Raw genomic sequence first — 113,501 nt, forward strand, 5'->3', positions numbered from 1 at the left:
CGTCACCCCCTTGCGAAGGCTCCGACTGTTTGTATGCATGCGGTTTCAGGATCTGTTTCACTCCCCTCCCGGGGTTCTTTTCGCCTTTCCCTCACGGTACTGGTTCACTATCGGTCGATCACGAGTATTTAGCCTTGGAGGATGGTCCCCCCATCTTCAGACAGGATTTCACGTGTCCCGCCCTACTTCTCGTACACCCAGTTCTTCCTCGCTGTTTTCGTCTACAGGGCTATCACCTGCTATGGCCGCACTTTCCAGAGCGTTCGACTAACAATGAAGATAAAGAGTACAGGCTGCTCCCATTTCGCTCGCCACTACTCTGGGAATCTCGGTTGATTTCTTTTCCTGCGGCTACTTAGATGTTTCAGTTCGCCGCGTTCGCTTCGCGTAACCTATGTATTCAGTTACGGATGACCCATTCGGGCCGGGTTTCCCCATTCGGACATCTACGGATCAAAGCTCGTTTGCCAGCTCCCCGTAGCTTTTCGCAGGCTACCGCGTCCTTCATCGCCTGTGATCGCCAAGGCATCCACCACATGCACTTGTTCGCTTGACCCTATAACGGGTGCGTCTTCCGACCCACTCGCTACAGGTTGAGTATTCGTGTTGCGCCGTATTCCAAAGCAATCTTTCGATCACTTAAAAATACATCGATACAATCACAACCCTGATTCACCTACTCGATCACCCATCTCTAAGTGATCTTTCGTGAATCTCTTTACTACTTCTTCCTGATTGTTAAAGAACGACAGCCGATAGCGCAGTTACCATCACCACGTATCGCTCTGACTGGCTCAATCGCCAATGCATAACGCTCGGTGAATACCGAACACTAGGCATTGAGGATTGGTGGAGGATGACGGGATCGAACCGACGACCCCCTGCTTGCAAAGCAGGTGCTCTCCCAGCTGAGCTAATCCCCCCGGTCATGCACAGAACAGCATCTGCTTTCCATCCCCGGGGGTCTCACCGGTCAGCCACCGCAGAATCAGTGGTGGGTCTGGATGGATTCGAACCATCGACCCCCGCCTTATCAAGACGGTGCTCTAACCGGCTGAGCTACAGACCCCTGAGTCTGTCTGCGTATGCTGTGCATGTGTGTCTTCAAAGTTCACAGCCGATAAGCGTGAGCGCTTGGTGCGTCGCCTGACGCATAAGCTCTGGAAAGGAGGTGATCCAGCCGCACCTTCCGATACGGCTACCTTGTTACGACTTCACCCCAGTCATGAATCCTACCGTGGTGACCGTCCTCCTTGCGGTTAGACTAGCCACTTCTGGTAAAACCCACTCCCATGGTGTGACGGGCGGTGTGTACAAGACCCGGGAACGTATTCACCGCGGCATGCTGATCCGCGATTACTAGCGATTCCAGCTTCACGCACCCGAGTTGCAGAGTGCGATCCGGACTACGATCGGTTTTCTGGGATTGGCTCCACCTCGCGGCTTGGCAACCCTCTGTTCCGACCATTGTATGACGTGTGAAGCCCTACCCATAAGGGCCATGAGGACTTGACGTCATCCCCACCTTCCTCCGGTTTGTCACCGGCAGTCTCCCTGGAGTGCTCTTGCGTAGCAACTAGGGACAAGGGTTGCGCTCGTTGCGGGACTTAACCCAACATCTCACGACACGAGCTGACGACAGCCATGCAGCACCTGTGTTATGGCTCCCTTTCGGGCACATCCACCTCTCGGCAGACTTCCATACATGTCAAGGGTAGGTAAGGTTTTTCGCGTTGCATCGAATTAATCCACATCATCCACCGCTTGTGCGGGTCCCCGTCAATTCCTTTGAGTTTTAATCTTGCGACCGTACTCCCCAGGCGGTCAACTTCACGCGTTAGCTACGTTACCAAGCCAATGAAGGCCCGACAACCAGTTGACATCGTTTAGGGCGTGGACTACCAGGGTATCTAATCCTGTTTGCTCCCCACGCTTTCGTGCATGAGCGTCAGTATTGGCCCAGGGGGCTGCCTTCGCCATCGGTATTCCTCCACATCTCTACGCATTTCACTGCTACACGTGGAATTCTACCCCCCTCTGCCATACTCTAGCCCGCCAGTCACAAATGCAGTTCCCAGGTTAAGCCCGGGGATTTCACATCTGTCTTAGCGAACCGCCTGCGCACGCTTTACGCCCAGTAATTCCGATTAACGCTTGCACCCTACGTATTACCGCGGCTGCTGGCACGTAGTTAGCCGGTGCTTATTCTTCCGGTACCGTCATCCGCCACAGGTATTAACCACAGCGTTTTCTTTCCGGACAAAAGTGCTTTACAACCCGAAGGCCTTCTTCACACACGCGGCATTGCTGGATCAGGCTTGCGCCCATTGTCCAAAATTCCCCACTGCTGCCTCCCGTAGGAGTCTGGGCCGTGTCTCAGTCCCAGTGTGGCTGGTCGTCCTCTCAGACCAGCTACAGATCGTCGCCTTGGTAGGCCTTTACCCCACCAACTAGCTAATCTGCCATCGGCCGCCCCTGTAGCACGAGGTCCCGAAGGATCCCCCGCTTTCCTCCGCAGAGCGTATGCGGTATTAATCCGGCTTTCGCCGGGCTATCCCCCACTACAGGACACGTTCCGATGTATTACTCACCCGTTCGCCACTCGCCACCAGGGTTGCCCCCGTGCTGCCGTTCGACTTGCATGTGTAAGGCATGCCGCCAGCGTTCAATCTGAGCCAGGATCAAACTCTTCAGTTCAAACCTGTTACTGTTTCTCGGGCTCTCTCGAACCCGGTCGCTCACTCAACGTACTGACGAATGATCCTTCCATCTCTCGACAGAAAAACCTTCCTTTCATTACTGTGTGAGACCTGATACTTTCGCTTCACCCGGCCCCGTAAGACCCGGTGTGCGCCAGCGCATCAAGCGCCCACACTTATCGGCTGTTAGTTTTTAAAGATCAGTTACGCTTCCACGACCGCGCTGCACCGGATGACCACCTTCGCCACCCCCGCACCGCTTCGTTTCTGCGCCCGCTGCATCAGCAGCAGAGAAGCGAGATTATGAAGAACTTCCGTGTCGCCGTCAACAGTTTTCAGCAACTTCCTGAACCTGCCCACCGCGCCGAAAGCCTCGCCAGCCAAGGCTCTCCCGCTTCCCGTGCCCCGGCGTCCGGAGCACGAAAGAGCGAGATTCTAGCGAGCCCCAATCCGCCTGGCAAGCGTTATTTTGACAGGCGTATTAACGATGCTTGAAAGCCGGCTTCCGCTTCTCGACGAAAGCGCCCATCCCTTCCTTCTGGTCCTCGGTGGCGAAGAGAGAGTGGAACAGGCGTCGCTCGAAGTGGACTCCTTCAGCGAGCGTCGTTTCGTAAGCTCGATTGACCGATTCCTTGACCATCATGACTGCCGGAAGCGGAAATTCGGCAATGGTCGCCGCTGCGGCTAGCGCTTCGTCGACCAACGACGCGGCCGGAATCACCCGCGACACCAACCCGGCCCGTTCAGCCTCGTCGGCGTCCATGAAGCGCGCGGTCAGGCACATGTCCATTGCTTTCGCTTTCGACACAGCGCGCGGCAATCGCTGCGTGCCGCCCGCACCCGGCATGATGCCAAGCTTGATTTCCGGCTGGCCGAACTTGGCCGTATCGGCGGCGAAAATGATGTCGCACATCATCGCCAACTCGCAGCCGCCACCCAGCGCGAAACCGGCCACCGCTGCAATGATCGGCTTGCGGATCGCGCGGACCGCTTCCCAGTTGCGGGTAATGTAGTCGCCCTTATAGACGTCCATATACGAATAAGAGGCCATCATGCCGATATCCGCGCCAGCGGCAAAAGCCTTCTCGCTGCCCGTGACGACGATCGCGCCGATTGCCTCGTCGGCGTCGAACTCGCGAAGCGCCGTCCCCAACTCGTCCATCAATGCGTCGTTCAACGCATTCAGCGCTTTCGGCCGGTTCAGCGTAATCAGACCGACGCGCCCGCGCGTCTCGACCAGAATGTTCTCGTAAGCCATGCCGCCTCCTAGTGATTAGTAGGCACGCGAAAACGCTTCGCGCAGCCATCTTAATAATGCTAACATTCACCAACCAACCGGTCGGTTAATTATTCGACAGGCTTTTTCACCGTACAGCCAAAGCCCCACGCCATGACACATCCGCTATTCATCAAGCACGAAGACACGCTGACAAAGGCGCTCGCAGCAATTGAGACCCGCGGTTACTGGAGCCCGTTCGCCGAGATGCCCAGTCCGAAAGTGTACGGGGAAACAGCTAACGCAGACGGCGAAGCCGCATTCAAAGCCCTTCTCGGCAAGACGTTCGAACTGGACCAACCAACGACAGGCGAAACCGTCGGCGCCGAGGTTTCGCCGTTTGGCATTCCGCTCGGCGTACGCTACCCGAAAGCCGATCCCGAAGCGCTGATCGCCGCTGCTGCACAAGCACAACGCGACTGGCGCGCGGCAGGTCCACAAGCGTGGGTCGGCGTATCGCTCGAAATTCTCGCGCGGATCAACCGCGCCAGCTTCGAAATCGGCTACAGCGTGATGCATACCACCGGCCAGGCTTTCATGATGGCTTTCCAGGCAGGCGGCCCGCATGCCCAGGACCGCGCGCTGGAAGCCGTGGTCTACGCATGGGACCAGTTGCGTCGCATTCCCGCCGACGCCCACTGGGAAAAGCCGCAAGGGAAAAACCCGCCGCTTGCGATGCATAAGCGCTACACCGTCGTGCCACGCGGCACCGGCCTCGTGCTTGGTTGCTGCACGTTCCCGACGTGGAACGGCTATCCGGGCCTGTTCGCCGACCTGGCAACGGGCAACACGGTGATCGTCAAGCCGCACCCGGGCGCGATTCTCCCGCTGGCATTGACTGTGCGGATCGCCCGCGACGTTCTGCGCGAAGCCGGTTTTGACCCGAACGTGGTGACCCTGCTCGCGACCGAGCCGAACGACGGCGCTCTCGTGCAGGCGCTGGCCGTGCGCCCCGAGATCAAACTGATCGACTTTACCGGCAGCACGCAAAACGGCACATGGCTCGAGCGCAATGCGCACCAGGCACAGGTCTATACCGAAAAGGCCGGCGTCAATCAGATCGTGATCGACTCGGTCGACGACATGAAAGCCGTCGCCCGCAACATCGCTTTCTCGCTCGCGCTCTACTCCGGCCAGATGTGCACCGCGCCGCAAAATATCTATGTGCCGCGCAACGGCATCCGCACGGCCGAGGGCACCTTGAGCTTTGACGAAGTCGCTCAGGCCATTGGCGGCGCCGTGCAAAAACTGGTGGCCGACCCGGCGCGTGCCGTCGAACTGCTTGGCGCGATCCAGAACGAAGGCGTCACCCAGAGAATCGACGAAGCCGCGAAGCTTGGCAACGTTCTCGCCGAAAGCCAGACGCTCACCCACCCTGTCTTTGCGGAAGCCCGCGTGCGCACCCCGCTCGTCCTCAAGCTGGACGCCGGCAAAGACGGCGAGCAGATCACCAAGGAATGGTTCGGCCCGATCTCGTTCGTGATCGCGACGGATTCCACGGCGCAGTCCCTCGAACTGGCGGGCGCGACCGCGGCTGAACACGGCGCGCTGACGCTGTCGGTCTACAGCACCGACGAAGCCGTGCTCGAAGAGGCGCACGAGGCCTCGATTCAGGGCGGCGTAGCACTGTCGATCAACCTTACCGATGGCGTGTTCGTGAATCAGTCGGCGGCGTTTTCGGACTTCCACGGCACGGGCGCGAATCCGGCAGCGAATGCCGCGCTCGCCGACGCCGCCTTTGTCGCGAACCGTTTCCGCGTCGTTCAAAGCCGCGTTCATGTTGAACCGAAAGCGGCGCCGGCGGTAGCTGGCTGAATGGCATAAGACGAAAGCACGGCGTTCGTCCTATGACGTTTGGCCGAATGGACCGCGCTTTGCGCGACAACTAACATGAGACATCGGATCGGCACCTCACGCCGATCCGTCCTGACGGAATTGAAATGACCGACGCTTTTATCTGCGACGCGATTCGCACCCCGTTCGGCCGCTATGGCGGCGCCCTGAAAGACGTTCGCGCGGACGACCTCGGCGCCGTGCCGATCAAGGCACTGATTGAACGCAACCCGGGCGTCGACTGGAAGGCGCTGGACGACATCATTTACGGTTGCGCCAATCAGGCGGGCGAAGACAATCGCAACGTCGCGCGTATGTCCGCGCTGCTGGCCGGTCTGCCCACCGACGCGCCGGGCGCCACCCTCAACCGCCTGTGCGGCTCGGGCATGGATGCCGTGGGCACTGCCGCGCGTGCGATCAAGGCGGGCGAAGCGCGGCTGATGATTGCTGGCGGCGTCGAGAGCATGACGCGCGCGCCGTTCGTGATGGGTAAGGCTGCTAGCGCATTCGCCCGTCAGGCCGACATTTACGACACCACGATTGGCTGGCGCTTCATCAACCCGCTGATGAAACGTCAGTACGGCGTCGACTCGATGCCCGAAACCGCTGAGAACGTCGCTGTTGAATTCGGTGTCAGCCGTGCCGATCAGGACGCGTTCGCGATGGCAAGCCAGCAAAAAGCGGCGCGCGCGCAGCGTGACGGCGTTCTGGCTCAGGAGATTGTCGCTGTTGAAATTCCGCAGAAGAAAGGTGACCCGGTTCGCGTCACGCTCGACGAACATCCGCGCGAAACGTCGCTCGAAAGTCTCGGCAAGCTGAAAGGCGTAGTTCGCCCAGACGGCAGCGTGACCGCGGGCAACGCGTCCGGCGTGAATGACGGCGCGTGCGCCCTTCTGCTTGCGAACCAGCAGGCGGCCGACCAGTACGGTCTGCGTCGCCGGGCGCGCGTGGTCGGCATGGCCACGGCGGGCGTCGAGCCGCGCATCATGGGCATCGGACCTGCGCCGGCCACGCAAAAGCTGTTGAGGCAACTAGGCATGTCGCTCGAACAGTTCGACGTGATCGAACTCAACGAAGCGTTTGCGTCGCAGGGGCTTGCCGTCTTGCGCACCCTCGGTTTGCGTGACGACGATCCACGCGTCAATCCGAACGGTGGAGCGATCGCCTTGGGCCATCCGCTTGGCGCCTCGGGCGCGCGGCTCATCACCACCGCCTTGCACCAACTGGAACGCATCAACGGCCGCTTCGCGCTTTGCACGATGTGTATCGGCGTCGGCCAGGGCATCGCGTTGGTGATCGAACGCGTCTGAGTATTGCGCCGCAAGACTATCACCAGCCAGATGAGACTTTGAGGAGACACCCAATGTCATTTGAAGCGATCCGCGTGGACATCGACGCATCGAGCCACGTCGCCACCATCACGCTGAACCGGCCGGACAAGCTCAACAGCTTCACGCGAGCCATGCACGAGGAGTTGAGCGCGGCGCTCGATCAGGTCGACTCGTCCGGCGCCCGTGCGCTCGTGCTGACCGGCGCCGGCCGAGGCTTTTGCGCAGGACAGGATCTCGCCGATCTCGACTTTACGCCAGGCGCGATGACCGACCTGGGCGAGCTGATCGAGGCCTATTTCAACCCGTTGATTCGTCGCCTTCAATCTATGCCGTTGCCGGTGATCGCCGCCGTGAACGGCACCGCGGCGGGCGCGGGCGCCAATCTCGCGCTTGCATGCGACCTCGTGTTTGCCGCACGCTCGGCGAGTTTCATACAGGCTTTCGTGAAAATTGGCCTCGTGCCCGACTCCGGAGGTACGTGGTTCCTGCCTCAACGCGTCGGTATGGCTCGCGCTTTGGGCCTTGCCATGACCGGTGACAAGCTCGGCGCAGAGAAGGCCGAAAGCTGGGGCCTGATCTGGCAGGTCGTGGATGACGCGGATCTTGCCGCTACTGTTGCCACCTTCGCAGCCGGCCTTGCACAACAGCCGACGCGCGCAATTGCGGCAATCAAGAAAGCGATGCGCGCCAGTGTTACGCAAACGCTCGAGCAGCAACTCGATCTCGAGCGCGATCTGCAACGTGACCTCGGCGCTTCGCATGACTACGCGGAAGGCGTGCAAGCGTTCGTCGGAAAGCGCGCGCCGCGCTTCGAAGGTCGTTGATATGTCCAGTCAACCCGAACTCGCCGGCAAAACGGCCAGCCAGATGACGCCGGACGAACTCGCGCGCGCCACGGCTGCAGCGATGTATGAAAACGACGCGTGCACGAAAGCGCTTGGCATCGAAATCGTCGAGGTGCGCGCGGGCTACGCGCGCCTTCGGATGGCGGTGCGCGCCGATTTCCTGAATGGTCACCAGATCTGTCACGGCGGTCTGATGTTTACGCTTGCCGACTCGGCGTTTGCCTTCGCGTGCAACACGTACAACATCAATACGGTCGCAGCCGGATGCTCGATCGAATTCCTGCGCCCGGTGCCAGGCGGCGAAGTGCTGACCGCGGAAGCGATCGAACAGACACTGAGCGGCCGCACGGGCATTTACGATATTCGCGTCACCAACCGCGCTGGCGAACCGGTTGCCATGTTTCGCGGCAAGTCGGCACAGATCAAAGGCAATCTGATTCCAACCGGCGATTAGTCCGCGACGCGGCTAAGGCGCAGCTCAGGCGCGGCGGCACGCCGGATGGACAGCGCCGTGGCCGCTGCCTGCAGCAGCCGCACCAATACGCTAGCCGATAACGACAGTCCGCGATTTCGGCACGCACACGCTTCACACATCAGACCCAAGCATTGAGGCAGCAAGGAGACTTTCAATGACCACCAGCCTTCCGCTCGATCCGATCGAGACCGCCAGCCGCGACGAACTCGCCGCACTTCAACTTGAACGGCTGAAATGGTCGTTGAACCATGCGTACGAAAACTCGCCAGTTTATCGGCGCAAATTCGACGAAGCCGGCGTGCATCCGAGTGAAGTCAAAACACTCGCAGATCTGGCGCGCTTTCCGTTCACGACCAAAACGGATCTGCGCGACAACTATCCGTTCGGGATGTTTGCCGTTCCGCAAGATCAGATTTCACGAATTCACGCTTCGTCCGGCACGACCGGCAAGCCGACCGTGGTCGGCTACACCGCGCGTGATATCGACACGTGGGCCAATCTCGTCGCGCGGTCAGTGCGCGCAGCCGGAGCGAGGCGCGGCGACAAGGTTCACATAAGCTATGGCTACGGTTTGTTCACGGGCGGCCTCGGCGCGCACTACGGCGCCGAGCGCGCCGGTCTCACGGTGATACCGTTCGGCGGCGGCCAGACTGAAAAGCAGGTGCAACTGATTCAGGATTTTCGTCCCGACATCATCATGGTCACGCCGAGTTACATGCTCTCGATCGCCGACGAGCTCGAGCGCCAGGGCGTCGATCCGACCCACTGTTCGCTGCGCATCGGCATCTTCGGCGCGGAGCCGTGGACCAACGACATGCGTCAGGCAATAGAAAAGCGCATGGGCATCGATGCGGTCGACATCTACGGTCTGTCCGAGGTGATGGGCCCGGGCGTCGCGTCCGAGTGTGTGGAAACCAAAGACGGCCCGACGATCTGGGAGGACCATTTCTATCCGGAGATCATCGACCCGGAAACTGGCGAAGTGCTGCCGGATGGTGAACTCGGCGAACTGGTGTTCACGTCGCTCACGAAAGAGGCGCTGCCGATCATCCGCTACCGCACGCGTGATCTGACGCGTCTGCTGCCGGGCAGCGCTCGCACGATGCGTCGAATGGAAAAGATCACCGGCCGTTCCGACGACATGATGATCGTGCGCGGCGTCAATGTTTTTCCCACTCAGATCGAAGAGTTGCTGCTCAAACAGCACGCACTCGCGCCTCACTACCAGATCGTGCTGACGAAGGAAGGTCCGCTGGATGTATTGACGCTGAACGTCGAGCCGTGCCCGGAGACGGCGCCGGACTCCGTCGCGCTGACCACGGCAAAGCAGGCATTGAGTTACGACATCAAGGCACTGATTGGTGTAAGCGCAGTGGTCAATGTGCTTGGCGTGAACGGGATTGAGCGTTCGGTAGGAAAGGCGCGGCGAGTGGTGGATAAGCGCACTTCGGGTCTTTGAGTCGATGCGGCGGCCCGAGCTTCGCCTGACCTGAGCCAGGTCAGACGGCAGCGGCGGCCGCCGGCCTTCTCACGCCTTGAACGAAGCACGCGGCCGCGACTCGCCGAAGTCTCTGCCCGGCACCCAAGGACTCAGGAATTCGGCAGCAGCAGCCACATCCTGCCGCCCTGCTTCATCTTGCCGGCGAGGTCGCCGGCTTCATCGCCCAAGCCCCAGAAATAGTCCGCGCGCACGCCGCCCTTGATCGCCGACCCCGTGTCCTGCGCGAACACCAGCCGATTCATCGGCGAATTGGTCAGAGGACGCGTTGTCTGCAAGAAAACTGGCGTGCCGAGCGGAATGGAAGTCGGATCGACCGCGATCGACCTCTCCGGTGTGAGCGGCACGCCCAGCGCGCCGATCGGGCCATCCGCGCCGCCGCCCGGCGCACTTTCCGCGGACGGCATCTCGCGGAAGAAAACAAAGCGCGGATTGGTATCGAGCAGTGCGTTGACGCGATTGGGATTCGCCCGCGCCCAAGCCTTGATGCCCTGCATGGTCGCCTGCGCCGGGGTCAGTTCGCCACGATCCAGCAGCCAACGTCCAATCGACTTGTACGGCTGATTGTTCGTGCCGCCGAAACCCAGCCGCAGCACGCTGCCGTCTTCCATCACGATACGGCCCGATCCCTGCACCTGGAGGAAAAACGCTTCGATCGGATCGTCGACCCACACAATTTCATTGCCGTTCAGCGCGCCAGCGCGCTCGAGTTGCGCCCGCGCCGGCATTGCCTCGCCCGGGCGATAGCCGGACGGCCAGCGATAAAGCGCCGTCTGATACACGCCATGCCGCGTGCGCGAACCTCGCAGCAAAGGCTCGTAATACCCTGTGACGAGTCCGTCGAGCGTGCCATCTGTGTTGGCTAGCTGAAATGGCGTGAAGTAGGCTTCGAAAAAGGCCCGCGCACTGGTCACGTCCAGATCGTCGATCTGCGCGGCCGCCGCACAGGCCCGCGCCCAGTTCGCCTGACGCGCCAGCCGCACGCAGTTTTGCCGCAACGCGGCGGTTGCGCCGATCAGCGAGTCGTCCTGCCAGCCCGGCACCTGCTGCCAGGCCACGGCCGTGAGCCGTGTCGATGCAATCTGGCCGGGGATGATCGCGGCGCCAGTCGGGGGTGAAGCGGAAGACCGGATCGCGCCGCCGCCTCCGCAGGACGCCAGCATCACCGCTACCGAAAGTGCCCCGAGCCATGCTCCGGCCGTGCGGATAAAGCGCATACAATGTTCGTTCTTGATGGAAACCGCCATGTCTGATCTGTTCGACGAATACCCGATGCTTATCTTCGCGCTGGAATCGCTCCTCGCGCTTTTCCTGCTGGTCTTTATCGTTGTATGGACGTCGTCCGGTAAAAGGAAAGCGGCGCGCGCCAGCCGTCATGACGCGCCCACGCCGTCCAACGAGCAGAAGCCTTTATGACGCCGGGCGCTTGAGCGTCAACATTAAACTGTCTAATGACCGCACCCGGCGCGTCCAGTTCAATGCAGCGTGCGCGGCATGCGCAAAATGAATTCAGGCACCGGCGCATCGAATCGTTCGCCGTCCTCCGCCACGCAGAAATACTCTCCGCGCATCGTGCCAACGGGTGTCGCAATCACCGCCCAACTCGTGTACTCGAATTGCTCGCCGGGTTTCAGCAGCGGCTGGTGGCCAACCACGCCCAGCCCCTTCACTTCCTGCACATTCTTTTCACTGTCGGTGATCACCCAGTGACGCGCGATCAGTTGTGCGGGCACCTGACCGGTGTTGCGGATGGTCAGCGTGTAGGCGAACGCATACTGGCGGCGCTCCGGGTCCGACTCTTCGGGCAGGAACTGCACCTGCGCCGAGACGCTGAATTCATACTGGCTCATCCTGGTTCCGGTCTGGTGAACGGGCTGTGAAAACCTACGAAAGCCGGCGAAAGCCGGGGCGCAGCCAGTCACCGAGCTCACCGGCGACGCAGCACTGATGGTTTGGCATTCTGCGTCATGCAGGGCGGCCCCGCAACCCGACAAATCCCTTCGGCCACGGCCTTTCAGGACGTTTTTGCAACATTCGACGTCCGCCGTGGCGGCGGCTTTGCACGCCCGGCCGGCCGGTTCGAAATCGTACAAACCGGTAAAATAACGCTTTCCCCGCTCGCACCCGCCCCCGCCATGACGCAATTCCGCATTTCGCCCAGCATCCTGTCCGCCGACTTCTCCCGCCTCGGCGAAGAAATCCGCAACGTCGTCGCTGCCGGCGCCGACTGGATTCATTTCGACGTGATGGACAACCACTACGTGCCCAATCTGACGATCGGGCCCCTCGTGTGCGAGGCGATCCGCCCGCATGTGGACGTGCCGATCGACGTGCATCTGATGGTGCGACCGGTGGACCGTATCGTGCCGGACTTCGCGAAGGCCGGCGCGAACATCATCAGCTTTCATCCGGAAGGCTCGGACCATATCGACCGTACGCTGTCACTGATTCGCGATCACGGCTGCAAGGCGGGCCTCGTGTTCAACCCGGCCACGTCGCTGAGCCATCTCGATTACGTGATGGACAAGGTCGATCTCGTGCTGATCATGTCGGTCAATCCGGGCTTTGGCGGCCAGTCGTTCATTCCCGAGGCGCTCGTCAAACTGCGGGAAGCGCGCAAGCGCATTAATGAGTACCGCGACCGCACCGGTCGCGAGATTCATCTGGAAGTGGATGGCGGCGTCAAGGTCGATAACATCGCGGAGATTGCCGAGGCAGGCGCAGACACGTTCGTGGCCGGCTCGGCAATCTTCGGTGCGCCGGATCACAAGGCCGTGATCGAGAAAATGCGCGCGGCGATCGCTCACATCCAGCACTGAACCGGCACGACGTAATGACGACTCCGTTCCCCGCCCCGAGATTGAACGGCCCGCGCCTGCAAGCCGCGATCATCGACCTGGACGGCACGATGATCGACACCGCCGACGACTTCACCGCCGGTCTGAACGGCATGCTCGCGCAACTCGACGCGAGCGGGACAACGCGCGAAGAAGTGATCGGTTATGTCGGCAAGGGTTCGGAGCACCTGATCCGCAGCGTGCTCGCGCCGCGTTTCGAAGCCGAGCATGCGCAAGACCGTTTCGACGAAGCGCTCGCCATTTATCAGGCGGAATACGCGAAGATCAATGGTCTGCACACGCGCCTGTATCCGGAGGTCGAAGCCGGCCTGCGCGCGATGCGAGACGCCGGCATCAAACTCGCCTGCGTGACCAACAAGCCGCACCGGTTCGCAGTCGAGCTGCTCGAACAGTATGGGCTGGCGCCATATTTCAGCGTCGTGCTCGGCGGCGACAGTCTGCCGAAAAAGAAGCCGGACCCATTGCCGATGCTTACCGCGGCTGCGCAATTGGGCGTTGATCCGCAGGCCACGGTTGCTATCGGCGATTCGGAAAACGACGCGCTGGCGGGCCGCGCTGCAGGCATGGCGACGCTCACCGTGCCCTACGGCTACAACCACGGGCAAGCTATACAAACGATAAAATCCGATGGTATAGTTGCCTCGCTGCTCGACGCCGCGAAGGCGATCGCAGCGCATCATTCCACGACTTGAACAGTCCTTCATCCTCATGTTTCTGAATAAAAAACGGAGTCTGATTAGCATCGACCGGGGAGCCTGGCCCTGGCGTCGCTGGTCGCGCTAACCTCGCCTGAGGTACGCTGAAGCTCGTCTTCGGCAACCGTTTTTTACTTCGCTGCGCTCACGCGTGTTTCCCCTCACCTGGTTTCGCTGCACTGGTTTATTCGGCCTTCCTTTACCCAAAAGGTACTGACTGAACGCTGACACCCGCTGCACGCGTCGATGGGAAACTCGCGCCGGTTATCATCATCGTTTCGAACCGTCGAACTGTCGAACGTCGATCGAACGCCTGACCGGCCGCGCCATGCCCCGCTTTGTCCGGCGCACGCTGCCGCCGGACCTACGAACAGGATCGGAACATGACCGAACTCGAATTCCAGTCCCTCGCCAACGAGGGTTTCAACCGCATTCCGCTCATCGCCGAAGCACTCGCGGACCTCGAAACGCCGCTCTCGCTGTACCTCAAGCTCGCGCAACCGGAGCGCAACGGCGCCAACTCTTTCCTGCTGGAATCGGTAGTGGGCGGCGAACGTTTCGGGCGCTACTCGTTCATCGGCTTGCCGGCGCGGACGTTGATCCGCACACGCAATGCGGTGTCGGAAGTGGTGCGCGACGGCAAGGTCGTCGAGACGCACGAGGGCGATCCGCTCGAGTTCATCCAGCAATTCCAGGGTCGTTTCAAGGTTGCGCAACGTCCCGGATTGCCGCGTTTTGCGGGCGGTCTGGCCGGCTATTTCAGCTATGACGCTGTGCGTTACATCGAGAAAAAACTCGCCGACACCACCCCGAAAGACGATCTGAACTTGCCCGACATCCAGTTGCTGCTCACCGAAGAAGTGGCGGTGATCGACAACCTCGCCGGCAAGCTCTATCTCGTGGTCTACGCCGATCCAACGCAGCCGGAGGCCTACACGAAAGCGAGACAGCGTCTGCGCGAACTGCGTCAGCGGTTGCGCGCGACCGTCCAGCCGCCCGTCACGTCGGCAAGCGTACGCACGGAAACGTATCGCGAGTTCGCGAAAGACGATTACCTGGCCGCGGTGCGCAAGGCAAAGGAATACATCGCGGCCGGCGAACTCATGCAGGTGCAGGTCGGCCAGCGTCTGACGAAGCCGTATCGTGACAATCCGCTGTCGCTGTATCGCGCGCTGCGCTCGCTCAATCCGTCGCCGTATATGTACTACTACAATTTCGGCGACTTTCACGTGGTGGGGGCGTCGCCGGAAATTCTGGTGCGCCAGGAAAAGCGTGGCGAAGATCGGATCGTCACGATCCGTCCACTCGCGGGTACCCGTCCGCGCGGCAATACGCCGGAACGCGACGCCGAACTCGCGACCGAACTGCTGAACGATCCGAAGGAAATCGCCGAACACGTGATGCTGATCGACCTCGCGCGCAACGACGTGGGCCGCATCGCGCAGATTGGCTCGGTAGTCGTCACCGATAAAATGGTGATCGAAAAATACTCGCACGTGCAGCACATCGTGAGTTCGGTCGAAGGCAAATTGAAGCCGGGCACCACCAATTTCGACGTGCTGCGCGCCACGTTCCCGGCCGGCACGCTGTCGGGCGCGCCGAAAGTGCGCGCAATGGAACTGATCGACGAACTCGAACCCGTGAAGCGCGGCCTCTACGGCGGGGCGGTCGGCTACCTGTCGTTCACCGGCGAAATGGATCTGGCGATCACGATCCGCACCGGCGTAATCGCGAACGGCAATCTGTATGTGCAGGCGGCAGCCGGTGTCGTCGCCGATTCGGTGCCGGAGTCCGAATGGCAGGAGACCGAGAACAAGGCGCGTGCGGTATTGCGCGCCGCCGAACAGGTGCAGGACGGCCTCGATAGCGACTTCTGACCGGAGAACACCATGCTGCTCATGATCGACAATTACGACTCGTTCACCTACAACCTGGTGCAATACTTCGGCGAACTCGGCGAAGACGTGCGCACCTACCGTAACGACGAAATCACGCTGGACGACATCGCGAAGCTCAACCCCGAGCGTATCTGCCTGTCGCCCGGCCCGAGCAATCCGCAACATGCGGGCATCACGCTCGACGTGTTGCGCGAATTCGCCGGCAAAACGCCGATTCTCGGCGTCTGCCTGGGCCATCAGGCTATCGGCGAGGCCTTCGGCGGGCGCGTAGTGCGCGCGCAAACCATCATGCACGGCAAGGTCAGCACGATCGAAACCGACTGCAAAGGCGTGTTCTCCGACCTGCCGAAACACTTTTCGGTGACGCGCTACCACTCGCTCGCCATCGAGCGCGAGTCGCTGCCCGACTGTCTGGAAGTGTCCGCATGGACCGACGACGGCGAGATCATGGGCGTGCGCCACAAGGAGCTCGCGGTGGAAGGCGTGCAATTTCACCCGGAAGCGATTCTGTCCGAACACGGCCACGCGCTGCTCGAAAACTTCGTGAAACAGTCGAAGGCCAGCCCTTCCCACCGCGCCGCCCGATGAAACGAGACGACATCATGACGATCACGCCTCACGAAGCGCTGCAACGGACCATCGAGCACCGCGAGATATTCCACGATGAAATGCTGCATCTGATGCGGCTCATCATGCGCGGCGAACTTTCGCCCGTGATGGCGGCGGCGATCATTACCGGCCTGCGCGTGAAAAAAGAGACCATCGGCGAAATCACCGCAGCCGCCACGGTGATGCGTGAATTCGCCCGCCACGTCGAAGTGCAGGACAACTCGAATTTTGTCGATATCGTCGGCACGGGCGGCGACGGTTCGCAGACGTTCAACATCTCCACGGCCACCATGTTCGTTTCGGCGGCCGCCGGCGCGAAAGTAGCGAAACATGGCGGGCGCGGCGTATCGAGCAAGTCGGGCAGCGCGGACGTGCTCGAAGCACTCGGCGTGAAAATCGACCTGCAGCCGGAACAGGTGGCGGAATCGATTGCGGAAACGGGCATGGGTTTCATGTTCGCGCCGAATCACCATCCGGCCATGAAAAACATCGCGCCGGTGCGTCGGGAACTGGGCGTGCGGACCATCTTCAACATTCTCGGGCCGCTCACCAATCCGGCTGGCGCGCCGAATCAGCTGATGGGCGTGTTCCATGCTGACCTCGTCGGCATTCAGGTGCGGGTGATGCAACGCCTCGGCGCCAATCACGTGCTGGTGGTGTACGGAATGGACGGCATGGACGAAGTCTCGCTCGGCGCGGCTACGCAGGTCGGCGAATTGCGCGACGGCCAGATCCTCGAATACGAAATCCATCCGGAAGACTTCGGCATGCAGATGGTGTCGAACCGCACGCTGAAAGTGGCGGACGCTTCCGAGTCCAAAGCCATGTTGCTCGAAGCACTCGACAACAAACCGGGCGTCGCGCGTGAAATCGTCACGCTGAACGCGGGCACGGCGCTGTATTCGGCAAACGTGGCTTCATCCATCGCGGACGGCATCGTGCTGGCGCGCGAGGCGATCGCGAGCGGCAAGGCTCGCGCGAAGGTTGAAGAACTCATTCGCTTCACCCAGCAATACACGCAGTAATTACGTAGCGAGAACGTTATGAGCGACATTCTGGACCGCATCATCGCGGTCAAACGCGAAGAAGTCCGCGCCGCCGAACAGAGCGCGCCGCTCGAAGAGTTGCGGCTCGAAGCGTCGTCGCGCAATATTCGCGACTTCGTCGGCGCGTTGCGCGCGAAGCATTCGGCGGGACTTGCCGCCGTGATTTCCGAAGTGAAGAAAGCGAGCCCGTCGAAAGGCGTGTTGCGCGAACACTTCGTTCCGGCCGAGATCGCGCGGTCGTATGAAAAGCATGGCGCGGCCTGCCTGTCCGTGCTGACCGACGTGCAGTTCTTCAAGGGCAGCGTCGCGTATCTACAGGAAGCACGCGCCGCGTGCAGTCTGCCGGTGCTGCGCAAAGACTTTATCGTCGATCCGTATCAGATCGTCGAAGCCCGCGCGATGGGCGCCGACGCGATCCTGCTGATCGCCGCCGCGCTCGAAACATCGCAAATGCAGGATCTCGAAGCGCTCGCGCATTCGCTCGGGCTGGCCGTGCTGGTTGAAGTGCACGACCGGGACGAGTTAATGGAAGCGCTCACGCTGAGCACACCGCTGATCGGGATCAACAATCGCAATCTGCGCACGTTCGACACGTCGATCGAGACGACCATCGGCATGCTCGAACTGATTCCCGACGATCGCATCGTGGTGACGGAGTCCGGCATCCTGTCGCGCGTCGATGTCGAACGGTTGCGGGCGATGGACGTGCATACGTTCCTCGTCGGCGAAGCCTTCATGCGTGCCGAAGATCCAGGCGTAGAGCTTGCGCGTATGTTTTTCTGACCACGCACCCGGCTAGCGGAGCAGATCATGGGCATGGAACGCGAAATCAAGCTGACGTTGCCGCCTGACCAGGTGGAAGCGGCAACGCAATGGTTCGGCGCACGTGCGGGCACACCAGGCCGCGCGATCGAGTTGAAGAATATCTATTTCGATACGCCACAGCTCGCGCTGGCTCACTCGAAAAGCGCGCTGCGTCTGAGGCATGCACCGGAAGGCTGGCTGCAGACCTACAAGACCGTCGGTGATGCGAAAGACGGTTTGCACAGTCGCCACGAATGGGAGATGCCCGTCGCCGGCGAAGAGCTGGAGATCGACGCGCTGTTGAATGCGTGCGACGAAGCGTCGGCTGCGGACGCGGTGCGGCAAGCAGCGCCGGAACTGATCGAACTGTTCCGCACGAACTTCACGCGCACGCTGTGGAATGTGAATGTCGACGGCTCCACGATCGAGGCTGCGATCGATCGGGGCGACGTCGTTGCCGACGTCGACGGTGAAAAGCGTCGTGCTCCGATTCTGGAAATCGAACTCGAGTTGAAGTCCGGCGACGAGGCTGCGCTTCATACGCTCGCGGCGGAACTCGGCAACGCAATCCGCGGCCTCGCACCGGATAATGTCAGCAAGGCGCAGCGCGGCTATCAGCTGCGCAAGGGGTGAAGCGTCGCGGGGACGCGGTGGCGCCATGACAATCCGCCGCGCCCCCTGCAAGTTTCACCCGACGCGGCCCCTTGAGCCGCGACACGTTTGCTGAGACACTTCCTCGCCATGACATCCGCTTCTCGTACCCGCGCCCATCCCATCTCGTCGCAAGCCTCGTTGTTCGGTGACGACGCAAACACCGCCTCTACCACGCAGCAACCATCATCAACAGACAAAGTGAGCGCACGCGCCGACGCGCCGCCCACTCTCGAAGCCCAGTTTGCCGCTCTCCCTGCGGCATGGCGCGTGCATCTGAAGCCGTTCATTGGCAGCGACGCGTATCGCTCGTTGTGCGATTTTGTCGACGGTGAACGCGCGGTGGGCAAAACCGTGTATCCCGCCGACGTTTTCCGCGCGCTTCGGCTGACAAGCCCCGACGACGTGAAAGTGGTCATCCTCGGCCAGGATCCGTATCACGGCGAAGATCGCGGCACGCCACAAGCACATGGACTCGCGTTTTCTGTCGCGCCGCATGTGCGCCCGCCGCCGTCACTGCGCAACATCTTCAAGGAAATTGCCGCGAGTCTCGGTCATGAGCCGCCGGGGCATGGCTGCCTGGATTCGTGGGCGAGGCAAGGCGTGCTGCTGTTGAACACGGTGCTGACCGTCGAACGCGACTCGGCAGCGAGTCACGCAAAACGCGGTTGGGAAAAATGCACCGATACGCTGATTCACGAGTTGGCGATCAAGCACGACGGCCTCGTGTTCATGCTATGGGGCGCGCATGCACAGGCCAAACGCGCGCTGCTCGGCGGCAAATCGCATTACGTGCTGGAAGCGCCGCATCCGTCGCCGCTGTCCGCGCATCGCGGCTTTCTCGGCTGCGGACACTTCGCGAAGGCAAATGACTACCTCGTCAAACAGGGCCGCGAACCGATCGACTGGCGCCTGCCCGACGAAGCGAAAATGCTTGCGTGACATCGCGCGCGGCAGGCCGGCGGCGAAGCACGCAAAGTGCGCTTATACCGCAGCGATCGCTTCGCGAGCCGCGGCCAGCGCTGCGCCCGCAGCGTCCGGGCCCATGTTCAAACCTTCGGCATAGATGAACGTCACGTCGGTCATCCCGAGAAAACCGAGGAAGCTGGTCAGATACGGTGTCTGGCTGTCGTTCGGGGTGCCGAGGTACTTGCCGCCGCGTGCCGACACGACGTAGACCTTCTTGCCTTTGACAAGACCTTCCGGACCGTTCGCCGTGTACTGGAACGTAATGCCAGCGCGAGCGATGAAGTCGAAGTACGTTTTCAGTTGCGACGAAATACCGAAGTTGTACATCGGCGCGCCGATCACGACGATGTCGGCGGCTTGCAACTCGGCGATCAGCGCTTCGCTGCGCGCGGCGATCGCGGACTGTTGCGGCGTGCGCTGGTCAGCCGGCGTGAAGAACGCGCCGAGAACGGCGTCGTCCAGATGCGGCAACGGCTCAGCTTGCAAATTGCGGACGACGACTTGCGCGCCCGGATTCGATTGTTGCAGTTTTGCGGTCAGCTCGTTGAGGAGCAGCGTCGAGTTCGCACCTTGTGAGCGGGCTGCCGAGTTGATTTGCAGGATCGTGGTCATGGTTGACTCCAGTAGGGGCGCGCAGTGTTGCGCAAGTGGAGCCATTGTGATTTTTTACCGACTGACGAAAAAGCCATCCAGCGGCGACGGATCGTTGCACAGGTAGAACAGTCCGCCGCCCGGACTCGTCAATCGGTCATGGCCCAATGACGGTCAGTTCGTCAGCCAGCGGTCCCGCGCCTTGCGCGACGCCGGCCGCTTGTCGGTCACCGCGAGCTTGTAGCGGGACACCTCGGGACCGTCCAGCCTGACTTCGGTGGCGCGCAATTCGTCGCGGCGGAACGCGTGCACTTCTACTTTCGCGCCCGGCAAGTAGCGCGACAACAGGCCGTCGAGATTCGCGCCGGTGACGCGCAGGCCGTCAATCGCGATCAGTACGTCGCCCGCCGACAGACCGGCCTTCTGTGCAGCGCTGCCCTCGTGCACCGCCGCCAGCGTGCAGTCCGCGCCGCCGCGCACGCGCGCACCGAGCGACGGCTTGCCGCTCTTGTCGACCTCCGGCGTGAGCGTGATGCCGAACGGCGCCAGCAGGGACTCGAGCGGCAGATCGCGCGTGCCATGCACAGCTTCGGCGAACAGTTCGCTCAGGTTCGCGCCGGTCGCTTCCACGAAGATCGCCTCGATCTCGCTTTCACTGACACCGACCGGCTTGCCACGATAGAAGTCGCGGCCAAAGCGCTGCCACAGCAGGCGCATCACGTCATCGAGCGATCTGCGGTTGCCGGTCTGCGCGCGGATCGTCAGATCGAAGGCGAGCGCGACGAGCGAGCCCTTCGTGTAATAGCTGACGATCGCGTTCGGCGCGTTTTCGTCCTGGCGATAGTATTTGACCCACGCGTCGAACGAGCTTTCGGCGACGGTCTGCTTCAGCCGCCCACTGCCCCGCTGTACGCCGCCGATCACCTTGCCGAGCAACCCGAAATACTCGTCCTGCGAAATCAGGCCGGTGCGCACGAGCATCAGGTCGTCGTAGTACGACGTGAAGCCCTCGAACAGCCACAGCAGCGACGTGTAGTTTTCGACGCTGAGATCGTACGGTGCGAACACCGCCGGCTTGATCCGCTTCACGTTCCAGGTGTGAAAGTACTCATGGCTGCACAGTCCGAGATACGTGCGGTAGCCTTCCGACATTGCGTCGCGGCCCTCCACGGGCAGATCGCCGCGATTGCAGATGAGCGCGGTCGACGCGCGGTGTTCGAGTCCGCCGTAACCGTCGGTGACGGCTTGCGTCATGAACACGTAGCGATCCATTGGCGCTTTCTTCGTTTTCGGCTCGAACATCGCGATCTGCGCTTCGCAAATGCGCTTCAGGTCGGCGGACAGGCGCGCCATGTCGAGACCGATCACGCGCCCGGCGATCACGACGTCATGCGGCACGCCATGCGCCTTGAACGTGGCAAGCGCAAATTCACCCAGCGTCACGGGATGATCGATCAACTCGTCATAGTTCTGCGCGCGATATTCGCCGAAGCCGTAGCGCTTCGTGCCGCGTGCTTCCGGCAGCGCCGTGGCGACGCGCCAGTTGCGATACGCCGCGCCTGCCGGCTTCTGGATGTCCACCACGCACTGCGCTTCCTCGTGACCGAGCGGCGAAAGAAACACGCTGGTGCCGTTGAAAAAGCCGGTGGTGTCGTCCAGATGCGCGGCGCGCACCGACAGGTCCCACGCGTACACCTCGTAGCGCAGCGTCAGCGCGCCTTTCACCGGCGCGGCCTGCCAGGTGTGCTTGTCGGTCTTTTCCACACGGACCTTGCGGCCCGCGTCGTTGAACGCGCGCAGCGTGACGATGTTGCGCGCGAATTCGCGCACCATGTAGCTGCCCGGAATCCACACCGGCAGCATGAAACGCTGACCGGCCGGATCAGGATCAGCGACGGTGACGGTGATTTCGAACAGGTGGGCGGCGGGTTGTCTGGGAACGATGGTGTAGCGGATTGGCTTCATCGGCGGCGATCAGGAGTTTGAGGCGAATGATGCAAGGCGAAGTGATGCGCACCGGATGCGGAGTCTGATGCGCAAGGAGGCGCATGCCGCGCCTCCTTTGACCGTAGTTCTGCGCGTGCTCAATGCACCGAGGACATTTCCTTGTCGAGCCGGTCGGCGGGCACGGCGCCGGGCAGGCGGCGGCCGTCGGCGAGGAACACGGTCGGCGTGCCGTCCACGTTCATTGCGTGGCCGAGCGCCAGGTTCTTGTCGATCGCGGCCGTGTCGCACGTGCCGGCGGCCGTGGGCGCCTGATGGTCCTGCATCCACGATTCCCATGCTTTCGCGCGGTCCGTCGAGCACCAGATCGACCGGGACTTGGCAGTCGAGTCCGGCGAGAGCACCGGATAGAGGAACGTGTACACCGTCACGTTATCGAGCGACTTGAGCGAAGTTTCGAGTTGCTTGCAGTACGGGCAGTTCGGGTCGGAAAACACGGCGATCTTGCGCGAGCCGTTGCCTTTCACGACCTTCACCGCGTTGCCGAACGGCAGGCTGGCGAAGTCGATACGGTTGGTTTCGGACAGGCGCGCCTCGGTCAGATTTTTCCGCGTTTTGGCGTCCACCATATCGCCGAGCAGCAGGTAATCGCCGTTCGCGTCGCTATAGACAATCTGGGTGCCGAGATTCACCTCGTAAAGACCCGGAATCGGCGACTTGCTGATGCTCTTGATGTTCACGTCAGCGAGGCGCGATTGCAGCGTGGCTTTGAGCTTGTCGGTGGTCTGGTCGGCCTGGGCGGAGCAGCCCAGCGTGACGGCGGCAATGGCAAGCGCGGCGGCGGCCATGCGGAAGGTTTTTTTCATGCTGAATTCCTGGGTTCAATCGCGCACGTGTCGCGATTCTTACGTTTCCCGGCGTTTCCAGCCGGGCGCGATTCTGGAACGCAGCGGCAGACTGGGAGCGGGTCGATCCGGTCATGATACCCGTCTCACCGGCCGGATATGGTCGGTGCTGCGTTTACCCGAGCGCCGCCGACACCAGCCAGCGCTTGATGAACGGCTGCGCGCCGACCAAAGCCATCCCCGTATTGCGCACGATGCGCGCAAGCGGACCCGGCACGGAGAACAGTTTATGCAGGCCGTCGGTCGCGACCATCAGCGCGCGAATGTCTTCGCGACGCGAGCGCTCGTAACGGCGCAATAGCACCATGTCGCCGAGATCGCGGAACGACTCCTTGCTGGCGACCGTCTCGGCGAGCGCCGCCACGTCGCGCAAACCGAGATTCATGCCCTGGCCCGCCAGCGGATGAATCAGATGCGCCGCATCGCCGACCAGCGCCACGCGCGGTGCGACCAGCCGGTCGACGGTCTGGAGCGCGAGCGGGAAGCCCTGTGCGGGCGTCACGCAGTCGAGCGCGCCGAACTGGCCGCCCGTCACGCGCTCCACTTCGGCGGCGAGCTGCTCGGGATCGAGCGCGATCAGCTCCTCGGCATGCGCGGTGCGCGCCGACCAGACGAGCGACACGTGCCCGTCCGGCATAGGCAGGAGCGCAATGATCTCGCCCTCTCTGAACCACTGGTAGGCTGTTTCGCTGTGCGGCCGCTCAGCCTTGAAATTGGCGACCACGCCGATTTGTTTATAGTCGCGTCGGTCCATTTTCGAGCCGATCTGCGCCCGCACCCACGAGTGCGCACCGTCCGCGCCGACCACCAGATCGGCGTCCAGCACGTGGCCGTTGGCAAGCCCGACGCTTGCGCTCTCCGCAGTGAAGTCGAGCGCCTGCGCACGCGTGTCGATCCATGCGAGATTCGGCTGGAAACGCAGCGCGGCGTCGAGCGCCTTTTCGATCACGGAGGACTCCACGATCCACGCCAGTTGCGGCACCGAGGCCTGAAACGCGGAGAAGTGCAACTCCGCGTGCGCATCGCCATAGACCCGCATGTCGTAGACGGGACCGAGTCGCGACAGATCCAGCGCCTGCCACACCCGCAAGCGCTCGAGCAGCGCCTGTGAGCTGGACGACAACGCATAGACCCGCGAGTCGAAGCTCGCTCCGGCGGGCAGCGGCGCGCAGAGTTGCGCAAGCAGCGCGACGCGCAGGCCGCCCTGCGTCAACGCGAGCGCCGCGGTCTTGCCGACGAGCCCGCCGCCGATCACGGCGACATCAAAGGTCTGGTGGTGTGCGTTCATGCGCGCATTATAGCCGTGGGGGTTGCAGGGGACGGATCGACGCGCAAGTTCGCCCGAACGCACATCGAGCAGCCGATCCGAACGGGTTACAATTGCGCTTTCCGTGACAAAACTCGTCCAGAATCGCCGCGGCCTTGCCCCGATTCGGTGTCGTGTCCCGCTCCGCTGCGTTTCCTCCGCCACGCCACTGCGACGGCTTTTCGAATCCCGCACACAGCGTCGAGCGCATCACGCAACTTATTGAATCACTGAAGGATTCCCATGAGCCTCAAATGCGGCATCGTCGGCCTGCCTAACGTCGGCAAGTCCACTCTGTTCAATGCGCTGACCAAGGCGGGCATTGCCGCCGAGAACTATCCGTTCTGCACGATCGAGCCGAACGTCGGCATTGTCGAGGTGCCGGATGCGCGTTTGAAAGCGCTCGCCGAAATCGTCAAGCCGGAGCGCATCCTGCCGGCCGTCGTGGAATTCGTCGACATCGCCGGTCTCGTGGCCGGTGCGAGCAAAGGCGAAGGCCTCGGCAACCAGTTCCTCGCGAACATCCGCGAAACGGACGCAATCACGCACGTCGTGCGCTGCTTCGAAGATGAAAATGTGATTCACGTCGCGAACAAGGTCGATCCGCTGTCGGACATCGAAGTGATCAACACCGAACTCGCGCTGGCCGACCTCTCCACCGTCGAAAAGGCGCTGGCGCGCTATTCGAAAGCCGCGAAGTCCGGCAACGACAAGGAAGCGGTCAAGAACGCCGCCGTGCTGGAAAAGGTTCGTGCGCAGCTCGACCAGGCCAAACCGGTCCGCGCGCTGGATCTGTCGGATGAAGAAATGGCCACGCTCAAGCCGTTCTGCCTGATCACCGCCAAGCCGACCATGTACGTGGCGAACGTCAAGGAAGACGGTTTCGAGAACAACCCGCATCTGGACGCGGTCGCGAAGTTCGCGGCAGCCGAAAACGCACCGGTGGTAGCCGTGTGCGCCGCGATCGAAGCAGAAATCGCCGACCTCGACGAAGCCGACATGGAAGTATTCCTCGCCGATATGGGCATGGAAGAGCCTGGCTTGAACCGCGTAATCCGCGCCGGCTTCAAACTGCTCGGCCTGCAAACCTACTTCACGGCCGGCGTGAAGGAAGTGCGCGCGTGGACCATTCATATCGGCGACACGGCGCCGCAAGCCGCGGGCGCGATCCACACGGATTTCGAGCGCGGCTTCATTCGCGCGCAGACGATCGCGTACAACGACTACATCACGTACAAGGGTGAGCAAGGCGCGAAGGAAGCCGGCAAGATGCGCGCGGAAGGCAAGGAATACGTGGTGCATGACGGCGACGTGATGAACTTCCTGTTCAACGTCTGACGGCCGGCGCGTTCAGCGCGCTTCTCACCTCCGTGCTGTATCCGAAAGCCCGCTTCCTGAAGCGGGCTTTTGCTTTCGTGGCTGCGGCGCCGCCGGAATACCGATCGTTTCCGTTTCATGACAGCAATGTTAAATTGCGGCTTCCAGCGCCGGCCAGACGTCGCCGGACTGTCATCGAACACAAATAGAATCGCGCGATTCGCCATTGCGCCCGTTCCGAAGGAGACACACTCGATGAGTCGCACGCCGCTGTTCCGCTCGCTTTCCGTGGCCGCCGTCCTGAGCGTCGGCCTCTGTCAGGCCGCTCACGCCGCCACTGAAATCCAGTTCTGGCATGGCATGGAAGCCGCGCTCGGCGAACGTCTGAACGACATCGCCAACGCGTTCAACGCGTCGCAAACCGACTACAGGATCGTGCCGGTCTTCAAAGGCACGTACGACCAGACGCTCGCGGCCGGCATCGCCGCCTATCGCAGCGGCAACGCACCCGCCATTCTGCAGGTCTACGAAGTCGGCACCGCCACGATGATCCAGGCCAGAAAGGCCGTAATTCCGGTGTCCGACGTATTCCGGCAGGCTGGCGTCCCGCTCGACGTGAAAGCCTTCGTACCGACCATCGCGGGCTATTACAGCGACGCTAAAACCGGCGGCCTGGTCTCCATGCCGTTCAACAGCTCGACGCCCGTGCTCTACTACAACAAGGACGCGTTCAAAAAGGCCGGCCTCGATCCGAACCAGCCGCCGAAGACGTGGGCCGAATTGCAGGCCGACGCGCAGAAGCTGAAAGCGTCGGGCATGGCGTGCGGTTACTCGTCCGGCTGGCAAAGCTGGATCCAGCTTGAAAACTACAGCGCGTGGCACGGTGTGCCATTCGCGACCAGAAACAACGGCTTCGACGGCGCCGACGCGCAACTCGAGTTCAACAAGCCGCTCCAGGTCGCGCACATCCAGTTCCTGCAGAACATGGAAAAGGAAGGCACGTTCACGTATGTCGGCCGCAAGGACGAACCCGTGTCCAAGTTCTACAGCGGTGATTGCGGGATCATCACCAATTCCTCCGGCTCGCTTGCAACGATCAAGAAATACGCGAAGTTCAACTTCGGCACCGGCATGATGCCGTACGACGCCAGCGTGAAGGGCGCGCCGCAGAATGCGATCATCGGCGGCGCGAGTTTGTGGGTGCTGGCGGGCAAAGACCCGGCCGTGTACAAGGGCGTCGCGAAGTTCCTCGCGTATCTGTCGTCGGCGCCGGTCGCCGCCAAATGGCATCAGGACACCGGCTATCTGCCCGTCACCACGGCCGCCTATCAGCTGACGCAGCAACAGGGCTTCTACGACAAGAATCCCGGCAGCGACACCGCCATCAAACAGATGCTCAACAAGCCGCCCCTGCCGTTCACGAAGGGACTGCGTCTGGGCAACATGCCGCAGATCCGCACCATCATCGACGAAGAACTCGAACAGGTCTGGGCACAAAAGAAGACGCCGCAGGAAGCGCTTGATTCGTCCGTCTCGCGTGGCAATGAACTGCTGCGCCGCTTCGAGAAAGCGGGTAGTTGATGCATTGACACGGGGTCACCGCCCCACCCTGGGAACATTCCGATGGAAAAGCGCTCCAGCTTTGGCACGAGCCTGCTGCCTTATCTGCTCGTCGCGCCGCAACTCGCGATCACCGTGCTGTTCTTTCTGTGGCCGGCCGGCGAGGCGCTGTGGCAAGCGACGCAAAGCCAGGACGCGTTCGGCACGTCGAGCGAGTTCGTGGGCTTTGCCAACTTCAGACAGCTTTTCGCCGATCCGCTCTACCTCTCGTCGTTCAACACGACGCTGGTCTTCTGCGCGCTCGTCACGGTGTCGGGGCTCGCGATCTCGCTGTTGCTCGCCGTATGCGCCGATCGCGTGACGCGCGGCGCTAAAACGTATCAGACGTTGCTGATCTGGCCATATGCCGTCGCGCCGGCGATTGCCGCCGTGCTGTGGTCGTTCCTGTTCAATCCGAGCATTGGCCTCGTCACGTATGCGCTCGCAAAGTACGGGATCGTCTGGAATCACGCGCTGAATGCAGGCCAGGCGATGTTTCTGGTGGTGCTGGCTTCGGTATGGAAACAGGTCAGCTACAACTTTCTGTTCTTTTACGCGGGGCTGCAGGCGATTCCGCGTTCGCTGATCGAAGCTGCCGCGATCGACGGCGCAGGACCGGTGCGGCGCTTCTTTGGTATCGCATTGCCGCTGCTGTCGCCGGTCAGTTTCTTCCTGCTGGTGATCAACATCACGTACGCGTTCTTCGACACCTTCCCCGTGATCGACGCCGCCACCGGCGGCGGCCCCGCGCAATCCACCCGCACGCTGATCTACAAGATTTTCGCCGAGGGCTTTCAGGGACTGGATATCGGCAGTTCGGGCGCGCAATCCGTGGTGCTGATGCTGATCGTCGTCGCGCTGACGGTCGTGCAGTTCCGCTTCATCGAACGCCGGGTTCAATACTCATGATCGAGAACCGCCGCGGTTTCGACCTTTTCTGCCACGCGGTGCTGATCGCCGGCGTCGTGCTGGTGGTATTCCCCGTGTACGTCGCGTTCTGCGCGGCCACGATGAGCGAGCACGAAGTGTTCAGCGTGCCGCTCTCGCTCGTGCCCGGCACGCATCTGTTCGACAACATCGCGACAGTCTGGTCCAAGGGCAGCGGCAACGCGGCGGCGCCGTTTGGCCGCATGCTGCTGAACAGTCTCGTGATGGCGCTGGTGATTTCGATCGGCAAGATCGCAGTGTCGATGATCTCCGCCTACGCGATCGTATTCTTCCGCTTCCCATTCCGAAATCTGTCGTTCTGGCTGATCTTCATCACGCTGATGCTGCCCGTCGAAGTGCGGATTTTCCCAACCGTGCAGGTCGTCTCGTCGATGCATCTGAGCAATACCTATAGCGGACTGACGTTGCCGCTGATCGCGTCGGCGACGGCCACCTTCCTGTTCCGCCAGTTTTTCATGACGCTGCCCGACGAGCTGATGGAAGCGGCGCGCATTGACGGCGCGGGCGCGCTGCGTTTCTTCTGGGACGTGGTGCTGCCGCTGTCGAAAACGAACATGGCGGCGCTCTTCGTGATCACGTTCATCTACGGCTGGAACCAGTACCTGTGGCCGATTCTGATCACGAGCCAGCAGTCGTTGACGACCGCCGTGGTCGGCATCAAAAGCATGATCGCATCGGGCGACACCGCAACCGAATGGCATCTGGTGATGACGGCCACGCTGCTCGCGATGCTGCCGCCGCTTGCCGTCGTGCTGACGATGCAGCGCTGGTTCGTCCGCGGCCTGGTGGATGCGGAGAAGTGACGTGCGGTCGGCGCAAATTCACCGTCAATCGAATAATGAACGCACCGAGCGGCAAGCAACGAAAAGGCTAAAAACAGCATGGCTGCATTGACCCTGCAACACGTTAAAAAAACCTACGACGGCAAACAGTTCGTGCTGCATGGGATCGACGTGGAGGTCGCCGATGGCGAGTTCGTCGTGATGGTCGGTCCATCGGGATGCGGCAAATCCACGTTGCTGCGCATGGTGGCCGGGCTGGAGCGCATTTCCGACGGCACGATTTCGATTGCCGGCAAAGTGGTCAACGAACTGGAGCCGAAAGACCGCAACATTGCGATGGTGTTTCAGAACTACGCGCTTTATCCCCATATGAGCGTCGCGGAGAACATGGGCTACGCGCTGAAGATCGCGGGTGTCGAGCGGGCGCAGATCGCGAAGCGCGTCGAGGCTGCCGCGCAGATTCTGGAACTCGAAACCTTGCTGCAACGCAAGCCTCGTGAGCTGTCGGGCGGACAGCGGCAACGCGTGGCAATGGGCCGCGCGATCGTCCGCGAGCCCGCGGTGTTTCTTTTCGACGAACCGCTGTCGAATCTCGACGCGCGTCTGCGGGTGCAGATGCGGCTGGAAATCCAGCGACTGCATGCGCGCCTTGCCACAACGAGCCTTTACGTCACGCACGACCAGATCGAAGCAATGACGCTGGCGCAACGCGTGATCGTGATGAACAAAGGTCGCGCGGAACAGATCGGCGCGCCGACCGACGTGTACGAGCGGCCGGCCACGGTGTTCGTCGCGAGCTTCATTGGCTCGCCGGGCATGAATCTTCTGGAGGGGCGCCTATCGGACGACGGCGCGACCTTCGATATCGCCGGCAACGGTCCGAAGTTGCCGCTGGCCGGCGTGGACGCCATCGGCCGCGAAGTCGCGAAAGGACGCGAGTGGACCCTGGGCATTCGTCCGGAACACATGAGCGCTGGCGAGGCGAACGCCGCGCACGCCACGCTGACGGTGGACTCCTGCGAACTGCTCGGCGCGGATAATCTCGCGCACGGGCGTTGGGGCAAACACGATGTCACCGTGCGCTTGCCGCACACGCACCGTCCCGCCGCCGGCGACGCGCTGCAGGTGGCGCTGCCCGCGCAGCACCTGCATTTTTTCGATCCGGCGAGTGGGCGGCGGGAGAACTGACAAAGGCGCAACCGGCGGGACGCCGATCGTCCCGGCCCCTGCCGTCCCACCCTCGTCGCGAAGTACAATGCCATCTGAACACCCCGCCCGCGCGTAGAGCATCGTTGATACGACGCCACGCCGGCCGGCGCCGGGCTTTCGCCCGGCCTCAGCATCCCTGGCAAAGCATACCCATCCACCCACGACCGCCCGCCCTGAATCGCCGCCGGCGTCGTCAACGTCAATTGCAAGCAAATGGCCCAATACGTCTTTACCATGAACCGGGTCGGCAAGATCGTGCCGCCCAAGCGTCAAATCCTCAAAGACATCTCGCTGTCGTTCTTTCCCGGCGCGAAGATCGGCCTGCTCGGCCTGAACGGCTCGGGCAAATCGACGCTGATCCGCATCATGGCCGGCGTGGACAAGGACATTGAAGGCGAAGCCACGCCAATGCCGAACCTGAACATCGGCTATCTGCCGCAGGAGCCGCAGCTCGACCCGAACAAGACCGTGCGTGAAGCCGTCGAAGAAGGTCTCGGCGACGTCTTCAACGCGCAAAAGAAGCTCGACGAAATCTACGCGGCCTATGCCGAACCGGACGCGGACTTCGACGCGCTCGCAGCCGAGCAGGCGAAATACGAGGCGATTCTCGCCACGACGGACGGCAGCGCGGAACAGCAGATCGAAATCGCCGCCGACGCGCTGCGCCTTCCCGCGTGGGACGCGAAGATCGAGCACCTGTCCGGTGGCGAAAAGCGGCGCGTCGCGCTGTGCAAACTGCTGCTCGAAAAGCCGGACATGCTGTTGCTCGACGAGCCGACCAACCACCTGGACGCGGAATCGGTCGACTGGCTCGAACAGTTCCTCACGCGCTTTCCGGGCACGGTCGTCGCCGTGACCCATGATCGCTACTTCCTCGATAACGCCGCCGAGTGGATTCTCGAACTCGACCGTGGTCACGGCATTCCGTGGAAGGGCAATTACAGCAGCTGGCTCGACCAGAAGGAAGAGCGCCTGAAGCAGGAAGAGTCGTCGGAATCGGCGCGTCAGAAGGCGATCAAGAAAGAACTCGAATGGGTGCGCCAGAACCCGAAGGGCCGTCAAGCGAAGTCGAAGGCGCGTATTGCCCGCTTCGAGGAACTGAACAGCCAGGAATACCAGAAGCGCAACGAAACGCAGGAAATCTTCATCCCGGTCGGCGACCGTCTCGGCAATGAAGTGATCGAGTTCAAGAACGTCAGCAAATCGTACGGCGACCGTTTGCTGCTCGATAACGTCAGCTTCAAGATTCCGGCGGGTGCGATCGTCGGCATCATCGGCCCGAACGGCGCGGGTAAATCCACGCTGTTCCGGATGCTGACCGGCCGCGAACAGCCGGACTCGGGCGAAATCGTGCAAGGTCCGACCGTCAGGCTTGCTTACGTGGACCAGAGCCGCGATGCGCTGGACGGCTCGAAAACCGTGTTCGAGGAAATTTCCGGCGGTGCGGACGTGCTGACGGTCGGCAAATACGAAACGCCGTCGCGGGCGTACATTGGCCGCTTCAATTTCAAGGGCGGCGATCAGCAGAAGATCGTCGGCAATCTGTCGGGTGGTGAGCGCGGCCGTCTGCATCTGGCCAAAACGCTGATTGCAGGCGGCAACGTGCTGCTGCTCGACGAACCGTCGAACGATCTGGACGTCGAAACGCTGCGCGCGCTCGAAGACGCACTGCTCGAATTCGCGGGCTCGGTGCTGGTGATCTCGCACGATCGCTGGTTCCTCGACCGGATTGCCACGCACATTCTGGCGTTCGAAGGCGATTCGCAAGTCACGTTCTTCGACGGCAACTATCAGGAATACGAAGCCGACAAGCGCGCTCGTCTGGGCGAAGAAGCGGCGCGTCCGAAGCGTCTGCGCTACAAGCCGATCGCGCGCTAGAAGAAGATGGGCGGGAAGCGGACCCGCTGGCCGACAGGTTCGCCGTCTGTCCGAACCGCGCGGCGCTCGAGCCGCGCGGCGGCCGGCGCCGCGGCTTGAACGCCGGCGCCATGTTGCCGATGCGCGTCGAAACAGGGGCTGCGTGAGCGCCAGGCCACATGCATCGCGGGGCTGGTGTGGTAAATAAAATGGGGCGCCCGTCGGTTATCAAAGCCCGGTGCAGCCACAGCGCGCACCGTGCAGTCACGAGGAGATAAAACATGGCGATGTCGAAGGGCAAACGCTGGCTGGTGGTGTCGGGCGGCGTGCTGCTGGTGCTCGTCGCTATCGCGCTCGCCGGTTTGCTGTACGCGCAGCACCTCGTGAAAGAGCGTGTGATCTCCACACTGGGCCCGCTGGGCAGCGCCGAAAGCATCCATGTCGGCTTGACCTCGGTCCATCTCACCAACGTGTTGCTGAAGGCGCCGCCCGGCTGGCCGGCCGGCGTCCCGCTCAGAGCCGACGAGATCACGATCACACCCGACATCGGCGATCTGATTGCGCATCGAACACATATCCGCAGCGTGATCGTGCGCGGTTTCGACATGGCCGTCCTGCGTAGCAAGGACGGCACGGTCCGCCTGCTGCCGAATCTGCGGCAGTCCGTGAACAGCACCGACGAGCAGGCGAGCGGCACGGCCGCGCCCGCCCCCACGCCGCGCGAGAAACAGGTCGATCACGTCAGCTTCGAACACGGTAATTTCCATTTCTACGACATGACGGTCGGGCCGCCGGCGTTCACCGTCACGGTCAGCGACGCCAACGCGGCCGTCGACAATCTGCACCTGCCCGCGCTCGAGCAGCCGACGTCGCTCGCGCTCACCGGGTCGATCAAAGGCCCGGCGCACACCGGGACAGTAGAGTTCAGCGGCTGGATCAAGATCGCCAACAAGGATTCGCACACTACGAGCAAGCTGCGCGGCATCGACGTCGCGATGCTCGATCCTTACCTGCTGAAAAAAGCGGGCGCCGAGGCGCAAGTTACCGGCGGCACGGTGGACCTGACGGTGACGTCCACCGTCACCAACTACCAGTTACACGCGCCCGGCACGGTCACGGTCCACAACCTGCAACTTGCGGACAAAGGCGGCCCGCTGAACACCTTCATGGCGATCCCCACGCGAGTCGCCATCGACGCGCTCAAGTCGCACAACGGCGACATTACGTTGAACTTCGTGCTGGACGGCAATCTGCGCGATCCCAGGTTCTCGGTGCAGGAAGGGTTGCTCAAACGCCTCGGCGCGGGCCTCGCGAAATCGCTGGGCGTGAGCGTGGAGGGTATGGCGAAGGGCGCGGGCGATACGGTGAAAGGCCTCGGCAACGCGTTGAAGAATCTGCTCGGGCAGTAGCAGCAACGCGGGTACGCCCGCGCCACGCACCTAGACGGGCAAGCCTAGCGCCCGCAACCTGGCTTGCGTCTGCGTGGCGCTGGTGTGATGCACGCCATGCCAGCCGAGCGCCGTTGCGGCCTCGGCGTTCTTCAGGTTGTCGTCGATGAAGACGAGTTCGTCAGCGCGGATGCCCGGCAGTTGCGCGTCGATGCGCTGACGCATTTCAGCGAAAATGGCCGGATCGGGCTTGACCAGCTTCACCCGCCCCGACACGACGATGTCGCGAAAGCGATGGAGCACCGGATAGTGCTCCCACGCATACGGGAAGGTCTCCGCCGACCAGTTGGTCAGGCCGAAAAGCGGCACGCCGGCCGCTTCGAGCTTCTCCATCAGCGCAACGCCTTCTTCCAGCACACCGGCCACCATTTCGTGCCAACGCTCGTAGAAGGCGCGGATCAAAGGCTCGTGGTCCGGAAATGCTGCGATCAATTCGTCGGTGGCCTCGACAATCGGCTGGCCACCGTCTTGCCGGATCACCCAGTCCATCGAGCAGACGTGCGTCAGAAACCAGCGGCGCTCGCTTTCGTCGGGAATCAGTTTGCGATAGAGATACTCCGGGTTCCAGTCGATCAGTACGCCGCCGAAATCGAACACCACTGCCTTGATGGCCATGCACGCTCCGTTTGTGCCGGGTTTTCCGCGTCGTTGCGCTCAGATGGGTTGGGTACGCAGTTCGAGCCACGCGAGCGCGTCGCCCGACACGTGCGGCGACAAACGCGTACGCACCGTCTCGTGATAGGCGTTCAGCCATGCGCGCTCGTCGTCGCGCAGAAGCGACAGGTCGAGACAGCGCGTGTCGATCGGACAGAGCGTGAGCGTTTCGAACTTGAGGAAATCGCCGAATTCGGTTTTTTCGGCCGGCACGTTCAGCACCAGATTTTCGATTCGCACGCCCCACTTGCCCGGCCGGTAAATGCCCGGCTCGACCGACGTGATCATGCCTTCTTCCATCGCGGTAAACGGCTCGGCCGGCGCGTAGTGTGAAATCACCTGCGGGCCTTCATGCACGTTCAGGAAATAGCCGACGCCGTGGCCGGTGCCGTGACCGTAGTCGGCGCCGGCTTCCCAGATCGGCGCGCGGGCGATGGCGTCGAGCATCGGCGAACGGATGCCGCGCGGGAACTGCGCACGCGAGAGCGCCATCGTGCCTTTGAGCACGATCGTGAAATCGCGCCGCTGCTCGTTGCTGATCGTGCCGACCGGGACGACGCGCGTGATGTCCGTCGTGCCGCTCAGGTACTGGGCGCCCGAATCGATCAGCAACAGGCCATTGCCCTCGATGACCGAGTGGGACTCCCGCGTGGCCCGGTAATGCGGCATCGCCCCGTTCGCGTTGTAGCCGGCGATCGTCGCAAAGCTCAGCGACACGAATCCTGGACGGCGCGCGCGGGCGGCCGTCAGGCGTTCGTCGACCGTGAGTTCGGTGATTGTTTCGCGGCCCAGCGCGCTTTCGAACCATGCAAAAAATTCGGCGAGCGCCGCGCCGTCCTGCTCCATGGTCGCGCGCACGTGCGCGGCTTCGGCCTCGGTCTTGCGCGACTTGAAGAAGGTCGACGGATTGACCGCCTCGATCACCTTCACCGCCGAGGGCACCGATTGCAGCGAGCCGAACGTGATGCGGCGCGGGTCGATCAGCAGCGTGCTGTTCGTGGGCAGCGCGGCCAGCGCTTCGGCGGCCTTCGCGTAGGGTTCGACGGAGATGCCGTCGCGCGCCAGTGCTTCGGCGAGCGCCTGTGGCACCTTGCCGTCGGCGATGAAGAGCGACGCGCGATCCACGCCGATCAGCGCGTGCGCGACGAACACCGGGTTATAGCTGACGTCGGCGCCACGCAGGTTCAGCAGCCACGCGAGATCGTCAAGCGTTGAAATGAAATGCCACTGCGCGCCCTTCTCCGCCATCGCGCGACGGATCTGCGCAAGCTTGTCCGAGCGGGCGACGCTCGCATGCGGCGCGGCGTGCTCGAAAATCGCGTCGGCCGGCAGCGACGGGCGCTGCGACCAGATCGCATCGAACAGATCGACGTCGGTGCGCAGCTTCACGTTGTGCGCGGCAAGCGCCTGGCTCAGTGCGCGTGCAGCCGCGACGCCGAGCACCGCACCGTCCACGCCGACCGTGCCGCCGACCGGCACGTTGCGCGCGAGCCACTCGAAGTGCGGCGCCGTTTGCTGGCCGCCGGTCATTTTCATCAGCTGAACGCCGCTGCCCGCGAGTTGCGCGTTTGCCTGTTCCCAGTAGCGGCTGTCGGTCCAGACGCCGGCGAAATCCGGTGTGACGACCAGCGTGCCGGCGGAGCCGGTGAAACCCGACAGCCATTGCCGCCCCTGCCAGCGGCCCGGCAGATATTCGGATAGATGCGGGTCCGCGGACGGCACCAGATAGGCGGCGACGCCTTCACGCGCCATCGCGCTGCGCAGGGTGGCAAGGCGTTCGGGAATGGAAGAGGTTTCGGGAAGTCGGGCATTCATCGGAGTCACCTGCAATTATTCATCGACGGGAAAGCAAGCCGACCGTCACGGCAACGGCAATTAACGCGATGGCGGTGCATACCGGCCATTCGAGCAGACCGCCGTCATGAAAGAGTCCGATCACATTTCCGGCCATACGCGCGACGGCCGCCCCGAGCAGGCCGGCCAGCAATGCGACCCACCAGCGGGCGCGGCTCGCTCGCCGCAAAGGATGGAACCACCAGCCCGCGAGTCCAATCACTGCGCCCAGCACCACGATTCCGGGCCACCCCATTAGCAGCCAGTCTCGCGCGGTTTAGGATTCGTCTCATGGGCGCAAGGGACCAGGACAGCTAGCATTTTTGTCTCATTAACTATAGAAGTCGGCACGGCGCTTTCCGCATAGCGGTTGAGTTTAGGGGTCGGGATGACGTTAGGCAAGCTGTAAGCCTCACGAAAACGCCTGGTTGCGGGCATCGCCGGCTGAACACGAGACATGCGAATCGCCCTGATCGAGCCGGACCTGAAATACGCGAAGCTGGTATCGAGGCTCGTGTTTGCCGGCGGTCACATGTGTCAGCACTTCGGCGCGAGCGCGTCGTTTCTCGAACGGGCGCCGGACGAGTTCTTCGATCTGCTCATCACCGAGAGCTGGGCTGGCGACCATCCCGCTGAAGACGTGATTCCACGCGCCCGCGCCATTCTGCCCGGCTTGCCGGTGATCGTGCTGATGTCGGAACCGCGCGAAAGCGAAATCGTCGCCGCGCTGAACGCCGGCGCGGACGATTGCGTCACCAAACCGGTTCGTGGGCCCGAAATGCTCGCCCGGGTCGACGCGCTGTTGCGCCGTACGGGACTGCGGCGGCCGCTGAACCGCCGGCGCGACGTCATTGCCGGCTATTCGTTCGACACCGCGAATTTTTCGGTCACATTTCGCGAGCAGACGGTCGCCCTCACACCTAAAGAGTTCCGTTTTGCGTTGCTGCTGTTCAGCAATCTGTCGCGGCCCGTGTCCCGGGCGTATATTCTCGAAACGGTCTGGTCACGGCGCCGCGACGTCAGATCGCGTACAGTGGACACGCACGCGTCCCGGGTGCGCAGCAAACTGGAATTGCGGGCCGAGCGTGGCTTCTGCCTGACGCCGCTGTATGGTTACGGCTACCAGCTCGACGCGATCCCCGCAGAGGCGGTGACAGAGACCGGTTGACGCGGCGGCGATGTAAGAATCGTGAAAACGCTATAATAATGGGCTGAACCACCGCTTCCCCACATGCAGCTTCTAACGATCGGAATCAATCACCACACTGCGCCTGTCGCCTTGCGCGAACGCGTGGCGTTTCCGCTCGAACAGATCAAGCCCGCGCTGGACACGTTCAAGAACGTCTGGCTGGGTCACACGGCGCGCACTGCGCCGGAAGCAGCCATTCTCTCCACTTGCAACCGCACTGAACTTTACTGCGCGACCGACGACCAGGCTGCGCGGGAAGCCGCCATTCAGTGGCTGTCGAAATACCACAATCTGCCGGTCGAAGAACTCGCGCCACATGTGTACGCGCTGCCCCAATCCGAAGCGGTGCGCCACGCGTTCCGCGTCGCGTCGGGTCTCGATTCCATGGTGCTCGGCGAGACGCAGATTGTCGGACAGATGAAGGATGCGGTACGCACCGCGTCTGAAGCCGGCGCGCTCGGCACGTATCTGAACCAGTTGTTCCAGCGCACGTTCGCCGTCGCGAAAGAGGTACGCAGCACCACGGAAATCGGCGCGCAGTCGGTTTCCATGGCCGCGGCCGCCGTGCGCCTCGCGCAGCGGATCTTCGACAAGGTCTCGAACCAGCGCGTGCTGTTCATCGGCGCGGGGGAAATGATCGAATTGTGCGCCACGCACTTTGCTGCGCAGCAGCCGCGCGAGCTCGTCGTCGCCAACCGCACGGCAGAGCGCGGCACGCGGCTCGCCGAACGCTTCAACGGGCGTGCCATTCCGTTGTCTGAACTGCCCTCGCGCATGCATGAATTCGACATCGTCGTGTCGTGCACGGCGTCCACGCTGCCCATCATCGGGCTGGGCGCGGTCGAGCGGGCTGTGAAGGCGCGTCGTCACCGGCCCATTTTCATGGTCGACCTGGCCGTGCCGCGCGATATCGAACCCGAAGTGGGCCAGCTCGAAGACGTGTTTCTGTACACCGTCGACGACCTCGGCGCGATCGTCCGCGAAGGGAATGCATCGCGCCAGGCCGCAGTGGCGCAGGCCGAAGCGATCATCGAAACGCGCGTGCAGAATTTCATGCAATGGCTGGACGCGCGCAGCATCGTGCCGGTGATCCGCCACATGCATACGCAGGCCGACGTGCTTCGTCGTGCCGAAGTCGAACGCGCGCAGAAAATGCTCGCTCGCGGCGACGATCCTGCCGCCGTGCTCGAAGCACTGTCGCAAGCGCTCACCAACAAACTGATCCACGGTCCCACGCATGCGCTGAACCGCGCGAGCAGCGAGAACCGCGATACGCTCATCGAATTGATGAGCGGCTTCTACAAACACTCCGGTTCCTCGGAGCGTTAGCGGCGCAGCCACTGCCGAGCGTCCGCGCCATGACCCGCGAGTGGCCCGCGACGTGCTTCTGACAGGGCATCCGCCCACTCCCCTAAGTCGCCCTTGCCGGAGCCCTGCTCCGATACCCGTCCGATGAAAACGAGCATGCAACGCAAGCTCGACCAGCTCACCACCCGGCTGGCCGAACTAAACGACCTGTTGAGCCGCGAGGACGTCACCTCGAATCTCGACCAATACCGCAAGCTCACCCGCGAGCACGCCGAGCTTGGTCCGGTGGTCGAACATTACGGCCTGTGGCGCCAGGCAATGAACGACGCGGAAACCGCGCAGGAATTGCTGACCGACGCGTCGATGCGCGACTTTGCCGAAGACGAAATCCGCGCGGCCCGCGAGCGCATGGAAACGCTGGGCAGCGAATTGCAGAAAATGCTGCTGCCGAAAGACCCGAACGACGACCGCAACATCTTTCTGGAAATTCGCGCCGGAACGGGCGGGGACGAATCGGCGCTGTTCGCGGGAGACCTGCTGCGCATGTACCTGCGTTTTGCGGAACGCAACCGGTGGCAAGTGGAAATGATGTCGGCGAGCGAGTCGGATCTGGGCGGCTACAAGGAAGTGATCGTGCGGATTGCCGGCGAAGCCGCGTATTCAAAGCTGAAGTTCGAATCGGGCGGCCATCGCGTGCAGCGCGTGCCGGCCACGGAAACCCAGGGGCGCATCCATACGTCGGCGTGTACGGTTGCCGTGATGCCCGAAGCGGACGAGATCGGTGAGGTCGAGATCAATCCGGCCGATCTGCGCATCGACACGTTTCGCGCATCCGGTGCGGGCGGCCAGCACATCAACAAAACGGACTCAGCCGTTCGCGTTACGCACTTGCCGACGGGGATCGTCGTCGAATGTCAGGACGACCGGTCGCAGCACAAGAACAAGGATCGCGCGCTGAAGGTGCTGGCCGCGCGGATCAAGGACAAGCAGTCGCACGAGCAGCAGGCGAAAGAGGCCGCGACGCGCAAGAGCCTGATCGGCTCGGGCGACCGCTCCGAGCGCATCCGTACCTATAACTTTCCGCAGGGGCGTCTCACGGATCACCGGATCAATCTCACGCTCTATCGTCTCGACGCGATCATGGACGGCGATCTGGACGAACTGATCGCGGCGCTCGTCAGTGAGCATCAGGCGGAATTGCTGGCCTCGCTGGGCGACGCGGATTGATTCGCCGATGACTTCCGTAACAACGCCAACGCCGACGCCCACACCGGAGGCGACACCAACGCCGGCTCCAGCACCACCGCCGGCCACCCCGCGTTCACCGCAGCCCGCGCCTGCTTCGCTTACGCCGGCTGAATTGATGCGCGCGTCGCCACTGCCGCCGCTCGAAGCGAGAATTCTGTTGGCGCACATACTCGGCTGGCGACATACGCAACTGATCACCCGCAGCGACGAGACGCTGGAAACCACAGCGGTGCAACGGTATCGAGCGTTGGAAGCAAGGCGCGTAGCGGGCGAGCCGGTGGCGCAGCTCGTCGGGCAGCGGGAGTTTTTCGGACTTGAATTTGAAGTGACATCCGACGTGCTGATCCCTCGTCCGGAAACCGAACTGCTGGTGGACGCCGCGCTGACAGCGATAGACCCACTGGCGCACCCGCGCGTGCTCGACCTTGGCACCGGCACCGGCGCGATTGCCGTGGCGATCGCTTTCACGCGACCCGACGCGCAGGTGTGGGCGCTCGACCGCTCGGCGCAAGCGCTGGCGGTGGCCACCCGCAACGCCGCCCGGCTGCTGGATGCAAAGCGGCGCGGCGGCGCGCTTACGCTGCTCCAAAGCGACTGGTACGCGTCGCTCGACGCGAGCCTGCGCTTTGACGTGATCGTCAGCAATCCGCCGTATATCGCGAGTGGCGATCCGCATCTCACTGAAGGCGATCTGCGCTTCGAGCCGCGCGGCGCGCTAACCGACGAAGCCGACGGCTTGAGCGCGATTCGCACGATTATTGCCGGCGCGCCGGGCCTTCTCGCCCCCCAAGGCGTGCTGTGGATCGAACATGGTTACGACCAGGCGCAAGCGGTGCGCACATTGCTTTCGGCGGGCGGCTTTTCAGAAGTACGGTCCGAGCGCGATCTCGCCGGGATCGAACGAATGAGCGGTGGCCGCCTCGCGGGCTAGGCGTCGATTCGCGTCACGTCCATCCTGCGGGTAGGGTCAATGCCGCGCCCGGCCGGCCGTCCTGAAATCCGCTATCATTTCAGCCTATTCCCTACACATCACGGAACCGCAAGGTCAGTCATGGATACGCAACAACGCATCAAGCAAATCGTCGACGAGAACAATGTCGTCCTCTTCATGAAGGGCACCGCCCAGTTCCCGATGTGCGGCTTTTCGGGTCGCGCTATCCAGATCCTGAAGGCGTGCGGCGTCGGCGAAATCAAGACCGTCAACGTGCTCGAAGACGACGAAGTCCGCCAGGGCATCAAGCAGTTCTCGAACTGGCCGACCATTCCGCAGCTCTACGTGGGCGGCGAATTCATCGGCGGCTCCGACATCATGATGGAAATGTACGAGTCGGGCGAACTGCAGCAGCTGTTTGCCGCGGCCTGACCGGTCGCAGTCGACCGTTCGATCCGACACGGCGCCGCAAGCCATGGAAACACGCGCTGCGGTGCCACGCCGGCTGATCGTCGCGATCACCGGCGCGACCGGCGCCATTTACGGCATCCGGCTGCTCGACACGTTGCGCAAGCTCGGCGGCGTCGAAAGTCATCTGCTGATTTCCAGCGCAGGCTGGCTCAACATCCAGCACGAACTCCAGTTGAGCAAGGAAGACGTGCATCCGCTCGCGGATGTCGTCCATTCGGTGCGTGACGTCGGCGCGAGCATTGCATCCGGCTCGTTCGCCACCGAAGGCATGATCGTCGCGCCCTGCTCAATGAAGACGCTTGCGAGCGTCGCTCACGGTTTCTCCGACAACCTGATTACGCGCGCCGCCGACGTGACGCTCAAGGAACGTCGCCGCCTCGTGCTGATGGTGCGTGAAACACCGTTCAATCTCGCGCACCTGCGCAACATGACGGCCGTCACCGAAATGGGCGGCGTGATCTTTCCGCCGCTTCCCGCCTTCTACAATCAGCCTGCGTCGATCGACGAGATGGTCGATCACAGCGTCGCGCGCGTGTTGGACCTGTTTGCGCTCGGACCGACGATGTCGCCCGCGTGGGCTGGACTGCGGGACGCGCAAGGCTAGACTCGCCGCAGCTTGCCGCCACACCACTAGCGTGACACGCAGGGGCGTGCGGGAGCGCGTCGCGATTCCAAACATCCGCGACACAATCAAATCCGTTTTCGGCCGTTTATGGAACGGTGGTGCGCGCCTATATTGGTAGCAACCGAACTTTCGCGCGACGCAACCCGCAGTCGCGCCGCCACCATGACCCGTCTGCCTTCGCTATTTCTATCTCACGGCGCGCCGACGCTGCCGATCGACCCTTCGTTGCCGTCGGGCGAGTTCGCGGTGCTGAGCGCGCAGCTGCCGCGTCCGGAAGCCGTGCTGCTACTGTCCGCCCACTGGGGAACGACGCGGCCCGTAGCCAGTACCTCGGCCAAACCGGAGACGATTCACGACTTCTACGGCTTTCCGCGTCAGTTGTACGAGATTCAGTATCCGGCGCCGGGCGCGCCCGACGTCGCCCGTCGCGCGGCCGTACTGCTCGCTGAAAGCGGGATTCTGTCCGACGTGCAGCCGCACGGACTCGACCACGGCGCATGGGTGCCCATGCTCCTGATGTTTCCGGACGCCGACGTGCCGGTCGCGCAGCTGTCAATCCAGCCGAATCTGGACGCGGCGCATCATTTCCGGGTCGGTCGTGCATTACGCGCGCTGAAGGCCGACGGCGTCATGGTGATCGGCTCCGGCCAGATCACGCACAACCTGCGCGCTGCGGACTTCTCCGCGCGTCCGGAAGACGCTGATCCACGCGTCGCGGAGTTCACCGACTGGTTCGAAGAGAAACTGGCCGCGCATGATCTGGACGCGCTGCTCGACTATCGTCGTCAGGCGCCTCACGCCGTACTCATGCATCCGACCGACGAGCATCTTCTGCCGGTCTTCGCCGCATTGGGCGCCGCGGACGACGATTACTCGCTCGCGATCCAGTCGCTCGGCACCTATCAGCGGTCGCTCGCCATGACGAATTACGTGTTCGGCACCGCCTGACAACCGGACGCGCGTTAAGTCGAATCGCTGCACGCCGCCAAATGAAAAGCCCGCCTGAGCTTCCACTCAGACGGGCTTTTTTCTATCAGCCGGACCGAAATCCGGCAGCAGATTCAAGCGCGAAAACTTAATGGGCGTTGATCCCTTCGAGCACTTCGTCGTGTTCGGCGCGCTCGTCCAGATAGTCCGAGCGGTAACCGCTGTGAACGCCCCAGTAGTAGAACGCCAGCGAGAACGCGATCACGACGAGCATGTCCCAGCCGTACGGAATGATGTCGCGGCCACCAAACTGCTTGCTGCCGATGACCGACAGAACCGCCATGACCGGCAGATACGCGACCAGCCACCAGGCGGCCTTCAGATCGCGTCCCCAGCCGGCGAAACCCGACTTCGCCTGGAAGTAAAAGTAGACCGGCAGCGCAACGACCATCAGCAGAATGATTTCGCCCGTGAGCGGCCACTTCGCCCAGTACAGGATTAGCGACGCGCAGACGAACGCAAACGGCGCGATGATATTCATACCGGCGATATGCAGCGGGCGCTCGAGATCCGTCGCCGCGCGGCGCAGCGCCATCAGGCTGATCGGGCCAGTCAGGTACGAGATCACCGTCGCAACCGAGATCACCGCCGCGAGCGAGCTCCAGCCACGGAAAAAGAACATGAAAATGAACGACACGAGCAGGTTGAACCACATCGCTTGCCGCGGCACGCCGTAGAACGGGTGCACGTTGCCGAACATCTTCGGCATCGTGTTGTTGCGCTCCATTGCGTAGATCATGCGGCTCGTGGTCGCCATGTAGGTCGTGCCAGTGCCGCTCGGGCTGACGAATGCGTCCACATAAAGCAGGATGGCGAGCCAGTTCAGATTCAGCGCGATCGCCAGCTCCGCGAACGGTGAAGCGAAGTTGAAGTGGCTCCAGCCCTTCATCACGTCGCCCGGGCTCACCGCGCCGATGTAGGCGATCTGCAGCAGTACGTAAATCACCAGCGCGAGCAGAATCGAGCCGATCACCGCGAACGGTACGCTCTTTGCAGGATTGCGCGCTTCACCGGCCAGGTTGATCGGGCTTTGGAAACCGTTGAACGCAAACACGATGCCGCTCGTTGCGACCGCAGTCAGCACCGCTGACCAGCCGTACGGCGCAAACGTGCTGACTTCACCGAAGTTTTCTTTATGGAAGCCGGTCAGCATCAGGCCAAGAATGGTTGCGCCCGGAATCACAAACTTGAAGACCGTAATAGCAGAATTGGCACGCGCGAACAGTTTTACGCCCCAGTAATTCAGCATGAAATAAACGATCACCAATGCCGCCGACAACAATAACCCAGTACTGGTTAATGATCCGTCGACGAATAGCGCATGCGCCCAAGGGTAAGGCCACGTGCTCATATATTGAATGGACGCTTCCGCTTCGATTGGAATCACCGAGACAATTGCGATCCAGTTGGCCCATGCGCTGATGAAGCCGACCAATGCGCCGTGCGAATAGCGCGCGTATCGGACCATACCGCCGGACTCCGGGAACATCGCGCCAAGTTCGGCATAGGTCAGTGCAATCGCGAGAATCACGACCGCGCCGATCACCCATGCACATATCGCTGCAGGACCGGCAATCTTTGCGGCCTTCCAGGCGCCGAACAGCCAGCCCGATCCGATGATCGAACCCAAGCCCGTCAGCATCAGCGCGACCGGCCCGATGTTCCGTTGTATAGAACTATTCACGTCTTCTCCTTGTAGGCCTGTCGGCGCCTGACGCCGGGTCCGTGCCTATGCAAAATTACAGCTGAATCATGTCGGCACCGCCTACGCTTTGCGGCAGTAAGACAGGTGACGTTCACGATCGCGACGTTCCTGACTTGAGCAGGTGCAACCGGCGCGCGGCGCGTAGTTTAACGGTTGCACCCTGTCGATGCAGCGAAAGTTAGGGTTCTCCCTAGTAAGAATTTCAGATAAATTAGGACGGGCCGCAAGCTTTGTAAGCAATTTTTACGCCTGCTCGCAAAAAGATCGTAAAGATGGCGCCGGATGGTTGACCTTCTCCCGAAATCGCCGTATAACGTTCGGGCAGGATTTCAAGCGGCGAGTGAATTGGTCTTTCGTAGTTCGCCCATCAACGGTACTCCGGTTGGTCCCATTACCCCCTTCCTTGATTTTCATGCACCCTCTGGGCTTCGGCCTTATTCACCATCTTTAGGAACAAGTAATATGGAAACCGGTACCGTCAAGTGGTTCAATGACGCTAAGGGCTTTGGCTTCATCACGCCGGACGGCGGCGGCGAAGATCTGTTCGCGCATTTCTCGGAAATCCGCACGGAAGGCTTCAAGACGCTGCAAGAAAACCAAAAGGTCACGTTTGAAGTCAAGACGGGCCCGAAGGGCAAGCAAGCTGCTAACATCAAGCCGGTGTAAGCAGGCAGGCTTCCTTCTGGACGCAAAAAAACCCCGCCTCGGCGGGGTTTTTTATTATTACCACAACTGCAGACGGTGATTATCTTCGCAGTATGCGACTGGTAATCGGCGGTTATCCAAACACCCGCCGCGCGTGAATACCCAAGCCGGTTGCAACGCTCGCGAGACGGTCGCCAAATACCGCTTTCGCATCGGGAAAGGCTGCCGCCAATGCGCCGGATAAAAACGCCAATCCGGTCGAGCCACCGGTGAAGTAAATCGCGTTCACATCGCGCGGCGCAACGCCGGCGGCCTGCACCGTATCACGCGCCGCCTGCACGATTCGCAGCGTTTCTTCATGGCCGGCTTTGATCAACTGCGTTTCGTCGAATGCGAGTCGCAGGTCATCTTCCACTTCGTCGAGATCGATCACGGTCTCGCCGCCCGCCGCGACGCCGATTTTCGCCTCTTCCGCATGCGCTGCCAGGGCGTGCCCCAGGCGCCGGTTCACGACGCGCATCAACCGGTCGTGATGCTTGGTCTCGGTGAACAGATGCCGCATGAGCGCGAGTTCGCTGACGCGCTTGGGCGCGTAGACGGTATTGATCAGATGCCAAGTCGCCAGATCGAAATAGACGCGGTTCGGGATTTCGCGACCTTCGGGATCGAGCGCCTGATAGCCGAGTTCGCGCAGCACCGTCGTCAATTCGACGCGGCGGTCGAAATCCGTGCCCGCGACGTGTACGCCATGATGCGCGAGCACGTCATCCTTGCGCTCGACGCGCTTCATTCGATCCGGCCCGACGCGCACCAGCGAAAAGTCCGATGTACCGCCGCCAATATCGGCCACCAGTACAAGCCCTTCTTCCGTCAGATGCGATTCGTAGTCGAACGCGGCGGCGATCGGCTCGTACTGGAAGTGAATGTCTCTGAGCCCCACCGAGCGCGCCGCCGCCTCGAGTTGCTGTTGCGCCATGCGATCGGCACGCGGATCGTCGTCGACGAAAAAGACCGGGCGGCCCAGCACCGCGCGGCTGATCGCGCCCCCTGCGCTTTTCTCGGCTGAGCGCTTCAGATGGTCGATGAAGATGGCGATGACTTCGGTGTACTTGATGGCCGAGCCGTTACCGAGGTCGGTGGAATTCTCGGCAAGCGGCGATCCGAGAATGCTCTTCATGGAGCGCATCAGGCGTCCATCATAGCCGTCGATGTACGCGGCCAGCGCCGCGCGCCCGAACTCGCGGGTGTTCTCGTCGGTGTTGAAGAAAACGGATGTGGGCAGCGTGGTGTACGCGCCTTCGACCGGCGCGAGTTTCAGCGCGCCGTCGTGGTTGGGCACGGCGACAGCCGAATTGGAAGTACCGAAGTCGATCGCGCAATAGTTCATGGCAGGAATCGCCGCTCACGGCTGGCGCGGACAGAAAGGGGAGCGGCTTTGTATCACGAAAGTCCGACCAGCATCAACTGAGGCTTTTGCGGTGCCCGCAACCACGCAAAAGCCCGGCACAACGGAACAAAACTTGCTCTTTTCGACAGGATACGCCGCCAATGAACCATCTTCAGGAGAGTTGAAGCAATGAGCGCGCCGCCCACCGCCGCAGCACACGATAAAAACGCCGGCGTGGTCGAAACCGACCTGCCTTCACGCCTCGATCGCCTGCCGTGGGGCCGCTTCCACTCGCTGATCATCGTGGCCTTGGGTGTGACGTGGTTACTCGATGGCCTAGAGGTGACGCTGGCAGGCGCGGTAGCCAGCGCGTTGAAATCGAGCCCGGCGTTGCGCTTTACCAACGCCGATGTGGGACTCGCCGGGAGCGCGTACATTGCCGGCGCAGTGATCGGTGCACTCGGCTTCGGGTGGCTCACCGACCGCCTGGGGCGCCGCAAGCTGTTTTTCATCACGCTTGCGCTTTATCTGGCGGCGACGGCGGCCACCGCGCTGTCGTGGAATCTGACCACGTTTCTGCTGTTCCGTTTTCTGACAGGCGCAGGCATAGGCGGCGAATACACCGCGATCAACTCGACGATTCAGGAATTCACCCCGGCAAGAGTGCGGGGCTGGACCGATCTTGGCATAAACGGTACGTTCTGGATCGGCGCGGGTCTGGGCGCGGCCGGCTCGCTAGTGTTGCTGGATCCGGGCCTCCTGCCGGCCGACTGGGGCTGGCGTGCATGCTTTTTTATCGGCGCGGTGCTGGCGCTGGCCATTTTGCCGATGCGCATCTGGGTGCCGGAAAGCCCGCGCTGGCTGCTCACACACGGCGACGCGCAAGAAGCCCGCACGATCGTCGAAGGGATCGAAGCACGCTTTCGCAAAGAAGGCCACGTGCTCGCAGACGATGAGCTGAAACCGCTACGCCTGCGTGCCCGCGATCACACGCCTCTGCGCGAGGTGTTCGACACGCTGTTTAACGTTCATCGCCGCCGCGCGCTGGTCGGTCTGTCGCTGATGACCGCTCAGGCGTTCTTCTACAACGCGATTTTTTTCACCTACGCGCTGGTGTTGACCGACTTCTATCACGTGCCGGGCGACCATATCGGCTGGTATCTGCTGCCGTTCGCGCTGGGAAATTTTCTTGGGCCGCTACTTCTCGGCCGTCTGTTCGACGTCATCGGACGGCGCAAGATGATTGCCGCGACGTATGGGATGTCGGCGCTTCTGCTGACCATCAGCGGCTACCTGTTCGAGCAGCAGATGCTCACCGTCGTTACGCAGACAATCGCGTGGATGGTGATTTTCTTCTTTGCGTCAGCGGCGGCGAGTTCAGCGTATCTGACCGTCAGCGAGTCGTTCCCGCTCGAAATCCGCGCGCTGGCCATCGCGGTGTTCTATGCGTTTGGCACGGCGCTCGGCGGCATCGTCGGCCCGGCTTTTTTTGGGCGCCTGATCGACTCGCATCAACGTGGCGAAGTGTTCGTCGGCTATCTGGTCGGCTCGGCGCTCATGTTGGGCGCAGCCGTCATCGCGGCGATCTGGGGCGTGGATGCCGAGCGCAAATCGCTGGAATCCGTCGCTGCACCGCTTTCCAGCGTCGCCGGGGACGCGCCTGACACGAACCGCGCGAGCGCCGGAAACACCGCAAGCGCGGCCAGCGGCGTGCAATAAAAAACGCGCGGCTCGACGCCGCGCGTTGTCACTTCTGTCGCTCAAGCAGAAATTCAGAACGCCTTTTTCCACCCGCCGGCGTAGGCGATATCAGCGAGCGGCAAACGCTGGCGCACCGACTTTTCGCGCTCGCGCAACACCGGATCCAGTTTGTCGATGTCGCCATAGTGGCCGAGCGAAATGATCGCGATGACCTCGACGTCGTCAGGCAGCTTGAATGCGGCGCGGAACGCATTGGGGTCAAAGCCGCTCATCTGGTGCGCGGCAAGCCCGAGCGCATGCGCCTGCAGAACCAGCGACATCGCCGCGGCGCCCGCGTCGTACTGAGCGGTGCGGTTGACTTCGCCCTTCGTATTCAGCGTGTGGGCGGTCACCGCGATCAGCACCGGCGCCGGCGCATTCCAGCCCTGATTGAACGGCACCAACGTGGCGAATGCCTGCTTGAACGACACTTCGTCGACGCTGCGGTCGAACACGAGAAAACGCCACGGCTGGACGTTGTACGAAGACGGCGCCCACCGTGCCGCTTCGAGTACGGCGTGCAGCTGGTTGCGGCTGATCGGCTCGCTCGAATACGCGCGCGGGCTCCAGCGGCCGGCAATCAACTCGTGAATGGCAACTTCGGTAGGGGCGGGTTTGTTGAACATGCTCTCTTCTCTCGGTCGGAATTCATGAACGGCGGGCAGCGGCCCGGGCCACATAGCATAACCGGGCTTGGTCGCGCATGCTCCAACAAACGAGCAGTTCGTTTTCGCTGCGCATGCAAAAGAAAACGGCCCCGTTCGGGGCCGTCCGCCTGTTGCAGCGCTCGTGGCCATGTCATGCCCACACGCTTCGCCTAGCGCGCATTCACACTGTCTGAGGTTCGGGCACTTTGGCCGGCCGGTTGATTCGCAGCACGATAAAAGCAGCGACGATGCACAGGCCGCCCGAGATCATCGATGCCACCGTGTATGTGCCGAGGCTCGCGCGCAGCATGCCGGCGCCGAGTGCTGCGAAAGCTGCGCCGAGCTGATGGCCGGCCACAACCCAGCCGAACACGACGGGCGCCGATTCCTTGCCGTAGACGTCGGTTGCAAGACGCACGGTGGGCGGCACGGTTGCGATCCAGTCGAGCCCGTAGAACACGGCGAAAAGCGGCAATCCGAAGAAGTCGATGCCAAACGCGTGCGGCAGATACATCAACGAAAGCCCGCGCAGCCCGTAGTACCAGAACAGCAACACGCGGCTATTGAACCGGTCCGAGAGCCAGCCCGACAACGTCGTGCCGAACAGATCGAAGACGCCCATCGCGGCGAGCAGCGACGCGCCTTGCACTTCGGTCATCCCGTAGTCGCCGCACATCGCGATCAGGTGAGTGCCGATATACCCATTCGTGCTTGCACCGCAAATGAAGAAGCTGAAAAACAACAGCCAGAAATCGCGCGTCTTACTCGCCATGGCGAGCGTGCCGAACGCAATGGCAAGCGGATTCTGCTTCGTGACGGTGGTGGCGATCGGCGAATCGGCCGGCTCGCCATAGGGGCGCAGTTCAATGTCGGCCGGGCGTTCCGGCAGGAGAAACGCCACGAGCGGCAACACGATTGCTGCCGCGACGGCCACCACCCATACGACCTGACGCCACCCGTGGTGCTCGGCGATGGCGGCAAGCATCGGCAGGAACACGAGTTGGCCGGTCGCGGAACTCGCGGTAAGCAGCCCCATGACGAGGCCGCGACGCGTCGTGAACCAGCGCGTGACGACGGTTGCCGACAGCGACAAGGCCGCGACGCCCGTGGAGCCGCCCACCATCACGCCCCAGATCAGCACCATTTGCCAGGGGTGCGTCATCAGCGAAGACAAAGCGACGCCCGCCGCCATCGTGGCAAGCGCGGCCAGCAACGTCGGACGCACGCCGAAGCGCTGCATGGCCGCCGCTGCGAACGGCCCCATCAACCCGTAAAGCGCGATGTTGACAGAAATGGCGAGCGAGATCGTGGCGCGGCTCCAGCCGAACTGGTGTTCCAGCGGCACCATCATCACGCTCGGCGTAGCGCGCGTGCCGGCCGCGGCGAGCAGCACCAGAAACACCACTGCAACGGTCAACCAGCCGTAGTGGAAACGTCCGCCAATCAGTCTCGCAGCCCAGTTCATTGGTTCTCCAATCGGCGCCTGTCCCGCAGGCGGCTCGCATTGATACGACTTCATTAAGGGACTTGTGACAGGTCAGTCACAATAGTGTTGCGATGGTAGTGACCGCTCTGTAACATGTCAAGGTGTCAAATTCAGTCAAGGCGGTCGCGTATGTCGAACCACGAAACCTCAAGGCCAGCGAGCGTGCGCCGACCACGCATCGCGCCGACGTCCGGCGCTCAGGCGCAGCAGCATCTGCTCACAGCCGCGGAACACCTGTTTTATCGGGAAGGCGTACGCGCGGTAGGAGTCGACGCTGTCGTCGAGCGGGCCGGCGTGAACAAGATGAGCTTGTATCGTCAATTTTCGTCGAAAGACGATCTGGTTCTCGCCTATCTGAAGCGCAAGGATGAAAGCTTTTTTGGCTACGTCGAGCGAAGCTTTGCGAAGCATCCCGGCGAGCCCGCGAAACAGCTTCAGCAATGTTTCGATGATCTGGCGATGCGCGCGTCGGTGGACGATTATCGCGGCTGCCCGTTCGTCAACGTGGCCTGCGAGTTTCCGGAGATCGATCATCCCGTGCGGCAATTCGTGTCTGACAACAAGGCGCGGCTGCTCGCACGGCTGAACGAGCTGGCAACTGCGGCCGGTGCAGACGACCCGGCGGCCCTGGCCGATGCGCTCGGTTTGCTGATTGAAGGCGTGTACGCGGCCAGTCAGACTTACGGGCCGGGTTGCGGCCCGATCCTGGCCGCGCCGAAAATCGCTGCGCGCCTGATCGCCGCCGCTTGCGCTCCGGCAAACGTAGGTTGAATTTCGTGGCGAAGGCGTTTCCGCAGTAGCCCGGCTAGTTCGCGGTCTAACGCTGCAACGGTTCGTCGGCCTTAAAATGGCGCTTTCCTTTCATTGCCGCCGTCCGCCATGTCTTCGCCTGATTCTCACGATGCTGTGATTGCCTTGACCCGTCACTGGCTGACGCACGCGGTCATCGGTCTGAACTTGTGTCCGTTTGCGAAGGCGGTCTACGTGAAGGAGCAGATCCGCTACGCAGTGAGCGACGCCACCGACATGGAAGGCGTGCTGACCGACCTCGAAGCCGAACTTCAAACGCTCAAGGCGGCCAGCGCTGACGAGATAGATACGACGCTTCTGATCCTGCCTCGAGCGCTCCCCGACTTTCTCGACTACAACGACTGCCTGTTTTTCGCTGACAGAATGCTTAAGCAGCTCCGGCTGGAAGGCGAAATCCAGGTGGCGAGCTTTCATCCGCTTTATCAATTCGAAGATAGCGAGCCGGACGATATCGAGAACTACACGAATCGCGCGCCGTATCCGATCCTGCATTTGCTGCGTGAGGACAGTATCGAGCGCGCCGTCGACGCATTTCCGGACGCCGAGGCCATTTACGAACGCAATCAGGAAACCTTGCGCCGCATCGGCCTTGCCGGGTGGAACGAGCTGATGAAGCGCTAGACGCGCCGGCGCGTGTTCATGGCAGGCGCACAGCCCACTCGTGGACGCTCACTTAGGCTGGAACGAAAAACCGCTCTTTCAGTTCCTCGATGCCGAGCGTGGTCATGACCTCATTGAGCCGTTCGGCCGGCCGCCGGCGCGGCAGATCCTTGAACTGGGCAATGATCAACTCGTTTTTCATCGAATGTTCCCAGCCCACCAACTCAGTCACGCTGACCTGATAGCCGTGCGCCTCGAGCTGCAGACAGCGCAGCACGTTCGTAATCTGACTGCCGAATTCGCGAGTGTGGAGTGGATGCCGCCAGATTTCTGTGAGTGCGTTGCCGAGCGATTTGCTCTTGTTCTGACGCAGTACGCCCGCCACCTCCGCCTGGCAGCACGGTACGACCACGATATATTTCGCGCGCCTTTGCAGCGCGAAGCGAAGTGCGTCGTCTGTTGCCGTATTGCACGCGTGCAGCGCCGTGACAATGTCGATTTCGGCCGGCAGGCGGTCTGACGTGATGGATTCCGCCACCGACAGATTCAGGAACGACATTCCCTTGAAACCGAGCCGTTCGGCGAGCTCTTCGGAGCGCGCGACCAGTTCTTCGCGGGTTTCAATGCCATATATGTGCGAAACACCACCCGCGGCATCCTGAAACTCCTTGAAGAACAGGTCATACAGGATAAAACCTAAATATGACTTGCCGGCGCCGTGATCGACCAGCGTCACGCTGCCCTGCGTGTCTTTGAGATCCTTCAATAAAGGCTCGATGAACTGGAAGAGGTGGTACACCTGCTTGAGCTTACGGCGGCTGTCCTGGTTCATCTTGCCGTCGCGCGTCAGGATATGCAGTTCCTTGAGCAATTCGACAGACTGATTAGGGCGGATATCGTGAGTTTTGCTGGCCATCGTACAGAGCCACCCAAGTTTGCAACGCGAACGTGCGACAGGTGACGGAAGAAAGGAAAAGTTGCTGTCAGTTTACCCAAAGTGCGACTCGCTCACAGAAAGTGCGCGCCACACCTGCAAGAAATGCCGAAAACCTGGAACACTTCATGCTCGATGAGCGGTACGCGAAGTTCCGTGGAAACGGCATCACAGTAGAAGCGCGACGGCCGGGGCCGATGGCAAAGGAGTCGCGTCCATAACAACAGACTGCCGGCCGCAGCTTGGATCACGCGAACCGAAAGCATGTGGGGAGGCCGGTCCGGGAACACGGACCGAACGTTACGTAACCAGCAGCGCGCCGCGATCATAACGGACGTGCGCTCGGAAAATAGAAGAGGCTGCGATGAACACCGTACCCAACGGAAATGTTGAACAGAAATTTCAGGAAATGCTGGCGAAGCTGACCGCCACACCCGCGTGGTCGGAAAAGCAGCAGATCGAATTGGAAATGGCCCGCGACATCTCGACAGAAATGTTGCGTCTCGCCGAGGCAATGCGTGACGGCAGCGTCGACATGGAAACCTGTCTGACCATGCTCAAGTACGCGAAAGTACTCGACTTCGTGATGACGACACTCGCATCCCGGCGCGACATCAAACCGCAAACGCTGCGGGTCATCTTCAAGCTGGCCGGCCTCAAAGTGGACGAAGCTTACCCGGGCTGAGGCCGCCTGCCTGGCAGCACGCCGCGCGGGCGACGGATGTCGTCGCTCGTACGGCTGACCTTTTCGCTTGCCGTCTCGGGCGCGAGTGTGATTGCTTCGGCTCGCGTGAGAGGTGCTTATGACGCGACGCTTGCCGTTCTTGCGCCAGTAGCGCAACGACCCGTTTAAGCGCGAGATCCGCTGCAATCGGGCGACTGCGTCTATCTCGCCGGCGGTGCGGCGCGCTCGTCGAGCGATAAACCGCCTTTGCGCCGTTTTGCTTCCGTTTGCCCCGCACGGCGCGTAATGTGAAAATGGCGCCCTTCGTGCTCGCCGGTTCGTCCCATGTCACCGCGCGTGCTGCCATTTCTGCTACCCGCAGGTCCGCATGTCATCCTCGTTCGAATCCGCCCGCGTTGCCGTAATTGGCGGCGGCCCTGCCGGTTTGATGGCCGCCGAGGCGCTGTCGCGCCAAGGCGTCCAGGTCGACGTCTATGACGCGATGCCGTCCGTCGGCCGCAAGTTTCTGATGGCGGGCAAAGGCGGCATGAATATCACGCACTCGGAGCCGCTCGAGCCCTTCCTCGACCGCTACGGCAAGCATCGCGACCTCATTGCGCCGCTGCTCGAAACGTTCGGTCCCGACGCGTTGCGGGCATGGCTGACTGACTCGGGCGTGGCAACGTTCATTGGTAGCTCGGGACGCGTTTTCCCGACCGACATGAAAGCGGCACCGATGCTTCGTGCGTGGCTGCACCGGCTGCGAGAAGCGGGCGTGCAGTTTCATATGCGTCACAAATGGACCGGCTGGGCCGACGATGATGTTGAAAACGCGCTCACGCTGCGCTTCGCGGCACCTGACGGAGAACGGATCGTGGCTTGCAACGCCGTCGTTTTCGCGCTCGGCGGCGCAAGCTGGCCACGGCTCGGCTCGGACGCTTCCTGGGTCCCGCTGTGGCAAGCTCGCGGCATCCCGGTCGAGCCTTTGCGGCCGGCGAACTGCGGCTTCGATGCAGACTGGAGCCCTTATCTGCAGGCACGCTTCGCAGGCCAGCCGATCAAGCCGGTCGCCATTTCCCTCACCGATGTAGACAAAAATGTCCACAATCGACAAGGTGAAATACTTTTGACGGAAACGGGCCTTGAAGGGAGCCTGATTTATGCGTTGTCAGCGGCGATTCGCGAGCGCATTCTTGCCGACGGCGAGGTGACCATCACGCTCGATCTGGCGCCAGGCCTGGCGTTGGAGCGTGTCGTCGCCGAGGTCACACGTCCGCGCGGCTCGCGCTCAATGTCGACGCACCTGCAAGGCCGGATCGGCATAAGTGGCGTCAAACTGGCTCTGCTGCACGAGGTTCTGTCGAAGGAAACGTTCGCCGATGCGCATGGTCTCGCGCACGCCATCAAGGGATTGCCGGTGCGCCTGACGCGTGCTCGCCCGATCGAGGAAGCAATCAGCACCGCTGGCGGCGTTTCATTCGAAGCGCTGAATTCGCAGCTGATGGTCAGGCACTTGCCGGGCGTTTTTTGCGCTGGCGAGATGCTCGACTGGGAAGCGCCAACCGGCGGCTACCTGCTTACCGCGTGTTTCGCCAGCGGGCTAGCGGCGGGACGCGGGGCGCTCGCCTATCTCGCCGCGCGAGGCGCGGCGGTCTGACCCGGAACAGGTCACGCCGCACTGCGCCGCTGCACGCGCTGACTAGCGGGCCTTGACTCTCCACAACGTCGTCATTTCGGCGGATCGTGCGGCGTGCAGCGCATCGGTTTCATCGGTCGATTTGGGATGCCGCGGGCGAATGTCGTCCCGACCCACGACCGTCAGTCCGGCTTTCTCGATCGCCTCCAGCAACCAACCACGCGTACGCAAGCCCAAATGCTCGGCGAAATCCGACATGATCAGCCAGCCCTCGCCGCCAGGCGAAAGATGCCCGGCGAGACCGTCCAGAAAACCCAGCAGCATCCGGCTTTCCGGATCGAAGATCGCATATTCGATCGGTGACGCCGGCCGTGCCGGCAGCCACGGCGGATTGCAGACCACGAGCGGCGCGCGTCCCTCCGGAAAAAGATTCGCCTCGATGACGTCGACCTGCTGACCGTAACCCAGCCGGGTGATGTTCTCACGAGCGCAGGCCAGCGCGCGCGGGTCCTGATCGGTCGCGATGATTTCCTTCACGCCGCGCTTCGCCAGTAACGCGGACAGCACGCCCGTACCCGTGCCGACGTCGAACGCCTTGTTCAGCGACGGCAGCGGCGCGCGCGCGACGAGGTCCACGTATTCACCGCGCACCGGCGAAAACACGCCGTAGAACGGATGGATACGTTCGCCCAGCGCGGGAATCTCGACACCCTTCTTGCGCCATTCGTGCGCGCCGATCAAACCTAGCACTTCGCGCAGCGACACCACGGACGGCTCGCCAGTCGGCGGCCCGTATGTTTCGATGCACGCCTGCCGCACGTCCGGCGCGCGTCGCAGTGGAATGGCGTATTCGGCGTCGAGCGGCACCAGAATCATGCCGAGCGTGCGCGCGCGCTGCGACTGCGCCTGCCTGTGCAGATTGAAAGCGTCGAGCGGTGAGTCGCCCTGCTTGCGCGGCTTGCGCTCCAGCCGTCGTGTGACTGCTTGCAGCAACTGGCGTGCGTTCTGGAAGTCGCCGTTCCAGAGCAGCGCCGTGCCTTCGCTTGCCAGCCGGTAGGCGGAGTCGGCGGTAGTCCGATCGTCGGCGACGATAACGCGTCTGGGTGGAGGCACAGAAGCTTCGGAGCGCCAACGTGCGCTACGGGGACCGTCGGCCTCGGGCCAGGTGATCGATGCGGGGCTGTTCATGTTCGGGTGGGAAGGGTGTGGCGGGGATGAAGCGATCGATCGGCACAGGGACGAGCTTGACGCCGGTACTGCGCCAGGCGCCGGGGTCCGGGAGTCGTCACCGACTGACGCCCGCATGGTACCCCGCGTGCCTGTCTCGCGGTGCGCAATTCGACTCGTCGCCGGTGACGCAACCGTTAGAACTGACGATGCAGACAAAAAAGTCCAAAATAGACAAGGTGAAAGAGATCTGGCAATTTTGGGCGGCCCCGCGTCTCACCATCCAGGTTACACCAGTGCGCAGGCATAGCGATCAGCGCTCTTTAAAGTTGGAAATAACGCAAACCGTGTTTTTTCGAACACGCAGATTAATGACTCGATTTATGCAGTATGCATACAATGCCGGCGCTTAATAATGAAACGACCAACGCCCATTCGGCTGCGATTCGCGGCTTATAATGGACACGCGGATTAAGCAGCGTTATAGTGCATCCCAACAATCGGGATTAAAACCGTCAAAAGAACCTGAGAGACCAGCCACGGTGCGGCATTCAAACCAATACAACGCCGAATCACTGCATTGCCGGCTGCGGGTGCGATTGCGCCCGCAGCCCTTATTCTTTTTAAACGCGCCCATATTAATCGCATGTCTAACTTGCCTTTCCACGCTCTTAACCTTAGGCACCGTCAAGTGCATGCTTTCAGCGACCAGCGAGTCGGTTAATTAACAATTTTCCGAAGTCGCGGATAGCAGATCAAAAACTTCCAATAAAAAACGGGGTTTCTGACTGAACAGAAACCCCGTTTCGTACTACTGGTGCCGGCTGCAGGACTCGAACCCGCCACCTCATGATTACAAGTCAAGCGCTCTACCTGATGAGCTAAGCCGGCATGAGGCCGTGATTCTACTTCATTTCACGATCTTAAGGCGAGCCCTTCCGCCAGCTTTTGTTCCATCGTCATCGGGTTGGGTGTCATCCGGGGAGCGATCGTCTTTCGCCGTCACGCTTTCCGCCGAAGACGGCTCGACGGCACGCGGAGCAGCCGGGGTGTCGCTTTCGTCCGCAAACTCGGCATCGGCGCCCGAATCCTGCGCCTCGCCGCCTGCCGACTCGACCGGGAACGCCATCCCCTGCCCGTTCTCACGCGCATAGATTGCGAGAATATTGCTGATCGGCACCTCGATCTTGTGCGACTTGCCGGAGAAACGCGCGCTGAACTCGATCCACTCGTTGCCCATTTGCAGCTGGCTCGTGGCCTCGAAGCTGATGTTCAACACGATTTCGTTGTCACGGACAAACTGACGCGGCACGCGCGTCTGGTTGTCGACCCGGACTGCGATGTGGGGCGTATAGCCATTATCCGTACACCACTCGTACAACGCGCGCAGCAGGTAAGGCTTGGTGGAAATCTCTTGCATCAACAGTCCTCTAGCCGGGCGCGGGCCCGCGCAAATTCAGGCGCGCGGCGCCCTTGCCGTGAGTCAAACCCAGGCCAATCTCAACGACGCATCACCTTTTCCGACGGTGTCAGCGCTTCGATATACGCCGGGCGGCTGAAAATGCGCTCCGCGTACTTCATCAGCGGCGCGGCGTTCTTGGACAACTCGATGCCGTAGTGATCGAGACGCCACAGGAGCGGCGCGATCGCAACGTCGAGCATCGAAAACTCCTCGCCCAGCATGTATTTGTTCTTCAGGAAGATCGGCGCGAGCTGCGTCAGCCGGTCGCGGATGGCCAGACGCGCCTTCTCGTGATTCTTCTCCGCGGCCTTGCCCTTTTCGTTTTCCAGCGTGCCGACGTGAACGAACAATTCTTTCTCGAAGTTGAGCAGGAACAGGCGAGCGCGGGCGCGCTGCACCGGATCGGCCGGCATCAGCTGCGGGTGCGGGAAGCGCTCGTCGATATATTCGTTGATGATGTTCGACTCGTACAGAATCAGGTCCCGTTCGACGAGAATCGGCACCTGACCGTACGGATTCATCACGGCGATGTCTTCCGGCTTGTTAAACAGGTCGACGTCGCGGATCTCGAAGTCCATGCCCTTTTCGAACAACACCAGCCGGCAGCGCTGGGAGAACGGGCAAGTTGTGCCGGAATACAGAACCATCATGATTTACGTTTCCTCAAAAAGCTGAAAGGCCAGCGCGCGGAAAAACCGTTCAGCAGGTTTCTCCTGGCGCCGGCCCCACGCCGGATGAACGGCGTGATTATTTGATATGTTTCCAGTACGCGGCGTTCAGTCGCCAGGCGAAAAAGCTCAGGATACCGAGGAACATCAGCACCCACACGCCAAGCTGCTTGCGGGTCTTCTGCGTTGGTTCGGACATCCACGACAGGTACGACACGAGGTCGGCCACAGCAGAATCATAATCTACCGGCGACATCGTCCCCGGAGTGACCTGCTGGTAGCCGACGAACTTGTGCACGGTCTCGCCGGTTTTTTCGTCGGTTTCGTCACCGAATTTCGCTGTACGTTGCCCCTGAAGCTGCCACAGCACGTGAGGCATGCTCACGTTTTCATACACCAGATTGTTCCAGCCTGTCGGCCGCGTATCGTCGCGATAAAAACTGCGCAGATACGTGTACAGCCAGTCTTTGCCACGTGCCCGCGCCTCCACCGACAGATCCGGCGGGCTCGCGCCGAACCACGCTTTCGCGTCGTCCGGGCGCATGGCCACGGTCATCGTGTTGCCGACCTTGTCGGTGGAAAACAGCAGATTCGCCTGAATTTCGGCCGGCGTAATGCCCAGATCGGTCAGCCGGTTGTAGCGCATCAGATTCGCGCTATGGCAATTCAGGCAGTAGTTTACAAACAATTGCGCGCCATGCTGCAAAGAAGCGAAATTTTCCGCGTTATCGGGCGCGCGGTCGAGAGGGAAATTATCGTCCGCGTGCACCGGAGCGCCCAGCACCGCAAGCAGTGTCGCGCCGATCAGCGCGCACTTCGTCAGCAGTCTTTTCATTTAGTGTTCTCCTGGCTCGCGATTAGTGAGGCTTGAACCGCACCCGTTCCGGCGGCTGCCTGAACCTCCCAAGCCTCGTCCAGAAGGGCATGCCGAGGAAAAACGCGAAGTAAATCAACGCGCAGATCTGCGCGATCAACGTCGACGCTGGCGACGGCGGTTTGGTGCCGAGAAAGCCCAGCGTCAGGAACGCGATCACGAAAATCCCGTAGAACACCTTGTGAAAAAACGGCCGGTAACGAATCGACTTGACCGGCGAGCGGTCGAGCCACGGCAGGAAAAACAGCGAAATCACCGCGCTGCCCATCACCACCACGCCCCAGAATTTCGACTCGGTGAAGGCCATGGCCAGAATCACCAGCACGGCGAGGACCGGCAGACCGATTTTCCACTTGCCGCGCGCGCGCACCAGCGCGAGCAGCCCAAGCAACGCGATGACGACCATCAGCACGATCTTGAAGGGATCCGTCGTGGCACGCAGCATTGCGTAGAACGCGGTGAAGTACCAGACCGGCGCAATTTCGGGCGGCGTTTGCAGCGGGTTGGCCGGCACGAAGTTGTTCGCTTCGAGGAAGTAGCCGCCCATCTCCGGCGCGAAGAAAATGATCGCGGCAAAGATAAGCAGGAACACTGACACGCCCATGAAGTCGTGTACCGAGTAGTACGGGTGAAACGGAATGCCGTCGAGCGGAATGCCGTCCGGGTCTTTCTTCGCCTTGATTTCGACGCCGTCCGGATTGTTCGAGCCGACTTCATGCAGCGCGACGAGGTGCGCCACCACCAGCCCGAGCAGCACGAGCGGAATCGCGATCACGTGGAACGCGAAGAAACGGTTCAACGTAACGTCCGACACCACGTAGTCGCCGCGAATCCACAGCGACAGGTCCGGCCCGATGAACGGGATCGCCGAAAAGAGATTCACGATCACCTGTGCGCCCCAGAACGACATCTGCCCCCACGGCAGCAGGTAGCCGAAGAACGCCTCGGCCATCAGACACAGGAAGATTGCGCAGCCGAAAATCCACACCAGCTCGCGCGGCTTGCGATACGAGCCGTACATGAGGCCGCGGAACATGTGCAGGTACACGACCACGAAGAACATCGACGCGCCCGTGGAGTGCATGTAGCGAATCAGCCAGCCCCACGGCACTTCCCGCATGATGTACTCGACCGACGAGAACGCGAGCGTCGAGTCGGGCTTGTAGTTCATCGTGAGGAAAATGCCGGTGACGATCTGATTGACCAGCACCAGCAGCGCGAGCGACCCGAAGAAGTACCAGAAGTTGAAGTTCTTCGGCGCGTAGTACTCGGAAACGTGCTTTTTCCAGGTGGACGTGAGAGGAAAACGCCGGTCGATCCAGCCGACCAGCCCGGTCGTCTCTACTTCATGTTCGATCGCCATTACGCTTCTCCTTTCTCGTCCTTGCCGATCACGAGGCCGGTGGCCGACGTGAACATGTAGGGCGGAATGTCGAGATTCTGCGGCGCGGGTTTGTTCTTGAAAACGCGACCGGCCATGTCATAGGTCGAACCGTGGCAAGGACACAGGAAGCCGCCTGGCCAGTCGTCTGGAAGATTGGGCTGCGGCCCCTCCTGGAAGCGTGGCGTCGGCGTGCAGCCCAGGTGGGTGCACACGGCAACGGCGACGAAAAGGTTCTTGTGGTCCGTGCGCGAACGGAACTCGTTGTTGCAGTACGCCGGCAACGGCATCGAAAACGGATTTTTGGTGTGGGGATCGGCTACTTCATTGTCGGCTTTCTGGACATCGGCCAGCATCCTGTCGGTGCGGTTGATGATCCATACCGGCTTGCCGCGCCAGGCCACGGTCTTCATGTCGCCGGGCTTGAGATCACTGATATCGACTTCGACCGGGGCGCCTGCTGCCTTGGCCTTTTCAGATGGTGCAAACGAACTAACAAAGGGTATAACGGTGGCCACGCCTCCCAGGCCACCCGCTGCGGTCGTCGCTATCAGCCAGGTACGGCGGCTGCCGTCGACGCGTTCATCTTCCTTGTCTCGCATCACACGCCCCACTTCTGAGTTGGATTTTTCCTTCACGTCGCTTCTACCGACGCTAGTTTGCGCGAATGGAGTCGCCATTTACAAGGGCTCACTACCAAAAACCGTGCGAAGCCCTTGATAAATCAGGGTTTCTCCGTACGGATCGAAGACTTTTTTGCGCGCCCTTTTAAGTGCTTTCTTCGTTATTCGTGTCTTTTTCTTCGGTAATGCGTTTTATGTGAATCCTGCCATTCAAACCGGATTAGGAATATCGATAAAAACGTGTTCGATATCGAATTGCTCGGACAGGTGCTTACCCAACGCCTGCACACCGAAGCGCTCCGTCGCATGATGGCCGGCGCCGACGAAAGCCACCCCGCTTTCCGCCGAGGTATGCATGACCGACTCCGACACCTCGCCCGTCAGATACACGTCTGCACCGGCGGTGATGGCGGCGTCGAACATGCCTTGCGCCGCGCCCGTGCACCACGCGACGCGACGCAATTCCCCGTCAGGATCGCCGAACACGAGTGGCGCGCGGCCCAGCGTCTGTTCGATTTCGGCAGTGAGGTGCGACAGTGTGATCGGCATCGGAAACGTGGCGAGCCAGCCCAGGTCGTTTTCGCCGAAGCGCGCGTCGCTGATCCAGCCCATCTTCGCGCCGATTTGCGCGTTGTTGCCGAACTCGGGATGATCATCGAGCGGCAGGTGATACGCGAAGAGGTTCAGGTCGTTGCCGAGCAGCAGTTTCAGGCGCGCGTATTTACGGCCTGTGATCTGCGGTGCTTCGTTGCGCCAGAAGTAGCCGTGGTGGACCAGCACCGCGTCCGCGCCCCAGTCGAGCGCGGCTTCCAGGAAGGCCACCGACGCAGTCACGCCGGTCGCGAGGCGGTTCACTTTGCGACGCCCCTCGACCTGCAGACCATTGGGGCAGTAGTCCTTGAAGCGCGCGGTTTGAAGGAGATTGTTCAAGTACAATTCGAGTTCGATCCGATCCATATATTCCTCTAGTCTTCAGATGCTTAGACGCTTTTGGCTGTTCTTTGCCCAAGCGGTGACCGTGCTGTTGGCGCTGATGTTCATCATCGCGACCCTCAAACCGCAGTGGCTCCAGCGTCAAGGGCAGTTCGGCAAGCAGCTTGCCGAACCGATCGTGGCCCTGCGCGAAGTCGCGCCGGGAATCGGCAGCGGCCCTGCTCAGGCGTCCTATGCGGACGCGGCGCAAAAGGCGATGCCGGCGGTCGTCAACGTGTTCTCAAGCAAGGATGGCTCGCTGCCGCCCGACCCGCGCGCCAAAGACCCGTTATTCCGCTACTTTTTCGGCGACAAGAACAACCGCAAGCAGCAGGAGCAACCCGCAGCCAACCTCGGCTCGGGAGTGATAGTGAGTTCGGAAGGTTACATTCTAACGAACCAGCACGTCGTGGACGGCGCCGATCAGATTGAAATCGCACTGGCCGACGGGCGCACCACCAACGCCAAGGTCATCGGCGTCGATCCCGAAACGGATCTGGCCGTGCTCAAGGTGAACATGACCAATCTGCCCACCATCACGCTCGGCCGCATGGACCAGACGCGCGTGGGCGACGTGGTGCTTGCGATCGGCAATCCGTTCGGTGTCGGGCAGACGGTGACCATGGGCATTGTGAGCGCGCTCGGGCGCAATCACCTCGGCATCAACACATTTGAAAACTTCATTCAGACCGACGCGGCAATCAATCCGGGCAACTCGGGCGGCGCGCTGGTCGATGTGAACGGCAATCTGCTCGGCATCAACACAGCGATTTATTCGCGCTCCGGTGGCTCGCTGGGCATTGGCTTTGCGATTCCCGTGTCGACGGCTCGAAGCGTGCTCGAAAGCATCATCACGACGGGTTCGGTCACGCGCGGCTGGATCGGCGTGGAGCCGCAGGATGTCACGCCGGAGATCGCGGAGTCGTTCGGGCTCGACCAGAAGTCGGGGGCGATCGTTGCGGGTGTGCTGAAAAACGGGCCTGCAGATCGTGCGGGTATCAAGCCGGGTGACATCCTGCTAAGTGTGAACGGCCAGGAGATCACCGACACCACGCGTCTATTGAACGTGATCGCGCAGATCAAGCCCGGCACGTCCGCGAAGGTACATCTGGTACGCAAGAGCCGTGAGCTCGATCTGGATGTGATGATCGGCAAGCGGCCACCACCGCCCAAGCAGCAGCCTGATGATAATGGCGGCGGCGGTGATCAGGACGACGATGGCGGCTAACGCGTAACGCCGCGCCGATGCTATGTAGAACAGCACCCCGTCTTCATCATCCGTTTTCGCACATCACGATCTTGCGTGCATCTTCGACGCATAGCAAAAGGGCAGTTCGGAATGAACTGCCCTTTTGCATGAGAAACAGTAAGACCTGAACCGCAAGCCGCTTAATCCGGCGCGCTGGCGTCTTGAATGGCCACGGGTTGTTTGCCTACGATCAACCGCGCCGCGATAATCCCCGCCTCGTAAAGCACAATCAGCGGCACCGCCAGAATCAGCTGCGAAAACACGTCCGGCGGCGTCACGACGGCGGAAATCACGAATGCGCCGACAATGACATACGGCCGAATTTCCTTGAGCTTTTTCAGCGTGACCAGATTCATGCGCACCAGCAACACCACCACGATCGGCACTTCGAACGTCACGCCGAACGCAATGAACATGGTCAGCACGAAGCTCAGATAATTGTCGATGTCCGTGGTCATTTCCGCGCCGAGCGGCGCGTTGTAATGCGCCATCACGCGGAAAATGGTCGGAAACACCACGAAGTACGCGAACGCCATGCCGCACAGGAACAGCGTATAGCTGCTCCCGACCAGCGGACCGACAAGCTTTTTCTCGTGCTGATACAGACCTGGCGCGACGAATGCCCAGATCTGATACAGCACGATAGGCAGCGCAATCACGAAGGCGACCATCATCGTCACTTTCATCGGCACGAAGAACGAGCCGGTGACGTCGGTGACGATCATCTTGCCGTCCTTCGGCAGATTCTGCATGAGCGGCCGCGCCAGCAGCCGGAAGATATCCGGCGCCCAATACACGAGCCCGACAAACACCACGATGACTGCAAGGCCCGCGCGAATAATACGGTCGCGCAATTCAACGAGGTGGGAAATGAAGGTCTCTTCAGTGCCTTCGTTATGGGTTTGCTGGGGGTCGCTCACGCCGGCCCTCGGTTAGAGATTGTCGTTCTGATCATCAGAAAAACCGCGTCGGACGACGCAGGGTGGCCGGCGTATGCCGCGCGACGCGCGCCGCGCCGGACTGCACGCGCGTGCGACGCGTGGTGGCTCGCTTATACCAGGTGGGCATGGCCGTTTGCCTGACGCGCCAGTTCTTGCGTTTGGGCGCAGAAGCAGGCGTGCTGGTCGGCCACGAGGTTTGGCCGATGCTGTTACTGGCGCTGTTGCCGACGTCTTCGAGCGCGCCGCCGGCAATGCTTGGCGACACAGACGTGCCCGAATTCCACGCGTCGTTCAGTTCGCTTTGGTGCTTGCGCAGATTTTCCTGAACGGTGTTTTCGACATGGCTCGCCGCCGATTCGAACTCGGTTTTCATCCGACGCAGTTCGTCGAGTTCAATTTCGCGGGTGACTTCGGACTTCACGTCGTTGATATACCGCTGCGCGCGGCCGAACAGCGCGCCGGCCGTTCGGGCGACGCGTGGCAGGCGCTCAGGCCCGAGTACGACCAGCGCGACGACGCCGATCAGCGCCATCTTGGTTAGACCGAGGTCCAGCATGAAGTGAAATGTCCGTCAGTTACGCGGGTGAACCGCGGCTTAGCGGTAATCGCTGGAACGCGGCGTCTTTTCCTTCGCTTCGACGTCCACCGCGCCGTTGCGCGGCAGTTCGCGCTGATGCGCTTCGCCGGTTGGGTCGTCGGCGTCTTTCATGCCCTCTTTGAAACCCTTCACCGCGCCGCCCAGATCGGTGCCGATATTGCGCAACTTTTTCGTGCCAAACACGAGTGCGACGATCAACAACACGATCAACCAATGCCAGATACTCAACGAACCCATGACAACTCTCCTTGACCCCCACCGCACCCAGATGCGGCGAATTCGTGCGCCTTGCGGCGTGACTTGAAGCGCTTACGCTCCATCTATACGTTGCAGCGCCTCTTCCGATTCAACCCGACGCGGAATGCCATTGTGACCAGACGATCGCGTCGGCAAAATTACAACGCCTTAAAAACAACGGCCGCGTGATCGGTGCGACCCGGGAGATGGAACCGCGCCCGTCTCCTCGCCTGTCAGCCCATTCTCTGCCACGGCCGCGGTCCGGCGAGAATGTGCGCGTGAATGTGATACACCTCCTGCCCGCCGCCGGGACCGGTGTTGATCACCGTGCGGAACCCGGTTTCGCCGCCTGTGTACGCCACGCCCAGCTGTTGCGCCAGCCGCGCGACCAGAACAAGCATTCTACCAAGCAGCGGCGCATCGCTTTCGCCGCAATTCGAGAGGGTCGCGATGTGCCTGCGCGGGATGACCAGCACGTGCGTTTCTGCGGCCGGATGAATGTCGCGGAAAGCGACGAACTCTTCGTCCTCGTGGACTTTGGTCGACGGGATTTCGCCGGCGGCGATCTTGCAGAACAGACAGTTCGGGTCGTGGCTCATCGTATTCCTGATGCTATCGGACTAAGTTGCAACGCCAGCGCCGCAGGTTCATAAGCGTTTCCGTAATAATCAGACGAAACTCAGAACCATGCACGCGGATTCGCAAGCGGCTTGTTATCGTACAGATACAGCCAGCCTTTGATAATACGGTACAACATCCAGATGCTAACTGCCCATAGCACCGGAACGCCAATCACCACGAACAACAGCGCGATACCGATAGCGTAACCAATCAGTGCCATCCAGAAAGAGCGGATCTGCCATTCGAAATGCGCTTCGTAAGGCGTGCCGACCGTGTCGGACCGTTTGACGTAGTTGATGATGATCGCAATCAGAATGGTGAGCCCACCCGTTAGCCAGTGGACCGCGTAGAGCGCATACAGCACGTGCGTCAGCGTGCGCAGACTGCGCTCGCGCTCCGGCTCGAGCGCGTTGCGATAGACCGGCGGTGGGTAGCTCTCGTGCGACTGTTCCATGCTTGCGTCCTCCCGGGGTGCGCTCAGATGCGGATCAGATACGGATCAGATGCGTTCTGTCCGATGTGGACGCGCACGCGCGCCACTTCAAGACACCGCGCACGAAATCAGTCGCCGTTCTGCTCGCGCTCGCGGCTTTTGCGCAGCGCTTTCTCCTCGATGCCCGACATGCCCTCGCGGCGTTCGAGTTCGGCGAGCACGTCGGCGGGACTCAGATCGAAATGCGACAGCATCACGAGGCAGTGGAACCACAGATCGGCCACTTCGCCGACCAGCGCTTTCGGCGCGGCGCCGTGGCGCGCATCCTTGGCGGCCAGCACGACTTCGGTGGCCTCTTCGCCGATCTTCTTGAGCACGGCGTCGTCGCCCTTGTGAAAGAGGCGCGACACGTACGACACGTCTGGATCACCGCCCTTGCGGCTGTCGATGATCGCGGCGAGCCGCAACAGCGTGTCGGTCGTGGACGAAGCGGATTGCGGAGATTCGGTCAATTGCGTCATTTGTAGATCGTTTCAGGGTCTTTCAGCACGGGATCGACGGCGACCCACCCGCCCTCTTCCGCCGAGCCTTCGAATTTCTGGAAAAAGCACGAGTGGCGGCCGGTGTGGCATGCAATACCCGACACCTGCTCGACTTTCAGCAGTACGACGTCTTCGTCGCAGTCGAGTCGCACTTCATGCACATGCTGCACGTGGCCGGATTCCTCGCCCTTGAACCACAGGCGCTGACGGGAGCGCGAAAAATACACCGCGCGCCCCGTTTCGACGGTTTTTGCCAACGCTTCACGGTTCATCCACGCGAACATCAACACGTCGTTCGTCGTGGCTTCCTGCGCGATCACCGGCACGAGGCCATTCGCGTCCCATTTCACCTTGTCGAGCCAGTTTACTGCCGAGGGATTCACCACGTTACAACCTCACCGAAATGCCCTGATCGGCCATGAAGCGCTTGGCCTCGCCAACCGTGTGCTCGCCATAATGGAAGATACTGGCAGCCAGCACGGCATCGGCATGACCGTTTTTGATGCCGTCTGCGAGATCCTGCAGGTTGCCCACGCCGCCTGATGCAATGACCGGAATTGGCACGGCGTCGGACACCGCCCGGGTGAGCGCAAGGTCGAAACCGCTCTTGGTGCCGTCGCGGTCCATGCTGGTCAGCAGGATTTCCCCGGCGCCCAGATCGGCCATCTTGCGCGCCCATTCGACGGCATCCAGCCCGGTGGCTTTTCGGCCGCCATGCGTGAACACTTCCCAGCGCGGCGTTTCGCCGTCGGGCGACACGCGCTTCGCGTCGATCGCGACGACGATGCACTGCGAACCGTATCTGTCCGTGGCGTCCTTTACGAGTTGCGGATTTGCCACCGCCGACGAGTTCATGCTGATCTTGTCCGCACCCGCGTTCAGCAGACGCCGCACGTCTTCGACGGCGCGCACGCCGCCGCCGACCGTCAGAGGAATGAACACCTGCGAGGCGACGGCCTCGATAATTGGCAGGATCAGGTCGCGCTGGTCCGAGGTGGCGGTGATGTCGAGGAACGTGAGTTCGTCCGCGCCCTGATCGTCGTAGCGCCGGGCGATTTCGACCGGATCGCCGGCGTCGCGCAGTTCGACGAAGTTGACGCCTTTAACCACGCGTCCCGCCGTGACGTCGAGACAAGGGATGATGCGTTTAGCTAGAGCCATGATCTTGCAATTCTGCCATTACCGCTGATGGGGCCGCCCGTTTCAGACTGCAAACGAACGGTACGGAGCCGGCGCGGCCGGCATGCGTTGCGCATGGAAGCGGCGCCATCGCCGCGCACGCCGCCGCGTTGCGCCCTGTTGATACGCCGCGACGCGGGCGAGTGAAAGCGCGCGGTGGGTCGTACCTGGGTCGCGCCGCGGGTCGTCGCCGCCGATACCGTGGCCGGTGCCCGAATCTACACGTGCCGCATGGATGAGTCAGTGGGCGAGCCGAACGAGCCGCTCATGTACGCCCGTCTTCGCCACCGGACGCACAAGTAGCACGTTAGCCTCAGGCGTCGTCCGATTCGCGCAAACGGTCAGCGAGTGTCTGCGCGGCCGCGAAGTCGAGATCGCCTGAATAGATTGCACGGCCGCAGATCACGCCTTCAATGCCTTCATCTTCGACCTCGCAGAGCGACTCGATGTCCGTCAGGTTCGACAAACCACCGCTCGCGATCACCGGAATCCGCACCGCGCGCGCGAGGCGTACCGTGGCCTCGATATTGATGCCCTGCAGCATGCCGTCGCGGCCAATGTCGGTGTAGATGATCGACTCGCAGCCGTAGTCCTCGAACTTGCGCGCGAGATCGGCCACTTCGTGACCGGTCAGCTTGCTCCAGCCGTCGGTGGCCACCTTGCCGTCCTTGGCGTCGAGACCCACGATGATATGACCGCCGAACGCCGTGCATGCGTCCTGCAGAAAGCCGGGATTCTTCACCGCCGCCGTGCCGATGATGACATACGACAGACCGTCGTCGAGATAGCGCTCGATCGTGTTCAGGTCGCGAATGCCGCCGCCGAGCTGAACGGGAATCTCACCGCCCACTTCGTCGATGATCGCGCGGATCGCGTCTTCATTTTTCGGCTTGCCGGCGAACGCGCCATTCAGATCGACGAGATGCAGCCGGCGCGCGCCGCGGTCGACCCAATGCCGGGCCATTGCCGCCGGTTCCTCGGAAAATATCGTCGCCTGGTCCATATCGCCCTGCTTGAGGCGTACACAGTGACCATCTTTCAGGTCGATGGCGGGAATCAGCAGCATAGCAATCGGGTGTTGTGTGGGAATGGGTTGATGGTCGGCGGCAGCGGCTGATTGTCCAGCCCTCCGGAACGCCGTTTCGCTAGTTTAGTACAACTCTTTCGACGCCCTTGCCAGGCGTCGGACTGCGGCGAATCGTCATGCGGCGAAAGTTGCGCACTCCGCACGACGCGCTGGCGGCGCGGCGTCGGACTGCGTCTGCTCGAAGATCGTCGCTCACGGGTTCCAGTGCACGAAGTTGCGATACACGCGCAATCCCGCGTCAGCACTCTTTTCGGGGTGAAACTGGGTCGCGAAGATGTTGTCCCGCGCCACCGCCGACGTAAAGGGGACACCGTACACCGTTTCGCCCGACGTGTGAGCGCTAATCGCAGGCACAACGTAATAACTGTGCACGAAATAGAAAAAAGCGTTGTCGGCGACGCCTTCCCACAACGGATGCGACTGCGCCTGACGCACGCGGTTCCAGCCCATCTGCGGGACCTTGAAACGCGAGCCGTCGTCCTGCAGTTGCCCCTCGAGGTCAAAACGCAGCACCTTGCCCGGCAGCAGACCGAGACCCGGCGTATTGCCCTCGGCGCTCCAGTCGAACAGCATCTGCTCGCCGACGCACACGCCCATCAGCGGCTTCGTACGCGAGGCCTCGATTACCGCTTCCTGAAGTCCCGACTCCGCGAGACTGCGCATGCAATCGGGCATCGCGCCCTGACCGGGAAGCACTACGCGGTCGGCCGCGCGGATGGCCTCCGGCTGCTCGACGATCGCCACGTCCGCTTCCGGCGCGGCTTTGCGCAATGCCTGGGCCACCGAACGCAGGTTGCCCATTCCGTAATCCACAATCGCTATCGAAGTTTTCATTTCAAATTTGGCAACAATGCCTTCAATCCGTCGACGATGAACTCCACCGCCAGCGCCGACAACATCAAACCCATGAGCCGCGTGCCGATGTTGATACCCGTGCGACCAATCCAGCGTGCAATCGGTTCGGCAAGCCGCAACGCGAAAAAGCAGATCGTCGCCAGCACCGCGCCGATCGCGACGAGGCTGATGCGGTCATACCAATGCGCCGAACCAGCCGCGTAGATGATCGTGGTGCTGATCGCGCCCGGCCCCGTCAACAGCGGAATGGCAAGCGGCACGACCGCGATGTTGTCCTTCTGCTCGGCTTCGTGGCGTTCTTCCGGCGTGGAACGGCTGTTGCCGATCTGCGCATTCAGCATGTTGATCGCCATCAGCAACATGATGATGCCGCCGCCCACTTCGAGCGAGCCGACCGAAATGCCGAAGAAACTGATGATCTGCTGCCCGAACAGCGTGGTCACTGCAATCACGCAGAACACCGAAATCGATGCGATCCGAATGGTTCTGCGCCGCTCCTCATCGCTCTGCTGCGCCGTGAGGCTCATGAAGAACGGGATGGCGCCGACCGGGTTAATCAACGCCAGCAGCGATATAAACGACTTCAGAATGTCCATCGCACACCGGGCGCGCGTTGGCGCGGCCGGCCAGGTTCCGAGGCGTGAAAGGATCGTTAAGGGTGGCTTAGAGGCTGCCTTTGGTCGACGGAATCTGCCCCGCCGCGCGTTCGTCCAGTTCGACGGCCATGCGAATCGCCCGCCCGAACGCCTTGAACACGGTTTCCATCTGGTGATGGGCGTTCAGGCCGCGCAGGTTGTCGATATGCAGCGTCACGCCGGCATGATTCACGAAACCACGGAAAAATTCGATCGAAAGATCGACGTCGAACGAGCCGATGCGCGCGCGCGTGAACGGCACATGGAATTCGAGTCCCGGCCTGCCGGAGAAATCGATGACGACGCGCGACAGCGCTTCGTCGAGCGGCACATAGGCGTGACCGTAGCGGCGAATGCCTTTCTTGTCGCCGATCGCGCGGGCGACCGCCTGACCGAGCGTGATGCCGACGTCTTCGACCGTATGGTGGTCGTCGATTTCCAGGTCGCCATGCGCTTCGATGTCGAGATCAATCAGGCCATGCCGCGCGATCTGGTCGAGCATATGGTCGAGGAACGGCACGCCGGTGGCCAGCTTCTGCTGACCGGTACCGTCCAGGTTGATCTTCACACGGATCTGCGTTTCGCTGGTATTGCGAACGACTTCCGCAAGGCGCATGGTAATTCCTCGATTCAAGCTAGAAAGCGATAGTAGTGGAGAGGGGAACGCGGCAGCCGGCGCGCCGTTCAGTGCAGCACGAGTTTCAGACCGGCGAGCAATTGAGCGTTTTCTTCGGGCGATCCGACGGTCAAACGCACACAATTGGCCAGCAATGGGTGCATTTTACTCACGTTTTTGATCAGAACCCGCGCGGCGAGCAGGGTTTCGAACAGAACCGATGCATCCGGGACTCGCACCAGCAGGAAGTTGCCCGCACTCGGAAACACCTGCGCGCCGGGCAATTGCGCAACGGCTTCGGCAAGTTTCGTGCGTTCGTCGCGCAATTGCGCGGCCTGCGCGTCGAGCACGTCGACGTGATCGAGCAGGAAGTCCGCGGCCGCCTGTGTCAGCACGTTAGTGTTGTACGGCGGACGCACCTTGTCGAACTCGGTCAGCCAGGCGGCCTTGCCGACCAGATAGCCCAGGCGGATTCCCGCGAGGCCGAGCTTCGAGACGGTACGCATTACGACGACGTTGTCGAACGCGTCGGCGCGCGGCAGCCAGCTCTTCTGCGCGAACGGTTGATACGCTTCGTCGATCACCACGAGGCTCCTGCTCGCGGCGGCAATGATGCGCTCCATGTCGGCGTCGTCGAACATCGTGCCCGTGGGGTTGTTCGGGTACGCGAGGTAGATGATTGCCGGTTCGTGCTCGGCGATTGCGGCGAGCATTGCTTCGGTGTCGAGCGTGAAATCGGCGTTCAGCGGCACGCCGACAAACTCCAGATTGGCCAGCTTCGCCGACATCTGATACATGACGAATCCAGGCACCGGCGCGAGCACTTTGGCACCGGGCTTCGCGCATGCGACCGACACCATGCTGATGATTTCATCCGAGCCGTTGCCGAGCAGCACGTCGCAGCCCGCAGGCACGCGCATCACGCGCTTGATCTTTTCGATGAGCGCATCGGGACGCGGGGCCGGATAGCGGTTAAGCGCAACGCCCGCGAGGTGTTCGCCCAGGTGGGCAGCCAGCACCGCCGGCAGCGGAAACGGATTTTCCATTGCGTCGAGCTTGATATAGCCCGTGGCGTCCGGAACGGGATAGCTCGTCATTGCGAGCACGTCGCGGCGGATGATGTCTTGAGGTGTCGTCATAGGTCAGTGGACCGGGCGCCGCGAGGAGCAGCTGCCCGGCATGCGCGGCATACGCGCCGCGCCGGTTTGGTCTCTGTTGTCGTTATTTGAACGGAGCGTCGCGTGAAATCCGTCGGCTTATTTGCACCAGGTGCAAAACGGTCCGATCACTGCATGCCGCCGGACTGGCCGGCATGCCGGTTCGCGGCCGCAAAGAGCCGCTCAGCCGTGATGCCGCATCCGGTACTCGGCGCTGCGGGCGTGTGCCTGCAGCCCTTCGCCGTAAGCAAGCTCGGCGGCGATTTCCCCCAGCGTCTGCGCGCCCTCGGCGCTCACCTCGATCACGCTCGAACGCTTGAAGAAATCATAGACGCCCAGCGGCGACGAGAACCGCGCGGTACGAGACGTGGGCAACACGTGGTTCGGCCCCGCGCAATAGTCGCCAAGGCTTTCGCTCGTGTAGCGGCCGAGGAAGATCGCACCGGCGTGACGGATCAGCTTGCCCCACTGATGTGGCTCCAGCGCCGAAATTTCCAGATGTTCCGGGGCAATGTCATTCGCGATTGCGCACGCTTCCGCCATATCGCGCACCTTGACCAGCGCACCGCGGCCTTCCAGCGACGCGCGGATCACGTCGCGACGCGGCATGGTAGGCAACAGTTCGTTGATTGCGTCGTGCACGCGGCTGATGAACGCATCGTCCGGGCACAGCAGAATGGATTGCGCGAGTTCGTCATGCTCGGCTTGCGAAAACAGGTCCATCGCGACCCAACGCGGATCAGTGGTGCCGTCGCACAGCACGAGGATTTCCGACGGCCCCGCAATCATGTCGATGCCGACGATGCCGAACACACGACGCTTGGCCGACGCCACATACGCATTGCCCGGGCCGCAGATCTTGTCCACCGCCGGAATGCTTGCCGTGCCATACGCGAGCGCGCCCACCGCCTGCGCGCCGCCGATCGTGAACACGCGATCGACGCCGCCCAGCAACGCCGCCGCCAGCACCAGCGGATTCTTCACGCCGTCCGGCGTAGGTACGACCATCACGATTTCGCGAACGCCCGCCACGCGCGCCGGAATGGCGTTCATCAGCACCGACGACGGATACGCTGCCTTGCCGCCCGGCACGTAAATGCCCGCGCGATCCAGCGGCGTGACCTTCTGACCAAGCACCGTGCCGTCGGCTTCCGTGTATTGCCAGCTGTGGCTGCCGCACTCGATCTTCTGCTTCTCGTGATAGCCGCGCACGCGTGCTGCGGCGGCTTCCAGCGCCGCGCGACGCTTGGGTTCGAGGCCTTCCAGCGCCGCTTCGAGTTCCGACATCGGCAGCTCGAGTGCGTCGACGCTTTTCGCGTCGAGCCGGTCGAAGCGGTTCGTATAGTCGAGCACCGCAGCGTCGCCGCGCGCCTTCACGTCGCTCAGAATCTGCGCGACCGAGCGTTCGATCGCTTCGTCTTCGCTCGCCTCGAACGCGAGCACCGCATGCAGCGACTTCTGGAAGTCAGGTGCGGTGGAATCGAGTTTGCGAATCTTGATAGACATACGGGTATCCGTTACGGTAAGGCGCGCTTTGCAGCGAGGTCACACTCACTCTATCAGGCCGCCGCGGCGCCTGCTTTCGATGCGCGTTCGAACGCATCGAGGATCGGCCGCAGCGCGGCGCGCTTGAGTTTGAGCGCCGCCTGGTTCACCACGAGGCGCGACGAAATCTGCATGATCTCCTCCACCTCGACGAGATTGTTGGCGCGCAAGGTATTGCCCGAGCTGACCAGATCGACGATCGCATCGGCCAGGCCGACGAGCGGCGCCAGTTCCATCGACCCGTACAGCTTGATCAGGTCGACGTGGACACCCTTCGCCGCAAAGTGCTCGCGCGCGGTCTCCACGTACTTGGTCGCCACGCGTAAGCGGGCGCCCTGGCGCACGGCGTTCGCATAATCGAAACCCGCCGCCACCGCGACCGACATGCGGCAGCGCGCAATATCCAGATCGACAGGCTGGTACAGCCCGCTGCCGCCGTGCTCCAGCAGTACGTCTTTGCCCGCCACGCCGAAATCGGCCGCGCCGTATTCGACGTACGTGGGGACGTCCGTTGCGCGAACAATGATCACGCGCAGGTTGGCGTCGGTGGTCGGCAGGATCAGCTTGCGCGAGGTTTCGGGATCTTCGGCCACTTCAATGCCTGCTGCAGCGAGCAACGGCAGCGTTTCCTCGAAGATACGCCCTTTCGACAAAGCCAGCGTAAGCGGCGCGCTCACGGCCGGCGAAGTCGACGTTTGCGGCACCGAACTCATGCCTGGCCCTCTGCCTGAGCGCCCGACACACGGCGCACTTTCGCGCCGATCGCAGTCAGCTTGGTTTCCATCTTGTCGTAGCCGCGATCCAGGTGATAGATGCGGTCGATCAGCGTTTCGCCTTCAGCGCGCAACGCGGCGATCACGAGACTCGCAGACGCGCGCAGGTCCGTTGCCATCACCTTCGCGCCGGACAGCTTTTCGACGCCGGTCACGAGCGCCGTGTTGCCGTCGATCGTGATATTGGCGCCGAGCCGGTTCAATTCCTGCACGTGCATGAAGCGATTTTCGAAAATCGTCTCGACGACCTGCGAGGTGCCGTCGGCCAGCGCGTTCAGCGCCATGAACTGCGCCTGCATGTCGGTCGGAAACGCCGGATATTCAGAGGTGCGGAACGTGACGGCGCCCGGACGCTTATTCATGCTCACGCGCATCCAGTCATCGCCTTCTTCGATCGTCACGCCGGCTTCGCGCAGCTTTTCGGTGACGGCCTCAAGAATCAACGGACGCACCGCGCGCAACGTGACGTCGCCGCCGGCGGCCGCCACGGCACACAGGAACGTGCCGGCCTCGATGCGGTCGGGAATGACCGTGTGTTTTGCGCCATGCAGTTTGTCGACGCCCTGGATTACGAGACGATCGGTGCCAATGCCGTCGATCTTCGCGCCCATCGCAACCAGCAGATGCGCGAGGTCGCCGACCTCCGGCTCACGCGCCGCGTTTTCGATGACCGTTTCGCCCTCGGCGAGCACGGCCGCCATCAGCAGGTTTTCGGTGCCGGTCACCGTGATCATGTCCGTGACGATACGCGCGCCTTTCAGACGCGTGGCGCGCGCTTCGATGAAGCCGTGCTCGATCGTGATTTCGGCGCCCATCGCCTGCAAACCCTTGATGTGCTGATCCACCGGGCGCGCGCCGATCGCGCAGCCGCCGGGCAGCGACACGCGCGCATGACCGAAGCGTGCGACGAGCGGGCCGAGCACGAGGATCGACGCACGCATGGTCTTCACCATTTCGTACGGCGCGACGAGATTATCGACCTTCGACGCGTCGAGCGACACGCGGCCCTCGCCGCTCTCGATCCGCACACCCATCTGGCCGAGCAGCTTGAGCATGGTGCGCACGTCCTGCAGGTCGGGCACGTTTTCCAGATGCACCGGCTCCGCGCTCAGCAGGGCCGCGCACAGGATCGGTAACGCCGCGTTCTTCGCACCCGAGACGACGACTTCGCCCGACAGCGGGTGACCACCTTCAATGACGAGTTTATCCATACCTGTCAGTTCCTGATGTTCCCGGACTGCAGCCGGGCCAGCTTTGTCTGTGTTCGACGCGCCGCTGCCAGCGTCACGCCCTTCTTGAGTGATTCGCACTAAATTTCCAGAGTTACGCGGTCTGCCATTCGGCGGGCGTCAGCGTCTTCATGCTGAGCGCGTGAATTTCTTCGCGCATGCGGTCGCCGAGCGCCGCGTACACGAGTTGATGGCGGGCGATCAGACGCTTGCCTTCGAAGCTTGGCGAGACGATCGTCGCAAAGAAATGCTGACCGTCGCCTTCGACTTCGAGATGTTCGCAGGCGAGTCCGGCGGCAATGTATTGCTTGACCTGTTCGGGAGTGGGCAACATGAGAGAAGCTCCTCGTCAGTGGCGCAGTTTGTAGCCGGCGGCGAGCATGCGCATCGCGATCACGGCCAGCACCACGAAGAAACCGGCGACGATCGCGAGGCTCACGAGCGGATTGATATCCGACATCCCGAAGAAGCCAAAGCGAAAGCCGTCGATCATGTAGAAAAACGGATTGAGCCGCGACACTTCACGCCACACCGGCGGCAGCGTGTGCGTGGAGTAGAACACGCCCGAGAGGAAGGTGAGCGGCATGATCAGAAAATTCTGGAACGCGGCCAGCTGATCGAACTTGTCAGCCCAGATGCCTGCGATCAGGCCCAGCGTGCCCAGAATCGCCGCGCCGAAAATCGCGAACAGAATGATGAACAGCGGGGCGGTGAAGCTGACTGGCACGAACCAGATCGTCACGATGAACACGCCGAAACCTACGGCGAGCCCACGCACCACCGCGGCGAGCACGTAAGCACCGAACATTTCGTAGTGCGACAGCGGCGGCAACAGCACGAACACCAGATTGCCGGTGATCTTCGACTGGATCAGCGACGACGAACTATTGGCAAACGCATTCTGCAACACGCTCATCATCACGAGACCCGGAATCAGGAAACTCGTGTATTCGACGCCAGGATAGACCTGCACGTGACCGCGTAAGGCATGGCCGAAAATCGTCAGATACAGCAGCGCGGTAATGACCGGCGCCAGCACGGTCTGAAACGCCACCTTCCAGAACCGCAGAAGTTCCTTGTAAAACAGCGTGCGGAAACCGCTCATGCAAGCCCCTCGATCACTTCCGGACCGTTCATCACCTGAACGAAAACGTCTTCGAGATCGGCTTTGCGGACCTCGATTTCTTCGAATGTGCAACCCGCCGCGCGACACTTGGCCAGAATCGGCTCCACGTCGTCATAACTCGCCAGACGTAGCAGATGCTGACGGCCGTTGCCGTTGCCCGCGCCGCCCTCGGCTTCGAGCATGCGCAGTTCGGCCGGCAGCGTGCCTCGCGCGAAACGCACGAACAGTTGCATGCCGGCGAAGCGTTGCAGCAACGCGCTGGTGCGTTCGAGCGCCACGACCTCACCGCGCCGCAACATGGCGATGCGATCGCACAGCGACTCCGCTTCTTCAAGATAGTGGGTGGTCAGCACGATCGTGTGACCTTCGCGATTAAGTCGCGAAATGAACTTCCACAGCGTTTGGCGCAGTTCGACGTCCACTCCGGCCGTGGGCTCGTCCAGCACGATCACCGGCGGCCGGTGCACCAGTGCCTGCGCAACCAGCACGCGCCGCTTCATGCCGCCCGACAGCGCGCGCATGTTCGCGTCGGCTTTGTCGGTGAGGTCGAGGTTGGCCATGATCTCGTCGATCCACGCGTCGTTGTTGCGCAAACCGTAGTAGCCGGACTGGATGCGCAAAGTCTCGCGCACGGTGAAGAACGGATCGAACACGAGCTCTTGCGGCACGACACCGAGCGCGCGGCGGGCGTCGCGGAAGTCGCTCACCACGTCGTGGCCGCGGACCGCGATGCTGCCTTCGTCGGCGCGCGCGAGACCGGCGAGTATGCTGATGAGCGTCGTCTTGCCCGCGCCGTTCGGACCGAGTAGTCCGAAGAACTCGCCTTCTTCCACCGTAAGGCTGACGCCCTTGAGCGCCTGCAAATCCTTATAGCGCTTCTTGACGTTACGAATTTCTATGGCTGACATGACTGGGGGCCGCGTGCAACGCAGCGCCTAAAGTAGCCCGAAGAGGGCGCACAAATGCTGGGAGGAACGAAATTGGGGCCGGTAAGGCGCCCCAAAAAACGTTTGATTATAGGGCAAAAAACGGTGGCCCTATCTCGCGAGGAGGGGAGTTTGAAGTTGACGCGTCAGAGCGTCAATGTCGCGTGGCGATCAGCGTGTCGACGCCGTAAGCATGCGCGAGACTGGCGAGGCCAGCCGGCAGATTGACGATCTCGAAGTGGGTGCCACGTGCCTGGGCGGCACGCTCCCATGCGAGCAACACGGCCAGCGCGGACGAATCGAATTGCCTGAGCGGCGAGCAATCTACGCCGTTCGCGCCTGCCGCAATACGCTGAAGACCCGCCAGGAGCGCGGTCTTCGCGCTCTCGTGAGTCAATGTCGCGGCGCATTCGAAACGGCTCGCGACCGGGCTCAGCACCTCGCTCACGACTGCTTGCCCGCGGCGAGTTGCTGGTTGCGCTGCGTGAGGAACTGGATCAGGCCTTCAACGCCCTTCTGCTGGATCTGTTCGTTGAACTGTTGCTGGTATGCCTGGATCAGCCACGCGCCGAGCACGTTGATGTCATACACACGCCAGCCTTGCGGCGTCTTGTACAGGCGGTAGTCCAGCTCGATCGGCGAGCCGTTGTTCATCACGACCGAGCGAACCACCGTGTCGGTGTCGTCGGGGTTCATGCGGAACGGCTTGTACTGGATCTGCTGGTCGCGCACCTGCGCAAGCGCGCCCGAATACGTGCGAATGAGCAGCATCTTGAACTGCTCGACCACCTGGTTCTGCTGCTCCGGCGTTGCGTTGCGCCAGTTGCGGCCCATCGCCAGCTGCGTGGTGCGACGGAAGTCCGTGTACGGCAGGATCTTCTCGTTGACGAGACGCGTGATGTGCGAGATGTCGCCCTGCTGGATCGACTTGTCGGAACGCACAGCGTCGATCACCTGCTGGGTGACCGTCTTGATCATGCCGTCCGGCGAATTGGTGTCCACCGCTTGTGCTGACGCGCCGGCACTCATCAACGAGAAAAATGCGGCGAACAGCGGAATCAGGAAGAATTTTTTCATTTCGAGCCTTGCCTTAAAAATAGTGCAACCGTTTGAGCCGACATTAGCACGCGAGTTCAGCGGCAATCCACGCGCAAACTGCGAGAGTCGTATCGATCTGTTACGGCAGCATGACTCCGCCCATTCAGCGCAGTCTGAATGAAGGGAAGTTAAAACGCGTGGGCGGCACGAGTTGTCCCGCCGGAATCTGCGTGGTTTCAGGACCGCCATTCAGATCGAGCGGCGGCGACTCCGCCGTGCCCGACGCCGCCTCAGGTGCCGCCGCGGTCGGATTGGCCGCCGCCGACGAGCCACCCTGCGGCGGCGTGGCGGCCGTGGCGCCCGACGCAGGCGCCGCTTTCGCGGCAGCACCTTGCGTGCCCGCTGCCGTGCCGGCCGTGCCTGTGACGCCTGCTGCGGGCGCGGCTGCCGCGCCGCTGTCGACGTCGTCGTACTTGGGCAGCGGTGCCTCGTCCCCGCCATAGTTCGGCAGAGACGCCGACTGCTTGCCGTCCGACAGAAGGTACTGGCGGCGTTGCAGATACGCATTACGCACGAACGAGTATTTGTCGAGCGCCGCGCCTTCCAGCACATCGCTGGCGTTCAGCAGATTCGCGCGCGTGTTGATTACGTTCAGACCGTACAAGCCCCAGCTCAACCCCGCCGGGTCGACATAGCTCAGTGGGTTGATGTAGTAGTTGCCAACCGAACCGACCGCGTCGCGCACCGTGCTCGGCCCGAACAGCGGCAGCACGAGATACGGGCCCGCCGGCACGCCGTAATGGCCGAGCGTCAGGCCGAGGTCGTTGTCGTGCTTGGGCAGCTTGGCGAGCGTGGCCACGTCGAACAGACCGCCGACACCGAACACCGTGTTGATCACGATCCGCATGATGTCTTCCACGCCGTCGGTGATCTTCAGCTGCAGCAGGTTGTTTGCCGCAATGTAGACGTCGCCGATATTCGAGAAGAAGTTCGTCACGCTGTCGCGCACCGGCTGCGGCGTGACCGCCACATAGCCCTTGGCGACCGGCTTCAGCGCGTACTGGTCGATCTTGTCGTTGACCGTGAAGATGGTGCGGTTCAGGCCTTCGAGCGGATCGCCTTTGGTCGGCGTCTGCACCGTCGAACAGCCGGCTGACACGACCAACGCGGCCACGGCGACAGCCAGCCTGGCGGACTGGAAGGCGGCCGCGCCCCTGATGCGTGAGGTCTGCATTGTTATTCTCCTTATTGGCTCGCCGCGCCGGAGGCGGGCGAGGCCGGTACCGTGGGTGCCACCGCGGGCGGCGTAGCGGGCGCGGGCGAAGCCGAGCCTGGCTTGGACGCGCCAGAATCCGCGGCCTTGCTGTACAGGAACTGACCGATCAAATTTTCCAGCACAATGGCCGACTGCGTCATGGAGATCGTGTCGCCCGCCTTCAGCATCTCCGAGTCGCCGCCCGGCTCGAGCCCGATGTATTGCTCGCCGAGCAGGCCGGAAGTCAGAATCTTTGCCGAGCTGTCTTTCGGAAACTGATATTGCTTGTCGATATCAATGGTGACGACAGCCTGATACGAGTTGCTGTCGAAACCGATCGTGCCGACGCGGCCCACCGTCACGCCCGCGCTTTTCACGGGTGCCCGGGCCTTGAGGCCGCCGATATTGTCGAACTTGAGTTTGACCGGGTACGTTGCCTGAAACGACAACGAGCTCATGTTGCCGGCCTTCAGCGCAAGAAACAGCAACGCCACGAAACCCAGCACCACGAACAGGCCGACCCAGAAGTCGAGAGCAGTCTTTTTCATTGTCTTCCCAAAGTGAATCCGCCACGCCGCCGACGTTTCCCACCGCGCGCAATCCAGAACCGCGCCGGCACAGAAAACGGGCCGCGCAGTCCTAACTGAACATCAGTGCAGTCAGCAGAAAATCGAGGCCGAGCACCGCAAGCGACGCGTACACGACGGTTTTGGTCGTGGCGCGCGACACGCCTTCCGGCGTCGGCTTGGCTTCATAGCCCTGAAACAGCGCCACGAACGTCACCGCGAGGCCGAACACCAAACTCTTGATGACGCCGGCGCCGACGTCGCGCCACACATCCACGCCGCCTTGCATTTGCGACCAGAATGCGCCGGCATCGACGCCGATCAGCAGCACGCCCACCACATAACCGCCGAACACGCCGACCGCGCTGAAGATCGCGGCAAGAATCGGCATGGAGATGATGCCGGCCCACAGGCGCGGCGCCACCACGATCTTGACGGGGTCGACCGCCATCATTTCCATGGCCGTCAGTTGCTCCCCCGCCTTCATCAAGCCGATTTCAGCGGTGAGCGACGTGCCCGCACGGCCGGCGAACAAGAGCGCGGTGACCACCGGGCCGAGCTCCCTCACGAGCGACAACGCCACCAGTAAGCCCAACGCCTGCTCGGAACCATATCGATTCAGCGTGTAATAACCCTGCAGACCCAGCACGAAGCCGACGAACAGGCCCGACACGGCAATGATCACCAGCGAATAATTACCTACGAAGTGGATCTGCTTCGTGACAAGGCGCGGCCGGCGAAGCAGCGGGAAGAATTCGAGTACGAGCCGGATGAAAAAGCGCGTAGCGTAGCCGGCCGTGCCGAGCCCGCCGATAACAGAGCGACCGATCGCGCTGATCATGCCTGACCTCCGCCGACGCCGAAGTCCGCCGCGAGCGGCGTCTTGCTCGGGTAATGGAATTTGAAAGGACCATCCGGCGCGCCGTCGATGAACTGCCGCACCGTGGGATCGGACGAAGCACGCAGCTCGGCCGGCGTGCCCTCGGCATGCACACCGCCGTTCGCGAGGAAGTACACGTAGTCGGCAATGGCGAACGACTCCGGCACGTCATGGGTAACGAGAATCGACGTGGCCCCGAGCGCCTGGTTCAATGCGCGAATCAGATTGGCGGTAATGCCGAGGGAAATGGGATCGAGACCGGCGAACGGCTCGTCGTACATCATCAGTTCAGGGTCGAGCGCGATGGCGCGTGCCAGCGCAACACGTCGCGCCATGCCGCCCGAAATCTCCGACGGCAACAGCTCGCGCGCACCCCGCAAGCCGACCGCGTTGAGCTTCATCAACACGAGATCGCGGATCAGTTCTTCGGGCAGATCAGTGTGCTCGCGCAATGCAAACGCGACGTTTTCGAATACCGACATGTCGGTAAACAACGCGCCGAACTGGAACAGCATGCCCATTTTGCGGCGCAGCGCATACAGGCCGTCGCGGCTTTGCCGACCGACATCCTGGCCTTGAAACAGGATCTGGCCGCGCTGTGCGCGCACGAGACCGCCGATCAGCCGCAACACCGTCGTCTTGCCGCAGCCCGAACCGCCCATCACGGCGACCACCTGGCCGCGCTTGAAGCGCAGGTTCAGGTTCGACAGGACGAGCCGGTCGCCGTAACCGAAGTCGACGTCGCGCAGCTCGAGTAAGGTCTCGGGGGTGGAAGACACGAAACTGACAGTCCTTTTACACGGAAGGCCGAATTATAGGGCCATCATGCAAAAGTTGCCGTGAGGTGCCCTGTCCCTTGAACAAGTGTGACGATTATTGCGCAAATGCATGTTGCAGTGCAGAAACCGCAGCCGCCGGATCGGCCGCTTCCGTCACTGCCCGCACGACCGCCGCACAGCCGACGCCCGTTGCCAGCACGTCCGGAAGCACTTGCAGATCGATGCCGCCAATCGCCACCAGAGGAACGACGCCGTCGAGCAGGCGCACGTAGCGTGCCAGACGTCGTAGTCCTTGCGGCGCAGTCGGCATGACCTTGGTCGTGGTCGGAAAGACCGCACCGAGTGCAATGTAGCTTGGACGGAAATGTAGCGCCTTGAGAATCTCGTAGAAACCGTGCGTCGACAGACCAAGCCGGACACCGGCATCGGCAAGCGCCGACAGATCCGCCGTGTGCACGTCTTCCTGACCCAGATGAACGCCATAGGCGCCCGCATCGAGCGCAGCCTGCCAGTGGTCGTTGATGAACACCTGTGCGTCGTGCTTGCGTCCCGCTGCCACGCACCGCGCGACTTCACGCTTCAGTTCGTCGGCAGGTTCGGCCGACTTACGGCGCAATTGCACCGTTTTCACGCCGAAACCCACCACGCGTTCCACCCACTCCGCCGTTGGCAGCACCGGATACAAGCCGAGCCGCGCCGGGCAGCGGGCAAAGGCTTGCGACGGTGCATCCGGCAGGCTGGCGACGCGCGGAAAGTGCGACAGGTCCGCCGGGAAGGCGTCGACGGCGCGCGTTTCGTCGCCGTCTCGCCAAGCGAGCGCCAGCACGAGCGCGTCGTGCGGGTCGAAACCACAATCGAGGAATGCGGCGAGCGCCGGTATCCAGTCTTCCGCGAGTTCGCCTTCGAGGCGGTACTTTTCGCCCCCCAGGTGAAGCGAGGCCTTGCCCTGCGCGGCCTCGATCACCCCCGCGCCTCGCACCAGCCAGCGCGCAACCTGCTCGCCATGCTGCTGCGCGTCCGCGATCACGATCAGATCACCGCCGTTCGGCGCCTCGGGCGCGGTGAGGCAGATGCGCCACGGCGCGTGCGTCGGCGGCCAGTCGCCAAGACGCGCGCGAATCCGTTCGGCCGCTTCGGTCAGTTCGTCGGCGGGCGGCCAGAAGAGGTCGCGGTCTTTCAATGCCAGAGTTCGTGTCATGCGGCGCTCCCGTCCTGATGCCAGAAAGGCATGCCGACCACCGGCGTGCTCGCGTGGGCGCTTTCGCGCTCGGCCATCGGTCCCGCCAGAAAAGCCTGGCGGCCCGCTTCGACACCCAGCGCGAAGGCGCGCGCCATCGCGTCCGGATGCGTGGCCTGCGAAACGGCCGTGTTCAACAGCACGCCGTCGAAGCCCCATTCCATCACCTGGGCCGCGTGCGATGGCACGCCGAGACCGGCATCCACGATCAGCGGCACGTCCGGCAGACGCTCGCGCAGCACGCGCAAGCCGTACGGGTTGATGACGCCTTTGCCGGTGCCGATCGGCGCGCCCCACGGCATGAGCGCTTCACAACCGGCGTCCAGCAGACGGCGGCCGATCACCAGATCTTCCGTGCAATACGGCAGCACCTTGAAACCGTCCTTGATCAACTTTGCCGCCGCTTCGATCAGCCCGATAGGGTCAGGCTGCAACGTGTAGTCGTCGCCGATCAGTTCGAGCTTGATCCATTCGGTATCGAAAATCTCGCGCGCCATGTGCGCGGTCGTCACCGCCTCGCCGACAGTGAGGCACCCTGCGGTATTCGGGAGCAGCGGCACGCCGTGACGTTTGAGGAGATTGAAGAAGCCGGCTTCGGCGCCGCCCTCGTTCATCTGGCGACGCAGCGCGACGGTCACCATACCGGGCTTCGCTGCGTCGATCGAATCGGACAGCGATTGCAGCGACGGATAGCGCGACGTGCCGAGCAGCACGCGGCTCGCGAACGTGTGGCCATACAGCGTGAGCGCGTCGGCGCTCTGGGGGGTAGTCATTTGCATAGTCTGTTATCTCCGGCAACCGGCAGTCCGGCAAAACGGCAAGTTGCGCACGGGCGGGCGCTCAACCGCCCGCCACGGGTTGCACGACATCGAGCCTGTCGCCCGGCCGCAGCGCGCGCGCCGCATGCTGGGTGCGCGCCACGAAATCCCCGTTCAGCGCGACGGCAAACGGCGGACGCGCACCGAATGCGGCCAGCGCATCCGCGACAGTCGCGCCCTCGGGCAGCGTCAACGGCTTCTGATTGATCTGAATGTCCATGGTGTTCGAATGCGGTTGAATCGGTGATGACCCACGTACGGCGGCCCGCCGGCGTGCACACAGGATGCGCAATGCCTATGCCGGCTCCCATGCGGAATCCAGTTGAAAAAGTTCGCTCCAGCGCGCGCCGCGCTGCCAGTCGGCAAACGCATTCGCGTCGCGGATGCGCCCGTCGAGCAGCGCCGACGCGAAACGCACGGCTTCGTCGGCGACTTCGGGCACGATCATGTAGCCGTGCCGGTACAGGCCGTTTACGCGCAGGGTCTGCGCGCCGTCCCAGCGCAAAGTCGGACGGTGGTCCGGCAACGTCGGACGGCACTGCGAATTCAGTTCGAGAATGCGCGCCTCGCCGAAACCGGGGTGCACGGAAAACGCCGCGCTCAACAGTTCGAGCGCCGAGCGCACGCTCACGGGCGACATGTCCTCGCCCTCGACCTCGGTCGCGCCGATCACGTACAGGTCGTCCTGCTTCGGTGCGATATAGAGCGGATAGCGCGGATGCAGAAGCCGCACGGGCCGCGTCAGCCTGATTCCGGGCGCATGCACCCGCGCGACTTCGCCGCGAATACCGCGCAGCGAGGGCAGCACGGGTTTCGCGCCGAGCCCGCGGCAGTCGATCGTGATGCGCGCGGCCGGAAGCGCGTGGTCATCGACCGGCGTGTTCCAGTGTGTTTCCACCCCACGTTGCGCAAGACCCGCCGCAAGCGCGGACAGTACCTGCCGGTTGTCGAGCTGGCCCTCGTGCGGCAGCAGCCAGCCCTGGTTGAAGCGGCCGGCAAGCGCCGGTTCCGCCGCCCCGAGCTGTGCCCCCGCCAGCGTGACGAAACCGCCGTCGAGCAGTTCGGCCGGCGCGTTCGAGCGCACGCGGCGCTCGAAAAGCGGCGCTTCGGTGCGGTCGGCATGATGCCAGACGACGAGTGTGCCGTTGCGCTGGAAAAACACCGGCTCGGGCAGTGCGGCAAGCACCTGCGGCCACGTTTCGAGCGAACGCGCGCCAAGGCGCGTTATCAGAAGTTCGGCGCTGGCCGCTTCGGCGAGCGGCGCGAGCATCGCGGCGGCGACCCAGGCGGCCGCCTGCGAACCGGCGGCGTCGCCGCGCTCGTAAAGCGCAACACGATGCCCTTCTCCGGCAAGCCGCCACGCGACGAGACGCCCGCACAAACCGCCGCCGAGCACCGCGAAATCGGGTTGGGCAACGCGGTTCATCGCGCGCACCTTACGTCATGGCGCACGTCGGCAACGAAGCGGCAACAGCACGGCCGGAGCACGGCGGCGCAGCGAGGAGCAAAACACATATCTGAAGAATAGGCGGTCATCGGGTCCTTTTCGGCACGGCCAAAAAACGCACGTACCCAGGACGAAACCGGCGGGCAAGGCCAGCCGGGCAAAATGCGCGTACCAATGACGGACGCTGCCCGGCGGGGAATGGAAGACTGGCTGCTTCCGGAAACTTCCCGCGCCGGTATTACCCGGATCGGGTGCAAAGGGTCTCTCTCAGCCTCGCCGCCGCGGCATGAAAATCACGCCGCCTGTGGGCGAAGCACCCCTGTTTCGTCGAAGCCCATTAGACCATAAAAGCCGTGGCGCCCGCAAACCAGCGCCGCGCGAGCCAGCACCGCGCCTGATCTGGCACCGCTGTTTGTTTTATCGATACGGCCGGGCGCAACGCTCTGGCACAATGCCTCGGACAGGTGCCGCTCTGGCGCGGCGCCGGCGGCGTGCGTCCGCGGGTTACGGCAAGACTGCACGCAATTGCAGCCCCGATACGCAAGCAGCGAAAATTAATTTTCGCTTAAGGGCTTCGCGCCAGAATCGGACGCTCGTGCGCACGCGCGTTTGTCGAGCGCGACACCCGACAGGAACGCCAACCCGTCGTCACGCGGCCCGAAACGTGCGGCGTCCGGCGGGAACACCCAGCCCGAACCGGCGCATGAGAGCCGCTCAGGTTGGGACAGCACCTCCAGCACTTCATCAGGATGCTCATGACACCGAATACCTCTGCCAGCCCCGAGCTGCCGCCCGACGAAAAAGTCTCCGCCTGGAGCCTGATCAAACCTTACTGGGTCTCCGAAGAAAAGAAATTTGCGTGGGCGCTGCTCATCGCGATCATCGTGATGAACCTGCTCGTGGTGTGGATCAACGTGCGTCTGAACCGCTGGAGCGCCGACTTCTACAACGCGCTGCAAACCAAGAACGTGCACGATTTCCCGCACCTGCTGATGGTGTTTTCGGCGCTCGCGTTCGGTTTCATCATTCTTGCGGTGTATGGGCGCTATCTGCGTCAGATGCTCGGGTTCCGCTGGCGTCAATGGCTCACTACCCGTTATCTGAACGAGTGGCTGCACGACAGCGCGTTCTACCGGATCGAGCGCGATCGTCTCGCCGACAACCCCGACCAGCGGATCAGCGACGACCTCCAGTCATTCGCCACCAGCACGCTGTCGCTGACGCTCGACCTGCTTTCCACCGTCGTCACGCTGGTTTCGTTCATCACGATCCTGTGGTCGCTGGCCGGCGCGTTGACCATCTCGCTCGGCGGCATGCCACTCCAGATTCCCGGCTACATGGTGTGGGCGGCGGCACTTTACGCGGTGGTCGGCTCGCTGATTATCCAGAAGGTCGGCCACCCGCTCGTGCCGATCAACTATCAGGCGCAGAAGGTGGAGGCGGATTTCCGTTTCGGCCTGATCCGTCTGCGCGAAAACGCGGAACAGGTCGCCTTCTACAAAGGCATGGAAACGGAGAAGACGAACGCGCATACGCTGTTCGGCCGAATCCGCGACAACTGGTGGCAAGTGATGAAGTACACCAAGCGGCTCACCTTCGTGCTCAGCTTCTATGGTCAGATCGCCATCATCTTCCCGCTGGTCGTCGCCGCGCCGCGCTATTTCGCGGGCGCGTTCACGTTCGGCGTGCTGATGCAGATTTCCAGCGCGTTCGGCACCGTCAGCGACTCGTTCTCGTGGTTCATCAACAGTTACGGCACGTTGGTCGAATGGCGCGCCACGGTGAACCGGTTGCGTGAATTCAAGCGTGTCGTGCATTCGCCGCGTCTGAAAGAATCGGTTTCGCCGGCCACTGCGCACGGCGGCATCAACCTGCATTTCGTCGACGACAACAAGCTCTCCACCGAAGGCCTCAAGCTGGCGCTGCCGAACGGCAGCCCGCTGTCGCACATCCGCGATATCGCGATCAAGCCGGGCTCGCGCTGGCTGGTGCGCGGCCCTTCGGGTTCGGGCAAGAGCACGTTGATGCGTGCGCTCGCCGGCCTCTGGCCGTTCGGCGACGGCTCGATCGACGCGCCGGTCAACGCGCGCATGATGTTCATTCCGCAAGTGAGCTACATGCCGATCGGCACGCTGAAAGCCGCGCTCGCCTACCCGTCGGCGGCTGACGTCTATTCGGACGATGACTGCCGGGAAGCGCTCGTCACCTGCCACCTGTCCGAGTATGCCGACCGTCTGCAGGAGTCGGGACACTGGACCCGCATCCTGTCGCCGGGTGAACAGCAGCGTCTCGCCGCCGCGCGCGTGCTGCTGCACAAGCCGGACTACCTGTTCCTCGACGAAGCCACCAGCGCGCTCGACGCGGAAAACGAAGCGCGCGTCTACCGCCTCTTCACCGAGCGGTTGCCGAAGGCGGCGATTGTCAGCGTCGCGCATCGCGAATCGCTCGCGGCGTATCACGAGGAAACGCTCGACGTCGAGCGGTCGGGCGAAGCCATCGCCGCATGAGCGCGGACCGATCCGCCGCGTTCGATCGCGCCGTGCTGATAACCGGCGCGGGCTCCGGCATCGGCGCGGCGCTTGCCCGCAGAATCGCCGCGCCCCGCACGGCTTTGATGCTGCATGCGCGCGGCGCCGATCAAGCGTCGCGCGACCGGGTCGCACAGGTCGCCGCGGACTGCACCGCCAACGGTGCGCATTGCGCGACGGTATTTGGCGATCTCGCCGAGCGAGACGTGGCGGAACAGGTGGTGAGCGAAACGCTGGCGAGCTTCGGCGCGCTGGATCAGTTGGTCGCCAATGCGGGCCACGCGCAGCGGCAAACCTTGCAATCGCTCGAGGCCGACCAGTTGCAGTGCGCGTTCGCCGCCATGCCGGCCGCGTTCGCGGCGCTGGTCAGACGCGCCGCGCCGGCGCTTACCGCGTCGCAGCGCGGGCGCGTGGTTGCGCTGAGCTCGTTCGTCGCGCACAGCTATCGCGCCAACGCGCCTTTCGCGGCCACCGCGGCGGCAAAAGCGGCGCTCGAATCGCTGGCTAAAACCGCGGCGGCGGAACTTGCGCCGCACGGCGTTACCGTCAACTGTATGGCGCCCGGCTATACGCGCAAAGATCGCGGACCGAGTGCCGGGAACGCGCCCGTCTGGCAGCGCGCCGCCGAAGCCACACCGCTCGGTCACGTCGCCGAACCTGCGGACATCGCGGCGCTGATCGCGTTTCTCCTCTCGGACGAAGCGCGCCACATTACGGGCCAGGTGATTCACGTCGACGGCGGCCTGACGCTCGGCTAAAGCTCACACCGTCGCCACGCCTGCAACACCCTGCAATATCCCGAAACACGTGAGAAGAGTTCGAAAGCATTTGCGAAGCCGGCGAGTTGTTCTCCGCTTTGAAAGTGCGCCGTTGCAGCGACGATAGTCGTGCGGGCCGTACCACGCGCTGCCCGCCACGCCCCTTTCTGCTACCGGACTCTCGCATATGTCATTCGATCGCCGCTCCTATCTTTTGACCCAGCGCCTCGCGCTCTTTTTCAGCACCGCGCTGCTTCTGACAAGCGCCGCGCACGCCGTGCAGCCTGTCGAGCCCGCGGACGTCTGCCCCGCGCTGCGCCACATCGTCGACGCGCCCGATTTCAGGCAGTTGCATGCGCAACCCGCCGCGCAATTGCCGGGCGTCGCTGACGCTGACGACTGCCACGCGAATACACACGCTTACGATTGCCGCTGGCGCGCGCACTGGCAGGCCGACGGTGTGGTGAGCGATCCGCTCGAAGAACTCGGCGCCGATATCGCCGCATGCTTCCCGACCGTCGTGCATGACGTCAACACGCCGACGCGCCAGCATTTTGTCGTGACCACCGCGGATCGTCGCGTGAACGTCACCGCGAGCGTGCAGGGACAAAACGAATTGCGCCTGCGCATCACGCGATAAATGCGCTCACCGCACTCAACGCGCTAAGCGCACAATAAAGCTTCGCGCACTCTGACACTACTACCGGGCACCGCATGATGACCTCCATGCCAAGGATGCGCGCCGACATTCTCACGCGAGTCCCACGTGCCACGTGGATCATGGTGCGACGCCCGTGTGCATGGCTCGCTACATCGGCGGTGCTGACAGTCGGGCTGAACGGCTGCGCGTGGACGCTCATCCAGGCCGCCGACGCCACCGGCTCGGTCATCCAGGCGGGCTACGCGATCGCGGCCAACTATTCGTCGCCGACCTTCGTCAACGGCAGGCCGGCCGACGTGCGCAACGTCTGCATCGAAGTGAACCAGACGGTGTCGGTGGGCGATTTCGTGCCGGCGCTGCAACTCGCACTCGACCGGCGCGGCATTCATTCGGAGGTCTACAATCCGGGCACCTCGCCCGCGGGTTGCGAGGCGCGTCTCGTGTACAACGCCGCCATCGACTATGGCCGACGCTCGTTCGGTGACGAGTCGATCCAGTATCTGTCGATCATCGACCTCACGCTGATCCGCGACGGTCGCATCATCGTTACCGCACGCTATCAGACTGGCGGTCTAAACACCGACCGCTTCTCTTCCGCATCCACCAAGCTGAACGGTCTGATCGACAAAATGGTCGTCGATCAAACCGATTTCAGCCGGCAGACACTGCAAACCATTCAGACGTCCCAGGCAAACTAGCCGCTCGACCGCGCCGGCATCACTCAAAGGCTTGCCGATTCTTACCCAGGAAAGGCTTCGAAAGCGTTAGCGGCTTGGCTCAGTGCGCACGCATCACTAAGATGGTCCGCATGAACCCATCCATTCTGGTCGTCGACGACGACCCCGTTGTCCGTGAACTCGTCAGCGGCTATCTGCAAGGGCGCGGCTTCGACGTCAGCACGCTCGAACACGGCATGGCGCTGCAGCGCAAGTTGCAGGATGCACGCCCGGCGCTGATCGTGCTCGACATCATGATGCCGGAACTCGACGGCATCAGCGCGCTGCGTGCGCTGCGCGTCGCGGGCGACGATATTCCGGTGATCCTGCTGACCGCGCGCGCCGATCCTATCGATCGCGTGATCGGTCTCGAGCTTGGCGCGGACGACTACCTCGGCAAGCCTTTCGAGCCGAGCGAACTGGTCGCGCGCATTCGCACGGTCTTGCGACGCCGTGGCGCGATTGCGCCGAGCGCGCCAGAGCAACGCGCGCCATATCGTTTCGGCCGTTACGAAGTGAATTTTCCGGCGCGCGAATTGCGCCGTGACGGCGAGCGCATCACGCTGCGTTCCAGCGAATTCGCGATGCTCAAGGTGTTCGTCACGCATGCGATGACCGTGCTCACACGCGCTCAATTGCTGGACAAGCTGCACGGCAATAGCGAAGCGCACCGCAACCGGAGCCTCGACGTGTCGATCTGGCGTTTGCGGCGGCTCATCGAAGTCGATCCTTCTGAACCGCGCTACGTGCAAACCGTGTGGGGACGCGGCTACGTGTTCGTGCCCGACGGTGAAATCGGTGCGGCGGAACGCAGCGCACCGCCGCTCGCGTAACCGTCAAGCGGTCGGGACGAAGCGGGCACCGCGTCAGAACGTCAGCACGCTGAGAAACATACGCTGCAGCCAGCCCATCGTGGTCGCGTCGGAGACCATGCCGACCCCTGCCTGTTCGATGCGCGCGTTGGCCACCTTGCTCGACGCGACGTAATTGCCGGCTTCGATATCTTTGGGGTTGACGATGCCGGAAAGACGCAGCCGGTCCCGATTTCCGCTCATCGCAATCGTCTTTTCGCCCGACACCACCAGATTGCCGGTCGACATCGTGCCGATCACGGTGACCGCCAACGTACCCGTCATTCCGCTGACGTCGTTCAGATTGCCCTGCCCCTTGAAGTCGGTCGCCGCCGAGCCGATGTTGAACAGGCGCGCGAGTCGCGCCGCGGCATTCGTCGACTGGTCGGCGGCGTTGGCGGTGATGCTGCTCGAACGGCTCGCCGCTGCGCTCGACGTAGTGTTGCCGCTGTACGCCTCCGATAGGCGGATCGTCAGCACGTCGCCGATATGCTGCGCGCGCGGCGTTTCGTACAGCAGCAACGGCGTGCCAGCCTGATAGATCGCGCCCTGCGTGTTGACGTTCAGCGGTGCGGAGGTCAGCGGCGGCGCCATTGGCGTATCGACGATGGACGGCTGTTGATTGCCCGCACAAGCCGTGACGCAGGCCGCCGCGCCGAGCGCGGCAATGAGACGTGACGCTGTCATGCGCGCTCCGTGGCCGTATCGGCCCAAATAAAATGCCAGTGTCGGATTCAGGGACGACATCAGCCAGCCTCCGCGCCGCTAGCCTGCCATTGGCGCACGACCGATTTCACCCACGCGTCCGAACCCTTCAGCAGATAGGTGAGCGTGCCGTTGCGCGTACCGGGCAGGAAGCACAGCGTGATCGAGCTGACGGCGTTTTCCCACACGTAAGTCGGCAGTGCGCCCGTCGATGCGACATGCTGCGTCGCCATTCGAGGCGCGCCGTAACGTTCCTCCAACGCGTCGCGCAGATCCTCCGCGGTAAGCTCGTCGATGACGAACGAAATCTCGTACAGGCGCAGCGCGCTCTGTCCGTCGACACGCGCAAAACGCAGCACGTGTTCGAGCGCCGGCACACCGTCGACGACCGCCTGCGACAGTGCCCAGCCATCGTCTCCGCGATGCGCCCAGCGGCAGGCCACAATCAGGCTTTCGCGCGACTTCAGGCGCATGCCGAGCGCACCGGCCTGCACGTCCGTCTCGCAGATGGGCACACTGCCGATCGGCGTCGCACGCACCGTGGAGCCGGAGCGGAATTCGTCGAGCGTCATGCCGAGCGTGACGCCGCGAAACGCGAACGGCGCGTCCTGCGAACGCCGGTGCACGTTGACGGCAGCGCCGCCTTTCGGCGCAGCGCTGCCCGCATCCGCTTCGCGCGCAACCGGCTGCGCGTTAGAAGCAGGCGGGATGCAACCGCCAAGCAGCGCCAATGCGCAGACAATCCGTTTGAGTCTCATGATCAGTCAATGGCGGATGAACACATATCGAACGGCGTGGCCGCGGCATGGCCGACAACCGGGAAGATTTTCAGCGTGGCCGCCGTCACCCGGCACGGCAGCGCGGCGACGCCGCAGCCGCCGAGCGGCAACAGCGCCGCGCCGAGCGTCAACCACGCAGCGACACGGATGAAACGGCCAAGGGTTTTCGAGGTCGACACACGGGCCTCGAAGCGTCAGGCAGTCGTGTTGACGTGGCGTCCGACAAGCCCGGACGGCAGCGCGGGCTGCGTCTGGCCGGCCGGCTCATGCGACTGCGCGGCGGCCTGCGCCGAGCCGGACGCCGTGGGCCGTTCAGCCGGCGCGGCAGGCGCGAGCGAAGAAAAGCGGGTTGAACTGAGATTACTGGGAATGGTCATCACGAGCCTCGCGTGGCATCAGGGTTCGAATTCACGCCGCTGTCGCGAGACCTGGAGATCAGGCCGTTTTGGCGGCGGCGCAACGTATTGCACAACGAATCATCCCGCCGCGCCGCGAAGTGCGATACACGAAGAAAAGCGCGCTTTTCAGCAGTTCTTACTATCCATTTCAGCGCATTGCCGGCTGTTCCAAAGCCGCGCAAACTCTTTCCGCGAAGACAATCTAGCGACGCATTTCGAAGCATGACCGGTGAGGTCTGGTCAAAAGACGGCCGGAAGGGCGCCCACTGACTTGCGGTATAAATAGTCGATTGCTGGCCGGTCCAACCATGTCCGGCAACATGTCGCGCCTTGCCGGGCGGCCCTCGCCTGCGACACGCCACGTCATTTCGCGAGCCAGCGTAAGCATTGGTAAGAAAACGGAGGGGCGCGGCGCGCGCGTGCCAGCTTAAAATTTCGGCATGAATCCACAGGTCCTTATCGTCGACGACGATCCGGTCGTTCGTGATCTGCTATGCAAGTTTCTGCAGTCGAATGGCTTCGACGCGTCCGTGCTGCACGACGGCACTCATCTCCAGCGCCGGCTCGAGCGGGAACGGCCGTCGGTCGTCGTGCTCGACATCATGATGCCGAACACCGACGGCCTGCGCGCGCTCACCGCGCTGCGCGCCGCCGGCGACGACATTCCGGTGATCTTCGTGACGGCGCGTGGCACCGTGGCCGACCGCATCGTCGGGCTCTCGCTCGGTGCGGACGACTACCTCACCAAACCGTTCGATCCGCGCGAACTGCTCGCCCGCATTCATACGGTGCTGCGCCGACGTGGGCCGTCCACCACGAGCGCGCCGGAAGCGCGCAAGCCGTACCGCTTCGGCCCGTTCGAACTCGATTTCGCCACGCGTTCGCTGTCGCGCGACGACTCAAAACTGCCGCTGCGCGACAGTGAGTTCGCGCTCCTGAAGATCTTCGTCAACAATCCGTACAAGGTGCTCTCGCGCGTGCTGATTCACGATCTCGTGCATCGCGATAACCTGGCATTTCGCGACCGCAGTCTCGACGTGCCGATCTGGCGCCTGCGCCGCGTGATCGAGGAAGACCCGTCCAACCCGTGTTACGTGCAGACGGTGCGCGGCAAGGGCTACGTCTTCGTGCCCGACGCCGACGGCACACCTTTCGCCGACGAGTCAGCACCCGGCGCATGAGAAACCCGTTGAACACGCTGTTCGGCAGAATGGCGTTGCTGTCCACCGCGGTGTTGTTCGCCATACAGGCCGGCTGGTTCGTGCTGGTGGTCATGCAGCCACCGCGTCACGAGATCGACGGTTTCGCACGCGGCATCCTGCTGGTGCTGCAGGCCATCAACGGCGAGCCGATGAAAGGCGCCGCGCTCGCTCCCGCGATGCGTGTGCATCTCGTCCCAACCTGGAACATGCCGGCCAGCGTGCATCTGCGCGCACCGACCGACCATCCGCTCGTCGAACTGAGCCGGCATCTGCGCGAAAATCTGCCGCCCGGCACCCAGATCGCCGTCGACGACGTGCATCCGCCGCAGCTCTGGGTGCTCTTTCCCGGCAAGTCGAACTGGGTCGTGCTGCCGGTCGATGTACCGCCGCGGCCACGCTTTCTGATCGAATCGGTGTCGATGCTGCTGGCTTCGCTGATCCTGTCGCTGCTGGCCGTCTGGCAGATGCAGCGGCCGTTGTCGCGGGTCGCCGACGCGGCTCGCGCATTCGGTTCGGGCGGACGCCCGGAGCCCGTCACCGTTCAGGGTCCGCGCGAGTTACGCGATCTGATCGGTTCGTTCAACGACATGATGCGCAGGCTGAACGAAGCCGGCGACGACCAGGCCGTCATGCTCGCGGGCGTCGCTCACGATCTGAAAGCGCCGCTCACGCGGCTCAAACTGCGCGCGAGCGTGCTGGTCGAGGAAAATGAGCGGGCCGGCCTGATTCGCGACGTCGATTCACTCACGAACATCGTTCAGCAGTTCCTGGAGTTCGCGGGCCAATCCGCGGACGCCGGGCCGCCCGTCGAAGTGGACGAGTTCCTGCAGGAGCAGTTTTCGGCGACCGACGGCGCGGAGACGCCGCTTTTCGCGCTGGACCTGCGCGCCGGTCCATCGTTCAAGCTGCCGCGCACGCTGCTCGACCGGCTGGTCACGAACCTCGTCGACAATGCGCTCGAACATGGGCTGCCGCCCGTGAATATCGCCACCGCGCGTAACGACCGTCACTGGCTCATCAGCGTGCGCGATCACGGCGCCGGCATCCCGGACGACCGCATCGCGGCCGCCATGAAACCTTTCGTGCGACTCGACGCCGCGCGCGGCGGTGAGGGCCATTGCGGCCTCGGGCTCGCGATCGTCGCGCGCCTCGCGCACGACCGCGGCGGACGCTGCCGTGTGCGCAATCACCTGCAGGGCGGACTGGAAGTGTCGATCGAATTGCCGGTTGTGCCGGCGCTTGCATGACGGAACCGGCGCGCGCCGGGTTGCGCTTACCTGCCCTTACGGATCGGCAGATTGCTTCCCCGGCGCCCTTATAGTGGCAACCGGCAACCTCGATGCCGCCCTTCTCTGTCCGCCCAGCTGTTACGGGGCGGACTTTTTTCGCCTGCGGCAAACGCGTCGGCTGCACTCCCCTGCAGACTTGCGGGGCGCCTAGACGACGAGCCGGTCGCGCAGCGTAGCGAGTGTCGTCTGCGAGACACCGAGGCCTTGAGTCAGATAGGCGGACATCGTGCCGTAACTCTTTTGCACCTGATCGAAGCCGGCTTGCAGATAGTTTTCCTGGACATTCAGCAACGGCGTCTGCACCGTTGCGACCGCGTCGCCGTCCTGCGAACGCAGCGTGTCGGTTTGCGCGCGAATGGAGCGCGCCAGGTAGACGTTGCTCAGCAGATAGTCCTGCATGATGACGTCGAGCGGGACGTTGGCGATGCTGAGCAGCAACGCCGCGACCCAGCCCGCGCGATCCTTGCCGGCTGTCGAATGAAAGAGCTGTGCGCCGGCGCCGTTCGCCAGACGCGTGAGCAGCGTGCCGTAGCTTGCGCGTTGCGCGCCGCCGGTGACGTACGCGCGCGCCTGCGACTCCATGAACGCGCTGGCGGCCGCCCACGTCTCGAAACGCGGTGGCAGAAAATCGCTCGTACCCAGCACGTCGAGCGACTGGGACGTCGCGCCCTTCGGCAGCACATCAGATGTCCGCGCAATCTCGCCGGGCGTGCGCAGATCGTAGACAGACGCGATCCCGAGCTTGTTCATCACGGCTGCGTCGACAGCACTGAGCGTCAGCACGTTCGACCGGTAAAACGCGCCGCGCCGCATCTGCTTGCCGTCCACGGTCGGATATCCTGCGGCCGTACCCGCCACATCGCGAAAATTTTCCACCGACGCGAGGCGCGGCGTGTCAGGCAAGCTGGCGTCGAGACTGCCGCCGCAGGCGGAAAGCAACGCGCTGCCCGCGCCGGAAACGAGCAGCAAGTTCGCGGAACGCTTGAGAAACATGCGACGCGACGCCGCCGCGTGCACCGGCAAGCGCGTGCCGGGCTGCGGCATCGCGCCCGCCAGGCGGGGGGACAGCGAGCAGAGTTTTGCGGTGGCGGGCATGAGACGTGGCTGGCGCGGGCGTTAAAGATGACGGGCAGTGCCGACGGGCGCTGTCGGCGCAGTTTAACGGCCCTTCCTGTTCTTTTGGTTACGCCGTAGTAGACGGTAAGGAACGGCAAGCTGGCGCAGCCACGCGCTGGCGCTCAACTTTTTGCGTAACGCCCGGATAGCGGGCATTGCCGGGCCGTTTCCAAGGGTTGTCTCCCCTTAACAGTTGATTACCGCCGCCGGCCAATTTTGACGGCGACTGGCTGGAAATCGGCGCCTGACCGTAGAATACAAATACCCTTCGATCGCCGCCCCGGCAGGCAAAAAACCTGGAGACCACAACAAAACATGCCCTCTCTCCAATGGTTCACTGAACTGACAAAGCGCGAGCGGCGCACGCTGTACGCCGGCTTCGGCGGCTATGCAGTGGATGCCTTTGACTTCATGATCTACTCGTTCCTCATTCCGACGCTGATCGCCACATGGGGCATGACAAAAAGCGAAGCGGGAATGATCGCCACCAGTTCGCTGATCTCGTCGGCAATAGGCGGCTGGCTTGCAGGCATTCTTGCCGACCGCTATGGACGCGTGCGCGTGCTCCAGTGGACGATCGCCACATTCGCGATCTTCACCTGTCTATCGGGCTTTACGAATTCTTTCTGGCAATTGCTGACCACCCGCACATTGCAAGGCATTGGCTTCGGCGGCGAATGGTCGGTCGTGACGATCATGATGGCTGAGACGATCCGCTCGCCGCAGCACCGCGCGAAGGCGGTCGGCACGGTGCAAAGCAGCTGGTCGTTCGGGTGGGCCGCCGCGGCGATCGTCTACTGGGCTTTTTTCGCGCTGCTGCCTGAACAGTACGCGTGGCGTGCCTGCTTCTGGATCGGCCTGCTGCCCGCCGCGTGGATCATCTACATTCGCCGCAACGTGAGCGATCCCGACATCTTTCTCGACACGCGCCGCGCCCGTGAAAGCGGCTTCGACACCTCGCACTTTCTGCAGATCTTCGCTTTTCCCCATCTAAAAACGACGCTACTCGGCAGCGCGCTGTGCACCGGCATGCTCGGCGGCTACTACGCCATTACCACCTGGCTGCCAACCTATCTGAAAACCGTGCGGCATCTGTCGGTGTTCAACACGAGCGGCTACCTGATCGTGCTGATCGTGGGGTCGTTCACCGGCTATATCGTGGGCGCGATTCTGTGCGACCGGATCGGCCGGCGCGCATCGTTCGTACTGTTCGCGATCGGCTCGTTCATGCTCGGCATGGTCTACACGATGCTGCCGATCACCGACACCATGATGCTCGCGCTCGGCTTTCCGCTGGGCATCGTCGTGCAAGGGATTTTTGCGGGCGTGGGCGCGTACCTGTCGGAGCTGTATCCAAATGCGATTCGCGGCTCGGGGCAAGGTTTCTGCTACAACCTGGGACGTGGCCTCGGCTCGTTCTTTCCGATTGCGGTCGGTACACTGTCCCAGACCATGACGCTCGTGAAGGCGATGGGTATCGTTGCCGGGGCAGGCTATCTGCTGGTGATCGTCGCCGCATTGTGTCTGCCGGAAACGAAAGGCAAAGTACTCGGCGCCGCGCGCCCCACTGCCTGACATCGCAGTAACGCACATGAAAACGATTGTTCTCGGCGGTGGCGTGATCGGCGTTGCCACCGCTTTCTATCTGCGCCAGCAAGGCTGTGACGTCACCGTGATCGAGCGCGAGCCCGACGTCGCGCTGTCCACCAGTTTTGGCAACGCCGGCGTGATCGCGCCGGGCTACGTGACGCCGTGGGCCGCACCCGGCATGCCGGCCAAGATTCTCAGGTATCTGTTCAAGCCGGCCTCGCCGCTGATTTTCAGGCCGACGTTCGATCCCGCTCAATGGCGCTGGATCGCAACGTGGCTGCGCGAATGCGACCTCGAACGGTTTCGCGTCAACAAGCAGCGCATGCAGCGCATTGCCTATTACAGCCGCGAATGTCTGCGCGAGTTCCGCGGCCGCCATCCGTTCGACTACGGGCGCAGTCAGGGCTATCTGCAGCTCTTCCGCACCGAATACGATGTCGAACTCGCGCAACCGGCGTTGACGGTCCTGCGCGATGCCGGCCTCGCGTTTCGGGAAGTCAGCGCAAACCAGTGCGTCGAGATCGAACCGGGTTTGCGCTGGGCGCGTCAGCCGCCGCTTTCCGGCCTCTATCTGCCCGACGACGAAGCCGGTGACTGTGCGCGCTTCACCCGCGAACTGCGCTCGATCTGCGAGCGCAGCGGCGTGCAGTTTCGCTTCGACACGCGCGTGACATCGCTCGACGTGCAAGGCGGCGCCGTGCGCGGCGTGCGGGTTACAGGCGAAGGCAGCGGTGCTGGCGGCGGCAGCGAGGCGATGCAGGCCGACGCGGTCGTGGTTGCGCTGGGCGTCGACAGTGCGGCGCTCCTCGCGCGGCTCGGCGTGAAGGTGCCGCTCTATCCGGTGAAAGGCTATTCAGCGACGCTGCCTGTTACCGACGATGAGAAAGCGCCGCGTGCCGCGCTCATGGACGAATCGCTGAAAACGGCCATTACCCGCTTCGGCAACAACCTGCGCGTGGCGGGCACGGCGGAATTGGGCAACCGGCAGGCCACGCTGCGTGAGCAGGCGTTGCAGACGCTGATGAAAGTGCTCGGCGACTGGTTTCCGCACGCCGCCAATCCCACTTCCGCGCACTTCTGGGTAGGCCGCCGCCCGATGACGCCTGACGGCGCGCCGCTGCTTGGGCCGTCCGGCATCGACAATCTCTGGCTGAATGTCGGACATGGATCGACCGGCTGGGCAATGTCGATGGGATCAGGGCGCGTGCTCGCCGATCTGATCGCGCAGCGCACGCCGGAAATCGATCTCGAAGGGCTCACGCTGGCGCGCTACGGCAAGTAGCCAGGGGCACTTCACGGCTGCGCTCGATTGATAGACGTTAAGAAGCCGGGTCATCCTCGCGGATGCCCGGCTTTGTTTTACCGCCCGATGTATCCGCGCTTCACCGCTCGCGTGACACATTGTCGTCTCCCCTCTTCCTGCAAGCTTTGCGGGTTTCGACAGAGACGTTTAGCGCGGCAGTTCCGAATGCCCCATCAGGAAAGCGTCGACCGAACGCGCGCACTGACGGCCTTCGCGGATCGCCCACACCACCAGCGACTGGCCGCGGCGCATGTCGCCCGCCGTGAACACCTTGTCGACCGACGTGTAGTAGGCCTTGTCACCTTCGGTCGTCGCGCGCACGTTGCCGCGCGCGTCCTTGTCGACGCCGAACGCTTCCAGCACCGGCGACACCGGCTGCGTAAAGCCCATGGCGAGCAGCACGAGATCGGCCTTCATTTCGAATTCCGAATTCGGCACTTCCTGCATCTTGCCGTCCTTCCATTCGACACGCGCCGCGATCAGCTTTTCGACCTTGCCGTTCTTGCCTTCCAGACGCTTGGTCGCGACAGCCCAGTCACGCGAGCAGCCTTCGTCGTGCGAAGACGAAGTGCGCAGCTTGACCGGCCAGTACGGCCACACGAGCGGCTTGTTCTCTTCCTCCGGAGGCTGCGGCAGCAGTTCGAACTGCGTGACGGTCTTGGCGCCATGACGGTTCGACGTGCCGACGCAATCCGAACCCGTATCGCCGCCACCGATCACGACCACATGCTTGCCCTTCGCCAGAAGCTGGTTCACGACCTTGTCGCCGGCGTTGACCTTGTTCTGCTGCGGCAAAAACTCCATTGCGTAGTGGACGCCGTCCAGCTCGCGGCCCGGCACCGGCAGATCACGCGGCGTTTCCGAACCGCCTGCGATCACCACGGCGTCGAACTCTTCCTTTAACTGGTCCGGCGTGATGGTTTCCTTCCCTGCATTGCCGATGTGCGCCGGCAGCGAATCCGCACGGCCGACGAACACGCCCGCGCGAAACGTCACCCCTTCGGCTTCCATCTGACGCATGCGGCGATCGATCAGCCACTTCTCCAGCTTGAAGTCGGGAATGCCGTACCGCAGCAGGCCGCCAATGCGGTCGTTCTTCTCGAACACAGTGACATCGTGCCCCGCGCGCGCGAGCTGTTGCGCAACAGCAAGTCCGGCGGGGCCGGAACCGACGACCGCGACCTTCTTGCCGGTTTTGTGCCTGGGCGGCTGCGGGGCGACCCAGCCCTCGGCCCACGCCTTGTCGATAATCGCGTGCTCGATCGACTTGATGCCGACCGGGTCGTCATTGATGCCGAGCGTGCACGCCGCTTCGCACGGTGCGGGGCAGATGCGGCCCGTGAACTCGGGGAAGTTGTTCGTGGAATGCAGCACTTCAATCGCGTTCTTCCAGTCCTGATGGAACACCAGGTCGTTGAAGTCCGGAATGATATTGTTGACCGGGCAGCCGTTGTTGCAGAACGGAATGCCGCAGTCCATGCAACGTGCGCCTTGAATCTTCGCTTCGTCGTCCGACAATGCCGCGACGAATTCCTTGTAGTGCTTCACACGCGTGAGCGGAGCTTCGTACGCCTCGTGGCGGCGTTCGAACTCGAGAAAACCGGTTGCCTTGCCCATGTGGTTCTCTTCTCTATCTGTATCGAGGGGTGATCTGGAACCGCCACGCGCACCGTTGATCGGCAGGCGCGGCGGGTTCGGCTTATAGCTGACGTGCTGGTTGAGGCCGGTGAGCGACCCGTCAGGCGGCGAGGACTTCCTTGTTCGCCTTCTTCGCTGCCATCTCGCCCAGCGCACGCTTGTATTCGGTCGGGAAAACCTTAACGAATTGACGGCGCGACGCATCCCAGTTTTCGAGCAGCGCTTTTGCGCGCGGCGAACCGGTGAACTGGAAGTGACGTTCGATGAGCCCCTTGAGCAACGCTTCGTCGGTCGTGTTGCTGTGCCACAGCCCCTTGTCGACCGTGCGCTCCTGTTCGGCCGTTTGCAGCACCGGGTCGAGCGCGACCATCGACTTGTTGCACTTGCCCGCGAAGGTGTTGTCCGGGTCGTACACATAAGCGACGCCACCCGACATGCCGGCGGCGAAGTTACGGCCCGTCTCGCCGAGCACGACGACCGTGCCGCCCGTCATGTATTCGCAGCCGTGGTCGCCGGTGCCTTCGACAACCGCCGTCGCGCCCGAGTTACGCACGCAGAAACGCTCGCCCGCCACGCCACGGAAGAACGACTCGCCTTCGATCGCGCCGTACATCACCGTGTTGCCGCAGATGATGTTCTCTTCCGACTTGCCGCGGAAATCGTTCGTCGGGCGAATGATGATGCGCCCGCCCGACAGACCCTTGCCGACGTAATCGTTGCCGTCGCCGACCAGATCCAGCGTGATGCCCTTCGCGAGGAACGCGCCGAAGCTCTGACCAGCGGTGCCCTTCAACTGGATGTGGATCGTGTCGTCGGGCAAACCGTCGTGGCCGTACTTCTTCGCAATCGTGCCGGACAGCATCGCGCCGACCGTACGGTTCACGTTGCGCACCGGCTGGATGAACGACACGTGCTCGCCCTTTTCGATGGCCGCCTTCGCCTTCTCGATCAACGTGTGGTCGAGCGCCTTTGCGAGGCCGTGGTCCTGCACGTCGACGTGCTTGCGCGCCACTTCCGCCGACACTTGCGGCAGATAGAACACGCGCGAGAAGTCCAGACCCTTCGCCTTCCAGTGCTCGACGCCCTTCTTCATGTCAAGCAGTTCGGCATGGCCGATCAGGTCGTCGAACTTGCGGATGCCCAGTTGCGCCATGATTTCGCGCGCTTCTTCCGCTACGAAGAAGAAGAAGTTGACGACATGCTCCGGCTGCCCCTGAAACTTCGCACGCAGCACCGGATCTTGCGTGGCGACGCCGACCGGGCAGGTGTTCAGGTGGCACTTGCGCATCATGATGCAGCCTTCGACGACGAGCGGTGCCGTCGCGAAGCCGAACTCGTCCGCGCCGAGCAGCGCGCCGATCACGACGTCGCGGCCTGTTTTCATCTGGCCGTCGGCCTGCACGCGGATTCGGCCGCGCAACTGGTTGAGCACCAGCGTTTGCTGCGTTTCAGCCAGACCCAGTTCCCACGGCGTGCCGGCATGCTTCACCGACGACAGCGGCGACGCGCCCGTGCCGCCGTCGTGGCCGGCGATCACGACGTGATCGGCCTTCGCCTTGGCAACACCTGCGGCGACCGTGCCGACGCCCGACTCCGACACCAGCTTCACCGACACGCTGGCCGCCGGGTTGGCGTTCTTCAGGTCATGGATGAGCTGCGCCAGGTCTTCGATCGAGTAAATGTCGTGGTGCGGCGGCGGCGAAATGAGACCCACGCCCGGCACCGAGTAACGCAGCTTGCCGATATAGTCCGACACCTTGTGGCCCGGCAACTGGCCGCCTTCGCCGGGCTTCGCGCCTTGCGCCATCTTGATCTGGATCTGGTCTGCCGACGCCAGATATTCCGCCGTCACGCCGAACCGGCCCGAGGCCACCTGCTTGATCTTCGAGCGCAGCGAATCACCGTCTTTCAACGGGATGTCGACAATCACTTCATCGCCGATCACGGACTTCATCGTGTCGCCGTTCCGGATCGGAATACCGCGCAGTTCGTTGCGATAGCGGTTCACGTCTTCACCGCCTTCGCCCGTGTTCGACTTCCCGCCGATGCGGTTCATCGCGACCGCCAGCGTAGCGTGCGCTTCCGTGCTGATCGAACCGAGCGACATGGCGCCCGTGGCGAAACGCTTGACGATCTCTTTTGCCGGTTCCACTTCGTCGAGCGGGATGGCCTTGGTCGGGTCGAACTTGAATTCGAACAGACCGCGGAACGTCATGTGACGCTTCGTCTGATCGTTGATCAGATGCGCGTATTCCTTGTAGGTCTGATACGAGTTGCTGCGCGCCGAGTGTTGCAGCTTGGCGATCGCATCCGGCGTCCACATGTGTTCTTCGCCGCGCACCCGATAGGCGTACTCGCCGCCCGCGTCGAGCATGGTGGCAAGAACGGGGTTGTCGCCGAACGCGTCGCGATGCAGACGGATCGCTTCTTCCGCCACGTCGAACAGGCCAATGCCGCCCACTTTCGACGACGTGCCCTTGAAATACTTCTGCACGAGGTCTTCAGCGAGACCGACTGCTTCGAAAATCTGCGCGCCGGTGTAGGACATGTAGGTGGAAATGCCCATCTTCGACATGACCTTCTGCAGACCCTTGCCGACTGCCTTCGTGAAGTTGTACACCGCCTTTTCCGGCGACAGGTCGCCCTTCAGGCCTGCTGCAAGCTGGCCGAGCGTTTCCATGGCGAGGTACGGGTGCACGGCTTCCGCACCATATGCGGCGAGCAGCGCGAAGTGGTGCGTCTCACGCGCCGAGCCGGTTTCGACGACCAGACCCGCGCTCGTGCGCAGCCCATGCTGCACGAGATGCGTATGGATCGCCGCGGTGGCGAGCAGCGCCGGAATGGCCACATTGTCGCGATCGGTCTTGCGGTCCGACACGATCAGCATGTTGTAGCCGGACTTGACCGCGTCCACGGCTTCCGCGCACAGCGACGCGAGACGTGCCTCGATCCCTTCCTTGCCCCACGCGACCGGATAGCAGATGTTCAGCTCGTACGAGCTGAACTTGCCGCCCGTGTACTGATCGATTTCGCGGATCTTGGCGATGTCCTTGAAGTCGAGCACCGGCTGCGACACTTCGAGACGCATCGGCGGGTTGATGTTGTTCGTGTCGAGCAGGTTCGGCTTGGGGCCGACGAACGACACCAGCGACATCACCATGTTTTCGCGGATCGGGTCGATCGGCGGGTTCGTGACTTGCGCGAACAGCTGCTTGAAGTAGTGATAGAGCGTCTTGTTCTTGTTGGACATGACGGCCAGCGGCGAGTCGTTGCCCATTGAACCGACCGCTTCTTCCCCGGCTTGCGCCATCGGCGCCATCAGGAACTTGAGATCTTCCTGCGTGTAGCCGAACGCCTGCTGACGATCCAGCAAAGCGGCGGGCTCGCGGCGTTCGGTCGCGACGTCTTCGGCCTTCGGCTCGATTTCGTCGAGCTTGATGCGCACCGCGTCGATCCAGCTCTTGTAGGGCTTCGCGTTCGCGAGGTTGTCCTTCAGTTCCTTGTCGTCGATGATGCGGCCGTGCTCCATGTCGATCAGGAACATCTTGCCCGGCTGCAGACGCCACTTCTTGACAATCTTCGACTCGGGGATCGGCAGCGTGCCGGCTTCCGACGCCATGATGACGAGATCGTCGTCCGTGACGATGTAGCGCGCCGGACGCAGACCGTTACGGTCGAGCGTCGCGCCGATCTGACGGCCGTCGGTGAAGGCGATCGCGGCGGGGCCGTCCCACGGCTCCATCATCGCGGCATGATATTCGTAGAACGCTCGGCGGTTCTCGTCCATCAGCGTGTGCTGCTCCCAGGCTTCCGGGATCATCATCATCATGGCGTGGACGAGCGGGTAGCCGGCCATGACCAGCAGTTCGAGGCAATTATCGAACGAAGCAGTGTCCGACTGGCCCGGATAGATCAGCGGCCACAGCTTCGGCAGGTCGTCGCCGAGCACGTGCGACGCGATGGCGCCGGTACGCGCGTTCAGCCAGTTGACGTTGCCCTTCACCGTGTTGATTTCGCCGTTGTGGGCGATCATGCGGTACGGGTGAGCCAGTTCCCATGCCGGGAAGGTGTTCGTGGAGAAGCGCTGGTGTACGAGCGCGAGCGCCGACACGGTGCGCTCGTCCTGCAGGTCGCGGTAATACACGCCGACCTGGCCGGCCAGCAGCAGACCCTTGTAGACGACCGTGCGCGCCGACATGGACGGCACGAAGTATTCCTTGCCGTGCTTCAGCTTGAGCGCCTGGATGCGGTGGCTCGCGGTCTTACGGATGATGTACAGCTTCCGTTCGAGCGCGTCCGTCACCATGATGTCCTTGCCGCGGCCGATGAAAATCTGGCGGATCAGCGGCTCGCTCGCCTTCACGGTAGGCGAAATCGGCATGGTGTGGTCGACCGGGACATCGCGCCAGCCGAGCACGACCTGGCCTTCGGCCTTCACCGTGCGTTCGAGCTCCTGCTCACAGGCAAGGCGCGACGCGTGTTCCTTCGGCAGAAACACCATGCCCACGCCATACTCGCCGAACGGGGGCAGCACCACGCCCTGGCGAGCCATTTCCTCGCGATAGAAGCCGTCCGGAATCTGGATCAGGATGCCCGCGCCGTCGCCCATGAGCGGATCGGCGCCGACGGCGCCCCGGTGGTCGAGATTTTCGAGAATCTTCAGGCCTTGCTGAATGATCTCGTGACTCTTCTTGCCCTTGATGTGAGCGACGAAGCCAACGCCGCAGGCGTCATGCTCGTTTTGCGGGTCGTACAGACCTTGCGCGGCGGGAACCGGATGAGTCGGTTGCAAGTGGTCGTTCATGGGGACACCGTCTGTGAGGGGCCGAACAGGCCGTTAAACCATTTTTCTATTGCCGCAGTTCGCACCGCAACCGCGTCGCCGCTCCTCACGCTGATGTTACGCGTGCCAAAAAGCGCCGGAATTCGGAATATACGCGACGAATCAAGCAAATAGCAAATAAATCCGTCTGATAGAGACCCAATTATCAAGTTGGTGCATTGCACGCCATTTTTATTAGTTCCATATCATCTTTGTACGAGAAAAACGGCATGCGAGATGCCGTTCGGTGCCAACGCGTTGATGTGAAACGGTTTATTGCGTCTGCGGTGTTTCACGAACTTTGCGTGGCCGTCCGCGTGGCAGCGGCGAGACACGCCGGTTGGCGGCCCGCGCCGCCCACTCGCGATACGTATCGCTTCCCAGTACCCACCCCTTGAGCGTGGCCTGCTGCAGCTGACTGGCTTCGCGCTCGTCAAGCGGCTGCTCGCATAGTTCGCGGTACGCGCGCTGCCGTTCGAACGGCGTGTTACCCAGCGACCAGTACAGCGGGTGGTCGGTGATCAGGCTGTCGAGGGTCAGCCCAATATGGTGCCGGTAGCTCGACCACCGGTACTCTTCTGGCGCATTCACGAGGCCTGCGCGCACCGGGCACATTTCAACGACCCGGCTTGCAAGCAGAAAGTAACGCTCGCCTTCAATCACGGTCGCCCTGTAGCGCCCTTCCCACAACGTGCCACGGCGCGCGTAACGCCTGTTAAAGTGCGCCACATAGCGGCGTCCAACCGCCTGCATCGCTTTTGGCAGACTCGACTCTTCTGTCGGCGTGACGAGCAGCTGGACCGCCCCCGGCATCAACGCATAAGCGTGAATCGATAAGTGATGATCGCGCGAAGCCGCTTTCAGACAGTCGATAAAAAGCTCGTAGTCCTGGTCGTCGACGAACGCAGGCTGCTGATCGAGTCCGCGAAGAATGACGTGTTGCGGCTGATCAGGGACGTAGAGACGTGCAAGCCGTGCCATGCTGGAGTATCCGATAGTCGCGTTGGTACATACCCGAAGGTCCGGAGAGCCGCATGCGCCAAAGGTTCGGCGCGGCGCGGCTGAGCCAAAAAACGACGCGGAGCTTAGGGAGAAAACTCTAACCGGCGCGTATGGTTTGTTTGAAACGATCTGGTCATAATGAGCGGGCCTTTTCTGGAGGAGCACATATGAAATTAAAACAGGCCGTAACGGGGATAGCAGCGCTCGCCTGCATGACGACAGCAGCGCACGCACAATCGGCCGGCAGCTTTTTCGTCACTTCGGGCTGGTTCCATCTTTCGCCTCAATCGAGCAGCCAACCGTTACGAATCACGAGCTTTGGTGGCAGCCCGACCAATATCACAGAAGCCAATACCGGCGCGTCGCTCAGCTCAGCCGACACCATCGGCTTCACCGCCGGTTACTTCGTCACTGACCACATTGCAACCGAGTTCGTGATCGGCGTTCCGCCTGAATTCGATCTCGACGGCTCGGGCGCTTTTTCGCAGTACGGCAAACTGGGCCAGGCAAAACAGTGGAGCCCGACTCTGCTGTTCAAGTACTACTTCAATGCGCCGACCGCCACGTTCCGTCCGTATCTCGGAGTCGGTGTGAGCCGAATCTGGTTCACCGACGAGAAGATCACCAACGGCGTATTTCAGGCCAACGTTCTGCATGGTCCGACCAGCGTCTCCACGGATAGTTCGTGGGAGCCGGTGTTTAATGCGGGTTTCACTTACGCGTTCAATCAGCACTGGTTCGCAGGCTTTTCGATCTCGTACCTGCCGCTCAGCACGACTGCGAAGTTGAATACTGCTGCAGCAACGCCGGTCGGTACGCTCAACGTCCAGTCGCAGACCAAGATCAAGCTGAACCCGATCGTCACCTACGTCAACATCGGTTACCGTTTCTAACGCTTCACCGCTTCAGGACCGTTGGCTTAGGGTAGTCGAATTTTCGTGGCCTGGGAAACGCCGTCATATATGCAATGACGGCGTTTTTTGTCGTCCGTACGATTTTCGAACTAGCACACGCTGGCTTTGTAAATTTGACCCGAAACCGCCGACGTGCGTGCAATATCTGCTGACAAACACCTGCTGAAAGGCCCGAAAAACCGGGCTCAAGGGGTTTGGCACCGAAGTTGCGTTCGAATGACGCTTCCCGCGTGGCAACGTGATTTGCGTGACAGCGTGGGAGTGTTTCCACCCTCATCGACGGAGCGACCATGACAGCACTTCCGAACACGCGAGACGCCCTCGGCGAATCCTGGACCAGTACCAGCCGCCGTGCGCGGCGTATCGCTCGCCACGGCCGCCATGCGGCCGAAGACATTGCAGGCGAACTGCGCACTCTGATGTCGGAACTCGAATCCACTCTGGCAGACGGCACTCAGGCCGACGCGGTGGCGCTGCGCGGCAAGCTGCGCAAGCAGCTGGACGTAGCACGTTCGCGACTGAACGACACGCGTGACGCAGTGCGTGACCGCGCCGGAGTCGCATTGTCCGACGCGGATGACTACGTGCGCGAAAATCCGTGGCAGACAATGGCTATCGTTGGCGGCGTGGCGCTGATCGCCGGCGCATTGTTCGCGGCGCGACTGCGCTAAGCGCGCACAGTGCGCCGACTGGTGTAACTGCACTTGTCGCGCACTGAGCTTGCATCGACGTTGACAGGCGCACGTGGTTGCGGCTGAAAAGCCGCTCCACCTGACGCCTTTACTTCGCTTGACTTCTTTCATCGCGCGCCGCGTCTTCGCGTGCGCTCGCCCTTTTTCATCTACTGTCGTCTTGCTGCCCGAACGTTGCAGGCAACGTCGTCCTTTGCTCGCTTGAAGCAGCCTGTGGCGCAGAAGCGCAATGCCCGCTCAGTTATCGTCAATCACAAAAAGCCGCTGATATTCCTTGAGCGCGTACCGGTCCGTCATCCCGGCGATGTAGTGAGCAATCGAGCGCGGCTGCGCCGTGGCATCGGCTGACTGGTAGCTCGGCGGCAACAGCCGCGGATCGTCAGTGAATGCATCGAAAAGTCCTGTCACGACACGACGCGCCTTGTTCGCCATGCGCATCACGCGATAGTGGCGATACAGATTCCTGAACAGAAAACGCTTGAGCGCCGCAGCCTGAACTGCGATCGCTTCGCTATGCGCGACGATCGGCGGCGCTGCACGCACGGCGTCGAGCGATTGCGGCGCGTAGCGCGCGAGATTCGCCCTGGTCGCCTCGATCAGGTCGACGATTAACGTATTGATGATGCGCCGCACCGTCTCATGAATCAGCCTGCGCCCTTCGATCTGCGGATAGTCGGCGCGCGCTGCCAGGTAATGCGTCTGCCACAACTCCACTTCGGCGAGCTGCTCGATGGTCAACAAACCCGAGCGCAAACCGTCGTCGACGTCGTGATTGTTGTACGCGATCTCGTCGGCGACGTTGGCGATCTGAGCTTCGATCGACGGCTGCCTGCCTTCGAGAAAACGCTCGCCCAGTGCACCGAGACGCCGTGCGTTCTCACGCGAGCAGTGTTTGAGAATGCCCTCACGCGTTTCAAAACACAGATTCAGGCCGTTGAACGCGCCGTAATGCTCTTCGAGATCGTCGACGACTGCGAGGCTCTGCAGATTGTGTTCGAAGCCGCCGTGTTCCCGCATGCAGTCGTTCAGCGCGTCCTGGCCGGCATGGCCGAAAGGCGTATGGCCGAGATCATGAGCGAGCGAAATAGCTTCGACGAGGTCCTCGTTCACTCGCAGATTTCGCGCGACCGAGCGCGCGATCTGCGCGACTTCGAGGCTGTGCGTGAGACGCGTGCGAAACAGGTCGCCCTCGTGATTCACGAACACCTGCGTTTTGTATTCGAGCCGGCGAAATGCGGTGGAATGCACGATGCGATCGCGATCGCGCTGAAATTCAGTGCGCGCACTCGGCGCGGCCTCGGCAAAGCGGCGCCCGCGCGACTGCGACGAGCGGGCCGCATAGGGCGCCAGATGTGCTTCCAGGGTTTCCTGCGTGAGCACGACCATCGACGCCGCGCCTGCCGGTTCATGCTTCACTTCGTCACCGCGCGTATTTGTCACCGGACTCTCCAAAACATGAGCGGCGCCTCTAGATGCGAGTGCATCCTGGCTGACCGCTTGATCATCGTCTGAACGCAGTTGGATGGAGAACGGCCCCAAGCCGCCCAGGCCGCTCAACCCGTCGAGGCGGCTAAACCGTTGAGGCCGCTCAGCCGTTGCGGTTCGCGAAAGTCAGACAGCGGCGGTCAACGTGGCGTGCACTGCGTCGTCGGGCGCCTGGGTGATCAGCGTCTCACCGAAACGCTTCAGCAGGATGAATTTGATTGCGCCGGCCTCCGCCTTCTTGTCGACGCGCATCAGTTCGACGTAACGCTCGTCGCCGAGCGCGGGCGCGCGCGTGGGCAAATGCGCGGCCACGATCACGTCGACGAGGCGCTTGCGCACCGCCTCGTCGAGATAGCCGAGGCGCACGGACAGATCGGCCGCCATGACCATGCCGCAGCCGACCGCCTCGCCGTGCAGCCACTCGCCGTAGCCGAGTCCGGCCTCGATTGCATGGCCGAACGTGTGACCGAAATTGAGTATGGCGCGCAACCCGCCTTCGCGTTCGTCCTGCGCGACTACGGATGCCTTGATCTCGCACGAACGCTTGACCGCTTCGGCCAGCGCGCCGGGCTCGCAGCGGTTGAGCGCCTCGACGTTGGCTTCGATCCAGTCGAAAAAGCCGGCATCTGCAATGGCGCCCGTCTTGATGACCTCGGCAATGCCCGCCGCCAGTTCGCGCGCCGGTAACGTGCGCAACGCGCCGATGTCGGCGATCACGGCCTGCGGTTGGTAAAACGCGCCGATCATGTTTTTGCCGAGCGGATGGTTGATCCCCGTCTTGCCGCCTACCGACGAATCGACCTGCGAGAGCAGCGTGGTTGGCACCTGAATGAACGGAACGCCGCGCATGTAGCAGGCTGCGGCAAAACCCGTCATGTCGCCGATCACGCCGCCGCCGAGCGCGATCAACGTGGTCTTGCGATCTGCACGCGCGCCCAGCAGCGCGTCGAAAATCAGGTTGAGCGTGTCAAGATTCTTGTGAGCCTCGCCGTCCGGCAACACGACGGTGGAGACCTGCTTGCCAAGCGGCGCCAACGCGGCGCGCAGCTTGTCGCCGTAAAGCGGGTCGACCGTGTTATTCGTGACGATGGTGACCGCGCTACCGGCGATATGCGGCGCGAACAACGCGGTCTGGCCGATCAGATCGGCACCGATATGGATGGGGTAGGCACGCTCGCCCAGTTCGACATTGACGGTAATCATACGGTCCATTATGACGCAGGATGTTTGGCGACGCCGGCCATCTCGAGCTGCATCAGAACCATATTGACGAGTCCATTGACCGACGGCCGGCCGGTTTCGATCACGAAATGCGCGCATTCCCGGTATAACGGATCGCGCGCTTCGTAGAGCGCTTCGAGACGCGCTTTGGGGTCGTCGGTCTGCAGAAGCGGGCGGTTCTTGTCGCGCCGCGTGCGCAACCACAGGTCGTGAGGATTGGCGCGCAGATAGATCACGACACCCCGACTCTGCAGCGCTTCGCGGTTCTCCGGCCGAAGCACGGCGCCGCCGCCCGTTGCGAGCACGATGTTGTCGCGCCCCGTGAGGTCGGAAATCACGTTGGCCTCGCGCTCGCGAAAACCGGCTTCGCCTTCCAGCTCGAAGATCACCGGAATGCGCGCGCCCGTGCGGGATTCGATTTCGTGGTCGGAATCGAAGAACGGGCGGTCGAGACGGCGCGCAATGGCCCGGCCCACGGTGGTCTTTCCTGCCCCCATGAGCCCTACAAAAAATACATTGGCGTGTGCGTCCCGCGCTTGCAACGGTGTCCTCTGGCTAATCCGGTATGGTTCGTGCCGCAGCTTACTGGCAAAGCGGCTGCCTTGTCGAGCATGCGGGCCGCCGCTCGTCGGCTGCGGGCACATGCCCCTAATTTGTCTGAACGACGCGCGGCGTGATGAAAACCGCCAGTTCGCTGCGCTGGTCCCGATGGGCCCGATGGCGGAAAAGCGCGCCCAAAACCGGTATTTTGCCCAGGAGCGGCACGCCGGTCACATCATCCCGGTCGTCAGTCGCGTAAATCCCGCCGATCGACACCGTACCACCATCTTCCACTTCTACGCGCGTTTGCACGTGTTTGGTGTTGATCGCCGGCCCGGCGTCGGTTTGTTCGCCGACGCTGTCCTTGGCGACGTCGAGATCGAGCACGATGCGGCCGTCCGGCGTGATTTGCGGCTCGACTTCGAGCTTGAGCGTGGCGCGCCGGAACTGCACGCCAGACACACCCTGTCCCACCTTGGCCTGGTACGGCAGTTCGGTGCCCTGCTCGACGACGGCCTTCATCCGGTCCGCAGTCACCACGCGCGGGCTGGAGACGATTTCGCCGCGTCCGTCCGCTTCGAGCGCGCTCAATTCGATGTTCAGGAGGCGCGTTGCACCGGCGGCGAACAGCGTGAGGCCCGCAGTCGCCGCGTCGAAGCCGGCAATCGGCCGCGCAGACAGGTCATAGGCGCTGCTGGTCCAGCCACGCCCGGTATCGTTGGCATTCGAACCTGCCATCGAGAGCTTGACGCCGAGATTGCGCGAAAACCCATGTTCGCCCTCGACGATTCGCGCCTCGATCAGCACCTGGCGGGTCGGCCGGTCGATGCTCGTGAGCAATTCGGCGATCTGCGCAAGACGCCCGGCGAGGTCGGTCACGAACAGCAGGTTGGTGCGCGGATCGGCGGTCGCGGCGCCCCGTCTGGACAGCACGCGCTGCGCACCCGAGCCGGCCAGCAGCCGTCGCACGTCCTCTGCTCGCGCATAGTGCAGCTCGAATGTGCGGCTCGCGAGAGGTTCGAGGTCCGCAGCCCGCGCGTGCGCCTCGAAGCGCTGACGCTCGCGCGCCGCGAGGTCCGCCATCGGCGCGACCCAGATTACGTTGCCATGCCGCTCCATAGCGAGCCCGTTGACGTCGAGCAGTGTGTCGAACGCCGTGCGCCACGGCACCTTGTCGAGCCGCAGCGATACGGCTCCGCGAACGCGCTCGCTCGCGACGATGTTCAAGCCCGTGAACTGCGCGAACGCATTCAGCACGGCGCCGAGTTCGGCTCGCTGGAAGTTCAGCGAGATCGGCTTGTCGTCGGGAGCGAGATTCGCGTCCGCTGCGGTTTTCGGCGCGCCGCTCAGGCGGGCGAGCGCCGGCAACGGTACGGGCGGTCCTTCGAGCGCGGTGCTTTGCGTATCGTCGCGCGAGGGCGCCGCGTGCCTCGCCAAGGGGACGGAGCCGTCGAACGGGTCGTCGGACATGGTCTCGCCTGG

Annotated in this window: 109 protein-coding genes, 3 tRNA genes, 2 rRNA genes and 1 riboswitch (2 of these 115 running past the window's edge); of the genes, 46 read left to right on the forward strand and 68 right to left on the reverse strand. The window is 62.4% G+C overall.

Annotation, left to right across the window (positions count from 1 at the left end):
- The 5 genes from AAGS40_RS13095 to AAGS40_RS13115 all read right to left on the reverse strand — a co-directional run.
- Nucleotides 1-556 (reverse strand): 23S ribosomal RNA (locus AAGS40_RS13095); it reaches 2,328 nt to the left of the window's first position.
- Nucleotides 557-847: 291 nt separating this feature from the next.
- Nucleotides 848-923 (reverse strand) — tRNA-Ala (locus AAGS40_RS13100).
- A 69-nt stretch (nt 924-992) separates the two neighbouring features.
- Nucleotides 993-1,069: transfer RNA gene (locus AAGS40_RS13105), tRNA-Ile, on the reverse strand.
- A gap of 95 nt (nt 1,070-1,164) precedes the next feature.
- Nucleotides 1,165-2,697 (reverse strand): 16S ribosomal RNA (locus tag AAGS40_RS13110).
- The 16S and 23S rRNA genes sit together here with 2 tRNA genes alongside, the layout of an rRNA operon.
- 483 nt (nt 2,698-3,180) lie before the next feature.
- Nucleotides 3,181-3,957: an enoyl-CoA hydratase gene (locus tag AAGS40_RS13115; RefSeq protein WP_345811870.1), complete on the reverse strand. Its 777-nt coding sequence runs from the start codon at nt 3,955-3,957 to the stop codon at nt 3,181-3,183.
- Nucleotides 3,958-4,089: 132 nt separating this feature from the next.
- Between AAGS40_RS13115 and paaN the strand changes: the two genes are divergently transcribed.
- The 5 genes from paaN (at nt 4,090) to paaK (ending at nt 9,918) form a co-directional block, all read left to right on the forward strand.
- Nucleotides 4,090-5,790 (forward strand): phenylacetic acid degradation protein PaaN, encoded by a 1,701-nt coding sequence (gene paaN / locus AAGS40_RS13120; RefSeq protein WP_345811871.1) that lies wholly within the window; start codon nt 4,090-4,092, stop codon nt 5,788-5,790.
- A 125-nt stretch (nt 5,791-5,915) separates the two neighbouring features.
- On the forward strand, nt 5,916-7,118 hold the full coding sequence (pcaF, locus tag AAGS40_RS13125; protein ID WP_345811872.1) for a 3-oxoadipyl-CoA thiolase: 1,203 nt from the start codon (nt 5,916-5,918) through the stop codon (nt 7,116-7,118).
- Between the two features lie 53 nt (nt 7,119-7,171).
- On the forward strand, nt 7,172-7,963 hold the full coding sequence (gene paaG, locus AAGS40_RS13130; protein ID WP_345811873.1) for a 2-(1,2-epoxy-1,2-dihydrophenyl)acetyl-CoA isomerase PaaG: 792 nt from the start codon (nt 7,172-7,174) through the stop codon (nt 7,961-7,963).
- A 1-nt stretch (nt 7,964) separates the two neighbouring features.
- The gene (gene paaI / locus AAGS40_RS13135; protein ID WP_345811875.1) at nt 7,965-8,438 is read left to right on the forward strand and encodes a hydroxyphenylacetyl-CoA thioesterase PaaI; all 474 of its coding nucleotides are present in this window, start codon (nt 7,965-7,967) and stop codon (nt 8,436-8,438) included.
- A 175-nt stretch (nt 8,439-8,613) separates the two neighbouring features.
- A complete protein-coding gene (gene paaK, locus AAGS40_RS13140; RefSeq protein WP_345811876.1) occupies nt 8,614-9,918 on the forward strand; it encodes a phenylacetate--CoA ligase PaaK in 1,305 nt (434 codons plus the stop codon).
- A 131-nt stretch (nt 9,919-10,049) separates the two neighbouring features.
- On the opposite strand, the gene AAGS40_RS13145 is transcribed toward paaK, so the two are convergent.
- Nucleotides 10,050-11,174: an MltA domain-containing protein gene (locus tag AAGS40_RS13145; RefSeq protein WP_345811877.1), complete on the reverse strand. Its 1,125-nt coding sequence runs from the start codon at nt 11,172-11,174 to the stop codon at nt 10,050-10,052.
- A 28-nt stretch (nt 11,175-11,202) separates the two neighbouring features.
- Between AAGS40_RS13145 and AAGS40_RS13150 the strand changes: the two genes are divergently transcribed.
- The gene (locus tag AAGS40_RS13150; RefSeq protein WP_345811878.1) at nt 11,203-11,373 is read left to right on the forward strand and encodes a hypothetical protein; all 171 of its coding nucleotides are present in this window, start codon (nt 11,203-11,205) and stop codon (nt 11,371-11,373) included.
- A 59-nt stretch (nt 11,374-11,432) separates the two neighbouring features.
- On the opposite strand, the gene apaG is transcribed toward AAGS40_RS13150, so the two are convergent.
- Nucleotides 11,433-11,807 (reverse strand): Co2+/Mg2+ efflux protein ApaG, encoded by a 375-nt coding sequence (gene apaG / locus AAGS40_RS13155; protein ID WP_345811879.1) that lies wholly within the window; start codon nt 11,805-11,807, stop codon nt 11,433-11,435.
- A 285-nt stretch (nt 11,808-12,092) separates the two neighbouring features.
- Here apaG and rpe point away from each other — a divergent pair, with 285 nt between their 5' ends.
- From rpe to AAGS40_RS13195, 8 genes are all read left to right on the forward strand, one after another.
- Nucleotides 12,093-12,776, forward strand: a complete 684-nt coding sequence (rpe, locus tag AAGS40_RS13160) for a ribulose-phosphate 3-epimerase (RefSeq protein ID WP_345811880.1) — start codon at nt 12,093-12,095, stop codon at nt 12,774-12,776.
- A gap of 14 nt (nt 12,777-12,790) precedes the next feature.
- On the forward strand, nt 12,791-13,507 hold the full coding sequence (locus AAGS40_RS13165; RefSeq protein WP_345811881.1) for a phosphoglycolate phosphatase: 717 nt from the start codon (nt 12,791-12,793) through the stop codon (nt 13,505-13,507).
- A gap of 386 nt (nt 13,508-13,893) precedes the next feature.
- Nucleotides 13,894-15,387 carry an anthranilate synthase component I gene (gene trpE / locus AAGS40_RS13170; protein ID WP_345811883.1) on the forward strand — a complete coding sequence of 498 codons (1,494 nt, stop codon included), beginning with the start codon at nt 13,894-13,896 and terminating at the stop codon, nt 15,385-15,387.
- Between the two features lie 12 nt (nt 15,388-15,399).
- Nucleotides 15,400-15,996, forward strand: coding sequence for an aminodeoxychorismate/anthranilate synthase component II (locus tag AAGS40_RS13175; protein WP_345811884.1), 597 nt, complete (start codon nt 15,400-15,402; stop codon nt 15,994-15,996).
- A 14-nt stretch (nt 15,997-16,010) separates the two neighbouring features.
- Nucleotides 16,011-17,042 carry an anthranilate phosphoribosyltransferase gene (trpD, locus tag AAGS40_RS13180; RefSeq protein ID WP_345811885.1) on the forward strand — a complete coding sequence of 344 codons (1,032 nt, stop codon included), beginning with the start codon at nt 16,011-16,013 and terminating at the stop codon, nt 17,040-17,042.
- Between the two features lie 18 nt (nt 17,043-17,060).
- Nucleotides 17,061-17,846, forward strand: coding sequence for an indole-3-glycerol phosphate synthase TrpC (trpC, locus tag AAGS40_RS13185; RefSeq protein ID WP_345811886.1), 786 nt, complete (start codon nt 17,061-17,063; stop codon nt 17,844-17,846).
- A gap of 27 nt (nt 17,847-17,873) precedes the next feature.
- Nucleotides 17,874-18,500 (forward strand): CYTH domain-containing protein, encoded by a 627-nt coding sequence (locus AAGS40_RS13190; RefSeq protein ID WP_345811887.1) that lies wholly within the window; start codon nt 17,874-17,876, stop codon nt 18,498-18,500.
- A gap of 108 nt (nt 18,501-18,608) precedes the next feature.
- Nucleotides 18,609-19,460 carry a uracil-DNA glycosylase gene (locus AAGS40_RS13195; protein ID WP_345811888.1) on the forward strand — a complete coding sequence of 284 codons (852 nt, stop codon included), beginning with the start codon at nt 18,609-18,611 and terminating at the stop codon, nt 19,458-19,460.
- Between the two features lie 42 nt (nt 19,461-19,502).
- On the opposite strand, the gene AAGS40_RS13200 is transcribed toward AAGS40_RS13195, so the two are convergent.
- From AAGS40_RS13200 to AAGS40_RS13215, 4 genes are all read right to left on the reverse strand, one after another.
- Nucleotides 19,503-20,099 carry an NAD(P)H-dependent oxidoreductase gene (locus AAGS40_RS13200; RefSeq protein ID WP_345811889.1) on the reverse strand — a complete coding sequence of 199 codons (597 nt, stop codon included), beginning with the start codon at nt 20,097-20,099 and terminating at the stop codon, nt 19,503-19,505.
- Between the two features lie 153 nt (nt 20,100-20,252).
- The gene (locus AAGS40_RS13205) at nt 20,253-22,043 is read right to left on the reverse strand and encodes a PDZ domain-containing protein (protein WP_345811890.1); all 1,791 of its coding nucleotides are present in this window, start codon (nt 22,041-22,043) and stop codon (nt 20,253-20,255) included.
- 119 nt (nt 22,044-22,162) lie between these two features.
- A complete protein-coding gene (locus AAGS40_RS13210; protein WP_345811891.1) occupies nt 22,163-22,888 on the reverse strand; it encodes a DsbC family protein in 726 nt (241 codons plus the stop codon).
- Nucleotides 22,889-23,042: 154 nt separating this feature from the next.
- Nucleotides 23,043-24,215, reverse strand: a complete 1,173-nt coding sequence (locus AAGS40_RS13215) for a UbiH/UbiF family hydroxylase (RefSeq protein ID WP_345811892.1) — start codon at nt 24,213-24,215, stop codon at nt 23,043-23,045.
- Nucleotides 24,216-24,476: 261 nt separating this feature from the next.
- Here AAGS40_RS13215 and ychF point away from each other — a divergent pair, with 261 nt between their 5' ends.
- The 7 genes from ychF (at nt 24,477) to AAGS40_RS13250 (ending at nt 33,354) form a co-directional block, all read left to right on the forward strand.
- Entirely contained in the window at nt 24,477-25,571 is a 1,095-nt protein-coding gene (ychF, locus tag AAGS40_RS13220) for a redox-regulated ATPase YchF (protein WP_345811893.1), read from the forward strand.
- A gap of 234 nt (nt 25,572-25,805) precedes the next feature.
- Complete coding sequence (gene ugpB / locus AAGS40_RS13225) at nt 25,806-27,131, forward strand: sn-glycerol-3-phosphate ABC transporter substrate-binding protein UgpB (RefSeq protein WP_345811894.1); 1,326 nt, start codon at nt 25,806-25,808, stop codon at nt 27,129-27,131.
- Between the two features lie 42 nt (nt 27,132-27,173).
- Complete coding sequence (gene ugpA / locus AAGS40_RS13230) at nt 27,174-28,058, forward strand: sn-glycerol-3-phosphate ABC transporter permease UgpA (protein WP_345811895.1); 885 nt, start codon at nt 27,174-27,176, stop codon at nt 28,056-28,058.
- Complete coding sequence (gene ugpE, locus AAGS40_RS13235; RefSeq protein WP_345811896.1) at nt 28,055-28,900, forward strand: sn-glycerol-3-phosphate ABC transporter permease UgpE; 846 nt, start codon at nt 28,055-28,057, stop codon at nt 28,898-28,900. Before ugpA ends, ugpE begins: the two co-directional genes overlap by 4 nt.
- Nucleotides 28,901-28,978: 78 nt before the next feature.
- The gene (locus tag AAGS40_RS13240) at nt 28,979-30,067 is read left to right on the forward strand and encodes a sn-glycerol-3-phosphate import ATP-binding protein UgpC (RefSeq protein WP_345811897.1); all 1,089 of its coding nucleotides are present in this window, start codon (nt 28,979-28,981) and stop codon (nt 30,065-30,067) included.
- 234 nt (nt 30,068-30,301) lie between these two features.
- Nucleotides 30,302-31,966: an energy-dependent translational throttle protein EttA gene (gene ettA, locus AAGS40_RS13245; protein WP_345811898.1), complete on the forward strand. Its 1,665-nt coding sequence runs from the start codon at nt 30,302-30,304 to the stop codon at nt 31,964-31,966.
- A gap of 260 nt (nt 31,967-32,226) precedes the next feature.
- Nucleotides 32,227-33,354: a DUF748 domain-containing protein gene (locus AAGS40_RS13250; RefSeq protein WP_345811899.1), complete on the forward strand. Its 1,128-nt coding sequence runs from the start codon at nt 32,227-32,229 to the stop codon at nt 33,352-33,354.
- Between the two features lie 30 nt (nt 33,355-33,384).
- Here the strand turns inward: AAGS40_RS13250 and AAGS40_RS13255 are convergent, their stop codons facing one another.
- Genes AAGS40_RS13255 through AAGS40_RS13265 form a run of 3 tightly spaced genes read right to left on the reverse strand, consistent with a single transcriptional unit; the run spans nt 33,385 to nt 36,136 of the window.
- On the reverse strand, nt 33,385-34,008 hold the full coding sequence (locus AAGS40_RS13255) for an HAD family phosphatase (RefSeq protein WP_345811901.1): 624 nt from the start codon (nt 34,006-34,008) through the stop codon (nt 33,385-33,387).
- A gap of 39 nt (nt 34,009-34,047) precedes the next feature.
- Nucleotides 34,048-35,862, reverse strand: coding sequence for an aminopeptidase P family protein (locus AAGS40_RS13260; protein ID WP_345811903.1), 1,815 nt, complete (start codon nt 35,860-35,862; stop codon nt 34,048-34,050).
- A 19-nt stretch (nt 35,863-35,881) separates the two neighbouring features.
- Entirely contained in the window at nt 35,882-36,136 is a 255-nt protein-coding gene (locus AAGS40_RS13265) for a hypothetical protein (RefSeq protein ID WP_345811904.1), read from the reverse strand.
- A 201-nt stretch (nt 36,137-36,337) separates the two neighbouring features.
- On the opposite strand from AAGS40_RS13265, the gene AAGS40_RS13270 reads away from it, so the two are divergent.
- From AAGS40_RS13270 to AAGS40_RS13300, 7 genes are all read left to right on the forward strand, one after another.
- A complete protein-coding gene (locus AAGS40_RS13270) occupies nt 36,338-37,048 on the forward strand; it encodes a response regulator transcription factor (RefSeq protein WP_345811905.1) in 711 nt (236 codons plus the stop codon).
- Between the two features lie 63 nt (nt 37,049-37,111).
- A complete protein-coding gene (hemA, locus tag AAGS40_RS13275; RefSeq protein ID WP_345811906.1) occupies nt 37,112-38,398 on the forward strand; it encodes a glutamyl-tRNA reductase in 1,287 nt (428 codons plus the stop codon).
- A gap of 123 nt (nt 38,399-38,521) precedes the next feature.
- Nucleotides 38,522-39,604 carry a peptide chain release factor 1 gene (prfA, locus tag AAGS40_RS13280; RefSeq protein ID WP_345811908.1) on the forward strand — a complete coding sequence of 361 codons (1,083 nt, stop codon included), beginning with the start codon at nt 38,522-38,524 and terminating at the stop codon, nt 39,602-39,604.
- A 136-nt stretch (nt 39,605-39,740) separates the two neighbouring features.
- Nucleotides 39,741-40,556 carry a peptide chain release factor N(5)-glutamine methyltransferase gene (gene prmC / locus AAGS40_RS13285; protein WP_345814401.1) on the forward strand — a complete coding sequence of 272 codons (816 nt, stop codon included), beginning with the start codon at nt 39,741-39,743 and terminating at the stop codon, nt 40,554-40,556.
- A 120-nt stretch (nt 40,557-40,676) separates the two neighbouring features.
- Nucleotides 40,677-40,988, forward strand: coding sequence for a Grx4 family monothiol glutaredoxin (gene grxD / locus AAGS40_RS13290; RefSeq protein ID WP_345811910.1), 312 nt, complete (start codon nt 40,677-40,679; stop codon nt 40,986-40,988).
- A 43-nt stretch (nt 40,989-41,031) separates the two neighbouring features.
- Nucleotides 41,032-41,631 carry a UbiX family flavin prenyltransferase gene (locus AAGS40_RS13295; RefSeq protein WP_345811912.1) on the forward strand — a complete coding sequence of 200 codons (600 nt, stop codon included), beginning with the start codon at nt 41,032-41,034 and terminating at the stop codon, nt 41,629-41,631.
- 183 nt (nt 41,632-41,814) lie between these two features.
- The gene (locus AAGS40_RS13300) at nt 41,815-42,600 is read left to right on the forward strand and encodes a class III extradiol ring-cleavage dioxygenase (protein ID WP_345811913.1); all 786 of its coding nucleotides are present in this window, start codon (nt 41,815-41,817) and stop codon (nt 42,598-42,600) included.
- A gap of 127 nt (nt 42,601-42,727) precedes the next feature.
- On the opposite strand, the gene AAGS40_RS13305 is transcribed toward AAGS40_RS13300, so the two are convergent.
- A complete protein-coding gene (locus AAGS40_RS13305) occupies nt 42,728-44,323 on the reverse strand; it encodes an APC family permease (RefSeq protein ID WP_345811915.1) in 1,596 nt (531 codons plus the stop codon).
- Between the two features lie 483 nt (nt 44,324-44,806).
- Between AAGS40_RS13305 and AAGS40_RS13310 the strand changes: the two genes are divergently transcribed.
- Nucleotides 44,807-45,010, forward strand: coding sequence for a cold-shock protein (locus tag AAGS40_RS13310; protein WP_007180251.1), 204 nt, complete (start codon nt 44,807-44,809; stop codon nt 45,008-45,010).
- 112 nt (nt 45,011-45,122) lie between these two features.
- Here the strand turns inward: AAGS40_RS13310 and AAGS40_RS13315 are convergent, their stop codons facing one another.
- Nucleotides 45,123-46,376: an Hsp70 family protein gene (locus tag AAGS40_RS13315; RefSeq protein ID WP_345811918.1), complete on the reverse strand. Its 1,254-nt coding sequence runs from the start codon at nt 46,374-46,376 to the stop codon at nt 45,123-45,125.
- A gap of 189 nt (nt 46,377-46,565) precedes the next feature.
- Between AAGS40_RS13315 and AAGS40_RS13320 the strand changes: the two genes are divergently transcribed.
- Complete coding sequence (locus tag AAGS40_RS13320) at nt 46,566-48,095, forward strand: MFS transporter (protein WP_345811920.1); 1,530 nt, start codon at nt 46,566-46,568, stop codon at nt 48,093-48,095.
- 53 nt (nt 48,096-48,148) lie between these two features.
- Here the strand turns inward: AAGS40_RS13320 and AAGS40_RS13325 are convergent, their stop codons facing one another.
- Nucleotides 48,149-48,742, reverse strand: a complete 594-nt coding sequence (locus AAGS40_RS13325; RefSeq protein ID WP_345811922.1) for a nitroreductase family protein — start codon at nt 48,740-48,742, stop codon at nt 48,149-48,151.
- Nucleotides 48,743-48,944: 202 nt separating this feature from the next.
- Nucleotides 48,945-50,228, reverse strand: coding sequence for an MFS transporter (locus tag AAGS40_RS13330; RefSeq protein ID WP_345811924.1), 1,284 nt, complete (start codon nt 50,226-50,228; stop codon nt 48,945-48,947).
- A gap of 150 nt (nt 50,229-50,378) precedes the next feature.
- Between AAGS40_RS13330 and AAGS40_RS13335 the strand changes: the two genes are divergently transcribed.
- Both AAGS40_RS13335 and AAGS40_RS13340 read left to right on the forward strand, forming a co-directional pair.
- On the forward strand, nt 50,379-51,020 hold the full coding sequence (locus tag AAGS40_RS13335; protein ID WP_345811926.1) for a TetR/AcrR family transcriptional regulator: 642 nt from the start codon (nt 50,379-50,381) through the stop codon (nt 51,018-51,020).
- Between the two features lie 108 nt (nt 51,021-51,128).
- Entirely contained in the window at nt 51,129-51,680 is a 552-nt protein-coding gene (locus tag AAGS40_RS13340) for a DUF1415 domain-containing protein (RefSeq protein ID WP_345811928.1), read from the forward strand.
- Between the two features lie 52 nt (nt 51,681-51,732).
- Here AAGS40_RS13340 and AAGS40_RS13345 read toward each other — a convergent pair whose 3' ends face one another.
- Entirely contained in the window at nt 51,733-52,575 is an 843-nt protein-coding gene (locus AAGS40_RS13345; RefSeq protein ID WP_345811929.1) for an SAM-dependent methyltransferase, read from the reverse strand.
- Between the two features lie 382 nt (nt 52,576-52,957).
- Between AAGS40_RS13345 and AAGS40_RS13350 the strand changes: the two genes are divergently transcribed.
- Nucleotides 52,958-53,278, forward strand: coding sequence for a DNA-binding protein (locus AAGS40_RS13350; protein ID WP_345811930.1), 321 nt, complete (start codon nt 52,958-52,960; stop codon nt 53,276-53,278).
- Nucleotides 53,279-53,645: 367 nt separating this feature from the next.
- Complete coding sequence (locus AAGS40_RS13355) at nt 53,646-54,914, forward strand: TIGR03862 family flavoprotein (protein ID WP_345811931.1); 1,269 nt, start codon at nt 53,646-53,648, stop codon at nt 54,912-54,914.
- Between the two features lie 42 nt (nt 54,915-54,956).
- Here AAGS40_RS13355 and AAGS40_RS13360 read toward each other — a convergent pair whose 3' ends face one another.
- From AAGS40_RS13360 to AAGS40_RS13395, 8 genes are all read right to left on the reverse strand, one after another.
- Entirely contained in the window at nt 54,957-56,081 is a 1,125-nt protein-coding gene (locus AAGS40_RS13360) for a class I SAM-dependent methyltransferase (RefSeq protein WP_345811932.1), read from the reverse strand.
- Nucleotides 56,082-56,875: 794 nt separating this feature from the next.
- A tRNA-Thr gene (locus AAGS40_RS13365) sits at nt 56,876-56,951 on the reverse strand.
- A 19-nt stretch (nt 56,952-56,970) separates the two neighbouring features.
- On the reverse strand, nt 56,971-57,480 hold the full coding sequence (locus AAGS40_RS13370) for a ClpXP protease specificity-enhancing factor (protein WP_345811933.1): 510 nt from the start codon (nt 57,478-57,480) through the stop codon (nt 56,971-56,973).
- Between the two features lie 80 nt (nt 57,481-57,560).
- On the reverse strand, nt 57,561-58,172 hold the full coding sequence (locus AAGS40_RS13375; protein ID WP_006052302.1) for a glutathione S-transferase N-terminal domain-containing protein: 612 nt from the start codon (nt 58,170-58,172) through the stop codon (nt 57,561-57,563).
- A gap of 97 nt (nt 58,173-58,269) precedes the next feature.
- Nucleotides 58,270-59,025 (reverse strand): cytochrome c1, encoded by a 756-nt coding sequence (locus tag AAGS40_RS13380; protein ID WP_345811934.1) that lies wholly within the window; start codon nt 59,023-59,025, stop codon nt 58,270-58,272.
- Between the two features lie 22 nt (nt 59,026-59,047).
- On the reverse strand, nt 59,048-60,427 hold the full coding sequence (locus tag AAGS40_RS13385; protein WP_345811935.1) for a cytochrome bc complex cytochrome b subunit: 1,380 nt from the start codon (nt 60,425-60,427) through the stop codon (nt 59,048-59,050).
- Complete coding sequence (petA, locus tag AAGS40_RS13390) at nt 60,427-61,047, reverse strand: ubiquinol-cytochrome c reductase iron-sulfur subunit (RefSeq protein ID WP_345814403.1); 621 nt, start codon at nt 61,045-61,047, stop codon at nt 60,427-60,429. The genes AAGS40_RS13385 and petA overlap by 1 nt, the downstream gene beginning before the upstream one ends.
- A gap of 231 nt (nt 61,048-61,278) precedes the next feature.
- On the reverse strand, nt 61,279-62,025 hold the full coding sequence (locus tag AAGS40_RS13395; protein ID WP_345811936.1) for a Nif3-like dinuclear metal center hexameric protein: 747 nt from the start codon (nt 62,023-62,025) through the stop codon (nt 61,279-61,281).
- 19 nt (nt 62,026-62,044) lie between these two features.
- Here AAGS40_RS13395 and AAGS40_RS13400 point away from each other — a divergent pair, with 19 nt between their 5' ends.
- Nucleotides 62,045-63,268, forward strand: coding sequence for a Do family serine endopeptidase (locus AAGS40_RS13400; RefSeq protein ID WP_345811937.1), 1,224 nt, complete (start codon nt 62,045-62,047; stop codon nt 63,266-63,268).
- 161 nt (nt 63,269-63,429) lie between these two features.
- Here AAGS40_RS13400 and tatC read toward each other — a convergent pair whose 3' ends face one another.
- From tatC to AAGS40_RS13545, 29 genes are all read right to left on the reverse strand, one after another.
- The gene (tatC, locus tag AAGS40_RS13405; protein ID WP_345811938.1) at nt 63,430-64,209 is read right to left on the reverse strand and encodes a twin-arginine translocase subunit TatC; all 780 of its coding nucleotides are present in this window, start codon (nt 64,207-64,209) and stop codon (nt 63,430-63,432) included.
- A gap of 34 nt (nt 64,210-64,243) precedes the next feature.
- A complete protein-coding gene (tatB, locus tag AAGS40_RS13410) occupies nt 64,244-64,786 on the reverse strand; it encodes a Sec-independent protein translocase protein TatB (RefSeq protein ID WP_345811940.1) in 543 nt (180 codons plus the stop codon).
- A gap of 39 nt (nt 64,787-64,825) precedes the next feature.
- Nucleotides 64,826-65,065, reverse strand: coding sequence for a Sec-independent protein translocase subunit TatA (tatA, locus tag AAGS40_RS13415; protein WP_345811941.1), 240 nt, complete (start codon nt 65,063-65,065; stop codon nt 64,826-64,828).
- 233 nt (nt 65,066-65,298) lie between these two features.
- Nucleotides 65,299-65,664: a histidine triad nucleotide-binding protein gene (locus tag AAGS40_RS13420; protein WP_345811942.1), complete on the reverse strand. Its 366-nt coding sequence runs from the start codon at nt 65,662-65,664 to the stop codon at nt 65,299-65,301.
- Between the two features lie 80 nt (nt 65,665-65,744).
- Nucleotides 65,745-66,140, reverse strand: coding sequence for a hypothetical protein (locus AAGS40_RS13425; protein WP_345811943.1), 396 nt, complete (start codon nt 66,138-66,140; stop codon nt 65,745-65,747).
- Between the two features lie 107 nt (nt 66,141-66,247).
- Entirely contained in the window at nt 66,248-66,640 is a 393-nt protein-coding gene (locus AAGS40_RS13430) for a phosphoribosyl-ATP diphosphatase (RefSeq protein ID WP_345811944.1), read from the reverse strand.
- Complete coding sequence (gene hisI / locus AAGS40_RS13435) at nt 66,637-67,047, reverse strand: phosphoribosyl-AMP cyclohydrolase (RefSeq protein ID WP_345811945.1); 411 nt, start codon at nt 67,045-67,047, stop codon at nt 66,637-66,639. Before hisI ends, AAGS40_RS13430 begins: the two co-directional genes overlap by 4 nt.
- Before the next feature lies 1 nt (nt 67,048).
- Entirely contained in the window at nt 67,049-67,822 is a 774-nt protein-coding gene (hisF, locus tag AAGS40_RS13440; RefSeq protein WP_345811946.1) for an imidazole glycerol phosphate synthase subunit HisF, read from the reverse strand.
- A 331-nt stretch (nt 67,823-68,153) separates the two neighbouring features.
- Nucleotides 68,154-68,906 carry a 1-(5-phosphoribosyl)-5-[(5-phosphoribosylamino)methylideneamino]imidazole-4-carboxamide isomerase gene (gene hisA, locus AAGS40_RS13445; RefSeq protein ID WP_345811947.1) on the reverse strand — a complete coding sequence of 251 codons (753 nt, stop codon included), beginning with the start codon at nt 68,904-68,906 and terminating at the stop codon, nt 68,154-68,156.
- Between the two features lie 213 nt (nt 68,907-69,119).
- On the reverse strand, nt 69,120-69,761 hold the full coding sequence (hisH, locus tag AAGS40_RS13450) for an imidazole glycerol phosphate synthase subunit HisH (protein WP_345811949.1): 642 nt from the start codon (nt 69,759-69,761) through the stop codon (nt 69,120-69,122).
- Nucleotides 69,758-70,378: a YchE family NAAT transporter gene (locus AAGS40_RS13455; protein WP_345811951.1), complete on the reverse strand. Its 621-nt coding sequence runs from the start codon at nt 70,376-70,378 to the stop codon at nt 69,758-69,760. Before AAGS40_RS13455 ends, hisH begins: the two co-directional genes overlap by 4 nt.
- Before the next feature lie 67 nt (nt 70,379-70,445).
- Nucleotides 70,446-71,033 carry an imidazoleglycerol-phosphate dehydratase HisB gene (gene hisB / locus AAGS40_RS13460; protein WP_345811953.1) on the reverse strand — a complete coding sequence of 196 codons (588 nt, stop codon included), beginning with the start codon at nt 71,031-71,033 and terminating at the stop codon, nt 70,446-70,448.
- Between the two features lie 68 nt (nt 71,034-71,101).
- Nucleotides 71,102-72,172, reverse strand: a complete 1,071-nt coding sequence (gene hisC, locus AAGS40_RS13465; protein WP_345811954.1) for a histidinol-phosphate transaminase — start codon at nt 72,170-72,172, stop codon at nt 71,102-71,104.
- A gap of 201 nt (nt 72,173-72,373) precedes the next feature.
- The gene (gene hisD / locus AAGS40_RS13470) at nt 72,374-73,696 is read right to left on the reverse strand and encodes a histidinol dehydrogenase (RefSeq protein WP_345811955.1); all 1,323 of its coding nucleotides are present in this window, start codon (nt 73,694-73,696) and stop codon (nt 72,374-72,376) included.
- 53 nt (nt 73,697-73,749) lie between these two features.
- The gene (gene hisG, locus AAGS40_RS13475; RefSeq protein ID WP_345811956.1) at nt 73,750-74,448 is read right to left on the reverse strand and encodes an ATP phosphoribosyltransferase; all 699 of its coding nucleotides are present in this window, start codon (nt 74,446-74,448) and stop codon (nt 73,750-73,752) included.
- Nucleotides 74,445-75,818, reverse strand: coding sequence for a UDP-N-acetylglucosamine 1-carboxyvinyltransferase (murA, locus tag AAGS40_RS13480; RefSeq protein ID WP_345811958.1), 1,374 nt, complete (start codon nt 75,816-75,818; stop codon nt 74,445-74,447). The genes hisG and murA overlap by 4 nt, the downstream gene beginning before the upstream one ends.
- Before the next feature lie 13 nt (nt 75,819-75,831).
- Nucleotides 75,832-76,071 (reverse strand): BolA family protein, encoded by a 240-nt coding sequence (locus tag AAGS40_RS13485; protein WP_345811960.1) that lies wholly within the window; start codon nt 76,069-76,071, stop codon nt 75,832-75,834.
- A gap of 15 nt (nt 76,072-76,086) precedes the next feature.
- The gene (locus tag AAGS40_RS13490; protein WP_345811961.1) at nt 76,087-76,842 is read right to left on the reverse strand and encodes an ABC transporter permease; all 756 of its coding nucleotides are present in this window, start codon (nt 76,840-76,842) and stop codon (nt 76,087-76,089) included.
- Complete coding sequence (locus AAGS40_RS13495) at nt 76,839-77,771, reverse strand: ABC transporter ATP-binding protein (RefSeq protein ID WP_345811963.1); 933 nt, start codon at nt 77,769-77,771, stop codon at nt 76,839-76,841. Before AAGS40_RS13495 ends, AAGS40_RS13490 begins: the two co-directional genes overlap by 4 nt.
- Nucleotides 77,772-77,943: 172 nt before the next feature.
- Nucleotides 77,944-78,237, reverse strand: a complete 294-nt coding sequence (locus AAGS40_RS13500) for an STAS domain-containing protein (RefSeq protein WP_345811965.1) — start codon at nt 78,235-78,237, stop codon at nt 77,944-77,946.
- Nucleotides 78,234-78,866, reverse strand: coding sequence for an ABC transporter substrate-binding protein (locus AAGS40_RS13505; RefSeq protein ID WP_345811967.1), 633 nt, complete (start codon nt 78,864-78,866; stop codon nt 78,234-78,236). The genes AAGS40_RS13500 and AAGS40_RS13505 overlap by 4 nt, the downstream gene beginning before the upstream one ends.
- 124 nt (nt 78,867-78,990) lie before the next feature.
- Nucleotides 78,991-80,061 (reverse strand): VacJ family lipoprotein, encoded by a 1,071-nt coding sequence (locus AAGS40_RS13510; RefSeq protein ID WP_345811968.1) that lies wholly within the window; start codon nt 80,059-80,061, stop codon nt 78,991-78,993.
- 11 nt (nt 80,062-80,072) lie between these two features.
- On the reverse strand, nt 80,073-80,630 hold the full coding sequence (mlaD, locus tag AAGS40_RS13515) for an outer membrane lipid asymmetry maintenance protein MlaD (protein ID WP_345811969.1): 558 nt from the start codon (nt 80,628-80,630) through the stop codon (nt 80,073-80,075).
- 91 nt (nt 80,631-80,721) lie between these two features.
- The gene (gene mlaE / locus AAGS40_RS13520) at nt 80,722-81,489 is read right to left on the reverse strand and encodes a lipid asymmetry maintenance ABC transporter permease subunit MlaE (protein WP_345811970.1); all 768 of its coding nucleotides are present in this window, start codon (nt 81,487-81,489) and stop codon (nt 80,722-80,724) included.
- Nucleotides 81,486-82,307, reverse strand: a complete 822-nt coding sequence (locus tag AAGS40_RS13525; protein WP_345811971.1) for an ABC transporter ATP-binding protein — start codon at nt 82,305-82,307, stop codon at nt 81,486-81,488. The genes mlaE and AAGS40_RS13525 overlap by 4 nt, the downstream gene beginning before the upstream one ends.
- Nucleotides 82,308-82,401: 94 nt before the next feature.
- A complete protein-coding gene (gene thiE, locus AAGS40_RS13530) occupies nt 82,402-83,505 on the reverse strand; it encodes a thiamine phosphate synthase (RefSeq protein WP_345811972.1) in 1,104 nt (367 codons plus the stop codon).
- On the reverse strand, nt 83,502-84,317 hold the full coding sequence (locus AAGS40_RS13535) for a thiazole synthase (protein WP_345811973.1): 816 nt from the start codon (nt 84,315-84,317) through the stop codon (nt 83,502-83,504). The genes thiE and AAGS40_RS13535 overlap by 4 nt, the downstream gene beginning before the upstream one ends.
- Nucleotides 84,318-84,384: 67 nt before the next feature.
- Entirely contained in the window at nt 84,385-84,582 is a 198-nt protein-coding gene (gene thiS, locus AAGS40_RS13540; protein WP_345811974.1) for a sulfur carrier protein ThiS, read from the reverse strand.
- Nucleotides 84,583-84,657: 75 nt separating this feature from the next.
- On the reverse strand, nt 84,658-85,788 hold the full coding sequence (locus tag AAGS40_RS13545) for an FAD-dependent oxidoreductase (protein ID WP_345811976.1): 1,131 nt from the start codon (nt 85,786-85,788) through the stop codon (nt 84,658-84,660).
- A gap of 228 nt (nt 85,789-86,016) precedes the next feature.
- A riboswitch (TPP riboswitch) is annotated at nt 86,017-86,140 on the reverse strand.
- A 424-nt stretch (nt 86,141-86,564) separates the two neighbouring features.
- On the opposite strand from AAGS40_RS13545, the gene AAGS40_RS13550 reads away from it, so the two are divergent.
- From AAGS40_RS13550 to AAGS40_RS13570, 5 genes are all read left to right on the forward strand, one after another.
- Entirely contained in the window at nt 86,565-88,316 is a 1,752-nt protein-coding gene (locus AAGS40_RS13550; RefSeq protein ID WP_345811977.1) for an ABC transporter ATP-binding protein/permease, read from the forward strand.
- On the forward strand, nt 88,313-89,095 hold the full coding sequence (locus tag AAGS40_RS13555; RefSeq protein ID WP_345811979.1) for an SDR family oxidoreductase: 783 nt from the start codon (nt 88,313-88,315) through the stop codon (nt 89,093-89,095). Before AAGS40_RS13550 ends, AAGS40_RS13555 begins: the two co-directional genes overlap by 4 nt.
- A gap of 187 nt (nt 89,096-89,282) precedes the next feature.
- Nucleotides 89,283-89,735: a hypothetical protein gene (locus AAGS40_RS13560; RefSeq protein ID WP_345811980.1), complete on the forward strand. Its 453-nt coding sequence runs from the start codon at nt 89,283-89,285 to the stop codon at nt 89,733-89,735.
- Nucleotides 89,736-89,812: 77 nt separating this feature from the next.
- Nucleotides 89,813-90,454 carry a hypothetical protein gene (locus AAGS40_RS13565; RefSeq protein ID WP_345814405.1) on the forward strand — a complete coding sequence of 214 codons (642 nt, stop codon included), beginning with the start codon at nt 89,813-89,815 and terminating at the stop codon, nt 90,452-90,454.
- A gap of 110 nt (nt 90,455-90,564) precedes the next feature.
- Entirely contained in the window at nt 90,565-91,305 is a 741-nt protein-coding gene (locus AAGS40_RS13570) for a response regulator (RefSeq protein WP_345811982.1), read from the forward strand.
- A gap of 33 nt (nt 91,306-91,338) precedes the next feature.
- Here AAGS40_RS13570 and AAGS40_RS13575 read toward each other — a convergent pair whose 3' ends face one another.
- From AAGS40_RS13575 to AAGS40_RS13590, 4 genes are read right to left on the reverse strand one after another with little or no spacing between them, the layout of a single operon-like run.
- A complete protein-coding gene (locus AAGS40_RS13575; protein ID WP_345811983.1) occupies nt 91,339-92,010 on the reverse strand; it encodes a flagellar basal body L-ring protein FlgH in 672 nt (223 codons plus the stop codon).
- A 59-nt stretch (nt 92,011-92,069) separates the two neighbouring features.
- Nucleotides 92,070-92,786 carry a hypothetical protein gene (locus AAGS40_RS13580; RefSeq protein WP_345811985.1) on the reverse strand — a complete coding sequence of 239 codons (717 nt, stop codon included), beginning with the start codon at nt 92,784-92,786 and terminating at the stop codon, nt 92,070-92,072.
- A 2-nt stretch (nt 92,787-92,788) separates the two neighbouring features.
- Nucleotides 92,789-92,956 carry a DUF6726 family protein gene (locus tag AAGS40_RS13585; RefSeq protein ID WP_345814406.1) on the reverse strand — a complete coding sequence of 56 codons (168 nt, stop codon included), beginning with the start codon at nt 92,954-92,956 and terminating at the stop codon, nt 92,789-92,791.
- A gap of 45 nt (nt 92,957-93,001) precedes the next feature.
- Nucleotides 93,002-93,184 carry a hypothetical protein gene (locus AAGS40_RS13590; protein WP_345811987.1) on the reverse strand — a complete coding sequence of 61 codons (183 nt, stop codon included), beginning with the start codon at nt 93,182-93,184 and terminating at the stop codon, nt 93,002-93,004.
- Nucleotides 93,185-93,645: 461 nt separating this feature from the next.
- Between AAGS40_RS13590 and AAGS40_RS13595 the strand changes: the two genes are divergently transcribed.
- Together AAGS40_RS13595 and AAGS40_RS13600 are read left to right on the forward strand one after the other, a co-directional pair.
- On the forward strand, nt 93,646-94,386 hold the full coding sequence (locus tag AAGS40_RS13595) for a response regulator (protein ID WP_345811988.1): 741 nt from the start codon (nt 93,646-93,648) through the stop codon (nt 94,384-94,386).
- The gene (locus AAGS40_RS13600) at nt 94,383-95,654 is read left to right on the forward strand and encodes an ATP-binding protein (RefSeq protein ID WP_345811990.1); all 1,272 of its coding nucleotides are present in this window, start codon (nt 94,383-94,385) and stop codon (nt 95,652-95,654) included. The genes AAGS40_RS13595 and AAGS40_RS13600 overlap by 4 nt, the downstream gene beginning before the upstream one ends.
- A gap of 189 nt (nt 95,655-95,843) precedes the next feature.
- Here the strand turns inward: AAGS40_RS13600 and AAGS40_RS13605 are convergent, their stop codons facing one another.
- Nucleotides 95,844-96,740, reverse strand: a complete 897-nt coding sequence (locus AAGS40_RS13605) for a tyrosine-protein phosphatase (RefSeq protein WP_345814407.1) — start codon at nt 96,738-96,740, stop codon at nt 95,844-95,846.
- Between the two features lie 387 nt (nt 96,741-97,127).
- Here AAGS40_RS13605 and AAGS40_RS13610 point away from each other — a divergent pair, with 387 nt between their 5' ends.
- Together AAGS40_RS13610 and AAGS40_RS13615 are read left to right on the forward strand one after the other, a co-directional pair.
- A complete protein-coding gene (locus AAGS40_RS13610) occupies nt 97,128-98,387 on the forward strand; it encodes an MFS transporter (RefSeq protein ID WP_345811992.1) in 1,260 nt (419 codons plus the stop codon).
- A 16-nt stretch (nt 98,388-98,403) separates the two neighbouring features.
- The gene (locus AAGS40_RS13615; RefSeq protein WP_345811993.1) at nt 98,404-99,684 is read left to right on the forward strand and encodes a D-amino acid dehydrogenase; all 1,281 of its coding nucleotides are present in this window, start codon (nt 98,404-98,406) and stop codon (nt 99,682-99,684) included.
- Nucleotides 99,685-99,852: 168 nt separating this feature from the next.
- On the opposite strand, the gene AAGS40_RS13620 is transcribed toward AAGS40_RS13615, so the two are convergent.
- From AAGS40_RS13620 to AAGS40_RS13630, 3 genes are all read right to left on the reverse strand, one after another.
- Nucleotides 99,853-101,322: a glutamate synthase subunit beta gene (locus tag AAGS40_RS13620; protein ID WP_345811994.1), complete on the reverse strand. Its 1,470-nt coding sequence runs from the start codon at nt 101,320-101,322 to the stop codon at nt 99,853-99,855.
- 121 nt (nt 101,323-101,443) lie between these two features.
- Nucleotides 101,444-106,147 (reverse strand): glutamate synthase-related protein, encoded by a 4,704-nt coding sequence (locus AAGS40_RS13625; protein ID WP_345811995.1) that lies wholly within the window; start codon nt 106,145-106,147, stop codon nt 101,444-101,446.
- 291 nt (nt 106,148-106,438) lie between these two features.
- Nucleotides 106,439-107,146 carry a transposase gene (locus AAGS40_RS13630; protein ID WP_345811996.1) on the reverse strand — a complete coding sequence of 236 codons (708 nt, stop codon included), beginning with the start codon at nt 107,144-107,146 and terminating at the stop codon, nt 106,439-106,441.
- Nucleotides 107,147-107,334: 188 nt separating this feature from the next.
- Here AAGS40_RS13630 and AAGS40_RS13635 point away from each other — a divergent pair, with 188 nt between their 5' ends.
- Together AAGS40_RS13635 and AAGS40_RS13640 are read left to right on the forward strand one after the other, a co-directional pair.
- Complete coding sequence (locus AAGS40_RS13635; RefSeq protein WP_345811997.1) at nt 107,335-108,060, forward strand: OmpW family outer membrane protein; 726 nt, start codon at nt 107,335-107,337, stop codon at nt 108,058-108,060.
- A 311-nt stretch (nt 108,061-108,371) separates the two neighbouring features.
- Complete coding sequence (locus tag AAGS40_RS13640; RefSeq protein ID WP_345811998.1) at nt 108,372-108,752, forward strand: DUF883 family protein; 381 nt, start codon at nt 108,372-108,374, stop codon at nt 108,750-108,752.
- A gap of 258 nt (nt 108,753-109,010) precedes the next feature.
- On the opposite strand, the gene AAGS40_RS13645 is transcribed toward AAGS40_RS13640, so the two are convergent.
- The 4 genes from AAGS40_RS13645 to pilQ all read right to left on the reverse strand — a co-directional run.
- Complete coding sequence (locus AAGS40_RS13645; protein WP_345814408.1) at nt 109,011-110,213, reverse strand: deoxyguanosinetriphosphate triphosphohydrolase; 1,203 nt, start codon at nt 110,211-110,213, stop codon at nt 109,011-109,013.
- A 171-nt stretch (nt 110,214-110,384) separates the two neighbouring features.
- Nucleotides 110,385-111,470 carry a 3-dehydroquinate synthase gene (aroB, locus tag AAGS40_RS13650; protein ID WP_345812000.1) on the reverse strand — a complete coding sequence of 362 codons (1,086 nt, stop codon included), beginning with the start codon at nt 111,468-111,470 and terminating at the stop codon, nt 110,385-110,387.
- Nucleotides 111,470-112,021, reverse strand: coding sequence for a shikimate kinase AroK (gene aroK, locus AAGS40_RS13655; protein WP_345812002.1), 552 nt, complete (start codon nt 112,019-112,021; stop codon nt 111,470-111,472). Before aroK ends, aroB begins: the two co-directional genes overlap by 1 nt.
- A gap of 106 nt (nt 112,022-112,127) precedes the next feature.
- Nucleotides 112,128-113,501, reverse strand: partial view of a type IV pilus secretin PilQ gene (gene pilQ / locus AAGS40_RS13660; RefSeq protein WP_345814409.1) — the 3' portion only. It continues 255 nt past the right edge of the window; the window shows 1,374 of its 1,629 coding nt (coding positions 256-1,629); its start codon lies beyond the right edge, outside the window; its stop codon occupies nt 112,128-112,130.

The organism is Paraburkholderia sp. PREW-6R (assembly GCF_039621805.1).
In the GTDB taxonomy this organism is placed as follows: domain Bacteria; phylum Pseudomonadota; class Gammaproteobacteria; order Burkholderiales; family Burkholderiaceae; genus Paraburkholderia.

Coding starts and splice junctions, on each gene's coding strand:
- AAGS40_RS13115 (WP_345811870.1), bottom strand. CDS start 3,957: ATGGCTTACGAGAACATTCTGGTCGAGACGCGCGGGCGCGTCGGTCTG.
- paaN (WP_345811871.1), top strand. CDS start 4,090: ATGACACATCCGCTATTCATCAAGCACGAAGACACGCTGACAAAGGCG.
- pcaF (WP_345811872.1), top strand. CDS start 5,916: ATGACCGACGCTTTTATCTGCGACGCGATTCGCACCCCGTTCGGCCGC.
- paaG (WP_345811873.1), top strand. CDS start 7,172: ATGTCATTTGAAGCGATCCGCGTGGACATCGACGCATCGAGCCACGTC.
- paaI (WP_345811875.1), top strand. CDS start 7,965: ATGTCCAGTCAACCCGAACTCGCCGGCAAAACGGCCAGCCAGATGACG.
- paaK (WP_345811876.1), top strand. CDS start 8,614: ATGACCACCAGCCTTCCGCTCGATCCGATCGAGACCGCCAGCCGCGAC.
- AAGS40_RS13145 (WP_345811877.1), bottom strand. CDS start 11,174: ATGCGCTTTATCCGCACGGCCGGAGCATGGCTCGGGGCACTTTCGGTA.
- AAGS40_RS13150 (WP_345811878.1), top strand. CDS start 11,203: ATGTCTGATCTGTTCGACGAATACCCGATGCTTATCTTCGCGCTGGAA.
- apaG (WP_345811879.1), bottom strand. CDS start 11,807: ATGAGCCAGTATGAATTCAGCGTCTCGGCGCAGGTGCAGTTCCTGCCC.
- rpe (WP_345811880.1), top strand. CDS start 12,093: ATGACGCAATTCCGCATTTCGCCCAGCATCCTGTCCGCCGACTTCTCC.
- AAGS40_RS13165 (WP_345811881.1), top strand. CDS start 12,791: ATGACGACTCCGTTCCCCGCCCCGAGATTGAACGGCCCGCGCCTGCAA.
- trpE (WP_345811883.1), top strand. CDS start 13,894: ATGACCGAACTCGAATTCCAGTCCCTCGCCAACGAGGGTTTCAACCGC.
- AAGS40_RS13175 (WP_345811884.1), top strand. CDS start 15,400: ATGCTGCTCATGATCGACAATTACGACTCGTTCACCTACAACCTGGTG.
- trpD (WP_345811885.1), top strand. CDS start 16,011: ATGACGATCACGCCTCACGAAGCGCTGCAACGGACCATCGAGCACCGC.
- trpC (WP_345811886.1), top strand. CDS start 17,061: ATGAGCGACATTCTGGACCGCATCATCGCGGTCAAACGCGAAGAAGTC.
- AAGS40_RS13190 (WP_345811887.1), top strand. CDS start 17,874: ATGGGCATGGAACGCGAAATCAAGCTGACGTTGCCGCCTGACCAGGTG.
- AAGS40_RS13195 (WP_345811888.1), top strand. CDS start 18,609: ATGACATCCGCTTCTCGTACCCGCGCCCATCCCATCTCGTCGCAAGCC.
- AAGS40_RS13200 (WP_345811889.1), bottom strand. CDS start 20,099: ATGACCACGATCCTGCAAATCAACTCGGCAGCCCGCTCACAAGGTGCG.
- AAGS40_RS13205 (WP_345811890.1), bottom strand. CDS start 22,043: ATGAAGCCAATCCGCTACACCATCGTTCCCAGACAACCCGCCGCCCAC.
- AAGS40_RS13210 (WP_345811891.1), bottom strand. CDS start 22,888: ATGAAAAAAACCTTCCGCATGGCCGCCGCCGCGCTTGCCATTGCCGCC.
- AAGS40_RS13215 (WP_345811892.1), bottom strand. CDS start 24,215: ATGAACGCACACCACCAGACCTTTGATGTCGCCGTGATCGGCGGCGGG.
- ychF (WP_345811893.1), top strand. CDS start 24,477: ATGAGCCTCAAATGCGGCATCGTCGGCCTGCCTAACGTCGGCAAGTCC.
- ugpB (WP_345811894.1), top strand. CDS start 25,806: ATGAGTCGCACGCCGCTGTTCCGCTCGCTTTCCGTGGCCGCCGTCCTG.
- ugpA (WP_345811895.1), top strand. CDS start 27,174: ATGGAAAAGCGCTCCAGCTTTGGCACGAGCCTGCTGCCTTATCTGCTC.
- ugpE (WP_345811896.1), top strand. CDS start 28,055: ATGATCGAGAACCGCCGCGGTTTCGACCTTTTCTGCCACGCGGTGCTG.
- AAGS40_RS13240 (WP_345811897.1), top strand. CDS start 28,979: ATGGCTGCATTGACCCTGCAACACGTTAAAAAAACCTACGACGGCAAA.
- ettA (WP_345811898.1), top strand. CDS start 30,302: ATGGCCCAATACGTCTTTACCATGAACCGGGTCGGCAAGATCGTGCCG.
- AAGS40_RS13250 (WP_345811899.1), top strand. CDS start 32,227: ATGGCGATGTCGAAGGGCAAACGCTGGCTGGTGGTGTCGGGCGGCGTG.
- AAGS40_RS13255 (WP_345811901.1), bottom strand. CDS start 34,008: ATGGCCATCAAGGCAGTGGTGTTCGATTTCGGCGGCGTACTGATCGAC.
- AAGS40_RS13260 (WP_345811903.1), bottom strand. CDS start 35,862: ATGAATGCCCGACTTCCCGAAACCTCTTCCATTCCCGAACGCCTTGCC.
- AAGS40_RS13265 (WP_345811904.1), bottom strand. CDS start 36,136: ATGGGGTGGCCCGGAATCGTGGTGCTGGGCGCAGTGATTGGACTCGCG.
- AAGS40_RS13270 (WP_345811905.1), top strand. CDS start 36,338: ATGCGAATCGCCCTGATCGAGCCGGACCTGAAATACGCGAAGCTGGTA.
- hemA (WP_345811906.1), top strand. CDS start 37,112: ATGCAGCTTCTAACGATCGGAATCAATCACCACACTGCGCCTGTCGCC.
- prfA (WP_345811908.1), top strand. CDS start 38,522: ATGAAAACGAGCATGCAACGCAAGCTCGACCAGCTCACCACCCGGCTG.
- prmC (WP_345814401.1), top strand. CDS start 39,741: ATGCGCGCGTCGCCACTGCCGCCGCTCGAAGCGAGAATTCTGTTGGCG.
- grxD (WP_345811910.1), top strand. CDS start 40,677: ATGGATACGCAACAACGCATCAAGCAAATCGTCGACGAGAACAATGTC.
- AAGS40_RS13295 (WP_345811912.1), top strand. CDS start 41,032: ATGGAAACACGCGCTGCGGTGCCACGCCGGCTGATCGTCGCGATCACC.
- AAGS40_RS13300 (WP_345811913.1), top strand. CDS start 41,815: ATGACCCGTCTGCCTTCGCTATTTCTATCTCACGGCGCGCCGACGCTG.
- AAGS40_RS13310 (WP_007180251.1), top strand. CDS start 44,807: ATGGAAACCGGTACCGTCAAGTGGTTCAATGACGCTAAGGGCTTTGGC.
- AAGS40_RS13315 (WP_345811918.1), bottom strand. CDS start 46,376: ATGAACTATTGCGCGATCGACTTCGGTACTTCCAATTCGGCTGTCGCC.
- AAGS40_RS13320 (WP_345811920.1), top strand. CDS start 46,566: ATGAGCGCGCCGCCCACCGCCGCAGCACACGATAAAAACGCCGGCGTG.
- AAGS40_RS13325 (WP_345811922.1), bottom strand. CDS start 48,742: ATGTTCAACAAACCCGCCCCTACCGAAGTTGCCATTCACGAGTTGATT.
- AAGS40_RS13330 (WP_345811924.1), bottom strand. CDS start 50,228: ATGAACTGGGCTGCGAGACTGATTGGCGGACGTTTCCACTACGGCTGG.
- AAGS40_RS13335 (WP_345811926.1), top strand. CDS start 50,379: ATGTCGAACCACGAAACCTCAAGGCCAGCGAGCGTGCGCCGACCACGC.
- AAGS40_RS13340 (WP_345811928.1), top strand. CDS start 51,129: ATGTCTTCGCCTGATTCTCACGATGCTGTGATTGCCTTGACCCGTCAC.
- AAGS40_RS13345 (WP_345811929.1), bottom strand. CDS start 52,575: ATGGCCAGCAAAACTCACGATATCCGCCCTAATCAGTCTGTCGAATTG.
- AAGS40_RS13350 (WP_345811930.1), top strand. CDS start 52,958: ATGAACACCGTACCCAACGGAAATGTTGAACAGAAATTTCAGGAAATG.
- AAGS40_RS13355 (WP_345811931.1), top strand. CDS start 53,646: ATGTCATCCTCGTTCGAATCCGCCCGCGTTGCCGTAATTGGCGGCGGC.
- AAGS40_RS13360 (WP_345811932.1), bottom strand. CDS start 56,081: ATGAACAGCCCCGCATCGATCACCTGGCCCGAGGCCGACGGTCCCCGT.
- AAGS40_RS13370 (WP_345811933.1), bottom strand. CDS start 57,480: ATGCAAGAGATTTCCACCAAGCCTTACCTGCTGCGCGCGTTGTACGAG.
- AAGS40_RS13375 (WP_006052302.1), bottom strand. CDS start 58,172: ATGATGGTTCTGTATTCCGGCACAACTTGCCCGTTCTCCCAGCGCTGC.
- AAGS40_RS13380 (WP_345811934.1), bottom strand. CDS start 59,025: ATGAAAAGACTGCTGACGAAGTGCGCGCTGATCGGCGCGACACTGCTT.
- AAGS40_RS13385 (WP_345811935.1), bottom strand. CDS start 60,427: ATGGCGATCGAACATGAAGTAGAGACGACCGGGCTGGTCGGCTGGATC.
- petA (WP_345814403.1), bottom strand. CDS start 61,047: ATGCGAGACAAGGAAGATGAACGCGTCGACGGCAGCCGCCGTACCTGG.
- AAGS40_RS13395 (WP_345811936.1), bottom strand. CDS start 62,025: ATGGATCGGATCGAACTCGAATTGTACTTGAACAATCTCCTTCAAACC.
- AAGS40_RS13400 (WP_345811937.1), top strand. CDS start 62,045: ATGCTTAGACGCTTTTGGCTGTTCTTTGCCCAAGCGGTGACCGTGCTG.
- tatB (WP_345811940.1), bottom strand. CDS start 64,786: ATGCTGGACCTCGGTCTAACCAAGATGGCGCTGATCGGCGTCGTCGCG.
- tatA (WP_345811941.1), bottom strand. CDS start 65,065: ATGGGTTCGTTGAGTATCTGGCATTGGTTGATCGTGTTGTTGATCGTC.
- AAGS40_RS13420 (WP_345811942.1), bottom strand. CDS start 65,664: ATGAGCCACGACCCGAACTGTCTGTTCTGCAAGATCGCCGCCGGCGAA.
- AAGS40_RS13425 (WP_345811943.1), bottom strand. CDS start 66,140: ATGGAACAGTCGCACGAGAGCTACCCACCGCCGGTCTATCGCAACGCG.
- AAGS40_RS13430 (WP_345811944.1), bottom strand. CDS start 66,640: ATGACGCAATTGACCGAATCTCCGCAATCCGCTTCGTCCACGACCGAC.
- hisF (WP_345811946.1), bottom strand. CDS start 67,822: ATGGCTCTAGCTAAACGCATCATCCCTTGTCTCGACGTCACGGCGGGA.
- hisA (WP_345811947.1), bottom strand. CDS start 68,906: ATGCTGCTGATTCCCGCCATCGACCTGAAAGATGGTCACTGTGTACGC.
- hisH (WP_345811949.1), bottom strand. CDS start 69,761: ATGAAAACTTCGATAGCGATTGTGGATTACGGAATGGGCAACCTGCGT.
- AAGS40_RS13455 (WP_345811951.1), bottom strand. CDS start 70,378: ATGGACATTCTGAAGTCGTTTATATCGCTGCTGGCGTTGATTAACCCG.
- hisB (WP_345811953.1), bottom strand. CDS start 71,033: ATGCGCCTTGCGGAAGTCGTTCGCAATACCAGCGAAACGCAGATCCGT.
- hisC (WP_345811954.1), bottom strand. CDS start 72,172: ATGACGACACCTCAAGACATCATCCGCCGCGACGTGCTCGCAATGACG.
- hisD (WP_345811955.1), bottom strand. CDS start 73,696: ATGTCTATCAAGATTCGCAAACTCGATTCCACCGCACCTGACTTCCAG.
- hisG (WP_345811956.1), bottom strand. CDS start 74,448: ATGAGTTCGGTGCCGCAAACGTCGACTTCGCCGGCCGTGAGCGCGCCG.
- AAGS40_RS13485 (WP_345811960.1), bottom strand. CDS start 76,071: ATGTTGCCCACTCCCGAACAGGTCAAGCAATACATTGCCGCCGGACTC.
- AAGS40_RS13490 (WP_345811961.1), bottom strand. CDS start 76,842: ATGAGCGGTTTCCGCACGCTGTTTTACAAGGAACTTCTGCGGTTCTGG.
- AAGS40_RS13495 (WP_345811963.1), bottom strand. CDS start 77,771: ATGTCAGCCATAGAAATTCGTAACGTCAAGAAGCGCTATAAGGATTTG.
- AAGS40_RS13505 (WP_345811967.1), bottom strand. CDS start 78,866: ATGAAAAAATTCTTCCTGATTCCGCTGTTCGCCGCATTTTTCTCGTTG.
- AAGS40_RS13510 (WP_345811968.1), bottom strand. CDS start 80,061: ATGCAGACCTCACGCATCAGGGGCGCGGCCGCCTTCCAGTCCGCCAGG.
- mlaD (WP_345811969.1), bottom strand. CDS start 80,630: ATGAAAAAGACTGCTCTCGACTTCTGGGTCGGCCTGTTCGTGGTGCTG.
- mlaE (WP_345811970.1), bottom strand. CDS start 81,489: ATGATCAGCGCGATCGGTCGCTCTGTTATCGGCGGGCTCGGCACGGCC.
- thiE (WP_345811972.1), bottom strand. CDS start 83,505: ATGACACGAACTCTGGCATTGAAAGACCGCGACCTCTTCTGGCCGCCC.
- AAGS40_RS13535 (WP_345811973.1), bottom strand. CDS start 84,317: ATGACTACCCCCCAGAGCGCCGACGCGCTCACGCTGTATGGCCACACG.
- thiS (WP_345811974.1), bottom strand. CDS start 84,582: ATGGACATTCAGATCAATCAGAAGCCGTTGACGCTGCCCGAGGGCGCG.
- AAGS40_RS13545 (WP_345811976.1), bottom strand. CDS start 85,788: ATGAACCGCGTTGCCCAACCCGATTTCGCGGTGCTCGGCGGCGGTTTG.
- AAGS40_RS13550 (WP_345811977.1), top strand. CDS start 86,565: ATGACACCGAATACCTCTGCCAGCCCCGAGCTGCCGCCCGACGAAAAA.
- AAGS40_RS13555 (WP_345811979.1), top strand. CDS start 88,313: ATGAGCGCGGACCGATCCGCCGCGTTCGATCGCGCCGTGCTGATAACC.
- AAGS40_RS13560 (WP_345811980.1), top strand. CDS start 89,283: ATGTCATTCGATCGCCGCTCCTATCTTTTGACCCAGCGCCTCGCGCTC.
- AAGS40_RS13565 (WP_345814405.1), top strand. CDS start 89,813: ATGACCTCCATGCCAAGGATGCGCGCCGACATTCTCACGCGAGTCCCA.
- AAGS40_RS13570 (WP_345811982.1), top strand. CDS start 90,565: ATGAACCCATCCATTCTGGTCGTCGACGACGACCCCGTTGTCCGTGAA.
- AAGS40_RS13575 (WP_345811983.1), bottom strand. CDS start 92,010: ATGACAGCGTCACGTCTCATTGCCGCGCTCGGCGCGGCGGCCTGCGTC.
- AAGS40_RS13580 (WP_345811985.1), bottom strand. CDS start 92,786: ATGAGACTCAAACGGATTGTCTGCGCATTGGCGCTGCTTGGCGGTTGC.
- AAGS40_RS13590 (WP_345811987.1), bottom strand. CDS start 93,184: ATGACCATTCCCAGTAATCTCAGTTCAACCCGCTTTTCTTCGCTCGCG.
- AAGS40_RS13595 (WP_345811988.1), top strand. CDS start 93,646: ATGAATCCACAGGTCCTTATCGTCGACGACGATCCGGTCGTTCGTGAT.
- AAGS40_RS13600 (WP_345811990.1), top strand. CDS start 94,383: ATGAGAAACCCGTTGAACACGCTGTTCGGCAGAATGGCGTTGCTGTCC.
- AAGS40_RS13605 (WP_345814407.1), bottom strand. CDS start 96,740: ATGCCGCAGCCCGGCACGCGCTTGCCGGTGCACGCGGCGGCGTCGCGT.
- AAGS40_RS13610 (WP_345811992.1), top strand. CDS start 97,128: ATGCCCTCTCTCCAATGGTTCACTGAACTGACAAAGCGCGAGCGGCGC.
- AAGS40_RS13615 (WP_345811993.1), top strand. CDS start 98,404: ATGAAAACGATTGTTCTCGGCGGTGGCGTGATCGGCGTTGCCACCGCT.
- AAGS40_RS13620 (WP_345811994.1), bottom strand. CDS start 101,322: ATGGGCAAGGCAACCGGTTTTCTCGAGTTCGAACGCCGCCACGAGGCG.
- AAGS40_RS13625 (WP_345811995.1), bottom strand. CDS start 106,147: ATGAACGACCACTTGCAACCGACTCATCCGGTTCCCGCCGCGCAAGGT.
- AAGS40_RS13630 (WP_345811996.1), bottom strand. CDS start 107,146: ATGGCACGGCTTGCACGTCTCTACGTCCCTGATCAGCCGCAACACGTC.
- AAGS40_RS13635 (WP_345811997.1), top strand. CDS start 107,335: ATGAAATTAAAACAGGCCGTAACGGGGATAGCAGCGCTCGCCTGCATG.
- AAGS40_RS13640 (WP_345811998.1), top strand. CDS start 108,372: ATGACAGCACTTCCGAACACGCGAGACGCCCTCGGCGAATCCTGGACC.
- aroB (WP_345812000.1), bottom strand. CDS start 111,470: ATGGACCGTATGATTACCGTCAATGTCGAACTGGGCGAGCGTGCCTAC.